The organism is Dietzia sp. MNB45 (genome assembly GCF_051994785.1).
GTDB lineage: Bacteria > Actinomycetota > Actinomycetes > Mycobacteriales > Mycobacteriaceae > Dietzia > Dietzia kunjamensis.
The window spans coordinates 907,672-1,020,852 of sequence record NZ_CP163397.1; the positions used below are offsets into that span (position 1 = coordinate 907,672).

Genomic DNA, 113,181 nt, shown 5'->3' on the forward strand with positions numbered 1-113,181 from the left:
GTCAAGGCGGACGCCTATGGTCATGGGGCCGTCCCGGTCTCACTGGCCGCACTGCGCGGAGGCGCGCACGCCCTCGGCGTGACGACCATCGCGGAGGCGACGCAGCTGCGGTCGGCGGGGATCGGCGCCGAGATCCTGGCGTGGCTCTACTCGGCGTCCGATGACGTCCGGTCGGCCCTGGAGGCCGACATCGACCTCGCCGTCCCGAGCCCGGGTCACCTCGACACCGTGCTCGAGGCCGCCCGACGTACCGGCCGCCGCGCGCGGATCACCCCCAAGATCGACACGGGTCTCGCCCGGTCGGGCATCGCGTTGGAGGACTGGCCGGCCGTACTCGAGCGGCTGGTCGCGGCGACCGCCGGCGGTCTCGTCGAGGTGACGGGGTTGATGGCGCACTTCGCCCACGCCGATGATCCGGGCAACCCGGTGATCGACCTGCAGGTGGCCCGGCTGCACGAGTGCGTGTCCCTCGCGCGTGCCCGGGGGCTGGAGTGCCCGGTCAACCACCACGCCAACTCGGCGGCGACCCTGACCCGACCCGAGGACGGTTTCGAGATGGTCCGGCCGGGGATCGCGCTCTACGGTCTCAACCCGGTCGAGGGCCTGGAGGCCGACCTGGTCCCGGCCATGACGTTCTCGGCGGAGGTCCTCCTGGTGAGGCGCGTGTCCGCCGGTCAGGGCGTGAGCTACGGGCACACGTGGCACGCCCCGCACGACACCACCGTTGCCCTGATCGCTGCCGGTTACGCCGACGGGGTGTGGCGGCTGCTGTCGGGCCGGATGGATGTCACGATCGGCGGACGCCGCTATCCGAACGTCGGCCGCGTCTGTATGGACCAGTTCGTCGTCGACCTCGGCCCGGAGCCCGCGACGCCGGTCCGGGTGGGGGACACCGCGGTGCTGTTCGGGAACGGGGCCGACGGCGGCCCGACGGCCGCCGAGTGGGCCAGGACGGTCGGCACCATCCACTACGAGGTGGTCACCGCTGTGCGGGGACGTGCCGAGAGGCACCACGTCCTGAGCGCGTCGCACGGTGCCGACCGGGGGCGGGAGGCCGCGATATGAGCGAGGACGACGACGACGGCGAGGTGACCGGTCGCAGCGGAAGGCCCCGGATCCGTCTGCCCAGACGCCCGGCCCGGTCCGCCGCCGAGGAGCCGGTGGAGATCCGACCACCCGAGGTCGTGGGGGGCGCGCCCGGGGATCTCGAGGCGATCAGGGAGCATATCCGGACCCCGGGAGGGCTGCGTGCGGGCCTGGGAGCCCTCGGTGCGGCCACGCTCGGTTCGGTGGTCACCCTGCTGCCCGGTCGACGCGCCAACGACCCGTGGGCGGGCGAAGACATGTGGGAACTCGGAGTGGACCGTGGCTCCATGGTCGCGGCCTCCGACGGCGTACCGCTCGCGGTGCGGGAGGCTGGGCCCACCGATGCGCCGATGACCGTCGTGTTCGCCCACGGCTACACCCTGTCGATGGACAGCTGGCACTTCCAGCGGCGGCATCTCGCGGACCGGTTCGGCTCGGAGATCCGGATGGTGTTCTACGACCAGCGTGGACACGGGCTGAGCGGGATGAGTTCGCGGAAGAACTCCACCATCGACCAGCTGTCCCGGGACCTCGACACCGTCATCTCGGCGACGGCACCCACCGGTCCGGTGGTGGTGATCGGGCATTCCATGGGCGGGATGACGGTCATGGGATATGCCGCGCGCCACCCGGAGACCGTGCGGGAGCGCGTCCTGGGGGCCGGGCTGGTCTCCACCGCGATGGCCGAGCTCTCCGAGGCGGGGCTCGGCGCGGTGCTCGACAACAAATCCGTCGCGCGGCTCGCCGGTCTCGCAGGCCGGAGTCCCGGGGTGTTCACCAACGGTCGGCGGGCCCTCGGGGCGATCATCTCGCCGTTCATCTACGGCGGCTCGTTCGGTGACCCCGCCACGATGAGCCCGACCGTCGCCCGGTTCGTGGACAAACTCATCGGCTCGACCGACGTGCTGACCATCGCCAACTTCTTCGAGACCCTCACCCAGCACGACGAGTCGGCCGCCGTGCCCGTCCTGCGGGACGTCCGCACGACCGTCCTGTGCGGTGACCGCGACCTGCTCACCCCGCTCGACCGGTCGGTCGACATCGTCGAGGAACTGCCGGACGCCGAGTTCGTGGTGGTCCCGGGTGCCGGGCACATGGTGATGCTGGAGGAGCCCGCCCACGTGTCCGAGGTGCTGGGGGACCTGGTGGCCGACGCGATCATCGAATGGCGGGAGCGGGAGCGCCGCGCCGACGGCGTGGGCCGCGCCGCCATGCCCCCGCCGGGCCGGGGCGCCGGTGGGGAGACGGCCCCGTCCACCGACCACGACCGGGCCTCGTGACGATCCGCGTCCCCGGGGAGCGCGACCTGCCGACGGCGGAGGACACCCGGGCACTGGGCGCCGAGCTCGCCGGCCTCCTGCGGGCCGGCGACGTGGTGATCCTCGACGGCCCCCTCGGCGCCGGCAAGACCGCGCTGACCACCGGGATCGCCGCCGGCCTGGGGGTACGCGGGCGCATCACCTCGCCGACCTTCGTCATCGCCCGTCGCCACGCCCCGGCGACGCCCGGCCGTCCGGGGCTGGTCCACGTCGACGCCTACCGACTGCTCGGCGGCCAGGACCCGGACGGTCCGCAACCGACCAGGGCCGACCTGGCCGACGAACTGGAATCGCTCGACCTCGACACGGCACTCGACAGCGACGTGGTGGTCGTCGAGTGGGGCGCCGGATTCGTCGACTCCCTCGTCGAGGCGCCACTGGTCGTCACCCTGCGTCGGCCCGACGGCACCGACGTCCGGACGGCGAGCTGGCGCCGGGACGCCTCGGACGGTCCCGCACCCGGCCCGGCGGTACCCTGACCCCGTGCTCGTCCTCGCCGTAGACACCTCCACGCCCTTCGTCACCGCAGGGGTGTGCCGACTCGTGCCCGGCGACCGGGTCCCGCAGGTGGATGCACTGGCCACGCGGGTCACCGAGGACGCCCGCGCCCACGCGGAGCTGCTCACCCCGCACATCCTCGAGTGCCTCACCGCCGCGGGCCTCACGCCGCGCGAGCTCGACGCCGTGGTCGTGGGCATCGGTCCGGGACCGTTCACCGGCCTGCGCGTCGGGATGGCGACCGCAGCCGCATTCGCCGACGCCATCTCCAGGCCGGTCCACGGGGTGTGTTCGCTGGACGGGCTCGCGGCCACCGCGCGCGCCGCCGGGGCGACCGGAGACCTCGTCGTCGTCACCGACGCCCGCCGCCGGGAGGCCTACCACGCCCGCTTCTCCGCGGACGGCGCACGGACCTCGGGCCCCATGGTGGGCCCCGCCGCCGGGATCGACGCGGACGGCGTCGACCACCTGGTCGGCGACCCCGTACGCCTGGGAGAGGTCACCGCCGCCGGCCACGCCGCCGCGGGGATCCTCGAGGCGGTCACCGCGCCCGACCCCGCCGGCCTCGTCACCGTCGCGGCCTCCGACCTCCTCGCGGGCACGGCCCCGGCGCCGCTGGAACCGCTCTACCTGCGTCGGCCCGACGCCTTCCCGCCCCGGCGCGCCGCACCCTCGACCGCGCTGCGGGGGGTCCGGCGGTGACCGGGACGCCGCCGGACGCGATCGTGCACGACCATCTGGTCGCCGACGACGCCATGCGCTGCGCCGACCTCGAGAGGGTGCTGTTCCCCGCCGACGGTCCGTGGTCGGCCGCCGCGTTCCTGTCGGAGATCGGCTCCCGGCACACCCACTGCTTCGCGGCGCGGGCGGACGGGGTCCTCGTCGGTTACGCCGTGCTGGCCGTGCTCGGACCCGAGGGGGATCGTGAGTACGAGGTGCACACCATCGGGGTCGATCCGGCCCACCAGGGGCGGGGGATCGGGCGCACGCTGCTGCGCCGCATGCTCGACGTGGCGGACGCGGACGCGGCGCCGGTGGTGCTGGACGTGCGGACCGACAACGTCCCGGCCCGCACCCTGTACGAGGCCCACGGGTTCGAGGTAGTGGGGCTGCGTCCCCGGTACTACCGGCCCAGCAGGGCCGACGCGCACCTCATGGTGCGGCCGGCGGGAGCGCGAGGACAGAACGACGGAGGGAAGGTGAGCGACCGGTGAGAACCGTCATGGGGATCGAGAGCTCGTGCGACGAGACGGGGGTCGCCGTCGCGCGCGTGCACGACGACGGCCGCGCCGAGTTGCTGTCCGACGTGGTCGCCTCGTCGATGTCCGAGCACGCCCGGTTCGGCGGGGTCGTCCCGGAGATCGCCTCCCGCGCCCACCTCGAGGCGCTCGTGCCGACCGTTCGCGCCGCCCTCGCCGAGGCGGGGCTGGAGCGGCCGGACGCCGTCGCCGCCACCATCGGACCCGGCCTGTCCGGGGCGCTGCTCGTGGGGTCGTCCGCCGCCAAGGCCTATGCGGCCGCGTGGGGGGCCCCGTTCTACGCCGTCAACCACCTCGTCGGCCACGTCGCCGTCGCGGGCTTCGACGGTGACCCGCTTCCCGAGTGCGTGGCCCTGCTGGTCTCCGGTGGGCACACCCAGCTGCTGCACGTCCGCTCGCTCACCGAGCCGGTCGTCGAACTCGGGTCGACCGTCGACGACGCGGCCGGGGAGGCCTACGACAAGGTGGCCCGGCTGCTCGGCCTGGGGTACCCGGGCGGGCCCGTGATCGATCGGCTCGCGGGCACCGGTGACCCCACGGCGATCGCGTTCCCGCGCGGGATGACCGGACCACGCGACGCCCGGCACGACTTCTCCTTCTCCGGGCTCAAGACCTCGGTCGCCCGACGCATCGAGGCCGCCGAACGCGACGGCGAGCAGCTCGACGTGGCGGACGTCGCGGCCTCGTTCCAGGAGGCGGTGGCCGACGTGCTCACCATGAAGGCTGTCCGGGCCTGCACCGACCTGGGCGTGGACACCCTGCTCGTGGGTGGCGGGGTCGCCGCCAACTCGAGGTTGCGTGACCTCGCCGCGAGCAGGTGTGCCGACGCGGGCCTGACCCTGCGCGTCCCGCGGCCGCGGTTGTGCACCGACAACGGCGCGATGGTGGTGGGGGTCGCCTCCGCGCTCCTCGCCGCGGACGCGGACCCCAGCCCCCTGACCGTGGCGGCCGACCCCGGGCTGCCGGTCGAGGTCACCCAGGTCGCCTAGTAGCCGAGGAGTGCCATCCCCACGGTGGTGAACGTGAACGCCATCAGCAGGAACGCGGCGACCGCGGCCAGGCAGAGGTAGCCGATCACGAGGGCGGACACGGCCATCTCCCTTCCGGCCTCGCCGCTGCGGGTGATCTGCCTGAGGGACGTGTGTCCGATCGCGACCACGACGACAGCGACGGCGGCCGGGACCAGCGGCACGAACAGGCCGAGGAACGAGCCGAACACCACGTTCGCGACGGCGATCACGAGGGCGACGACGGCCAGTGTGTTGGTCCCGGGAGGGTGGAACGATCCCGGCGTGCCGTCGGACCCGGTTCGGCGGCGCGGCCCGTCGGGCCGATCCCCTGGCTTCTCGGGTGGGTGCATACGAGGAGGTCACTCCTGGGGTGGGTGGGTGTGGCCCGCCGGTGCCCCGGGGGAGCGGTCGACCCGCGTCCGTTGCGCGAAGTACAGTCCCAACCCCGCGAGGGTGATCCCGCCGATGAAGTTACCGACATGCACCGGGATCTGGTTCCACAGCAGCCAGTCGGCGATGCTCACATCGGCCCCGAGCATCATGCCCGCGGGGATCGTGAAGTGGTTGACGACCGCGTGCTCGTAACCGAGCGCGAAGAACGTGAGGATCGGCAGCCAGATGGCGAGGATCTTGCCCGAGGTGCTCGTGGAGGAGAACGACATGATCACGCCGAGCGCGACCAGCCAGTTGCACAGCACGGCGCTCAACGTCACCCAACCGAGTCCGGTGACGACGCCGGCTTCCTTGTAGGCCACCGTCTTCTCCACTGCGAGGTCCACCAGGCCCTGGGCCCCGGTGGCGTCGGGTTCGGTCCCCATCCCGGTGAGCACGGAGGTCAGCATCCACGCCGCCGCGAGCCCGCCGACAGTGTGCCCGAGGATCATCCAGCCGAAGATCCGTAGGCAGTCGCGCGCCCGGATGCGGCCCTCCATCGCGGCCAGCGGGACCAGCCCGTAGGCGCCGGTGACGAGTTCCCAGCCGAGCAGGACGACCATGGTGAGGCCCAGTGGGAAGAGCACGGCGCCGAGGATCGCCACTCCGGTCGCCTCGGTGGCCACGACGGCCAGAAGGGTGGCCGCGCCGAGCAGGTAGACGGCGAGGAAGCCGCGGAGGGCCAGTTGCCACCCCGGGGCGTCGGCTTTCGTCTCCCCGCCCTCGACTGCGGCGGTGACGATGTCCGGGGGCGCGACTGCGGTCATTTCTGGGCCTCGCTGTACTCGATCGGGATCGGGTCGGGCAGAGGGGGTGGTCCGGTTGATGTCCGTGCGGTGCGGGTGAGCCTACCCGCGGCGCAGGCCCGCGCCGAGCGTTCTCCGATCTCCGTCGGACCCCGATGGCGGCGAACCCGCACGCGGTTTCCTTGAGTGCTGGCACTCGCCTGTGTAGAGTGCCAATAGACACGGAGCTCCGAGGGCGCCACCCGCGACGGTGCACGCGGCAGCCCGGGTCGTACATAAACCACGGGCCGCCTTCCGGCGTCCCGATCTGTCCAACCACACTCCGAGTCGCCCGGCATCCGGGCGGCCACACCCCATACGGGAGGATCATCGTGGCGATCAAGCCGCTTGAGGACAAGATTCTCGTCCAGGCCCTCGAGGCCGAGACCACCACGGCGTCGGGTCTCGTCATCCCGGACACCGCCAAGGAGAAGCCCCAGGAGGGCACCGTCGTCGCGGTCGGCAAGGGCCGCTTCGACGAGGACGGCGACCGCATCCCCATGGACATCAAGGAGGGGGACAAGGTCATCTACTCGAAGTACGGCGGCACCGAGATCAAGTACGAGGGCAAGGAGTACCTGATCCTCTCCTCGCGTGACGTCCTCGCGGTCATCGACTGACGTGAGCTGTTGACCCCCGCCCCGGCGGCGCCGGCCAGAGCCAGGCACCACCGGGGCGGAGGTGTCTCACCCCGCGGTACCCGCCCGTCACGACCACCCACTTCCCTCCAGGAGTTCCATCGATGTCCAAATTGATCGCGTTCGACGAGGAGGCCCGCAAGGGCATGCTCGCCGGTGTCGACGAGCTCGCCGACACCGTCAAGGTCACGCTCGGCCCGAAGGGCCGTCACGTCGTGCTCGCCAAGGCCTTCGGCGGGCCCACCGTCACCAATGACGGTGTCTCCATCGCCCGCGAGATCGAGCTCTCCGAGCCGTTCGCGAACCTCGGCGCACAGCTGGTCAAGAGTGTCGCCACCAAGACCAACGATGTCGCGGGCGACGGCACCACCACCGCCACCGTGCTCGCCCAGGCGCTCATCCGCCAGGGGCTGCGCAACGTGGCCGCCGGCTCCAACCCGATGGCGATGGGCAAGGGCATCGAGAAGGCCTCCGCCGCCGTCGTGGAGTTCCTCCGCGCGGCAGCGACACCGGTCTCCGGCTCGGACGCCGTCTCGCAGGTGGCGACCGTCTCGTCGCGTGACCCCGAGATCGGCCGCATGGTCGCCGAGGCGATGGACGCGGTCGGAGTCAACGGCGTCGTCTCCGTCGAGGAGTCCCAGGGGCTGCACACCGAGGTCTCGGTCACCGAGGGCATCGCCTTCGACAAGGGCTTCCTCTCGCCGTACTTCGTCACCGACCCCGATGAGCAGAAGGCCATCCACGAGGATGTGCTGATCCTGATCCACCGCGAGAAGATCAGCTCCCTGCCGGATCTGCTGCCGCTGCTGGAGAAGGTCGCCGAGACCGGCAAGCCGCTGCTCATCATCGCGGAGGACGTCGACGGCGAGGCGCTGTCGACCCTCGTGGTCAACTCGATCCGCAAGACCCTCAAGGTCGTCGCGATCAAGGCCCCGTTCTTCGGCGACCGGCGCAAGGCCTTCCAGGAGGACCTGGCGATCGTCACCAAGGGGCAGGTCATCAGCCCCGATCTGGGCATGAAGCTGTCGGAGTGCGGCCTGGACGTCCTCGGTCAGGCCCGGCGGGTGACCGTGTCCAAGGACGACACGATCATCGTGGACGGCGCCGGCGACCAGGCGGACGTCGACGCCCGCGTCGCGCAGCTGCGCCGCGAGGCCGAGGCCACCGACTCCGACTGGGACCGCGAGAAGCTCGAGGAGCGCGTCGCGAAGCTCGCCGGCGGTGTCGCCGTGATCCGCGTGGGTGCGGCCACCGAGACCGAGTTGACCGAACGCAAGCTCCGCGTCGAGGACGCCGTCAACTCGGCCAAGGCGGCCGTGGAAGAGGGCGTCATCGCCGGCGGTGGCTCCGTGTTGGTCCAGGCGGCCGCGGCACTCGAGCGGCTGGCCGCCGACACCGCCGACGCCGACGAGGCGGTCGGGGTGAACGTGGTCCGCAAGGCGCTGTCCGCCCCGCTGTTCTGGATCGCCGCCAATGCCGGCGAGGACGGCTCCGTCGTGGTGAGCAAGGTCTCCGAGATGGGCCCGCGCGACGGCTTCAACGCCGCCGTGGGGGAGTACGGTGACCTGGTCTCCGCCGGGATCATCGACCCGGTGAAGGTCACCTCCTCCGCCGTGGTCAACGCCTGCTCGGTCGCCCGTATGGTCCTCACGACCGAGACGGCGATCGTCGAGAAGCCCGAGGAGAAGGGCGCCGGCGGCCACTCGCACGCCGGTCACTCGCACTGATCGCGTCCGGCCTCCCGGGCCCCGCTCTCCGCGCCGCGGGGGACGGGGCCCGGCCCCGTTCCGGGCCGGTCACGTGGTCCCGCACGCCCCCCAGCGGTTACGCTTGGCGCTCAGCAGTGGTCCCACGACCCAGGGGTCACACGCCTGTTCTGAGCCCGAGCCGCATCGGCCGCTGACGGGCCGGGACGTGGGATCCGTCGTGACGTGCGTCGCGACTCGAGAGAAAGGCCGTGCCCCGTAATACATCCGTGTAACACGGGGCCCCCGTAATCCGATGACAGGTACAGCAGACGAGTTGGAACTCGCCGTAGCCGAGGCGGTCAAGGGTGACCGTGTCGCTGCCACGCGGGTGCTGGAGCTCGTGCGGCCCGGTGTGGTGCGGTATTGCCGTTCCCGCGTCGGTGGTTCGGAGAGGGTCAACCTGTCTGCTGACGATGTCGCCCAGGAGGTTCTCATCGCGGTTCTCTCGGCTCTGCCGGGGTACCGGGACCAGGGACGTCCCTTCATGGCCTTCGTGTACGGGATCGCGGCCCACAAGGTCGCGGACGCCCATCGTGGCGCCGCGCGGAACAAGTCCGACCCCGTGGAGTACCTCCCCGAGGTGCTCTCGACCGACACGGGGCCGGAGGACCACGTCCTCGACGGCGAGGTGTCGAGAGCGGTGAGCCGCCTCCTCGAGACCCTGCCCGAGAAGCAGAGGGAGATCATCCGGCTACGTGTGGTGGTCGGACTCTCCGCGGAGGAGACGGCGGAGATCGTCGACAGTACGGCCGGCGCCGTGCGCGTCGCCCAACACCGGGCGATGAAGCAGCTCCGGGCGAGGATCGAGCAGGACGGAGAGGAGCGATGGCGATGAACGACGAAGTCGATCCCGGCACCCGGGACGATGACGCCTCGCTCCACGTGCATGACGTGGACGGCCACGACGAGGACCGGGTCGAGGACGACCGGGTCGAGGTGGATTGCGACGACGAGCTCCTCGACTCGCTCGGACGCGGCGACCGTCCCGAGGGGGATGAGCCACTCGTCGCGCTGCTCGCCGACTGGCGCGCCGAGGTGGACTCGGCCGGACTGCCGGACCTGCCCAGCGACGAGCAGATCGAGGTGGCCCTCGCCCCGAACGTCTCCCGACTGTGGCCGCGCCGCGGGTGGGTGCATTCGGGCGAGCACCACCACGGCCAGCGTCCGGCCCTGTGGCAGGCGGTGACCGGCGCCGCCGCAGTGGCGGCCGTGATCGTCGGCGGTCTGTCCGTGGCCGCGCACAGCGCGATGCCGGGCGACCCGCTCTGGGGGGTGTCCAAGACGATGTTCTCCGACCGTGCCGGGAACGTAGAGCTCGTGAGCGATCTCAGCGAGGACCTCGCCGCCGCGGACCTCGCCGCCCGAGAGGGGGACCGGAACGAGGCCGAGCGGCTGCTCGATGAGGTGAGCGCGCGGCTCGACGAGGTCTCCGACGCCTCCGAACGTGTCGAGCTGATGAAGCGTCGGGACGCCATCAAGCGCGATCTCAGTCGGGTCACCCCGAGCGTCGTCCCGTCGCCCGCCCCGGCACCCGCGCCGGCCCCGTCGCCCCCGCCCGCTCCGGGTGTGGCGACTCTCGTTCCCGGCCTCCCCGTGCCGTTGCCGTCCAACCTGGTCCCCCCGCCGCCTCCGGGGATGCCGGTCATCCCGCTCCCGCTCGACGGGCTGCGGATCTCGACCACGCTGCAGATCCCGATCGACACCCAGCGGATCCAGGATTTCCTGTCACCGACGACCGGACGACAGGGTGACGAGGCGGATGACGACCGGGTGGTGCCGGCGCCGACGCCGAGCCGCACCACCGTGACCCAGGTCCCGACTCCCACGCAGCCGGCGCCAACCGACTCACAACAGACCTCGCAGTCGGTCCGGCCGACGAACTGACCCCGGGAAACGACTCGATCCCCGCCCCTCTCGGAGGGACGGGGATCGAGTCGTCCGGGCCGGGCCGGGCCGGGCCCGGGTCGAACGGGCGGCACCCGCGCGCGGCGACCGCCTCTGTTCAGCGGCGCCAGTTGAGTCGACGGGGGCGCAGGGCCCGGGCGGCGTCCGCGTAGCCGCGGCAGTACTCCCAGGTGACGTAGTCGTCCGGGATCGGGTCGAAGGCCGGCTCGTGGGGGAGCAGGGAGCCGTCCTCGAGGAGCTGCATGAGGTTGGCGCGGAGCATGTCCCACTCGTGGTAGTGCTCCTCGGCGCAGTCGTCACACTGGACCGCGACCCCCTTCACCCCGATCGGGGCCAGCAACCGACGGAACTCCGAGAGATCCGCGAGGTCCTCCTCGATCGCCCGCCGCTCGTCCGCGTCGAGCGGGCCCGTGGGCATGTCGTCATCGACGGAGTCGAGCTCGGCCAGCTCCGCGGCCGGATCATCCGGATCTCCGGCGAACGGGTCGGGCGGCATTCCGTGCCGTAGGGGATCGTCCACGGCCTCCACCGTACCCGTGACCACGGTCTCACGTGGTCGACGGTTCGAGCCGTGGCCCCCGGAACCACTATCCTCGAAAGTCAGCACCTAGACGACCCCCCAGGAGGACGGCAGATGAGCGAGTCGAATGGCCCCGTGCGCACCGGCGGCGACGACCCGACCAAGGTCGCGTTGGTGGGCCTGACGTTCGACGACGTGCTCCTCCTCCCGGCCGCGTCCGAGGTGGTCCCGAGTGAGGTCGACACCAGCACCCGCCTGACACGGGACATCACCCTGCGGGTGCCGCTGATCTCGTCGGCGATGGACACCGTGACCGAGGCCCGCATGGCCATCGCCATGGCACGGCAGGGCGGGATCGGCGTCCTGCACCGCAACCTCTCCGTGGGGGACCAGGCCGCCCAGGTCGAGACGGTGAAGCGGTCCGAGGCCGGGATGGTGACCGACCCGGTGACCTGCGCGCCCAGCGACACGTTGGCGGAGGTCGACGAGAAGTGCGCCCGCTACCGGATCTCCGGACTGCCGGTGACCGACGAGCGCGGTGAGCTGGTCGGCATCATCACCAACCGCGACATGCGGTTCGAGATGGACAAGTCCCGACGGGTCGACGAGGTCATGACCCGGGCGCCCCTGGTGGTGGCGCGGGAGGGTGTCACCGCGGAGGCGGCGCTCGGCCTGCTGCGCCGGCACAAGATCGAGAAGCTGCCGATCGTCGACGGTGACGGGCGCCTGACCGGACTCATCACGGTGAAGGACTTCGTCAAGACGGAGAAGCACCCCGACGCCACCAAGGACTCGGACGGCCGGCTGCGCGTGGCCGCCGCCATCGGTACCGGAGAGGATGCCTGGCAGCGTGCCGGGGCCCTCACCGACGCCGGGGTGGACGCCCTGGTGGTCGACACCGCCCACGCCCACAACCGCAACGCCCTCGACATGGTGGCCAGGGTCAAGCGGGAACTCGGCGACCGCGTGCAGGTGATCGGGGGCAACCTCGCCACCCGCGGTGCCGCACAGGCGATGATCGACGCGGGTGCGGACGCCATCAAGGTGGGCATCGGCCCCGGCTCCATCTGCACCACCCGGGTGGTCGCGGGCGTGGGTGCTCCCCAGATCACCGCGATCCTCGAGGCCTCGGTCGCCGCGCATGCGGCGGGGATCCCCGTCATCGCCGACGGCGGTATGCAGTACTCCGGTGACGTGGCCAAGGCGATCGCCGCCGGCGCCTCGGCCTGCATGTTCGGGTCCCTGCTCGCGGGGTGCACCGAATCGCCGGGTGAGCTGATCTTCGTGGACGGCAAGCAGTACAAGGTCTACCGCGGCATGGGTTCGCTGGGCGCGATGCGCGGGCGCGGCAAGCCCGGGCAGGAGAAGTCGTTCTCCAAGGACCGGTACTTCCAGGACGACGTGCTGTCCGAGGAGAAGCTGGTGCCCGAGGGCATCGAGGGGCGGGTCCCGTATCGGGGAGACGTCGGTCAGGTACTCCACCAGCTCGCCGGCGGGCTGCGCGCGGGCATGGGCTACACCGGAGCCGCCACCATCCCGGAGATGCACCGTGCCCAGTTCGTCCAGATCACGGCCGCGGGGCTCAGGGAGAGCCATCCGCACGCGATCCAGATGACGGTCGAGGCCCCCAACTACAACGTCAAGGACTGAAGTCGCGTGCGCAATGTCGTGGAGATCGGCCTGGGTCGCGAGGCCCGTCGGATGTTCGGGCTGGGCGAGGTCGACATCGTCCCCTCCCGCCGGACCCGTAGCTCCAAGGAGGTGTCCACCTCCTGGCAGATCGACGCCTACCAGATGGACATCCCGGTGATGACCCACCCGACCGACGCGGTGGTCTCCCCGGCCTCGGCGGTGGAGTTCTCCAGGCTCGGTGGTCTGGCCGTGCTCAACGGAGAGGGACTGTGGGCCCGTCACGCCGATCCCGATGCCGTGATCGCCGAGCTGCGGGAGCTCGCGCTGGAGGACGTGACCGGACACCGGGCCGTGGCGCGACTGCAGGAGCTGCACCGTGCCCCGATCGACCGTGAGCTCCTCGCCGCTGCGGTTCACCGCATCCGCGACGAGGGTGCGACCGTGGCGGTGCGGGTCTCACCGCAGCACGCGCGCGAGCTCACCCCGGGGCTGGTCGCGGCGGGGATCGACCTGCTGGTGGTGCAGGGCACGATCATCTCGGCGGAGCACGTCAGCGGTGAGGACGCCCCGCTCGACCTCAAGGACTTCATCGGTGGCCTCGATGTCCCGGTGATCGCCGGCGGCGTCGTCGACTACAAGACCGCCCTGCACCTCATGCGCACGGGTGCCGCCGGTGTGATCGTGGGATACGGCGGGGTCAACGGCATCACCACCACCGGCCAGGTGCTGGGTATGGAGGTCCACATGGCCACCGCGATCGCCGACGCGGCCGCGGCCCGGCGGGACTACCTCGACGAAACCGGAGGTCGCTACGTGCACGTGTTGGCCGACGGCGACATCTACACCTCCGGTGACATCGCCCGCGCCGTGGCGTGCGGCGCCGACGCGGTGGTTCTCGGGCCGCTGCTCGCCGGCTCGCTGGAGTCCCCGGGCCGCGGTGTCTACTGGGACGCGGTCTCCGCCCACCCCAAGGTGCCGCGTGGGCATGTGTCCGAGGTGGAGGACGAGACGGCCCTGGCGCCACTGGAAGAGGTCCTCGAGGGGCCGACCAGCGTCCCTGACGGCACCCGCAACCTCATGGGCGGACTGCGTCGCGCGATGGCGAAGTGCGGTTACTCCGACGTCAAGGGGTTCCAGAAGGTGGACCTGTCCGTCCGGCCCTGACCGCCCGGCCGTGGGCCAGACGCATCCACTCTCTGGACAAATTAGGGCCTACTGTCGGGTAGGTTCGGTGGTGCTCGGGTACTGTGATGCCCACCATCGACCACTCCTGGGAGTTGCACCATGACGCCGCACGCACCGTCGACCCCGACCGACGCCCCCACCACGCCGACGGACACGGATGTCGTCGTCATCGGATCCGGTTTCGGTGGCAGCGTGACGGCCCTGCGGTTGTCGGAGAAGGGGTACCGCGTCACGGTCATCGAGGCGGGTCGCCGCTTCGAGGACGCGGACTTGCCCAAGACGTCCTGGCGACTCCACCGATACGTGTGGGCGCCCAAACTCAAGCTGTTCGGGATCCAGCGCGTCCACATGATGCGTGACGTGATGATCCTCGCGGGCGCGGGCGTGGGCGGGGGATCGCTCAACTACGCCAATACGCTGTACAAGCCCACGAGCCAGTTCTTCAAGGACCGGCAGTGGGGCCACATCACGGACTGGGAGGACGAACTCTCCCCGTTCTACGACCAGGGCCGCCGCATGTTGGGCGTGGTCACCAACCCCACGCACACCCACTCGGACGAGGTCATGAAGAAGGTGGCCCGCGACATGGGCGCGGAGGACACCTTCGTCTACACCCCGGTCGGCGTGTTCTTCGGTGAGAAGACCGGCGGCCAGGGCAAGCCCGGCGAGCTTGTCCCCGATCCGTACTTCGGCGGGGTGGGGCCGGACCGCAACGCGTGCATCGAGTGCGGCGAGTGCATGACCGGCTGCCGGCACAACGCCAAGAACACGCTGATGAAGAACTACCTCGCCCTCGCCGAGCGCGCGGGCGCCCGCATCCTGGACCGGACCACGGTCAGCGACCTGCGTGAGCGCGGCGACGGCACGTGGGAGATCACCCTCGAGCGGACGGGCGCCTGGACGCGTCGCGGTAAGCGCACCACCACGGTGACCGCCGGTCAGGTTGTCGTGGCGGCCGGCACCTGGGGAACCCAGCACCTGCTCCACTACGCCAAGGACTCCGGGTCCCTGCCCAGGCTCTCGGATGCGATCGGTCGGCTCACCCGGACCAACTCTGAGGCGATCCTCGGGGCGATGCGCCCGAACTACAAGCCGGAGCAGGACTTCTCCGAGGGGGTGGCTATCACGTCGTCGTTTCATCCCCGGTCGGACACCCACATCGAACCGGTGCGGTACGGCAAGGGCTCCAACGCCATCGCCATCCTGCAGACCCTGCTCACGGACGGTGACGGGCCGCTCCCGCGGTGGCGCACCCTGCTGAACGAGGTCCGGCGCGAGCCGGCCATGTTCATGCAGCTGTTCTACCTGCGCCGCTGGAGCCAGCGCTCGGTGATCGCCCTCGTGATGCAGAACCTGGACAACTCGCTGCAGACCTACGTCAAGCGCTTCGGTCCGTTCAGGTACGTCACCAGCAAGCAGGGTCACGGAGAGCCCAACCCCACCTGGATCCCCGCCGGAAACGAGGCCACCCGCAAGATCGCCGAGGAGATCGGCGGCCTGCCCGGGGGCACGTGGGGCGAGATCGCGAACATCCCGCTCACCGCCCACTTCCTGGGCGGCTGCGTGATCTCGGATTCGCCGGAGACCGGGGTCGTGGACCCGTACCACCGCGTGTGGAACTACCCGACGATGCACATCGTGGACGGATCGGCGATCTCCGCGAACCTCGGTGTCAACCCGGCGCTCAGCATCACCGCCCAGGCCGAGCGGGCCATGTCGCTGTGGCCCAACAAGGGTGAGGCCGACCAGCGCCCGGCCCAGGGCGAGGACTACCGGCGCCTGTCGCCGGTCCCGCCCGTGTCGCCGATGGTCCCGGAGGCCGCGCCGGGAGCCCTGCGGCTGCCGATCGTCCAGGTCAGCTGACGGTCTACCCGTGGTCAGGAGGCGGTGAGCCCGGTCAGGGGGCGGTGAGCTCGAGCAACTCGTCGAGCGCCGCCGCGATGCCACGGGCCACCGCGTCCGGGTCCGGCACCAGGTGTTCGCACGAGATCACCCCCAGGTCGAGCCGCCCGTCGGTCGACAGGCTCGTCACGGACAGCCCCGCACCGTGGAGCAGCGGGCCGAAGGGGTGCATGTGGGTGATCCGCGCGCCGAGGAAGTAGAGGGCGTGACGGGGGCCGGGCACGTTCGAGACGATGAGGTTGTAGATCACCGGGTGGACGTCGGCGAGTCTCAGCGCCTCGTACGCCCGCATGCCCATGTCGAGTAGCCGACGGGGGCCCATGCGGGCCCAGTTGTCCAGGAGCGCCGGGCGGATGCTCGCGGCCTGGCGCTTCGTGGTCTCCGCTGCGGCGGAGATCCGCTCGTACCGTTCGACCGGGTCGGCCACATCCGTGGCCAGGGAGGCGAACATGGCCGACACCTGGTTGGCGCCACCGGTGGCCAGATCGTCTCGGGTGGACATGGGGACGATCGCCACCATGGACGAGGCGGGGGCGTCTCCGTGGGCCTCGAGGTAGGACCTCACAGCACCGCCGACCACGGTGAGGAGGACGTCGTTGACGGTGCCGCCGAGGCGGGCGGTGACGAGCTTGACGGACGCCAGGTCGAGTGATGCGGTGGCCACGGCGCGGTGCGGGGTGAGCGAGTGGTTGAAGAGGGTCCGCGGCGCCGTGAACGGGGCCGGCATGGATTCCCCGTGGCCGGCCCGGCCGCGGGCGCGTCTCATGGCCGCGGGGACCGACAGCGTCTCGGGGAGCAGACGGAGGAGGGCCAGGGGCCGGCCCAGCACGTCGCGGGCGCCACCGGCGATCAGTTGCAGGGTGTTGGCCCGTCCGACGTGCGTGCGCACGAGCGCGGGATCCTGGTCGGGCGTGGTGGCGTCCGTCGCGGCGAGGGCGGAGAGCAACTCGGCGCCCAGCATCCCGTCGATCACCGAGTGATGTACCCGGCAGAACGCGCTGACGGTCGGCGCGTGCGGGTCACCCCGTTCGATGATCCAGACCTGCCACAGCGGGTGGGCGCGGTCCAGCGGGGTGGAGGCGAGCCGACCGCACGTCTCCAGCAGCTCGTCCTCGGTGCCGGCCGGCCCGAGTTCGATCCGGCGTAGGTGGTGGGTGATGTCGAAGTCGAAGTCCTCGATCCATGCCGGGTGGCCGGGGTTCAACCGGGAGTCGTGGACCTTGCGCCGGAACGGGGGGACGGCTTTGACCCGTCGGGCGAGTCCGGACCGGAGGCGTTCGAACGAGTAGCCCTCCTCGACGGTGGTCACGTCGAGGTGGACGAGGCCGTTGATCACCATCATCTGCTCGGGGGTCTCGAGGTAGAGGAAGCTCGCGTCGAGCCCGGTCATCCGTTCCACGTGTCAGCCCTCCCCGGCGGCCGCCGACCGCGCCGCCTCCCGGGTGAGTTCCAGCAGCCGGGCCATCGCCTCCCGGATCCCGGTGGCCAGTAGATCGGGGTCGGGGGCCAGATGCTCGCAGGCGTTGATCCCCACGTCGAGTCGACCGCCCATGGACATGGCGGTGACCGAGAGTCCGGAACCGTGCATGAGGGGCCCGAGCGGGTAGACGTGGGTCACCCGGCATCCGAGGAAGTCCAGTCCCTGACGGGGCCCGGGGATGTTCGACACGACGAGGTTGTGCACGACCGGGTGCAGGTCCGCCAGGTGGAAGTCGCCGTAGATCCGCATCAACATCTGCAGGGTCCTGGCGGGGGCGAGCGTGGCGACGTCCTGGATGAGGTCCGGCCGCATGCCGTTCTTCGACTGCTTCTTGCCCCGGTTGGTGCGGGCGGAGATGGCGCGAAGGCGCTCGAGCGGGTCCGCGATGTCGGTCCCCAGGGACGCGAACAGGACCGTCACGCGGTTGTTGCCCCGGGAGCCCTCGGCGTCGCGGGTGGAGACGGGGACCACGGCGACGAGCGACTTGTCGGGCAGGTCGTCGTGGGAGCGCAGGTATCGCCGCAGCGCGCCGCCCATCACCGCCAGGAACACGTCGTTGACGGTCACGTCGAAGGCGTCTTTGATCTCGCTGATCTCGCCGAGGTCGAGTGAGGCACCCCAGACCGCCCGGTGGGGGGTGATGGTGGCGTTGAAGCGGGTGCGGGGCGCGGTGAACGGTGCCGCCTTGGGAACGACGACGAGGTCCTCCGTGGCGTCGGCCGTGCCCGTCTCCTCCGGGGCCGGATCGTCCGACGTCTTCCTGGCCGCCGTGGCCCTGCGCAGTGCGAAGGGGAGCGCGGCGAACTCGGGTACCAGCCGGGCCAGGGTCAGCGGGCGGCGTACGGAGAAATCCCACCACCCGCCGGCGAGGAGCCGGATGGGGTTGGCGTTGCCCGCCTCGACGCGGACCATGTCGAGGTCGCGGGCGGAGGGGGGTTGCTCTCCGGCGGAGGCGAACGTGCGCAGGATGTTCGCGCCGTTGGCCCCGTCGAGGATGGCGTGGTGGGCCCGGAAGTACACGACGATGGTGTCCGGTTCGGTGAGCCGCTCGAGGACCCACATCTCCCACAGGGGGCGTGACCTGTCCAGCGGGCGGCTGCCGAGGGTGCCGCACATCTCGAACACCGCGCGGTCGTCACCGGGGTGGTCCACGTCGACGCGGCGGACGTGTGCGGTGATGTCGAGGTCGTATTCCTCGACCCAGGCGGGGTGGCCGAGGTTGAGCGGGGAGTCGTAGATCTTGCGGCGGAGTTCGGGCAGTTCCTTGATCCGGCGGCCGAGCTCGGTCCGGAGCCATTCGAAGGAGTACCCGACCTCGAGGCCGGAGACGTCGACGAAGAGGATCCCACCCACCACGAGGGGTTGCTGGGCGGTTTCCATGTACAGCAGGCTCGCGTCGAAACCGGTCATTCGCTCCATCGATGCGCTCCAGCTCTCTCGGTCCCGGGCCGGCCGGGGTCGTGGTGGGGTTCATTGTGAACCCCGGCACGGGGGATGTGGCCGAGTTCGGTGGATGGGCCGCGGGGCCTAGACTCGACCCCGTGGCCGAGAACGCACAGACCGACTCCCAGATCGCCGCCGAGGCGGTGGCGCCCCGCCCGGTACTCGTGGTGGACTTCGGCGCCCAGTACGCGCAGCTCATCGCGCGCCGCGTGCGCGAGGCGCGCATCTACTCCGAGGTGATCCCGCACACCGCGACGATCGAGGAGATCCGCGCCAAGGATCCCGTCGCCCTGGTGCTGTCCGGCGGACCCGCGAGCGTGTACGCCGAGGACGCGCCCTCGCTCGACCCGGCGGTGTTCGAGCTGGGTCTGCCGGTGTTCGGCATCTGTTACGGCTTCCAGGCGATGGCCGGTGCCCTCGGCGGTGAGGTCGCTCACACGGGTAGCCGCGAGTACGGCCGTACCGACGTGAGCGTGTCCGGCGGCGTCCTGCACGCCGGCCTGCCGGAGCACCACCCGGTGTGGATGAGCCACGGGGACGCGGTCACGGCCGCGCCCGAGGGGTTCACCGTCACCGCGTCGTCGTCCGGCGCCCCGGTCGCCGCGTTCGAGTGCACCGAGCGGCGCATGGCCGGAGTGCAGTACCACCCGGAGGTCCTGCATTCGCCGCACGGCCAGCAGGTGCTGAGCCGCTTCCTCACCGAGGTGGCGGGGCTCGAGCCGACGTGGACCGCGTCGAACATCGCCGACCAGCTGGTGGAGGCCGTCCGCGAGCAGATCGGCGACGGCCACGCGATCTGCGGCCTGTCGGGCGGCGTCGACTCGGCCGTCGCGGCCGCCCTGGTCCAGCGTGCGATCGGGGACCGCCTCACGTGTGTGTTCGTCGACCACGGACTGTTGCGTGCGGGCGAGCGTGAGCAGGTCGAGAACGACTTCGTGGCCGCCACCGGTGCCCGCCTCATCACGCTGGACGACTCCGACGTCTTCCTCGGGCACCTCGCCGATGTCACCGACCCGGAGACCAAGCGCAAGATCATCGGCCGCGAGTTCATCCGGTCCTTCGAGCGGGCGGTGACGCAGGCGCTCGAACTCCAGGGTTCCGGTGAGGCCGCCGCCTCTTCCGTCGACTTCCTCGTCCAGGGCACCCTCTACCCGGACGTCGTCGAGTCCGGTGGCGGAGCGGGTACGGCCAACATCAAGAGCCACCACAATGTCGGCGGACTGCCGGACGATGTGGAGTTCACGCTCGTCGAGCCACTGCGGTTGCTGTTCAAGGACGAGGTCCGCGCCGTGGGCCGCGAGCTCGGTCTGCCCGAGGCGATCGTCGGCCGCCACCCGTTCCCCGGTCCGGGCCTGGCGATCCGCATCGTCGGCGCCGTGGACCGCGACCGGCTGGAGACCCTGCGCGCGGCGGACGCGATCGTGCGCGAGGAGATGACCGCGGCGGGCCTGGACTCCACGGTGTGGCAGTGCCCGGTGGTCCTGCTGGCCGATGTCCGGTCGGTGGGCGTGCAGGGCGACGGCCGGACGTACGGTCATCCGATCGTGCTGCGGCCGGTGAGTTCCGAGGACGCCATGACCGCCGACTGGACGCGCGTGCCATACGAGACGCTGGCGCTGATCTCCAACCGCATCACCAACGAGGTCCCGGACGTCAACCGGGTCGTGCTGGACGTGACGAGCAAGCCGCCGGGCACCATCGAGTGGGAGTGAGGGGGCCGGGCGTCAGCGGCGGATGATCATCATCAGTCCCACGAGCACCGCCAGGACGAGTCCCGCGGCCAGCAACGCCGTCGGGGCGATCGCGGGCGCTCCCAGGATCGCCCACACCGCCACTCCCAGCGAGGTCACGCCGGCCAGGGCGAGCACCGGCGATCCGAACCGCCGGTGCTCCACCACCTCGACGGCGCCGGCCGGGGTGGTCGCGGGCTCGGGGGAGACCCCGAATCCGAGCGGTTCGGGTGTCGGGTATCCGGTGCCGTAGGGCAGCGGGTCGTACAGCTGCGGGTCGAACCGCGGCGACTGGTCGGGCGGGGCTCCCGCGGTGGAGTGGTGGCGGTCGTCTGCGGGCGTGTTCGTACTCATCGGGTGACCTTCACGCTTCCCATCTCGGTGGTGATGTCCAGGGTCAGGACCGGCCCGTCGGTGTCGGCGGGCGGGTCGGGGCAGTCGACGGAGCCGATGTCGGTCCGGCAGTCGGCCTGCACGGCGAGCCCGTCGGGCAGCAGCACCCGCACCTCACCGACCTGGTTGGTGATGCTGTAGCTGCGGTCGCGGTCCAGGTCGAGCTCGCGCATGTCGACGGTGACGGTGCCGACGTCGTGGGTGACCGGCGTGTCCAGTTGGGCGGGGGAGGTGATCTCCACCCGCTCGTCGCCGATGGTCTCCCAGCCACCCGCGGGGACCTGGACCGACAGGGCGAGCAGCACGAACCCGACGAGTGGTCCGGCCACCACGAGCAGCCCGTACCCGCGGCGGGTGACGGCGCCGACGAGCAGCCCGCCGGCCACCACCGCCAGGGCGATCGCGGCGATGCGCGTGGTGTCGAGCCAGGTGAATCCGCCCAGCGTCGACAACCCGGTGGCGACCGCGGTCGCGATGAGTGCCAGGCCGAGCGTGACCTTGGTCAGCCGCGACCGGGGCCGGGTCGGTTCGACCGGGGCGGGGGCGAGGCCGGGTTCGGGCAGGTCCCACGCGAACGGGGCGGCGCCGAGCGGATCCCACGAGGGCGGCACAGGGGGCCCGAAGGGGGCTCCGGGGCCGGAGCCGGGCTCCTGGGGAGCTCCGGTCGCGCGCCACGGTCCGGCGCCGGTGGCCGGGGCCCGGCCGCGCGACGCGTCGGGTCCGCGAGCGGCGGAGGGCCGCACCGCGGAGACCTCCGCCCACCCGGCGGGCGGTTCGGGGGTGCGCCGGTGCAGGCCGTACCAGCCGGCGAGCATCGCCGCGACCATGAGGAACCCGGCGCCGAGGAGGAGCGTCTCCCCGGAACCGCCGAAGGTGGGGGCGGACAGGAGGACGACGACGACGAGGACCACCGCGGTGACCTTGGAGCCCGACGCCCGGCCCTTCCCCAGGAGCGCCTCCCCGGAGGAGACCTCGTCGCCGGCGGAGCGCAGGAGCAGCCACATCAGGGCGTACAGGAACACGCCCGCCCCACCCCACAGTGCGGCGACGACGAACGCGACGCGGAAGAGGACCGGGTCGACGCCGTAGCGCCGACCGAAGCCGCCGCAGACGCCGGCGATCCTGGAATCGTCCGGCGTCCGGACGGGACGGGTCCGCCACAGGGAGCGGAGCTCTGACGGGAGGTCGTAGGTGTTCGTTCTGGACATGACCCCATCGTGCTCGGCGGGAGTCCGCGGCACATCGGGGTCCGACCCTGATTTCCGACCCCGAGGCCGTAGGGGAGGGAGGATGGCGGGATGGTCGACACCGTCATGGGTTTCCTGGGCTCCGACGAACAGCTGCGGCTCTTCGGGGTGACGCTGGTCGGGGTCAGCGGGCGGACCGTTCTCAAGGTGCTCCTCAGCATCCTGCTGTTCGTGCTGCTGTCGCTGTTCACGTCGATCTCGCGGGCGGTGATGCAGGCGATCACCGGGCCCGCCGGGTCCGCGTCGAGGTTCTGGACGAAGCAGAGTCTGCAGCTGTTCACCGCCGTCGTGGCCGTGCTGGCGCTCTTCTCCATCTGGGTGACCCCGGGAACCGACCTGACCGTGGGGGTCGGACTCGTCACCGCGGGCCTGGCGTTCGCGTTGCAGAAGGTGATCGCGAGTCTCGCGGGATACTTCGTCATCCTCCGGGGGAGGGTGTTCGCGGTCGGCGACCGGATCGCCGTGGGTGGGGTCCGGGGCGATGTGATGTCGCTCGGTTTCCTGCGCACGACCGTCATGGAGATGGGATCCCCGTCGTCGATGGCCGGCGCGGAGACCGGCAACTGGGTACCGAGCCGTCAGTTCACCGGCCGGGTGGTGACGGTGTCGAACGGCGTCATCTTCGACGAGGCGGTCTACAACTACACCCGCGGGTTCCCCTTCCTCTGGGAGGAACTGTCGCTCAAGCTGCCGTTCGACGTGGATCTCCGACGTGTCGACACCGTGTTCCACGCCTGCGCCGACCGGCACACGAGGGAGCTGAGCGACGAGGCGATGGCGAGCATGCAGCAGATGAGCCGCATGTACGCGGTCGATGTCCGGGAGTTCGGGCCGCAGGTGTTCGTCTCGCTGCAGGAGGACGGGATCCTCGCCACCGTCCGCTTCGTCGTGGGCAGTCACGGTGCGCGGTCGGTCAAGGACGCCATCTCCCGGGACCTGGTCGCCGGATTGCGGGAGGGGGGTGTCTCGCCGGCGAGCGTGGCCGTGGATATCCGGGTACTTCCCGATTCCCCTCGGGGCGATGATCTGTGACGATGGCGTCCATGAGTGAGAACGCGACCGATCCCGCGCCGGCCACCGCGGTCCGGTCGGCGTCCCCGGTCGCCGGACCACAGGCGCGGTCCGCCGCCGTGGCGACGACCGATTTCCGCTGGTACCCGCGGTTGACCCGCGGCAGCGACGGATCCGTGGTCGCGGGCGTGTGCGTGGGTCTGGCCGACCACCTCGGGGTGCGGGTCGTCCACGTGCGCCTGGTCATGGTTCTGCTGGCCACGCTCTCGGGCGCCGGCGTGGCCCTGTACTCGGCGCTGTGGGCGCTCACCCCGACGGGGCCCGCGTCGGCGGGCGCGGGCCGGGGCGACGAGCGCGAGCGCAGACGCGGCATGGCACTGGCCGTCGTGGCGGTGGCGGGCGCGGTGCTCTCGTTCATGGTGACCACCGCCACGGGACTGAGCGTCATCGTCCCCGTCCTCGTCGTGGCCCTGGGGGCCGGGCTGGTCTGGCAGCAGTACGACGGTGGGGGACGAGTCGCGCCGCGGTCGGTCTTCGACTGGGCCAGGGTCACCGCAGGGGCCACCCTCGTCGTCGTCGGGCTCGCCGTCGTGGTCCTCGGTCAGGTCGAGTTCGCCGCGCTGCGGTCGTCCCTCCTCGCGGTCGTGGCCACCCTCGTCGGCGTGGGACTGCTCAGCGTGCCGGTCGGACTGCGACTGTGGCGGTCCCTCGAGGAGGAGCGCGCGGCGCGGATCCGCGAGTCCGAACGCAGCGACATCGCCTCCCACCTGCACGATTCCGTCCTGCAGACCCTGGCACTCATCCAGAAGAGGTCCGATGACCCGGGCCAGGTGGCGCGGCTCGCCCGCCGGCAGGAACGGGAGCTCCGACAGTGGCTGTTCGGCGCCGGCTCCCGGATGTCCTCGGGCGCGGCGACCTTCGCGGGGGCGGTCGAGGTGATGGTCGGCGACGTCGAGGACGTCTACGGACTGCGGGTGGACCAGGTCGTGGTGGGTGGTGACGGCCCGGTCGGCGACGCCGGGGAGGCGGTCCTGGGCGCCGTCCGCGAGGCCCTGGTCAACGTCGCCAAGCACGCCGGCGTCGACACCGCCGACGTGTTCGTGGAGAACGACGGACGCACGCTCAGCGCGTTCGTCCGCGACCGCGGACGCGGCTTCGATCCCGATGCCGTGGGCGGCGACCGCCACGGGCTCGCGCAGTCCATCCGACACCGCGTGGAGAGCCGCGGTGGGACCGTGCGCGTGCGCAGTACGCTCGGGCGCGGGACGGAGATCGGGATCGAGATGCCGCTGGAGGACGAATGACGGACGGGCCGCAGGACGGGTCGGAGGAGTCGGCGGCGGTGGGCGGCGGGATGTGCCGGGTCTTCCTCGTGGACGACCACGCGGTGTTCCGCAGCGGGGTCCGTGCCGAACTCGCCGGACAGTCGACCATCGAGGTCGTCGGCGAGGCGGGCTCCGTCGCCGAGGCCGTGACCGGCATCGACCGGGCGCGTCCCGACGTGGTGCTGCTCGACGTGCACATGCCCGACGGCGGTGGCGTGGCCGTGCTGCGGTCGGTGCTGGGGGCCGACCCGGGCGGCGTGGCCGATCCCGCCCGCGCCCCGGAACCGACCTTCCTCGCGCTGAGCGTCTCCGACGCCGCCGAGGACGTGATCGCCGTGATCCGGGCCGGCGCGCGCGGCTACGTCACCAAGACCATCACCGGCGAGGACCTGGCCGACGCCGTGTGTCGGGTCGCCGACGGGGATGCCGTCTTCTCCCCGCGACTGGCCGGGTTCGTGCTGGACGCGTTCGCCCGCGCCTCCCCGGGCCCCGCCGATCGTGGCGAGCCCGTCCACGACCCCGAGGTCGACTCGCTCACCCCGCGTGAGAAGGAGGTGCTGCGGCTGCTGGCCCGCGGCTACACCTACAAGGAGATCGCCGAGGAGTTGTTCATCTCGGTCAAGACGGTGGAGACCCACGCCTCCAACGTCCTCCGCAAGACCCAGCAGTCCAACCGGCACGCGCTGACCCGCTGGGCGCAGTCCCGGCACCTGGACTGATCCCCGCGACCGGCCGGCCGGAGTGGCTTCTCGCCCGGGTCGGCTCCGCGCACCCACCCGGACCGATAGCGTGACCGGGATGAGCGAACCGCGCGACCTGCCCGTGTGCATCATCGGTGACTCGTTCGTGGCCGGATACGGCGATGACACGGGCCGCGGGTGGACCGCGCACCTGATCGAGGCCGGCCCCGCGGCCGGTGTGCACATCCACGCCGCGGTCGCCGGGATCGGCGGGGACACCTCCGAGATGATCCTGGCCCGCTGGGACGAGGTCGATCGTCGGCGGGCCGCGTTCCCCACGACCGCGGTGATCGCGGAGTTCGGCGTCAACGACGTCATGGAGCACGAGGGTGCGTTGCGCGTCGACGAGGCGGGTACCGTCGCGGCGCTGCGCGGAATGATCGACCGGGCGCCCGAGGGGCGGTTCCTCGTGGTGGGGCCGCCGCCGGTGGTGTGGGACGAGGTCAACGAGCGGATCGCCGCCCGGGCCGAGACCATGGCGCAGGTGTGCGACGAGGCCGGGGTGCCGTTCGTGCCGACCTTCGACGTGCTGCTGGCGGGTGGTCAGTGGATGCGCGAGGTCGCCGCCGGCGATGGCGCCCACCCCGGGCCCGGCGGGTACGAACAGTTCGGCCAGGTGATCTCCGGTCCTGTGCTCGAGTGGTTGCGTCTCCTGCCGGATGTCGAGCCGGGTTACTAACGGGAACTCTTCATGGCGGCCCTGACCGTCACCGTCGGGTCCGCCTCGAGCTCGGCCACGCGCGTCGAGTCCATCGGCAGCAGCGCGATGCGCCCGTCGGAGTCGAAGTGCAGCGCCCAGCCGTAGGTCTTGGCCAGCGGGGAGGTGCGCAGGCACGGTTGGCCCGTGGAGAAGAACCGTTCGCGTTCTGCTGCGCGGTCGACCTCGGCTATGTCCTTGCGCTGGCAGTACACGTCGAATATCAGGTCATCGCTCGTCCACCTGTAGTCCTCGCCCGAGAGTCGTTCGTACTGCAGCTCGGCGACCGACCCCTTCCCGGAGGGCGGGGCGGTCGCCGCCACGGCCCTGGTGTCCGGGGCGGGCAGGATCAGGGTGTCGGTGTAGTGGGTGGTGTGCATTGTGCGCCTCTGTTCCTGTAGCGGTCCCGGGTGTCCGGTTGTCCCGGCGGTGAGGTGATGGTCTCCGGTAACCTGATTCTCGTCGTACGCCCCGTACGGCGGCAGGAGGATGAATCATGACGAGTCCGCAGAACCCTGACCGTGTCGGCGAGCATTCCGAGGAGCCCGCGGACAAGGCCCGGTACGACCACGACGACGCGGTCGCCGACGAGTGGGGTGACGAGTCCTTCCCGGCCAGTGATCCCCCCGGTGCGCTCTGAGTCAGCGCAGGATCTCGAACTGTTCGGACACCGCCCGCAGTGCACTCGCGCTGCGGGCGAACTGTTCGCGTTCGGTGGTGTCGAGCTCCAGCTCCACCACCCGCTGGACGCCGGTCCGCCCGATCACCGCGGGCACCCCGATGAAGATCCCGTCCTGGTCGTACTCGCCCCGCAGCAGGGTGGAGACCGGTAGCGAGACCTGCTCGTTGCGCAGCACCGCCCGGGTGATGCGGGCCAGCCCCATCCCGATGCCGTAGCTGGTGGACCCCTTCGAGTCGATGATCCGGTAGGCGGCGTCCCGGGTCTCGTCGAAGATCTGCGTCAGACGTTCCCGCTTGGCCGGGTCGCCCGCCAGGTCGCGGCGCAGCGGCACCCCGGAGACGTTGGCGGAGGAGAAGACCGGCAGCTCGGTGTCGCCGTGTTCCCCGATGATCGAGGCGTGCACGCTCATCGGCGCCACGTCGTAGTACTGGCCCAGCATGAACCGGAAACGCGCCGAGTCGAGGATCGTGCCGGAGCCGATGACCTGCGCGGCGGGGAGCCCGGAGTAGCGCCACGACGCCTGGGTGAGGATGTCGACGGGATTGGTGGCCACCAGCAGGATGCCGTCGAACCCGGTCGCCATGACGTCACCGACGATGTTCTCGAACAGCGTCATGTTCTTGCCCACGAGGTCGATGCGGGTCTCGCCGGGTTTCTGGGCTGCGCCGGCGCAGATGACCACCATGGTGGCGTCGGTGCAGTCGGCATAGGTGCCCTCGGTGACGAGGGTGGGGGAGGGCGCCCACACGACCCCGTGGTTGAGGTCCATGACCTCTCCGAGGAGTTTGTCGTGGTCGATGTCGATGATGGTCAGATGGTCGGCCAGCCCCTGGTTGACGAGCGCGTAGGCGTAGGCGATACCCACGTCCCCGGCGCCGATGAGCACGATGCGATTCCCGACGGAGGCCTTCATGCCCGCAAGGGTAGAGGCGTGGGGTCGCCGCCCGGAGGGTATCGGAGGAACGTCGGTGGGCCCTGCCGTCCGGCTCGGCCCCGCTATCCGGCGGCGTCCAGTACGGCGCGGTGACGACGCTCGATGGTGATCCGGTCGTCGGCGTTGCGGGTGGCTTCGAGGGCGTCGTCACGGAGCTTCGTGGCGTGGTGGGTGAGGACCGCACGACGGTCGGGGTCATCGAGGACCTGCGTCGCGACGGCGAGGACGTCGAGAATCCTGATGCTGACCGCTGGCGCACCCGCACCGTACTGCCGCATCTGGTCGAACATCGTGGCGACGAGGCCGGCGAAGTCGGAGGTCGCCACGACGAGGCGGACCTCCCCGTCCCTGGCGTGCACCCCGGTCGGCCATTCCCTGTCCTCGAGGGTGCACAGGGCGTCCCCGAAGCGGTCCACGACGTCGACGGCGGTGAACGGGTCGTTGGTCCCGGGGCTCAGGGCACGCGTGCCCACCTCGGCGAGTAGACGGACGGCGTGCTCGACATCCTGGTCGCGGGTACGGGATTCACCGACCGTGAGGGCGGGCATGATGCCCTCGGGCAGGGTGGGGACGGCCTCGGCCACGGGGGAGTTCGGATAGAGATAATCCCCGGGTCGCACGAGGAGCCGGATCGTCGTCCCGGTCTCGACGGCGAGTTCGACGAGCCGCCCGTGGTCGACGAGCTGCAGGTAGCCGCCCTTCTCCACGAGGAGAGTCTCCGCGTCCGCCCAGAACTCCTCCTCTGGTGGGGGCAGCACATCGCGGTCCGGATCCGTCAGTTCGGTGGCGGTGAGCAGGGAGGAACGTAGATCCGTGGTGAGGAGGTTCACGACGCGGGTGGTGTTGATCGACCCGGTGACGTGGCCGATGAAGTACACGAGTGCGCTGATGCACCCGAGCGCCAGGATGAGGGCGAGGGTGACGTTGTACTGGGGGACGAACGGGGTCCCCTCGTCGCCACCGGTGACCGTGCGGAGGCTGTAGAGGCTGAAGGCGAAGGTGGAGATGAAGACGCCCAGTGTGATCTGGTTGCCGCGGTCCTCGGTGAAGTTCTGGAGCAGGCGCGGCCCCATGGTGCCGGCGGCGTAGGAGAGGGCGGCGATGGTGATGGAGAAGACGGTGCCGCCGACGCCGATCGAGCTGCTCGCCACGGCGGCGAGGATGCTCCGGGAGCCCTCCACGCCGCCGCCGTAGATCCAGGAGGCCGCCTCGTCACTCGTGCCCGGGTTGGTGGACAACCACGCCCCCAGGTGGGCGAGGCCCAACGCGACGAGGGTCATCACGGCGGGGAGAAACCAGAAGCGGCGGCTGATCTGTCGGAGTCGGAAGCGTAGTCCGGCCATGGCTGTCCTCTCTGTGGTGGACACAGCGTAGCCGGTGGGTCCGACGGTGAAGCGCGTTCCGGCCTGTCGAACAGGTGTTCTTGCGCGATGTCGTACCCGTGGTGTTCACTGATCGCGTACTCGAAAAGCCATTCGATCAATGGTCTGTCCGGCGTGTCGGACCCGGTGGGAGGTGGGGATGATGGTAGTGGCGACGTCACCTGTCGACCTGTCCGGCCTCGGCCGGGAGGAGCGTGTCACGGAGCTGCGTCGCCGCCTGGCCGCGATGCCCGGCGGCGGTGCACCCGCCGCGGTTCGCGCCCAGGCCCCGGCAGGGCCGGCTTCGGTCGTCTCTGCGCCCTCTGCTCCGGCTGCCCCGGCTGCCCCCGTTGCCCCCGTTGCCCCCGCGGAAGCGGCGGAGATCGCGGTTCCCGGAGTCGCGGTTCCGGGGTCGGTGGCGCCCCTGTTGCCGGGTGGGGTGCTGCCCGCGGGCCGCGTCACGGCGGTGTCCGGCAGCGCCACCCTACGGGTGGGGTTGCTCGCCGCGGCCACGGCCGCCGGTGCCAGGTGTGCGGTGGTCGGATGGCCGGAGCTCGGCGTGGCCGCGGTGGCCGAGCAGGGAGGTCGACTGGACTGTCTGGCGCTGGTCCCGGATCCCGGCCCGGATCCCGCAGCGGTGGTGTCCGTCCTGCTCGACGGGCTGGACCTGGTCTTGCTGGGGCCTGGTGTGGCCCCGGTCGCCCCGTCCCGTGCGCGGGTGCTGGCGGGGCGGGTCCGAGCCGCTGGCGCGGTGTTGCTCGTGGGCGCCGGGTGGCCCGGGGCGGAGCTGACACTGGCGGGGCGGCACTGCCGCTACGGCGGACTGGGTGCGGGCGCGGGTCGGCTGGCCTCGGTCTCCACGGTGGTGCGCTGTTCCGGCCGGGCGGCACCCGCCCGGACCGCGGAATGGGTGGCGGCGGGATGAGCGCCCGGGTCATGGCGGTGTGGTGCCCGGACTGGCCGACGGTCGCGGCGGCACGGGCCGAGGGGCACGGGCTGCATCTTCCGTTGGCGGTCGTCGGGCCCCGGGGGGTGCTCGCGTGCAACGCCGTCGCCCGCGCGGTGGGGGTGCGTCGTGGTCTGCGCCGGCGTGAGGCGCAGTTCCGCTGTCCCGAACTCGTGGTGGTCGCGGCCGACCCGGCCCGGGACGCCGCGTGGTTCGAGCCCGTGGTGCAGGCGCTCGATGCCGTCGTCCCGGGTATCGAGGTGCTGCGCCCCGGACTGTTCGTGTTCTCCGCAGCGGGTGCCCTGCGCTTCCACGGTGGGGTCGAACAGGTCGTCACCCGCGTCGTCGACGCGGTGGCGGCCGCCGGCGCGGAGTGTCAGGTGGGCCTCGCGGACGAATTGCCCACGGCCGTGCTCGGGGCCCGCGGTTCGGCACTGCTGGAACCAGGTGGGGACGCTGACTACCTGGCCGGATTGCCTGTGGACGCACTCGTGGTGGAACCCGCGTTGGGGGACCCCGAGGTGCTGTCCGAGTTGGTCGGGTTGCTGCACCGCCTCGGCGTGCGGACGCTCGGCGACTTCGCCGCGCTACCGCCGCGTGATGTGGCCACCCGCTTCGGGGAGGGGGGTGCGGTGGCGCACCGTATCGCCCGCGCCGTCCCGTGGCGTCCGCCCTCGGTGTCCGCGGTGCCCACGGGGTCGGCGGTCGAGCACCGGTGCGACCCGCCACTGGAGCGTGTCGACGAGGCCGCGTTCCTCGGCCGGCGGCTGGCGGGGGAGTTGCACGCCGTGCTCGCCGCGTCCGGCGTCTCGTGCCTGCGTCTGTCCATCACCGCCCGGGTGGAGGGCGGTACGGAGGTCAACCGGGTGTGGCGGTGCTCATCGCCCCTCACCCCGGAGGGCACCGCCGATCGGCTCCGCTGGCAACTCGAGGGTTGGCTCACCGGGACCGCGATCGCCGGTGGGGCCGGGGGCGCGGTCACCGCCCTCGTCCTGGAACCGGTGGAGGTGGTCCCCGCCGGCCGCGTACAGGAGGGGCTCTGGGGCGAGGCCGGGCTCGCGGAGGCCCGCGTCCACCGCGCACTGGTGCGGGTCCAGGGTCTGCTCGGGCCCGAGGCGGTCCGTGTGCCCGTGGAAGTGGGTGGCCGCGGGCCGGCCGAGCGGGTGCGGTCACTGCCGTACGGTGACGCCCCGGCCGAGCCCGCCGCTCAGGGGCCGTGGCCGGGGGCGCTGCCCGCCCCCTCGCCGTCGGTGGTGTGGCCGGGGCCGGGCTACCGGTTGGAGATCCGCGAGAGCGGCGACCCGGGAGCCGCCGTCGCGGCGCGGGTGGCCCTCGTCAGGGGAGTCGTGCTGCGCAGTGCAGCCGGAGATGTCGTGGGGGTGACCCCGCGGGGTCTGCTCAGCGGCAGGCCTGCCGCGGTCGAGGTGGGCGGTCGCCGTTGCGCGCTGCTCGGCTGGTCACGGCCGTGGCCGATCGACGAGGCCTGGTGGGAGCCGACGCCCGACGGCGAGCCTCGCCGCCCTCGGGCCCGCATACAGGTCGTCCCCGAGCGTGCGGCGGCATTGCTGCTCTGCGGCGTGCTCGGGGACGAACAGGGGAACTGGATCGTGGAAGGAGTCTACGAATGAGCCGTTCGCGGATGAGGCGCCCCCGGCGCGGCTCAGCGCTCGATGTCGACCACCAGGCGGGTCGGGTTCTGCAGCAGGAAGGCGGAGAATGCCCGGTCCGAGCCCTCGAGGCCGATCACGGACTGCGCCTGCCCCTCGAACTGTCCCGTGAACGCCACGCCCGCCACCCCGGTCGCGTCGTCGCCGGCCACGGTGCCCACGGGGACCTCCTCCATGCCGGTCTGGGTGGGCAGGACCTGGCCGCCGATCGTCACCTGCAGGAAGGAGTCGCCCGGCACTTCCACCGGAAAGCCGCTGCCCTGCTGGGCCGGGCTGTCCACATAGTCCACGGAATAGCTCGGGGTCCCGCGGCCGTCGAGTTCGAAGACCACACGGTCCTTGCCCTGGAAATTGCCCATGCGGATCTCGGATACCACCAGTTCTGCGCGTCCGGCGGCAGCGTCCGCCTCCTCGCGCTTGGGGGCGGAGTCCGTCGGGCCGGCGGTGGGGTCGGCGGCCTCGGTCTCCTCCGGCGCCAGAGCCTGCGCCAGGGCGGCCGGGGAGGATCCCGCAGTGGTCGTCTGGCTGGTGGCGGGGGCGTCGGTCGAGGTGTCGGCCCCGCAGCCCGCCATGGCCAGGGACGCGGCGGCGGTCAGGGCGGCGGCCGCTGCGAGGCGGCGATGTCGGGTACGCATGGCCCCAGCTTAAGTCCCTCTCATCACTTTTGTCCCACGAGGTGGCTACAGTTACACCACGTCGCGCGGTGGGGCACCATGGGGGCGTGTCAGTCATCGATCCCACCCCACTCACTGCCTGGTGTTCCCTCCAGTCGGCCGATGAGCCGCCAGCCGGTACCGCGGCCCACGAGGAATCGTGGGTCCTGTTGGAGGTTCCCGCGCGCTGGGGACGCGATATCTTCGACGGCGAAGCCCTGGGCGAGGAGCTGTCCGAGCGACTCAAGGAACATGTCTCGGCCTGCGGATCCCGGATGCTCTTCATCCGGCGCCCGGGCCGCGAGGGCCAACGCATCGACCGTCACCGTTTCTACCTGTGCGACACCAGGCCCGGCCGGCGGAGTATCCGGGTCGGCCGTGTCGACCGTCCCGCGGACATGCTCGACCTGGACCTCTCGCCCGGTGGGCACGTGGCGGGTACCCGCGAGATCTCGGCCCCGGTGCCGCTGGTGTGCACCCACGCCAAGCGTGACCAGTGCTGTGCGGTCCGGGGGCGTCCGGTCGTGGCCGAACTGGATGAGCTGGTCGGAGCCCGCCTGTCCGCGCTCGATCCGGACGCCGCGGTGTGGGAGTGCTCCCACACCGGCGGGCACCGCTTCGCCCCGGTCCTGCTGCTCCCCGGCACCGGCTATACCTACGGACCCGCGGAGGCGGATCTCGCGGCCCGCATCGTCGAGGCCGAACTGGACGGTCGGGTCGTCACCGAGCACCTGCGGGGTCGCAGCACGTGGGCGCCGGCCGGGCAGGTGGCAGAGGTCGCCGTCCGGGAGTCCGGCGTGGAGGCGGGGATCGACGATCTCATCGTCGACGTCGACCCGGATGACCCGCTCGTGGTCGTCGTCCGGCACACCGACGGACGCGACTGGCGGGTCGAGGCAGGGAAGCGACCGCTCCCGCCACGCCAGCAGAGTTGCCGCAAGCCCGCCGGCGAGGCCTCGGCGTGGGTCGTGGAGTCCCTCACCCTGCTCTGAATCGACCCACCGACACCGGGCGGGTGAGCACCGGTGAACTGGTACCACGGACCCAGGACGTGGTCGGAACTCGAACGGGTGCTCTCCGGACGACCGGGCCCGCGAGGGGCCGAGAACCCGCACCCCGGCGACGGCAGCGACGCCCCCGCCTGGTCACGCAAGCGTGGCGGGTACACGGCCCCTCCGCGGGCCCGCGCCCGGGGGCGAGTGCCGTACGCGGAGCTGCACGCCCACACCGCGTTCAGCTTCCTCGACGGGGCCTCCTCTCCCGAGGCCATGGCCGAGGCGGCGGCGGAACTGGGGCTCACGGCGCTCGCGATCACCGACCACGACGGGTTGTACGGGGTCGTGCGCTTCGCCGAGGCCGCCTCCGAGCTGGGACTGGCCACGGTGTTCGGGGCGGAACTCTCGCTACCGGGCGGCGAGCACCTGCTGGTCCTGGCCAGGGGTGAGGAGGGCTACCGGCGGTTGTCGCGCTCGATCGCCCACGCCCACCTGCGGGGTGGGGCAAAGGGCGAACCGCGGTACGAGATGACCGAGCTCGCGGAGGCGGCCGGCGGTCACTGGTATGTGCTCACCGGCTGTCGTCGAGGCCGGGTCCGTCGGTCCCTGGAGCGCGGCGGGACGGGGGCGTCCGACTTCGACATCCCCGCTGCCGGTGCGGCCCTGGACCAGCTCGTCGAGCTGTTCGGTCAGGACAGGGTGGTCGTGGAGCTGACCTGTCACGGGGTTCCCGAGGACACGGAACGATGCGACGCGTTGGCGGGTCTCGCCGCGCAGGCGGGCCTGCCCGTCGTCGCGACCACCGCTGCCCACTGCGCCGGGCCGGAGGACGCGCGACTGGCCTCGGTCATGGCGGCGCTCGGTGCGCGCGACGCACTGGAGACCCACGCAGCGCACCTGCCCGCCGCGGGCGGGGCGCACCTGCGCTCGGGCGAGGAGATGACGGAACTGTTCGACCGCTGGCCCGATGCCGTGGCCGGGGCGGACAGGCTGGGCCGGGAGTGCGCGTTCGACCTCCGGCTCATCGCCCCGCAGCTACCTCCGTTCGACGTCCCCGAGGGTTACACCGAGGACACGATGCTCGCCGAGCTCGCCTACGCCGGCGCCGCCCGTCGCTACGGGACACGCGAAGAGGCCCCGGAGGCGTATGCGCAGATCGACCGCGAACTACAGGTGATCGCCGAACTGGGCTTTCCCGGGTACTTCCTCGTCGTCCACGACATCGTCGAGTTCTGCCACCGCGAGGGCATCCTCTGCCAGGGCCGCGGCTCGGCCGCCAACTCGGCGGTCTGCTACTCGCTGGGGATCACCAACGTCGACCCGGTGCGCGCCCAGCTGCTGTTCGAGCGGTTCCTGGCGCCGGAGCGCGACGGCCCGCCGGACATCGACGTGGACATCGAGTCCGGCCGTCGGGAGGAGGCCATCCAGTACGTCTACTCCCGGTACGGCCGGAACCACGCCGCCCAGGTCGCCAACGTCATCACCTACCGCGGACGATCGGCCGTGCGGGACGTGGCCCGGGCCCTGGGCTACTCCCCGGGGCAACAGGACGCGTGGTCGAAGAGCGTCGACCGGTGGTCGGGGTTGAAGAACCACGAGAGGGAGGCCACCGAGCACACCGTCCCGCCCGATGTGCTCGCGCTGGCACGGCGGCTCGTCGGACTGCCCCGCCACCTGGGGATCCACTCGGGCGGCATGGTGATCTGCGACCGCCCGGTGGCGGACGTGGTACCCGTCGAGTGGGCACGCATGCCGGGACGGACGGTCCTGCAGTGGGACAAGGACGACTGCGCGGCGGTCGGGCTGGTCAAGTTCGACATGCTGGGCCTGGGCATGCTCACCGCACTGCATCACGCCATCGACCTCGCGGCGGAACACAAGGATCTCGACGTGGACCTGGCCCGGTTGGACCTCGCGGATCCGCAGGTCTACGAGATGCTGTGCCGGGGCGACTCGGTGGGTGTGTTCCAGGTGGAGTCCCGCGCACAGATGGCCACCCTGCCCCGGCTCCGACCGCGGACGTTCTACGACCTGGTGGTCGAGGTGGCGCTCATCCGTCCCGGCCCCATCCAGGGCGGGTCCGTGCACCCCTACATCCGTCGCCGCAACGGCCGGGAGAAGGTGGTGTTCGACCACCCCGCGCTGGAGGAGGTGCTGGGACGCACGCTGGGGATCCCGCTGTTCCAGGAGCAGCTCATGCAGATCGCCACCGTCATCGCGGGCTTCACCGGAGCGGAAGCCGATCAGTTGCGCCGCGCGATGGGGTCCAAGCGGTCACCCGAACGGATGGCCCGACTGAAGGAACGGTTCTTCGACGGGATGCGCGACCTGCACGGGATCGGCACCAGCCCGCCTGGGACCCCGGTCACCGGGCCGGAGGTGGGGGAGCGGATCTGGGAGAAGATGTGCGCCTTCGCCAACTACGGCTTCCCCGAGAGCCACTCCCAGTCCTTCGCCGCCATCGTCTACTACTCCGCATGGTTCAAGTGCCACCACCCGGCGATCTTCTGCGCGGCGCTGCTGCGCAGCCAGCCCATGGGCTTCTACTCGCCGCAGTCGCTCGTCGCCGACGCCCGCCGGCACGGTGTCACCGTGCACCGCCCGTGCGTCAACCGCTCACTCGGTGGGGCCACCTGCGAGAACGATGGTGCCGAGGTGCGCCTCGGACTGGAGTCGGTCCGGGCGATCGGTGAGGACCTGGCCACCGCGATCGCCGATGAACGCGACACCCACGGCCCGTACACCTCCGCCGCCGACCTCGCCGGCCGCACCGGCCTGTCCGTCCGGCAGATGGAGGCACTCGCCACCGCCGGGGCGCTCGACTCGCTCGGCACCGGGGGCCGTCGGTCCGCCCTGTGGTCGGCGGCCACCGCGGCCCGCGAGAAGCCCGGCATGCTGCCCGGGCTCAGCCAGGTCGACGCCCCGGCCCTGCCCGGCATGAGCGTCCTCGAACTCACCTCCGCCGACCTGTCGGCCACCGGGATCAGCCCCGAGGAATACCCGACCGTCCACGCCCGGCCGTGGCTCGACTCCCGCGGCGTATGCACCACCGCCGGGCTCGCCCACGTCCCCGACGGCAGCCGCGTCGAGGTCGCCGGAGCCGTCACCCACCGTCAGCGTCCCGCCACCGCGGAGGGCGTGACCTTCCTCAGCCTCGAGGACGAGACGGGCATGACCAACGTCGTGTGCTCGGTGGGACTGTGGGCGCGATACCGGCCGATCGTCTCCGCGTCCCCGGCGCTCATCGTCCGCGGCACCGTGGAGAACCGCTCCGGCGCGGTCAGCGTGGTGGCGGACAAGATCGAACGCCTGCACCTGGGTATGGCCATCGGTCGCAGTCGGGACTTCCGGTGAGCCGCCCCCGGTCAGGCGGCCCGCGCCCTCGCGATCGCCCGCACACTGGCGACCGCGCACAGCGACCAGATGACGATCAGCACCATCACCGTGAACACACTCGCCGCATCCCAATCCAGGTAGAACGACCCCAGGGCGCACGTCGACAGCGGGTACGCCATCGCCCACCACCCCGGATTGAACGGCATGCGCGCCAGGAAGCCCCTGATCGTGGAGAACACCGCGTAAGCGCCGAGCCCGGCCCCCGCCACCAGCACCGAGGCGGCATAGGCCCGGGCGACACCCCCCAGGGTCGCGCCGAACAGCACCTGCGCGGCGGCCGCGGACTGACCCACGATCCCCAACGGGATCCACGTCGTGGTCGCCAACTCCACCGGGACGGGAGTCCGAAACCAGGCGTGGTGATACGTCCTGGCGATCACCGCGCCGCCCAGCACCAGGGCCAACACGAAGCACACCGAGCACGCGCCCACCAGAACCGACCGGACAGCCTCCGAATCGACGTGCCTGGACATCAGGCCCCCCGCACCCGCGGACACCATCGGCGGCACCACCGGCAACGCCCACGTCGGCAACGGATGGTCGGGACGGGCGGTGACCAGCCACACGGTGAACCTCAGCGCGGTGGCCAACCCCAGCACGGTCCCCGCAGCCCACAACGCCGCGTCCACCCCGAACGCGATGGTCGACAGCGCCGGCGCGCGGGCATCGACCACCACGAAGGACGCGGAGCCCACCGCGAGCAACCCCATCGAGACCATGCCCCACAGCGGCAGCATCGCCGCATCCCGGACCGAGGACGTCCACATGTCCGGGGCGCGCGCCACCGATCGCGCGAACCCCGCGCCGAGCCCCAGCAACAGAACCCAGCCCAGGATCACCATGACCACCGCGGCCGGCGCGAAACCCGGAACCCGCACCGCGTGGATCTGCAGGAGCGTCGCCAGACCACCGGTGCCCATCACGGCACCGAACCAGGCGGGGCCGGGCCCCGGGACGGACGGGGCCGCGGGCGCTGATCGCGGTCCCCGGCTCGTGGTCACCAGGACACTATGCCCGCACCTCGTCGTTGCCCGAAAATCCGGGGGGGACAACGACATCCGCCGCTCCGTCGCGCCCCGGCGAGCGACTGCCCGGATCCCCGACGCCCACGGGCACGACACCGTACGTTCGATCCCATGAGCGCCCCGACCGCCTCCCGTGGCCCCGATCCCGCCGCCCCGCTGGATGAACTGCGAGCCCGACTCGACACCGCGCGGATACTCACCGACCCGGACCTTCTGGAGGGCTACCGCCAGGACTGGGCCAAGGCCCCCGACCCGGGCCTGCCCCTGGCGGTGGTCCGGGCCCGCACCACCGAGGACGTGCAGGAGGTCCTGCGCTGGGCGAGCGCGCACGGCGTCCCCGTGGTCCCGCGGGGTGCAGGATCCGGCCTGTCCGGCGGCGCGACGGCGGTCGACGGCGGGATCGTGCTGTCCACCGAACTCATGCGCGACATCGACGTCGACCCCGTCACCCGGACGGCCACCGTCCAACCGGGGCTTTACAACGCCGAGGTCAAACGGGCCGTCGCCGCGCACGGTCTCTGGTACCCGCCGGACCCGTCGTCCTATGAGATCTGCTCGATCGGCGGCAACATCGCCACCAACGCCGGCGGACTGTGCTGCGTGAAGTACGGGGTGACCACCGACTACGTCCTGGGGATGACGGTCGTGCTCGCCGACGGCACGGCGGTGCGCCTGGGCGGGCCGCGCCTCAAGGACACCGCCGGGCTGAGCCTGACCAAACTGTTCGTCGGCAGCGAGGGGACGCTGGGGATCGTCACCGAGATCATCCTCCGGCTGATCCCGGAGCAGCCGCCGCGCTCGACGGTGGTGGGGATCTTCCCCGACGTGGTCGCCTGTAGTGAGGCCGTGCTGGCCATCACCCGGCGGATCCGCCCGGCGATGCTGGAGTTCATGGACACCGTCTCCATCCGGGCCGTCGAGGCGGACCTACGGATGGGCCTGGACACCACGGCGGGGGCGATGCTCCTGGCCCAGTCCGATCTCACCGGTCCCGACCGCGCGGCCGAGACCGGGTTCATGGCCGAGGCGTTCCGCACCCACGGCGCCACCGACGTGTTCGCCACCGACGACCCCGACGAGGGTGAGCAGTTCACCATGGCCCGCCGGGCCGCGTTCACCAGCCTCGGCAAGACCGGCACCCTGCTGCTCGAGGACGTGGGCGTGCCCCTGCCCTCGCTGCCCGATCTGGTCGCCGGGATCGAGGAGATCTCCGCCCGCCGTGACATCCCGATCGCGCTGGTCGCGCACGCCGGGGACGGCAACACCCACCCCATCATCGTCCTGGAGGACGACGACCCGGACCGGGCCGAACGCGCCCGGATCGCGTTCGGTGAGGTGATGGACCTCGCGATCGGGATGGGCGGGACGATCACCGGCGAGCACGGGGTCGGTCGGCTCAAGGCCCCGTGGCTGCCCGCCCAGCTGGGGGAGGACGTCATGGAGCTGAGCCGGCGCATCAAGTCCGCTCTCGACCCGCAGGGCATCCTCAACCCCGGGACGATGCTGTAGCGGCCGGGCGGGTCGGGCGGCCGGGCGGGTCGGGCTACTGCAGCCGCGAGCCGCCCGGCTGCGGGCGACGCGAGCCGCCCCAGCTGCGGGCGACGCGAGCCGCGGGAATCAGGTCCGATCCCGGGGAAATCCCCGATGTGCGGCCGTCACCGGTCGGCGAGTATCGGGTTCATGGCGACCGACCGACTCAGCCTCCTGCTCTACCGGGCGTTACTCCTGTCGACCGCGGCGGTGGCCCTGGGGCTGGGAGTCGCCGCCGGGCTCGAGGCACCCACCATCACCCCGGAGTACCAACTCACCGCCTATTGGCGGGCCTACGGCCTGCTCGTCTTCGCCGCCCTCACCGGCTACCTGGGTGCCACCCCGCCCGGGGCCGCCGTGCTGTGGGTGGTCGTGGTCTTCCACAAGGCGTCCATGACCATGACCGCCGTGCTCCTGCTGCGCCACGAGGTGGCCGGGGCACCGGCCGCCGCCGCGGTCGACGGGGCGATCGTCCTGGCCACCCTCGTCGCACTCGGCCTGCGGTGGCCGGCCGCGCGGGCGGCCCACCCTGACCGCTCGGCCAACGCCACTGCTGCTCGCACGAGAGCGCCGGTCACCGTCTCCCGAGCGGTCTGAGCGACCGCGGGCGGTGGGTCCGCCGCGGACCTCGTCGTCGTGGTCGGCTCAACCGTCGTCGTCGGATCCCGTCCCGGCGGTGACCCGGACGCGCACCGCGGCGGCTACCGGCGTCCCCACCTGGACGAGGCGCCCGCCCAGGGACACCCCGATGATCCCCAACTCCACCTGTCGGGAGACAACCTCGACGGGCGAATCGGGGCGCAGGCCGATCTCCGCGAGGTGGCGCAGGACGGCGTTGTCGCGATCGGAGACCCGGGTCACGACACCTGTAGCGCCTTCCGGGGCCTGATCCAGCGGGACGTCCCCGAGGGGGTCGACCCGCCCGTCGCGCGTGGGGATGGGGTCACCGTGCGGATCGCGGCGCGGGTGGTCGAGGAACTCGTCGAGGGCGTCGACGAACCGGTCGGACACCACGTGTTCGAGCGCGTCGGCCTCGGCGTGGACCTCGTCCCACGGGTAGTCCAGGCACCGGGCCAGGAACGTCTCGATGATCCGGTGGCGGCGCACCATCGCCACCGCGAACGACCGCCCGGCCTCGGTGAGCTCGACGGGCGCGTAGGGGCGGTGCTCGGCCAGGCCCATCGCCACGAGTTTGCGCACGCCCTCGGTGACGGAGGAGGGGGACGCCCCCAGCCGTTCGGCCAGCGCGCCGGACGTGACGGGGTCGCCGCCGGACCCCAGCGCGTGGGCGGCCATGAGATAGGCCTGGATCGTCGGGGTGAGGTCGGCGAGCCCGGTCGGGTGGTCGACGGTCATGCCGACATCATCCCCGACCGCCGCGCGCGCATGCCGGCCGCCGCCCGGGGGATGACCCCGCGCCGGGGCGCGAACAGCTGTACCGCCGTGAAGATGACGGCCTGGGTGAGGACCACGACGGCGCCCGGGGGCAGGTCGGCGTAGTAGCCGACGTACAGCCCGGTGACACCGCCGACGAGGGCGACGACGACGGCGAGGATCATCGTCCCCCGCATGGTGTCCGCCACCAACTGGGCGGTCGCGCCCGGGATGATGAGCGTCGCCACGACGAGGATCACGCCCACCGACTGGACCCCCGCCACGGTCGCGGTGGCGAGCGTCGCCAGCAGGAGGGCGGTCAGTGCCCGGGTCCGCAGTCCCAGTGTGTGGGCGTGGAGTCGGTCGAACGCCACCATGACGAGGTCACGGCGGAACGCCAGCAGCACGATGACCGTGAACGCGGAGACCACCATCACCTGGACGAGTTCGGAGTCGCGGACGCCCAGCACACTGCCGAACAGGATCGAGTGCAGGTCCTGCTGGGTGGGGAAGCGGGCGATGAGGATCAGGCCGAGGGCGAACAGGGCCGTGAAGACGATGCCCATCGCCGCGTCCTCACGCACCGTTCCGCTCTCGCGCACCGCGCCGATCATCGTGACCGCGACCAATGCGGCGACCAGGGCGCCCACCGCGAACGGGGTGCCGGTCATCGCGGCGATCACCACCCCCGGCAGGACCGCGTGGGACACGGCGTCACCCATGAGCGACCATCCCATGTGGACCAGCCAGCAGCTCAGCAGGGCGCCGGCGATCCCGGAGGCCGTCACCACGATCAGGGCGCGGCGCATGAAGTCGTAGCTCATCGGCTCGGCGAGCAGGTCGATCACGGCAGCGCTCCCTCGGTGACGGTGCGCTCGGCGGTCCCGGTCTGCCGGGCGCCGAGCAGGGTGGACAGGATCTGCGGGGTGGTCGTCTCGGCGACTGGGCCGTGGGCGATGAGGGAGCCGTTGAGCAGGGCCACCGAGTCCGCGAGCCGCTCGACGGTGCCCAGGTGGTGGGTGGAGACCAGCGCGGTGCGCCCCTCGGCCGTGAGCTCGCGCAGCACGTCGATGTACACCTCCTCGCTGCCTGCGTCCATCCCGTTGAACGGCTCGTCGAGCAGGAGCAGGTCGGCCTCCTGTGCCAGGCAGCGTGCCAGCAGGACACGACGGCGCTGACCGCCGGAGAGTTCGCCGATGCGGCGGGCCGCGAGCCCGGACAGTCCCACGCGGTCGAGGGCTGCGGCCACGGCGGCGCGGTCGGCGGCGCTCGGTCGGCGCCAGGGGCCGGTGTAGTGACGACGCCCCTGCATGACCACCTCGGCGGCGGTCACGGGGAAGCCCTCGTCGAGCCCGTCGGCCTGGGGGACCGCCGCCACCCGGCCGCTGCGCAGGGCGCGCCGGACGGACGACCCGAGGACGCGGGCCGTCCCGGCGGACGGGGTCACCAGGCCGAGCATCGCCTGCAGCAGGGTGGACTTGCCGGAGCCGTTCGGGCCGAGCAGGACCGTGATCTCGCCGCTCGGAACCGAGAGGGAGACCGAGTCGAGGGCGCGGACCTGGCCACGGTCCACGGTGAGGTCGGTGACGACGACGGGGGGCGGCCCGGTGAACGGCGAGTACGGCAGTGGTCGGTCGGTCATGGCGTCAGCTCCCGGGAGATGATCTCGAGGTCGTGGTCGAGCAGGTCCAGATAGGTGGGGACCGGTCCGGTCGGGCCGGAGAGCGAGTCGACGTACAGCAGGCCGGCCAGGTGACTGCCGGTCTCGTCCGCGACCTGCTGCATGGCGGCGTCCGACACCGTCGACTCGCAGAACACGGCGCCGATCTCGCGCTCGCGGATCTCGTCGATCAGGGCGGTGATCTGACGGGGCAGCCCCTGGTTCTCGCTGTTGACCGGCCACAGGTACAGCTCCTCGAGGCCCAGGTCGCGGGCGAGGTAGGAGAAGGCGCCCTCGCAGGTGACCAGCACACGCCGGTCCTCCGGGACGGACTCCACGGCCGCGCGGGCCCGGTCCGTCATGTCCTCCAGTTCCCCGATGTAGTCCGCCGCGCGGGCGGTGTATCCGCGCTCGCCGTCCGGGTCGAGGTCGGAGAGCGCCGCGGCGATCGTGCGGATGTACTCGGCGCCCTCGAGCGGCGACATCCAGGCGTGCGGATTGGGCCGGCCGGTGTAGTTGCCCGCTCGGACGGGCAGGGGATCGACCCCGTCGGAGGTGACCACGTGGCGCGCGTCGGTGCCGTCGATGAAGCGCAGCAGCCAGTCGTCCATCCTGAGACCGTTGCTCACCACCAGATCCGCGCCCTCGACCCGCTTGAGGTCCTCGACGGACGGCTCGTACTGGTGCACGTCGGCGCCCGGGGTGGTGACGGACTCCACCTGCACCCGGTCCCCGCCCACCCGGCGGACCATGTCGGCGAGGACCGTGAACGTCGTGGCCACCACCACCCGGCCACCGGTGTCGGCGAACCGCGGTCGGTCGTCCACGTCGGCCGCACCTGTGGGGCCGACCGTGCACGCCGAGATCGCCGTGATGCAGGCGGTGACCGCGGCGGCGGCGACCGCCACGGCGGACGGGCGGACACCACGAAAATTACGGGCACCGCCCGGACGGAATTTCGGCATGCCGAAATTCTAAGTCATGTGGGCGGAAAGGTGCTAGCTGCCGGCGTAACCGTGCTGGCGCCAGGCCTCGTAGACGGCCACCGCGGCCGCGTTGGACAGGTTCATCGACCGGCGACCCGGCAGCATGGGGATGCGCACAGTCGCCGTGACCCGATCGTCGGACAGCACCTCCTCGGACAGGCCCGTGGGCTCGGGCCCGAAGAGCAGGACGTCGCCGGGGGAGAACCGCACCTCCGGGAGCGCCAGGTCCGCCCTCGCGCTGAAGGCCCAGACCCGCGCGGGCAGGAGGCTCGCGTACGCGGCCTCGAGATCCTCGTGCACCTCCACGTGGGCGAGGTCGTGGTAGTCCAGCCCCGCACGCCGCAGCTGCGGGGCGGAGAGGTCGAAGCCGAGCGGGCCGGCGAGATGCAGCTCGCAACCCGCCCCCGCCGCCATCCGGATCGCGTTGCCCGTATTGGGCGGAATGCACGGACGATCGAACAACACACGCACACCCACACCGGTCATGGGGCCATTCTCGCAGCGCCGTGCCGACGGACCCGCCGGGGAGTGGGATACTGGTCCGCGTGACCGCGATCAAGCTGGACGGAAAGCTCACCCGCGACGAGATCGTCGCCGACCTCACCGCACGCGTGACCGCGTTGCGGGACAAGGGCATCACCCCGGGACTGGGCACCGTCCTGGTCGGGGACGACCCCGGTAGCCACTCCTACGTGAAGATGAAGCACCGCGACTGCGAGCAGGTCGGCATCGCCTCTATCCGGCGTGACCTGCCCGCGGACACCACCCAGACCGAGCTCGAGGCCGTGATCGACGAACTCAACGCCGATCCCGCGTGCACCGGCTACATCGTGCAGCTGCCGCTACCGAAGCACCTGGACGAGAACGCGATCCTCGAGCGGATCGATCCGGACAAGGACGCCGACGGCCTGCACCCGGTGAACCTGGGCAAGCTCGTGCTGAACGAACCCGCGCCACTGCCGTGTACCCCCAACGGCAGCATCCACCTGCTGCGTCGGTTCGGGGTGGGGCTCGACGGCGCGCACGTCGTGGTGATCGGGCGCGGCGTCACCGTGGGCCGTCCGATCGGGCTCATGCTGACCCGGCGCAGTGAGAACGCCACCGTCACCCTCTGTCACACCGGGACACGCGACCTGGCGGCCGAGACGCGGCGGGCCGACGTGATCGTGGCCGCTGCGGGCGTCGCCCACATGGTGACCGCCGACATGGTGAAGCCCGGAGCCGCGGTGCTGGACGTCGGCGTGTCACGGTTGGACGGCAAGCTCGCCGGGGACGTGCACCCGGACGTGTGGGAGGTCGCGGGGGCGGTCTCGCCCAACCCGGGCGGCGTGGGCCCGCTGACGAGGGCGTTCTTGCTGAGCAACGTGGTCGAGCGCTGCGAGCGGCTCGACTCGGGCGACTAGGCCCCCGATGACCCACCCGGCTCCCGACCGGCCCCGTGACGGGGCGACCGACGCGAGGCCGCGCCGTACGCGGCCTGCGCGTCTGACGTGGGCGCAGGTGCGGGCGCAGTGGCCACTCGCGCTCGTGCTGGCGGGGGTGATGGTCGCGCTGGGGTTCGTGATCCTGGAGCGGTGGCGACGCGGCGCGTTCCTGCTGGGCGTGGTCGCGCTGGCCGCGGCGGTCCTACGGGCGGCGGTGCCTGATGAGCGGGCGCGGTTGCTCGGGGTCCGGGGACGGACCTTCGACGTCGCCTTCTACACCGGGCTCGCCGTCGTCATCCTGTGGCTGGCGACATCGGTCGACTCGCTCGGCACCGGGTAGCGGAGCCGGGTCTGCGCGGACGCCTACGCCGAGTCGGCCGATTCTGCACCGGCTGACGGCGGCCGGGTCTGCGCGGACGCCTACGCCGAGTCGGCCGATTCTGCACCGGCCTGCCGTCGCGCGCCGTTGCTATCGCGGGCCGTTGCCGTCGCGCGCCTGTGTTCCACCACGCGCGTGCCCTGCCGCATCCGCCGAACCCCCGCGCCACCTATCGGATGGCGAGTCACCCAGCGGGTCCGATAGGTGGAGGGCGATCAGATAGGTGGCGGGCGATCCGATAGGTGGCGATCACGTGGCGTTGCTTCTGGCCATCGTCGGCCGGCAACCCGGTCGGCAATCAAACACGTCGGGCAAACACGTCGGGGCCGAGTCCGCTCACGATAGGGCAGGTGGTCTGGTCACGCGGCTGCGGAGAAGAGCACCCGCTTGATTCGCGCAGCCAGGACATGAGGCTCCTCGAGATCACGCCACCGCCAATGTAAGACTCGATAGCCGAGTGCCATGAGTTCGGCATCGCGATCCTTCTCCATCCCCAATCGATGCCGTGTCTCTGCGGGGGTCAGCCCCTCGAAGTACTTACCGAAACCGTCACATTCTCCCACCACGCCGTACTCGGGCCACAGGAAATCCACGCGCGCTACTCTGATGCCGCGGGAGTTGACGATGTCGACCTGGATCTCGGGCTCCGGCAGGCCGTGGTCACGGAATGTCAGCCGGCTCAGGGTCTCTGCCACACTCTCGCTCCGCCCGTCCGCGAGGCTCAGCGAGTGTCGGGCGCGCCTGATCCCGCGACGGCCCGCGGACTTTTCCAGAGATTCTTCGAGCGCGATCCTGGTGACGAGTTCGCCGTGGAGCGCAGCATCGGCAACCGCCACGCAGGCATCCCTGTTCGTCGAGATCGCGATGTCCGACACTGTTCGCGCCGGAGTGGTGACCCGCAATCCGTTGACCGTCGTGACCTCACCGGCGAGATCAGGAACAAAGCGGAAGGTCGTCAGATCGGTGGTGCGGGATCGCGGTGACGCCCCCTCCTCGCACACCGCGACCTTTCGCAGCGGCAGACCCCAGTCCGGAAGACCGTGGATGAGAGCCGCAGATGCGTGAGAGAACACCGGCGAGTCAAGTGCAGTGTTCGTGGCCAGAACCGACAGGAGGTGGCGGTCACGCCGGCAGAGATCGCGTGCTCTCTTCTCTACGAAGAACCCGGGTCTGAGCCGGATCAGATCGCCGGATCTCACAGCGCGGCTCAGGCTGTGGCTCGTCATTCCACGGCTGAGCAGCCGATCGGTGGTGAGGAGCAGAGGGATCAGATCGTCTGGTGTGTTCATGCCCCGATGATCGTGGCCATCTCGCAGGGAGATCGGCTCAGTGCCGTCTGACGACGGCCGCCTGTGGAGACCGAAGGGCCTGGGGGAAGAGGGCCCGCGCTTCACGTATCCCGCGCGGAGCAGCGAGAACGGCGCCTATCGCGATCCGCGGGGGGACGATCTCACGATCATCGCATCGCCGCAGAGCAGATTCCCTCCGCGGCCAGGTTTCCTCCGCGCCGGTGTGGATCACCTATCGGATCACGCGCTGCCCTTGGCACCCGATGGGTGGCGCGACGCCCGATGGGTGGCGTTCTGGAAGGGCGGCGCGACGGAGGGGAGCGAGTCAGCGGAGCCTGAGAGGTACGCCCTCGCGGACGTGGTCGCGTACCCCTGGCGAGACGAGGAGAAACCCCATCGCCGTCAGGGCGAGCAGGGACGAGACCGTGCCGACGACGGAGATGAAGGTGACGCTGTCCACCACCATCCGCGCCAGCGAACTGAGAGCGAGCAGGGCCACGGCCGCCCCGATCACGATGCGGGCGGCACGGTGGGCGCGCCACAACAGGACGGCCCCCACGACGAGCACGAGTCCCAGGACGAACGCGGAGGCGGCGGAGGCGATGGCCGGGCCGAAGCCCGTCGTGTCGTGACCGCCGGAGGCGGTGGCGGTGAGTCCCAGCAGGGTGGCGAACCCGATCGCCATCCCGATGACGCCGAAACCCGCCGCGAGGCCGGCCAGCCCCATCACGGCCGGGCGGGGGGTGTGGTCGTGGTCGTTCACGCATGACCTCGCGTCCGGTCGGAGGTGCCCTGCTCGGCCAGTTCGAGAGTGCGCTCGAGCATCGGTCCCACCACGTGGTCCTCCGTGAGGAAGCCGTCGTGGCCGGCGGGACTCTCGATGACCACGAGAGGGTCCGCACCGGGGAGCAGGTCGGCCAGTTCGTGCTGTTGCCGTAGCGGGTACAGACGATCGGTGGTCACGCCGCCGATCACGCACGGGACCGGGCAGGTGCGCAGTGCCTCCTCGACGCCGCCCCGGTCCAACCCGACGTCATGACGGTTGAGGGCGTCGGTGAGCAGGACGTACGTGCAGGCGTCGAAGCGGGAGACCAGCTTGCCGGCCTGGTGATCGAGATAGGACTGCACGGCGAAGCGGCCCGACATGGACAGGTCCTCGCCCCGGGGGTCCTCACCGGGTTGGGGCCGGTTGGCGAAGCGCTCGTCGAGTTCGACCTCGCCCCGGTAGGACAGGTGCGCGATGCGTCGCGCGATTCCCAGGCCGGTGACCGGGGTGCGGCCGGTGCCGTGGTATCCGCCCTGCTGCCAGTGCGGGTCCGAGGTCACGGCCATGATCTGGGCAGTCTGGATGCCGATCTGGTCGGCGGAGGCGCGGGCGCCGACGGCCAGGACGCACGCCGCACGGACGCGGTCCGGGTACGTGACCATCCACTCGAGCGTCCGGGCGCCGCCCATGGAGCCGCCGATCACCGCCGCCCAGCGGCCGATCCCCAGCAGGTCCGCCAGCAACCGCTCGGACTCGACCATGTCGCGCACCGAGACGGCCGGGAACCGCGCGCCCCAGTAGTGGCCGTCGGGGTGGAGCGAGCTCGGCCCCGTCGACCCCCGGCAGCCCCCCAGGACGTTCACGGACAACACGCAGTAGCGGTCGGTGTCCAGCGGGAGTCCGGGCCCGACGAGCCCGTTCCACCACCCCGGGGTGGGGTGCAGGGAGTCGACCGGCCCCACGACGTGCGAGTCACCGGTGAGTGCGTGTTCGACCAGCACGACGTTGGACCGGTCGTCCGCGATCCGCCCCCACCGCTGGACCGCGAGGGTCACCCCCGGGAGGACGACACCGGTGACCAGCGTGATGTCGCCGAGGGCGACGTGGCCGAGGGTGCCGTCGCCCGGGGGCAGCAGCGCGAGCGGATCGAAAGAGCGGACCATGGGGGCGGGTCAGGAGATCGCGGCGAAACCGAGCTCGAGGTCGCCGATGAGGTCATCGGCGGACTCGATGCCCACCGACAGGCGGACGGTCGCGAGGGTGATCCCGGCGATCGCGTTGGCCTCGGGGGTGCCCTGCGAGTGGGTGGTGGTCGCGGGGTGGCACACGAGTGACCGCACGTCACCGATGTTGACCAGGCACGAGTGCAGCTTGAGGGCGTCGATGAACGCCCAGGCACGGGCCTTGACATCGTCGTCGGACGTGCCCTCCGGCACGGCCAGGTCGAACGTGACGATCGCGCCGGCGCCCTTGGGGGCCAGCTTCTTCTGGAGCTCGTGGTAGGGCGAGGAGGCCAGGCCCGCGTACTGGACCTTGGCCACGTCGGAACGGGCCTCGAGCCACTCGGCTATCCGCTGCGCGTTGGACACGTGGCGCTCGACCCGCAGGCTGAGCGTGTCGATGCCCTGGGCGAGGGTCCACGCGTTGAACGGGGAGGCCGCCGCGCCGGTGTCACGCAGGAGGGTCACCCGGGCCTTGAGCGCGAGAGCGGGCGCGCCGAGATCGGCGTAGACGAGGCCGTGGTAGGCCGGGTCCGGGGTGGTGAAGGACGGGAAGACGTCCTGGCCGTCGCGCTGCACACGCCAGTCGAACTTGCCACCGTCGACCAGGACGCCGCCGAGTGAGGCCCCGTGTCCACCGAGGTACTTGGTGGCTGAGGAGACCACCACGTCAGCACCCAGCTCCAGCGGGCGGATGAGGTAGGGGGTGGCCACGGTGTTGTCGATGACGAGCGGAACCTGGTTGCGGTGCGCGACCTCGGCGATGGCCGGGATGTCCAGGATGTCGTTGAGCGGGTTCGAGATCGACTCGCCGTAGAAGAGCTTCGTGTTGGGGCGCACGGCCGCCTCCCACGAGGCGGGGTCGTCGGGGTTCTCGACGAACGTCGTCTCGATGCCGTACTTGGGCAGGGTGTGGCGCAGCAGGGTGTCGGTGCCGCCGTACAGGCGGGGGGACGCCACGACGTGGCCGCCGGACTGGGCGATCGCCTGCACGACGGCGGTCTCGGCCGCCTGTCCCGACGCGAACAGCAGACCCGCGACGCCGCCCTCCAGCGAGGCGATGCGATCCTCGACCGCTGCCACGGTGGGGTTGGTGATGCGGGTGTAGATGGGGCCCATCTCTGCGAGCGCGAAACGGTCGGCCGCCTGCTTGGCATCGGCGAACACGTACGAGGTGGTCTGGTAGATCGGCAGATTCCGGGCTCCGGTGTCGGAGTCGACGGGCTGCCCGGCGTGGATCTGACGCGTCTCGAAGGCCCAGTCCGTATTGCTGTTGTCGTAGGTCATAGGGGCGGAGCCCCTCCTCTCATCGAAAAGGGTCCGCCCGCTTGACGACAGCGGACCCGCGCTTGCCCGTCACCCGGTCGGGTGGTGGCCAGGTCGTCTCCCGGGGCACCCCACCGCGGTGGAGGGTTGCCGTCCAGCGAGCCGGGGCTTTCCGCTGGAACTCATGACCTGGGGTCAGGCTAGCCTAAGCCGCTCGACGGAGGCAACGAGGGGTTACCCGTCGCAGCGGCGGCTCCGGACCGTGCCGAGCAGTAAAGTGAGACCTACGTCACGTAAGGACCGACAGCGTCGGCCCCACAAGGGCCGGGCGGGGAAAGAGGATCCGATGTCGAAGATCAAGGTCGACGGGACCGTCGTGGAACTCGACGGCGACGAGATGACCCGCATCATCTGGAAGTTCATCAAGGACGAGCTGATCCACCCCTACCTCGACGTGGATCTCGAGTACTACGACCTCGGCATCACCAGCCGTGACGCGACGGACGACCAGATCACCGTCGACGCGGCCAACGCCATCGCCAAGCACGGCGTCGGCGTCAAGTGCGCGACCATCACGCCCGACGAGGCCCGCGTCGAGGAGTTCGGGCTCAAGCGGATGTACCTCTCACCCAACGGGACCATCAGGAACATCCTCGGCGGGACGATCTTCCGCGCGCCGATCATCATCTCCAACGTCCCGCGACTGGTCCCCGGCTGGACCAAACCGATCATCGTCGGCCGCCACGCCTTCGGCGACCAGTACAAGGCGACCGACTTCAAGGCCCCCGGCCCGGGAAAGGTCACCATCACCTACACGCCGGCCGACGGGTCCGAGCCGATCGAACACGAGATCGTGAACCTGCCCGAGGAGGGCGGGGTGGTCATGGGGATGTACAACTTCACCAAGTCGATCGAGGACTTCGCGCGGGCCTCGTTCAACTACGGTCTCGACCGCGGGTACCCGGTGTACCTGTCCACCAAGAACACGATCCTGAAAGCCTACGACGGCGCGTTCAAGGACATCTTCCAGGACGTGTTCGACCGCGAGTTCAAGGACGAGTTCGACAAGGTCGGCCTGACCTACGAACACCGCCTCATCGACGACATGGTGGCCTCCGCGCTCAAATGGGAGGGCGGCTATGTCTGGGCGTGCAAGAACTACGACGGTGACGTGCAGTCCGACACCGTGGCCCAGGGGTTCGGCTCACTCGGTCTGATGACCTCCGTCCTGCTCACCCCGGACGGGAAGACCTGCGAGGCGGAGGCCGCCCACGGCACCGTCACGCGGCATTTCCGGCAGCACCAGGAGGGCAAGGCGACCTCCACCAACCCGATAGCCTCGATCTTCGCGTGGACCCGGGGTCTCGAGCACCGCGGCAAGCTCGACGGCACCCCGGAGGTCATCGAGTTCGCCCACCAACTCGAGGACGTGGTCATCAAGACCGTCGAGGAGGGGCAGATGACCAAGGACCTCGCGCTGCTCGTCGGCGATGGCCAGGAACACCTCACGACGGAGGAGTTCCTCGCGGCGCTGGATGAGAATCTCAAGCGCACCCGAGCAGAGGCCTGATCCCGCGCGCCCACCGTTCGGCGACGACCCCGCGCCCGCCGGTGTGGGGTCGCGGCGGCGCCCGATCGGTTACCGTAGTCGGACAGTGGTCCACGTCACAGGCGTGGCCAGCCGTTCCGTCGTGAGCCCAGGAGACGTCCGTGGATCAGAGCCCCTTGGTCGATATCGGCCTGCCGATCGCCCTGGCCATCATCATGGTCGGCATCGGGTTGAGTCTGACCAGGGAGGACTTCGCGGTCCAGGCCAGATCGCCCAGGGCCACGATCGTCGGACTGTTCGGCCAACTGGTCCTGGTTCCGCTGGTCGGTGTCGGTGTGGCCCTGCTCTTCGGCCTCACGCCGATGCTGGCGCTCGGGGTGGTGCTCGTGGCCGCGACGCCGGGCGGGGCGACGTCGAACCTCATCACTTATCTCTCCCGCGGCAACGTCGCCCTCTCGGTCATCCTCACCGCCCTCACCTCCGTCGCCGTCATCCTCACCCTGCCGATGTGGTTCGGCATCGGCGCGCGCCTCATCCCCGGAGCCGCGGACGAGGAGGTGACCGTCCCTCTCGGCCAGACCTTCGGGCTCCTGCTGGGCGTCATCCTCATCCCGGTCGCGATCGGGATGATCCTCCGTGCCAGGAGGCCCGCGCTCGCCTCCCGCATCGAGCGCTACGTCGGGATCGTGGGCCTCGTCGTGCTGGTCCTGCTCATCGTGGGGATCGTCCTCGGCGAACGGGACCGGATCGTCGACCTCGTCGTGACCGTCGGCCCCGCCGTGATCGTCCTCAACCTCGCACTGATCGTTCTCGGCGGCCTCCTGGCATGGGTGAGCAGGCTGAGGCGGGCGGAGCAGATCGCGATCGCCGTGGAGTTCGGCATCAAGAACACCACCCTGACGCTGTTGATCGCCTTCACCGTGATCGGTGACGAGGAGGTCGGGCTCGCGGCCGCCGTCTACAGCATCGTCATGTACGTCACGGCGTTCGCGCTGGTCTACGGTGGCCGACGCCTCATGCGCACCGCCCCCTGATCGGGCTGACGTGGCAGGCCCGGCCGGGGTGGTGGGCGTAGCCTTCGTCGGTGACCACGAGCCCCGCAGCCGCCCCGGCGCCGGACACCGAGCCCGCCGCACCCACCCCTCGCCGTGTGGCGCTGGCGATCCTCGCGCTCGCGCTGGGCGGGTTCGGCATCGGCGTCACCGAGTTCGCGGCGATGGGACTGCTGCGGTCGATCGCCGAGGGCTTCGGGCTCACCGAACCACAGGCCGGCAACGTCATCAGCGCCTACGCGCTCGGCGTGGTCGTGGGTGCCCCGCTGCTGACCGTGTGGACCTCACGGTGGCGGCGCCGCACCCTGCTGCTCGTCCTCATGGCGATGTTCACCGCGGGCAACGTCGCGGCGGCCTTCGCCCCGGCCGCCGAGATCCTGGTGGCGGCCCGGTTCGTCGCCGGAATCCCGCACGGGGCGTACTTCGGGGTCGCCTCCCTGGTGGCGGCCTCCCTCGCGGGTCCCGGACGGCAGGCGCGGGCGGGGTCCCAGGTGCTGCTCGGACTGTCGGTCGCGAACGTGATCGGTGTCCCGGCGGCGACCTGGCTCGGGGAGACGATCGGGTGGCAGTCCGCCTTCCTCGCGGTCGGGGTGATCGGCGCGCTGACCGTGGCGGCCATCTTCGTCGTCGTCCCCGAACCCACGGGGACGGTGGTCGTCAGGGCGCGCGAGGAGCTCGCCGCGTTGGCGAGGCCACAGATCCTGGCGACGCTCGCCGTGGGGTCCGTCGGGTTCGGCGGCATGTTCGCCGTCTACACCTACATCCAGTGGACGATGGTCGACGTCGCCGGGATCGATCCCGGCTGGATGCCCGCGGTGCTCGCCGTCTACAGACTCGGCATGGTGGCCGGCAACCTGCTCGGCGGTGTGGTTGCGGACCGGGACCTCGACCGCGGGCTGGTCGCGATCGCCGCGGTGATGACCGTGGTGCTGGCGCTGTTCGCCGTCGCCGCGCACCATCCCGTCACGGCGCTGGTGGGTCTGTTCCTGGTGGGCACGACCGGATCCGCGTTGGTGCCGGGGCTGCAGTCCCGACTGATGACATACGCGGGCAGGGGACAGACGCTCGCCGCCTCGCTCAACCACTCGGCCCTCAACGCCGCCAACGCGCTGGGCGCGTGGCTCGGCGGGGCCGTGATCGCGCTGGGCTTCGGCTACACGTCCCCGGCGCTCGCCGGGGCGGCCCTGGCGGCGGCGGGTCTCGCGATCCTGGTGGGCGCGGTCTGGGCGGCGCGGCGGACGGCGACGGGGTAGCCGAACCGTCACGTTCCCGGCGATCGGTAGCCTGTGGGCCGTGAGCCTCACCGTGAGCACCGTCAACGTCAACGGGATCCGCGCCGCCGTCAAGAAGCGGTCGGAGACCAATCTCGGATTCCTGCCCTGGTTGGAGCGCAGCGGGGCGGACGTCGTCGCCCTCCAGGAGGTGCGCGCCGATGAGGACCAGACCCGAAAGGCGCTCGCGCCCGCCCTCGACGCCGGATGGCATCTGGTGGGCGCTCCGTCCTCACTCAAGGGCCGTGCCGGGGTCGCGATCCTGTCGCGCGCCGAGCCGACGGACGTGCGCGTCGGGTACGGCGACGAAGAGTTCGAGGAGTCCGGCCGGTACATCGAGGCCGTCTATCCCGGGGCCGTCGACGGCGAGACCGTCACCGTCGCCAGCCTCTACCTGCCCTCGGGGTCTGCCGACACCCCCAAGCAGGACGAGAAGGACCGGTTCCTCGCGACCTTCCGCGAGTACCTCGCCGAGCGGGCCGGGCATCTGAAGACCCGCGAGGGTCACGAGATGGTCATCTGTGGCGATTGGAATATCGCCCACCGTGAGGCCGACCTGAAGAATCACAAGGGCAACCACAAGAGCTCCGGTTTCCTGCCGCACGAGCGGGAGTGGATGACCGACGTCTTCGCCGACGGCAGCGGCTGGACCGACATCGTGCGGTATCGCCGCCCCGACGAGATCGGCCCGTACTCGTGGTGGAGCCAGCGCGGTAAGGCCTTCGACAACGACGCGGGCTGGCGGATCGACTACCACGTGGTGTCCGACGGACTGGTCGACCGGGCGGTGTCTGATCGAGTGGACAGGGCGAGCGCGTACGACATGCGGTGGTCCGACCACGCGCCGGTCACCGTCGTCTACGAGTAGGTCCGAGACGAGTAGGTCCGAGACGAGTGGTGACGACGACGAAGGCGACTTCTGAGATCGGGCCCGCGGTCGCGGATGTCACGCGGGGGACGGGTCCGTAACCTCGGCACCATGCCGAAGTATGCGACCGCCGAACGTCCCGATCGAGCCGGCCTCGACGATTTCGTCCGCCCCCGACACCGCGCCGTCCTCATCACCCGTCGGTCGTCCGGCGGGCTGCAGACCTCGCCGGTGACCTGCGGTGTCGACTCCGAGGGCAGGCTCGTCGTGGCCACCTATCCGCAGCGGGCGAAGGTGACCAACATCCGCCGCGACCCGGCCGTGAGCGTGTGCGTACTGTCCGACGACTTCAACGGCCCGTACGTCCACCTCGACGGCACCGCGGAGATCGTCGACCTGCCCGAGGCGGTGGAGCCGCTGGTGGAGTACTTCCGCAGCATCGCCGGGGAGCACGACGACTGGGACGAGTACCGGGCGGCGATGGTGCGGCAGGGCAAGTGCCTCATCCGGGTGGCCATCGATGACTGGGGCCCGATAGCCACGGGCGGCTTCCCGCCGGAGATGGCGCCGCCCGCCGACCGCTGACAGTGCGGCCACCGCCCGCGCGAGGGCGTGGGCGGTGGGTTGTCGGGGACGTGGGAAGATGAACGCCATGTCTGAGCAGTCCTCCTCCGCAGCTCCCACGCCCGCAGAGCCGACCGGGTCGCAGGCGCCCGCGAAGCGCCAGCGCGTCCTGTCCGGCATTCAGCCGACCGCCGACTCGTACCACCTCGGCAACTACCTGGGCGCGGTGCGGCAGTGGGTCGAACTGCAGGACGACTACGACGCGTACTACTTCATCCCCGATCTGCACGCGATCACCGTCAAGCAGGACCCCAAGGAGCTGCGCGAGCGGGTCTTCCGCGGCTGTGCGCAGCTGCTCGCGCTGGGGGTGGACCCCGCCCGGTCGGTGCTGTTCGTGCAGTCGCACGTCCCCGAACACGCCGAGCTGGCCTGGGTGCTGGGGTGCATCACCGGGTATGGCGAGGCCGCCCGGATGACGCAGTTCAAGGACAAGGCCGCCAAACAGGGCACCGACGGCACCACGGTGGGTCTGTTCACCTACCCGGTGCTCATGGCCGCCGACATCCTGCTCTACCGCCCGCACCTGGTGCCGGTGGGGGAGGATCAGCGTCAGCACCTCGAGTTGACCCGCGACCTGGCGATGCGGTTCAACTCCCGCTACAAGAAGACCTTCGTGGTGCCGGAAGGGAAGATCCTCGAGGGGTCCGCCAAGATCTACGACCTCCAGGATCCCACCGCCAAGATGAGCAAGTCCGGTGAGAACCCGAAGGGCATCGTCAACCTGCTCGACGACCCCAAGGTCTCCGCCAAGCGCATCCGCAGCGCGGTCACCGACTCCGACGGCACCATCCGCTACGACCGTGAGATGAAGCCGGGGGTGTCCAACCTGTTGGCGATCCAGTCCGCCTTCACCGGGCGCGCGATCGCCGACATCGTCGCCGACTACCAGACCGCCGGAGCAGGCTACGGCGCGCTGAAGACCGACACGGCCGACGCCCTCGAGGCGTTCGTGACGCCGCTGCGTGGCCGGTTCGACGAGTTCATGTCCGACCGCGCCGAGCTCGAGCGGATTCTGGCGGACGGCGCGGAGAAGGCCCGCGCGGTCGCCGGCCCCGTCCTGTCGCAGGTCTATCAGGCCGTCGGATTCACCGCGCCCCGTCGGGGCTGACCCGGGCGTCGGCGCGGCCGCTGAACATACAACACCTGTAGCGCGGTCGACACGCCGACGCCGCCTCAGGCCTCGCGAGTGGCCTGCTGGTAGACCTGCTTCCAGTCACCGCCGAACCGCTGCCACAGCGAGCTGCCCAGCGAGACCTCGCCCCCGGGAGCGGTGGCGCGCCACAGCACGAGAACCGCGTCGTCGCCGAGGCGTCGGGTCTCGACCACCTCGAGTTCGACGTCCTCGACGGACCCGTCCGTGTCGCCGAGCTGGCGGCGGGTCCGGGTGCGGCCCGCGGCGTCCACCTGCCGCCATCGCACGTCGAGCAGTCGCGTGAGAGTGCGGCGGTCCCGGCGGACGGTGTCGGTCAACAGGGAGCGTTCCAGGTCGACGACGAGGTCCTCGATCCCCGGGCCGGCGGCGGAGGGAGAACTCCCTTCCTCGTCCGCGGGATCGGCCGGGGTGTTTGCGTCCAGGGAGAACAGGTCGGGCTCGGACTCGGCCGCTGACCTCGTCGTCGTCCCGCTCGTCCCCGATCCTCCCGCGGACGGCGATCGCCGGGCGGCGCCCCCCGCGGCGGGCGGGGGAACGGCCGGGTCCTCGCCCGCGCCCACAGCCGTCGCACCCGGGAAGCCCGGCCCGGGCTCAGGCTCCTTGCGCGACGAGTGCGCCTTGGCGGCGCCGTTGGCCAGGGCGTCGGCCTTCTCGTTGAGCTCGTGGCCCGCGTGACCCTTGACCCACTCGAACGTCACCTCGCGGCCCTGCATCGCCTCGTCGAGGGCCTTCATCACCTCGACGTTGAGCACGGGCTTGCCGTCGGCCTTCTTCCAGCCCTTGCGTTTCCAGCCCTTCATCCATTTGGTGACCGAGTTGATGACGTACTGCGAGTCGCACAGGATGTGCAGCGGCTCATCGGTGTGCGCGGTCTGGCGCAGCAGGTCCAGCACGGCGGTGAGCTCGCCCTGGTTGTTGGTGCCGCGCTTCCAGCCACCGCAGCGCCAGGTCGAGTCGTTGATATACCAGGCCCATCCGGCAGGACCGGGGTTTCCGAGAGCGGAGCCGTCCGCGGCGGCGATGATCGTCACGACATGGGATCCTGCCACCGTGGCCGGCGCCACTTCGCACCGGCCACGGGGGGCCGACCGGCCGCCTCTCTCCGGGAAGCGGCCGGACGCCGGTCAGCCCTGCAGGTCGCCGTCCTCGATGCCGTCGAGGTTGATCAGCGGCTCGTCCGCGGTGCGCTGCCGCTCCTCGCGGCGGGAGATTCGGGCGGCCTCACGCATTTCGATGCCCTCGGTGACGAAGTCGCCGACCTCCTTGGCGATCGAGCCGATCGCGTCCGTGATGATGACGGCGATACGTCCCACCAGCGACGCGCCCGCCTGGACACCTGCCTGGACCTGGTCCTTGTTGCGTTCGAAGTCGCTCATGGACCGCTCCCTTCGTCGGTGATGCCCTTAGACGGTACCCGCGGCTCAGGCGGCGACGGGAGTCTTCCTGCGCTCGATGATCACCGCCGGCGTGTCCGCCGCGGTGGGAGGCAGGGGCAGCGCCAGGCGGAACATCTTGGACCAGACTCCTCCGACCTGCTTCCACAACGGGCCGGTCGTGTACGGCAGGCCGTGCTCCTCGCAGATCGCGCGCACCTCGTCCGCGATCTCCGGGTAGCGGTGCGCGGGAAGGTCCGGGAACAGGTGGTGCTCGATCTGGTGCGAGAGGTTGCCGGTCGCCAGATGCATGAACGGGCTGCCCGAGATGTTGGCCGACCCCAGCATCTGCCGGACGTACCACTCGCCGCGGGTCTCCTCGGCCGTCTCCTCCTGCGTGAACACCTGGGCGCCGGACGGGAAGTGACCGCAGAAGATCACCGAGAAGGCCCAGATGTTGCGGACGACGTTCGCGGTGAGGTTGCCGGCGAACGTGAGCGGGAACAGCGGGCCAGTGAGCGCCGGGTGCACGACGTAGTCCTTGGCCACCTGGCCGCGGACCTTGTTCCACCAGCCGGCGAGCAGGCCCTTGACGTCGGACCACTTGCGCTTGCCCTTGAGGACGTTGTCGTACTCGAGGTCGTGCATCATCACGCCCCACTCGAACAGCATCATCAGCGCGAACGCGTACACGGGGTTGCCCAGACGCAGCGGGGTCCACTTCTGCTCGTACTCCATCCGCAGCAGGCCGTAACCGATGTCGCGGTCCAGGTCGAGGATGTTGGTGTACGTGTGGTGCATGTAGTTGTGCGAGTGCCGCCACTGGTCCGACGGGCACACGTTGTCCCACTCGAAGCTCGAGGAGTGGAGCATGTCGTCGCGCATCCAGTCGTACTGGCCGTGCATGACGTTGTGGCCGATCTCCATGTTGTCGAGGATCTTGGACGCGCTCAGCGCGGCGACGCCGGCCAGCCAGGCCGGGGGCAGGAAGCCGAGGAACATCAGCCCGCGGCCGGCCAACTCCAGGCGGCGTTGGGTGCGCACCACCCGCAGGATGTAGTCGCGGTCGGCGGTGCCGAGGTCGGCCCTCACGCGGTCGCGGATGGCATCGAGTTCGCGGCCGATGATCTCGACCGACTCGGCCGACAGCACGATCGGCTCGGGGCCGGGGGTCTTCGCGTCGGCGGCCTTGCCGGCCGCCTTGCCGCTGGCCTTCGGCGGCTTCGGCGTGGTGGACTTCTTCGGGCGGAGGCCGGGCAGTTGCAGGAGTGTCATGATGGGGTCCTTCCGGGTCGTTCCGGGCGGGTGGTGGTGAAGGTGGTCAGAGCTCGATCTCGACGTCGCCCACGGGCGCGTTGACGCAGATCTGGACGTGGCAGTCAGGAGTGGCGTCGATCTCGCCGGTGCGAAGATCCCGGGTGGTGCCGGAGACGCGCACGGCCGTGCAGGTGTGGCAGATGCCCATCCGGCACCCGTGCTGGGGGCGCAGGCCGGCGGCCTCGGCGCCCTCGAGCAGGGTGGTTCCCTCGTTCCGGGCGGTGACGCCGCTACGCAGGTGGGTCACGGTGCCTCCGTCGCCGTCGGGCACGGGCCCGGTCGCGGAGGTGAAACGCTCACGCAGGACGCCGGAGAACCGCTCGGCGCCGAGGACCTCCTCGAGGCCACGGGCCAGCGGCTCGGGGCCACAGAGGAACACCGCGGCGTCATCGTGCCAGGGGGCTGTCTCCTCGAGATGGTCGGCGGAGAGGTGACCGGCCAGGCCGCTCGGGGTCGTCCCCTCGGCGGTGGGGACCACCGTGACCGTCACCCCTGCCCGGGCCAGCTCACGGAGCTGGTCCCGGAAGGGCACGTCCTCCACGCGGCGGGCGTAGTGCAGCCACGCCACGCGGCCGGGCGCCCCGTCGCCGCAGTGGCCGTCCGCGGCGAGCGTCGAGGCGATCGCCAGCATCGGGGTGATGCCGCTGCCACCACTGACCAGCAGCACATCGGCGGGGCGGGCCTCGGGCAACGCCATCTCGCCGACCGGGTTGCCCAGGAGCAGTCGCATCCCGGGCGCGGCCTCGTCCCAGAGATGGTTCGAGACCACGCCGTCCGGGTGCCTGCGGACGGCGATGGTCGCCAGCCCGTCACGGCGGGACGCCGGATCGACGGGGGAGTAGTGGCGGCGGTGGACGACGCCGTCCACCACGACCCCGATCTCGAGCGCGGCGCCGGGTGCGGGCCGGTCGACCCCGGCGGGCAACCGCAGGGTGAGGACCGTGACGTCGGGGACCGGCCGGTCGACTGCCACGACGGTCGCCCCGGTGGGGTCGTCGGACCAGTCCACGCCCAGGGAGCGGACGTAGTGTTCGACCGGATGGGGGGTGAGCAGGGTGCGCGTGACCCGGCGGGAGAAGAGTCTGCGGATGGGCGGGGCGGTCATGTGGACCTCCGTTGAGGATGTGGGTCGGTGTGGTCGGACGCCGTCGGATGCGGTCGCTCCCCGGCGGTCGTCGCGCCTCGCACCGGGTCGGTGCCGTCGCGGTCGGGGTGCGCATCCGTCCGGTTCGACCACCGGACGTTTTTGAGTGTACAGCCGTTCTCCGAAATGGGAAGAGGGTCGATTTGTGGCCCGGCCCACACCCCGCGGACGGGTGGTTTCTGACGCGTCAGTCCAGGCTGTCGATAGGATGGCGAATGTGACGACGCCCAGGACACGTGCGGAACAGAAACGGCACACCCGTGCACTCATCGTCGAGGCGGGCCGGAACGGGGTGGCCACGCGCGGCTTCACCGGGCTCGTCGTCCGCGAACTCGCGCGCGAGGTCGGCATCGTCCCCACCGCCTTCTACCGGCACTTCGAGTCCGTCGACGACCTCGCATCGGAACTCGCGTCCGGCGCGGCCGACGCCCTCGGGTCGTTCATCGACGAGCTGATCTCCACCGCGACCGACGACCCCGCGACCGACTGGCCCCGCCTGGCCTCCGCCGCCGCCACCCGGGATCCGCAGACCTGGGCCATGCTCGCCCGCGGCCTGGTCGACACCGCGCATCCAGACCACCGGATCCTCGCGGCCGCCGTCGATTCCGCCCGCCGCCGGCTGGGGATCACCCTGGGTCGGCTCGAGACGCTCTCCGGAGCGGACGACACCTCCATCGACATCGCGGCCGACCTCGTCGTCGTCGTCCTCCTCCGCGCCCTCGTCGAGATGGCCGACGATTCCGACGCCCGCACCACGGTCGACGAGTGCGCCGGGCGTCTGCGGGTCATTCTCGCCGGCGCCGGCGCCGGCGCCGTCTCCTGACCGGCCGTTCCCCGGCCGTTCCCCGACCGTACGCGCCGACGCGGCGGCCGCTACGGACGTGGGGCCGGGCCCCGGGCTAGTTCCGTGACCGCAGTGTGAGGACCGCCCCGGCCACCACGACGAGTCCCGCCGCGCCCAGCGCCAGCCACGTGCTGTAGCGCTCGAGCACCGAGCCGCCGACGATCGCCGTCTCCGGCGTGCCCGCCCCGCCGAGGCCGCCGGCCAGGTGCTCGGTCGCATGATCGGTCGAGTCCTGCGGCCCGGCCTCGAGCACGCCCACAGGGTCCGAGTCGCCCGCCGCGTACCCCGCGTCCAGCAACGCGGCCGCCTGCTGCCACGGCGGGCTGGGCACACGCGTGCCGTCGAGCAGCACCACCGCGAGCCGCCGACCGTCCCGCTCGGCCGCCCCGATGAACGTGTGCCGGGCATCGTCGGTGAAACCGGTCTTGCCGCCGATCGCGCCCGGGTAGTTGTGGAGCAGCAGGTTGTCGTTGCCCAGCACGAAGCCGGGGTTGATCAGGACCCCGTCCGCGCCCATCGTCGGGCCGGTGTGCTCCGGTACCGCCGCCGGATCCGGTGGTTCGGTGCCCGGACCAGCGGGGTATCCGGGGAAGCCCGTGGACGGGGTGGCGACGATCTCCGCGAACGCCGGGCGGGCCATCGCGTCCCGGAAGATCAGCGACATGTCGTAGGCCGTGGACATCATGCCCGGGCCGTCGAGGCCGTTCACGGTGGCGACATACGTACTGCGGGCCCCGAGCGCGACGGCGTGCGCGTTCATCGCGGCGCACGTCTCCTCGATGCCCCCCAGCTGCCGCGCCAGGACCACCGCGGCGTCGTTGCCGGAGGCCAGGAGCAGGCCGCTGAGGAGCCGTCCCACGGAGTACTCGCCGCCCGGCCCGATGCCCACGAGGCTGCCCTCGGCCCCCTCGAGGTCCGCGTCGGTGACCTCCACGACCCGGTCGACGTCGAGCGAGTCCAGCGCGACGGAGGCGAGCAGTGTCTTGATCACGCTCGCGGGGCGGTATCGGCCGTGCGGGTCCTTGGCCGCCACGATCTGGCCGGTGTCCAGGTCGGAGACCAGCCACGCGCTGGCGGTGACGTCGCGTGGCACCTCGAATCCGTCGGGCGCCACGACCTGGCAGCCGGCGAGCCCGTCACCGCCCGGAGGGGTGTCGGGCACCGGGGGAGGGGTCGGGGACGTCTGCCCGGGGAGCGGGACCTCGGACTCGTCGACGGGAGCGGGCGGTGTGGTGCGGTACGGGCACCCGGTGATGTCGCGCGGGGTGTCGAAGTACGACGGCGACGTGGTCGACGGCAGCACGGCGGCCGGCGGCGGCTCCGTCAGCGGAACGGCGGGGGCCGGCTCCACGGCTGTCACGGGTGCCGCTGCCGCGAGCGGTGCCAGTGCGACGAGGGCTGCGGTCACGAGGCCGGCGGCTCGCTGGACGGGCCGTCGTCGGGTGCTGGTCACGGAGGTCGAGTCTACGTCCGGTCGACGTCGCCTCGGGTCGGACCCGCTGGCCCGGGTCTGACCCGCCCTCGCCCCGCAGCCGCTCCCCGGGGTGGCGTCTCGCACCCGCTTCGGAGCAGGCGAGACGCCATCTCGGCGTGCGGCTGTGGCCCGGGCGTGCGGCTGTGGCCCCGGGCGTGCGGCTGGGGTCGCAGCGGGCAGGCGCGTGTGCGGATGCCGGGGGCGGCGGGGAGGGTCGGGGCCACGAGGGAAGGAAACGGCGGAGGGGCCGCACTCTCCGTCTGTGGAGAATGCGGCCCCGGCCGGTGCTGCGAGGCGACGTCGGAACGACGCGCGCCGGCGTGGTGGCTACCCGGTGATCAGCGCGCGAACAGCAGCGCGCGCTTGACCTCCGTGATCGCCTTGGTCACCTGGATTCCACGCGGGCACGCGTCGGTGCAGTTGAAGGTGGTGCGGCAACGCCACACCCCCTCGGCGTCGTTGAGGATCTCCAGCCGATCGGCGGCGCCCTCGTCACGCGAGTCGAAGATGAACCGGTGCGCGTTGACGATCGCCGCCGGCCCGAAGTACGACCCGTCGGCCCAGAACACCGGGCAGGAACTCGTGCAGCAGGCGCAGAGGATGCACTTGGTGGTGTCGTCGAAACGGGCGCGGTCCGTCGGCGACTGGATGCGCTCGGCGGTCGGCTGGTTGCCGGAGGTGATGAGGTAGGGCATCACGTCGCGGTACGACTTGAAGAACGGCTCCATGTCGACGTACAGGTCCTTCTCCACCGGCAGCCCGCGCAGTGGGGCGATGGTGATGGTGACGGGCTTGCCGTCCTTCGGGAGCATGTCCTTCATCAGAACCTTGCACGCCAGGCGGTTCACACCGTTGACCTGCATGGCGTCCGAACCACAGACGCCGTGCGCGCACGATCGACGGAACGCCAGCGATCCGTCGATGTAGTTCTTGACGTACGTCAGCAGGTTGAGCAGACGGTCGGACGGCAGCGCCGGGACCTCGTACTCCTTCCAGCCGGCCGAGTCCGGATCCTCCGGGTTGAACCGGGCGATCTTCAGCGTGACCATGGTCGAGCCGGGCGGCACGGGACGGTTGGCGCCGGGGTCCTTGCCGTCGTTGGCCTTGGTGGTGTCGACTGCGGTGCTCATCAGTACTTACGCTCCATCGGCTCGTAGCGGGTCTGCACAACCGGCTTCCAATCCAGCCGGATGTCGGAGAGCAGGTCGAGACCGCCCTCCTTGAACGCCATCGTGTGTTTCATGTACGTGGCGTCGTCGCGGTCCGGGAAGTCCTCGCGGGAGTGACCGCCGCGGGACTCCTTGCGGTTGAGGGCACAGACGACCGTGACCTCCGCCAGCTCCAGCAGGAAGCCCAGTTCGACGGCCTCGAGGAGCTCGGTGTTGAAGCGCTTGCCCTTGTCCGAGACGGTGACGTCGGCGTAGCGGGCCTTGAGGGCGCGGAGCTCGTCACGGGCCTCGGTGAGCGACTGCTCGGTGCGGAAGACCGACGCCTTGTCGTCCATCATGGCCTGCATCTCGCTGCGGATGTCCGCGGCGTTCTCGCTGCCGTGCGGGGCGAGCATGCGCTCCATCCAGTCACGGACCATCTGCTCGGGCTCGGCGGGCAGTTCGACGAAGTCATGGCCCGCGGCGTACTCGGCGGCGGCGATGCCGGCGCGGCGGCCGAACACGTTGATGTCCAGCAGCGAGTTGGTGCCCAGACGGTTGGAGCCGTGGACGGACACGCAGGCGCACTCGCCCGCGGCGTAGAGGCCGGGGACGACGTCCTCGGAGTTGCGCAGCACCTCGCCCTGCACGTTGGTCGGGATGCCGCCCATGACGTAGTGGCAGGTGGGGAAGACCGGTACGAGCTCGGTCACCGGGTCCACACCGAGGTAGGTGCGCGAGAACTCGGTGATGTCGGGCAGCTTCTCCTCCAGCACGTCGGCACCGAGGTGGGTCACGTCGATGTAGACGTAGTCCTTCTCGGGGCCGGCGCCGCGGCCCTCGCGGACCTCCAGGACCATCGAGCGGGCGACGATGTCACGGGGCGCGAGGTCCTTGATGGTGGGGGCGTAGCGCTCCATGAAGCGCTCACCGTCCGCGTTGCGCAGGATGCCGCCCTCACCGCGGACGGCCTCGGAGATGAGGATGCCCAGGCCGGCGAGGCCGGTCGGGTGGAACTGGTGGAACTCCATGTCCTCCAGCGGCAGGCCCTTGCGGAACACCACGGCCATGCCGTCACCGGTGAGGGTGTGGGCGTTCGAGGTGGTCTTGTACATGCGGCCCGAGCCACCCGTGGCGAAGACGGTGGCCTTGGAGTGGAACACGTGCAGGTCGCCGGAGGCGAGCTCGTAGGCGACGCAGCCGGTGGCGACGGGACCCTCGGGGGTCTCGGTGAGACACAGGTCCAGCACGTAGAACTCGTTGAAGAACTCCACGTTGTGCTTGACGCAGTTCTGGTAGAGCGTCTGCAGAATCATGTGACCGGTGCGGTCGGCCGCGTAGCAGGCGCGACGCACGGGCGCCTTGCCGTGGTCACGGGTGTGGCCGCCGAAGCGCCGCTGGTCGATCTTGCCCTCGGGCGTGCGGTTGAACGGCAGGCCCATGTTCTCCAGGTCGATGACGGCGGTGATGGCCTCCTTGGCCATGATCTCCGCGGCGTCCTGGTCGACGAGGTAGTCGCCGCCCTTGACCGTGTCGAACGTGTGCCACTCCCAGTTGTCCTCCTCGACGTTCGCGAGGGCGGCGCACATGCCGCCCTGGGCGGCGCCGGTGTGGGAGCGGGTGGGGTAGAGCTTGGTGAGGACCGCGGTGCGGGTACGCGGGCCCGACTCGATGGCCGCGCGCATACCTGCGCCGCCGGCGCCGACGATCACGACGTCGTACTGATGCTGGTGGACCTGACGATCGGTCATGGGTTACTCAGTGCTCGCTTTCGGAAAGGTGAAGTCCGCAGACGAAGACGGCCGCGGTCAGAGGTCGTAGGCGAGGCCGAAGATGGCGTAGGTGCCCAGGACCAGGACGAGGCCGGTGGCGACGAACAGGATCGAGTTGAGCCAGAACCGGGTCGAGTCCTTGCGGGAGTAGTCCGCGATGACGGTGCGGACACCGTTGCCGCCGTGGAGCATGGCCAGCCAGAGCATGAGGAGGTCCCACACGGCCCAGAACGGGCTCTGCCAGCGGTCCGCCACGTACGCCCAGTCGATGCGTTGGACGCCCTCGTCGATCATCAGACCGACGGTGAGGTGACCGATCGTGAGGATGACCAGCGCGACGCCCGAGTAGCGCATGAAGATCCACGCCGAGCGTTCGAAGTTGCCGCGCGAGCGCAGGCGGGGCGAGCGCGGCTGCGCCAGGGAGGCCGGCCGGTCGTAGGACGTCTGGAGAACAGGTGCGTCTGCCATGGTGATCGTTCCCCTTAGAGGTGCTGGAAGAGAAGGAAGAGGAGGCGGGCGGTGGCCGCGGCGAACACCACGACCCAGATCGCCAGGACGGCCCACAGCATCTGACGCTGGTACTTGGCGCCCTTCGACCAGAAGTCGACGAGGACGATCCGGAGACCGTTGAGCGCGTGGAAGAGCACGAGCGCGACCAGACCGATCTCCATGAGGCCGACGATCGGGGTCTTGTACGTGTCGATGACCGCGTTGTAACTCTCCGGGCTCACCGTGACGAGCGCGGTGTCGAGCACGTGTACGAAGAGGAAGAAGAAGATCGCGACGCCCGAGATGCGGTGCGCGACCCAGGACCACATCCCCGGGTCACCCTTGTAGAGGTTGAGCTTCTTTGTGGGGGCCGGACGCGCCGGCGCCTGCGCAGTACTCATGGGCTTGTCGTGCCTCCGAATCGTCTGGGCCTGATGCCATCGGCGCGCGTTCCGGCCCGAGAGCACAGCGGGCGCCTACTAGGACTTTAGACCTGAGATCTGACTAGGCGAAAGCAGGGTGGGTACCGTGGACCGAGCGGGTTCTCCCAGTTAGGGAAGCCTAAAAGATGTTACCGAGGGGTAAGCCAGGTGTCCCAGGACGAAACCGCAGCACAACACAACGCGATCGTCGCCGGCCTCACCGACGCCGCCCTCGCCGCCGCACGGGGTGCCTACCGTCCGTACTCCGGGCTGGGGGTGGGGGCCGCCGCGCTGGCCGTTGGCCCGGACGTGGACCCGCCCGCCGGCGACCCCGACGGGCGGGTACGGATGGTCGTCGGGTGCAACGTCGAGAACGCCTCCTACGGCCTGACCCTGTGCGCCGAGTGCTCGCTCGTCTCCGACCTCTACCGCACCGGCGGCGGGAGGCTGCTCGAGCTCGTCGTCGTCTCCCACACCGGGGACCCCCTCGCGCCGTGCGGACGCTGCCGACAACTCCTGCACGAACACGGCGGCCCCGGGCTGGTGGTCCACACCGCGCGCGGCGCGGTGCGCCTCGCCGAGCTCCTCCCGGACGCCTTCGGACCGGGGGACCTGCGGTGAGTGGCTCCGGGATGAGCGCGCGACACGACGCCGTGCGGATCATCGAGGCCAAGCGGGACGGGCGGGAACTCGACGACGACGAGATCGACTGGATCGTCGACGGGTTCACCCGCGGGGTCGTCGCACCCGAGCAGATGTCCGCGCTCGCGATGGCGATCTACTTCCGCGGGATGACCGACCGGGAGATCTCCCGGTGGACCACGGCGATGGTGGGCTCCGGAACCCGGATGGACCTGTCCGATCTGACCCGCGGCGGCAGGGTGGTGCCCACCGTCGACAAGCACTCCACCGGCGGCGTGGGCGACGCGATCACCCTCGTCCTGACACCGCTGTTGGCGACGTGGGACGTGGCCGTGCCGCAACTGTCGGGCCGGGGGCTCGGCCACACCGGCGGCACGCTCGACAAACTCGAGTCCATCCCCGGGTGGCGCGCGGACCTCGACGCCGACGAGATGCGTGCCGTCCTGACGCGGACCGGGGCCGTGATCTGCGCTGCCGGGGCCGACCTCGCCCCCGCCGACCGGGCCCTCTACGCGCTGCGGGACGTCACCGGCACCGTCCCGTCCATCCCGATGATCGCCGCGTCCATCATGAGCAAGAAGATCGCCGAGGGCACCGGTGCGCTGGTGCTGGACGTGAAGTTCGGCTCCGGCGCGTTCCTGCCCGACCCCGCCGACGCCGCCGAGCTGGCGCGGGTGATGGTCGGGATCGGCGCCGCCGCCGGTGTGCGGACCAGTGCCCTGGTGACCGCCAATAACACGCCCCTCGGTCGCGCCGTGGGCAACGCGCTCGAGGTGGCCGAGGCGCGGGAGATCCTCGCCGGCGGGGGGCCTGCCGACATGGTCGACCTGACCTGCGCGCTGGCGCTCGAGGCGCTCGCCGCGGTGGGGATCCCGGACGCCGACCCGCGTGCCCGGCTGGCGGACGGGCGGGCCATGGACTCCTACCGGGCGATGATCTCCGCGCAGGGCGGGGACCCGGACGCGGTCCTACCGCGGGCGGCGCACGTCGAGGAGGTGCGGGCCCCGGCGTCGGGTCCGATCAGGTGGGACGCGCTCGGGGTCGGTCGCGCGTCGTGGTTGTCCGGGGCGGGGCGTACCCGCCCCGGCGAGGCGGTCGACCCGGGCGCGGGCGTGATGCTGCACCGCGTCGAGGGCGAACACGTCCGCGTCGGCGAGGTGGTGGCCACCGTCCACGCGGGCGACACCGCACGGTTGCCGGCCGCACTCGACGAGGTGGCGGCCGCGTTCGGGACGGGCCCGGATCGCGGTCCTGCCGGCGTGGTGACCGAGCGACTGCGCGGCTGGTGAACGGACGCCGGGGGCGACGCACCCCCGGATCAGGCGAGGTCGGGCGTGGTGACGAGCTTCTCGACGTCGTCGACCAGGTCACGCCACTCGGACGCCTCGTCGTCGTACGGTGCGGTCGGCTCGAGCAGCTTGGCGTCGTCGGGGTTGAGGACGTAGTGCAGGTAGCGCCGTAGCGCCGACCCGCGCCCGGTCACCGACGCCTCGAGTTCGGCGTCGCCGACGTAGGTGGCCAGGTCGGTGACGAACTCGACCGCCAGGCCGAGCTGGTCGGAGTCCACCATCTCCGGCCCGACCTCGATGTCGCGGTCGAGCCCGGCCAGGACGTACACGTTGTCGTCTGTGACGTGCACGTCCAGGCTGCCGTCGGTCGCGGCGATCTTGACGCGCTCGTAGGTGGCCACCCGGCTCAGGGTGTCGTCGTCGTTGTCGGCCAGGTAGCGGGACAGGCCGCGCGCACTGGTGAAGACGTACGCCTGGTCACCGTCGCCGAGGAACACCGGCCGGTCACCCAGGTAGCAGCGCAGACTCAGGTACTCCTGGTCGGCGAACACGATCCTGACGGGGTCGATCCCCACGCTCTCCCAGAGCGAGCCCTCCGGGTACCCGGTCGGGGCGGGCTCGGGCTCCGGCTCCGGCTCGGGGAGCGCGGCCTCGGCGGTCTCCAGGTCGTGGCGCGCTCGCTCGACCTCGGCGCGGTCGATCTCCGGGGTGGTCATGACGTCCTGGATGGCGTCGAGGACGTCGTCCCAGCCCTTGGCGACCGTCTTGCGGATGGATTTCCACAGCTTGAGCCCGTCGCGGCCGTAGAACTCGTCCATGCCGTGCGTGACGGACGCGAGCACCGGGTTGCCGTTGAAGAACTTGGTGACGGTGTCCAGTTCGCACACCTCGCCGATCGAGCGAGCGATCGCGAAGGACTGATCGATCTCGTCGACCGACGACTCGGTCGGATCGTCCCCGAGGAGCTCGAGGACGCCGACGAGGTCGTAGCAGTTCTCCTCGGCGGCGCGGAAGGCGAGCACGTCCGATCCGGCGAACTGCTCCCACGAGGGGTGGTCCTGCAGATCGTGCTCCGCGCCGCTGCGGACCAGGGCGAGGAGTTCGGCCGTCGAGTCGAAGGCGTAGAGGTCCTCGTCCAGCCCGAGGAACGCCTCCCAGTCGTCGTTGTCCTCCCGCCAGCTGGGTGCCCAGAGGGTCGTGACGTCTCCCTCCGGGAGACCGAGCTCGATCGGGACGATGTCCTTGGCCATGCCGGTCAGCATATCCACGGCTCGTCAGGCGGTGCCACGGCCCGCCGGGGCGGGGTCGGTGTGATGACGGGCGGCGTCCTCGGCTTCCCGCCTCCGACCGCTCACGGCGAGGGCCACCGAGCCCGAGACCAGCTCCGCGCGACGGGTGTTGGCCTGCTCCACGGCAGCCGACGTGGCCTCGAGGATCGACGCCGCGACCACCTCGGACCCGTGCCTGCGCAACCCGGGCGCCAGCACGAGGTCCACCACGCTCCCGCCGGAGTCCGCGGTCGCGGTGGCGAGTCGGTCCCGGCTGGTCGTCGAGATGCGCAGGGTCTCCAGCTGGTCGTGTGCCGACTCCCACTCGGTCGCGATCCCGCGCAGACGATCGAGAAACGCCTCGACGTCCAGTCCTCCGGCGCTCACTTGACAGACCCGCCCGGCTTGTCGTCCCAGTCCCGCTCGTCCCAGTCCCGCTCGTCCCAGTCGTCGGCGGCGAGGCGTTCCAGCAGATCGCGGGCGTCGCCGGCGGCCGCGGTGAGGCTGCGCAGGACCGCGCGCGCCACCTCCGCGGGCGGGCGGTCGAGGAGGGCTTCCGGAAGGGCCAGGCCCACCGGGACGCCGTCGGTGCCGACCTCGGCGACCACCCCGGTCATCGGGTCGGTGTGCCGGCAGCTGTCGGGTGCCATCAGCCGGTCGGACGGTAGAAGCCGTGGAACGACATGCCGATATTGTCGGTGCGGAGCCCGGACACCGCTACAGGGTCCCCGGCCTCCACGATCTGACCGTTGCCGATGTACATGGCGACGTGGCCGTCCCACACGAGCAGGTCACCGGGCAGGACGTCCTGCGGGGACACCTGGACACCCACGCCCTGTTCCTGGGCCAGGCGGGGGATCTCCACACCGGCGTCCCCGTACGCCCACTGCGTCAGGCCACTGCAGTCCAGCCCCTGGCCGGGAGTGGTGCCGCCCCACACGTACGGCACACCCTGCTGACTGAGCGCGTTGCGGACAGCGCCGGCGGCCTGCTCGTTGGGGGCGGTGACGACCGAGCCGTCGGGCAGGGTCACCTCGGTTCCGCCGCCGATCACCCCGGACCCGGCGTCACCGAACCCCGCCGTCCCGGGCACGGACCCGGACCCGGCGGCGGACTCCGCCGCGACACCCGACGAGCCACTGTCGAACGAACCGCCGTCAAACGAGCCGCCGCCCGCGCCGCCCGCGCCGCCCGCGCCGCCCGCGCCGCCGCCCGCGCCGCCCGCGCCGCCCGCGCCGCCCGCGCCGCCGCCGCCCGCGCCGCCGCCGCCCGCGCCGCCGCCGCCCGCGCCGCCGCCGCCCGCGCCGCCGCCCGCAGCGAAGACCGCGTCCGGACCGGACTCGGTGTAGGCGACCATGGTGGCGTCGATCGCGCCGCCGGTGCCGGAACCGGCCCCGACCGTGCCCGGCATGCGGGGGGCCGGGGGGATACCGGCGGCGATGGCCCGCATCTCCGCGGTCGGCACCCTCAGCTCGGTCTGGACCCGCTCGGCCACCTGGATCCCACGCGCGAGGTGCTCGGCGGCCAGCCCGAGGAGGCCGGCCTGTCCCGGCGGGGTGAGGAGGGCCGGCCCCATGGCGGCCGCACGGGCGAGGAACTGCTGCACGATCCCTATCACCTCGACAGTCCCCCGGACCACGATCTCCGCGGCCACAGCGGTGACCCGTGCGATCTCCGCGGCGGACTCGCCGAGCGCGCCCATCGTCCGGCCGACCTCGGCGATCGAGTGCGCGGCCCCCAGGGAGGCCAGGGAGTCCCACGACTCCGACAGCAGACGTTCCAGCGGCGGGCCGAGTTGCTGCGCGGCCTCGAGTCCGTCACTGACCGGCCGCATGATGTCCTGCGCCTCGGCGGGGACGAACTCCTCCGCGGACAGCAGATCGAGGATCTGTTTGATGGGGCCGGCGTAGGCCAGCGCGTCGACGATCACCGGATCACACCCACTTTCCGGTGAGATCGGCGCCGGCGGCACCGGCGGCACCGGCGGCGCCGATCGCCCCGGCGCCGGCGGCGTCGGACTCGTCGAAGAGCCTGGCCGTCTCCAACACGAGCACCCCGGCGGCGTCGGTGACCCGCGTGAGCCCGGCCAACACCTCGCGGTGCCGCGCGGTCGCCGCCATGAGCGCGGACATGAAGTCGGCGCCCACGGGCCCGACCACGGGCGTCACCGCCTCGATCGGCAGCCCGTCCACCGCCTCGAGCGCACCCCCCAGCGTGTCGGCCAGGGTGGTCAGCCCCGTTCCCAGTTCGCGTAAACCGTCGACATGGACGTCGATCGCCCCGTCCGTCATGTCCTGCGTCCCCTCGTCGTTCTCTCTCGTCCCGTCACAGGGTTCGACGCGTCGAGAAGACGATCCGGTTCCAGCCGGTCCGGGATTTCCTCCGTATGGAATCCTGACGGGCATGGACATCACCGTCGTGGATCACCCGCTGGTCGGGGACCGGCTCCGTACGCTGCGCGACTCCGCCACCGACACGGCCGGGTTCCGCGCCGCGATGGACGCCCTCGGCACCATGCTCTGCTACGAGGCCTTCCGGTCGGTACCGACCACCGAGGTCACCGTGAGCACCCCGATCACGGACACGACCGCGGTCGCGGTGGACGGCGTGCCGCTCGTGGTGCCGGTGCTGCGGGCGGGCCTGGGCCTGTTGGATCCGGCCACTCGTCTGATGCCGGGCGCGCAGGTCGGGTTCATCGGCCTCGCGCGCGACGAGGAGAGCCACCAGCCGGTGTCGTACCTGTGCTCGCTGCCCGAGGACCTGGCCGGACGTCACGTCGTGGTCCTGGACCCGATGCTCGCGACGGGCGGATCGCTGGTGTCGACGCTGGAGACGCTCGCGGCGCGCGGCGCGACCGGGGTCACCGTGGTGTGCGTCCTGTGTGCGCCGGAGGGGATCGAGGCGGTGCGCGCCTCCGGGCTGGCCGCGACCCTGGTCACCGCGACGATCGACGAGCGCCTCGACGAGAACGCCTTCATCGTCCCCGGCCTCGGCGACGCGGGCGACCGCCTCTTCGGCCCCCGCTAACCGGCAACCGCCAACCGCCCACCGGCAAGCGCTGAGCGCTAGCCGCCCACCGCGCCTGCGACCGCATCACCGAGCCGCGCGAGCCGGCGTGCGGCGTCGCGGCGGTCCGACGCGGAGGGCCCGGGCGGGGTCCACGCCTCGACGTACGTCTTGAGCAGCGGCTCCGTGCCCGAGGGCCGCACCACCGCGCGCGCACTATCCGAGTCCACGCGGATGCCGGCGGTCCCCTCCAGCGGTCGGACCTCGCCGACGGTGGTGAGAAGCCCGGCCGCCCGCCTCAGCGCCGCCGCCGGGTCCGCGTCGTCCGCCAGGGGCAGCGACACGTTGCGCCGGAGGTGCGCCCCGAACTCCGTGGCCAGTGCGTCGAGTCGCGCGCCGACCGTCGGTCCGCCTGATCCGACCATCGCGCACCACACCGCGGCCGCCGAGACCCCGTCCTTGTCGGCCACGACGTCCGGCAGGACACAGTGCCCGATGGCCTCCTCGTAGGCGTACCGCAGCGGCTCGCCGGCCCGCACGAGCCACTTGAACCCGGTCAGCGTCTCCACGTGCCGACCGCCGCGCGCCGGGACCAGCAGCGACGGCACCCGCGAGGAGACGATCGTCGACGCGACGACCGGCACACCGAGCTCGTCGCCCGCGGCCGACCCCGGAAGCGGCGCGCGCAGCAGATGGTCGGCGAGCACCGCGCCCGTCTCGTCGCCGTCGAGCATCCGCCACCGCCCGTCCGGGTCGGCGAACCCCACGGCGCACCGGTCGGCGTCCGGGTCGAGCGCGATCGCGACGTCGGCGTCGATCCGCGCCGCCAACTCCAGCAGCCGCGCGGTCGTCCCGGGCCGTTCGGGGTTCGGGGAGGCGACGGTGGGGAAGTCCGGGTCCGGGTCCGCCTGCTCGGCCACCAGCGTCACGTCGAGCACGCCGATCCCGGCCAGGACGCGGCGGCAGAGATCGCCTCCGACCCCGTGGACGGGGGTCAGTGCCACGCGGGGCGGCCGGGCGGGCCGTGGCAGGGCCGTGACGACGGAGGCCACGTAGTCGTCGACGAGCACGGGGTCCACCCGCACCGATCCGGGTACGGCCGTGGGGACGGCGACCCCCTCCCGCGCCGCGGCGTGCAGGTGCCGCTCGATCCGGGAGTCGGTCGGCGGCACGATCTGTGCGCCGCCGCGTCCGTAGACCTTGATGCCGTTGTCGCTCGCGGGGTTGTGGGAGGCGGTCACGACGAGCCCGGCCACCGCGCCGCGCGCGCGGACCGCCGCGGCCACCACCGGGGTGGGGACGGGCGCGCCGGGGACGACGACGACGAGGTCGTGCGCCGCCAGCACCGCAGCCACCACGTCGACGAATCGGGCCGACCCGTGCCGGGCGTCCCCGCCCACGATGACCGTCGACCCGGGTGGTTCATGTTCCCGCAGGTATCGGGCGACGGCGGTGGCCACGAGGGTGACCGTCTCGTCGTTCATCCGGCCGGGCCCCGGCCCCAGGGGAGCGCGGACGCCCGCGGTGCCGAAGGTCAGCGGTGCGGGATCGGGAACGGGCGCGGTCACGGGTGTGCCCCTCAGCAGTGGGCGACGGCGGGGACGAGGGCGCGCAGGGCCCCGGTGAGGCGGGCGGATCCGGCGGCTCCGGCGGCGAGCACCTCCGAATGGTCCAGCGGCTGCCCGGTGACGCCGGCGGCGAGGTTGGTCACGAGCGACACCGCGACCACGTCGAGGCCCAGCCCGCGGGCGGTGATGGTCTCGGGCACCGTCGACATGCCCACGAGGTCGGCGCCGAGGGTGCGGAGCATGTTGATCTCGGCCGGGGTCTCGTACTGGGGGCCGGGCATGGCGGCGTAGACGCCCTCGGAGGGGCGGCTCGCGTCCACCGCGGCCATCGCGTCGGCGGCCGCCGCGCGCAGGCGTGGGGAGTAGGCGTCGACCATGTCCACGAACAGCGGCCCGGTGAGCGGCGAGCGAGCGGTGAGGTTGAGGTGGTCGCGGATGAGGACGAGGTCACCGACGGCGAGGTCGTCCCGCAGCCCGCCGGCGGCGTTGGTGAGCACGAGCGCCCGCGCTCCGGCGGCGGCCGCGACGTGGGCGGGGTGCACGACGGGTCCGATACCCCGGCCCTCGTAGAGGTGGGTGCGCCCGGCCACGGACAGCAGCGGCACCCCGTCGACCAGGCAACTGGTGACCGTCCCGCGGTGTCCCGCGACCGCGGGGGTGGCGAACCCGGGGAGGTCGGCGGGGGCGATGGTCACGGCGGAGCCCGGGTCGGCGAGTCCGGTCACGACCTCGGACCAGCCCGACCCCAGGACCAGGGCCACGTCGTGGTGCCCGCGGCCACTCAGGTCGGCGATCCGGGCGGCGGCCGCGCGGGCCTCGTCGGTGGGCGTCAGCAGGGGCGCCATCCGCGTCAGGCGCCGGGGCCGACGTTGCGCGACGGGCGGGTGCGCAATTCGTGCACGTACTTCTCGGGGGCCCCCGCGCACTCGGCGGCGTCCGCGAGCAGGCCGAGGTAGCGCGCGGACGGCAGACCTCCCTCGAAGGCGTCCATCACGTACAGCCATGCGAGCACGGTGTCGTCGGTGCCGGCCGGGGCGATGTCCACGGCGAACTCGGACTCCTGCGCGTCGACCGGGGGACCGTCGGGCACGGTGGGCCGGCGCGTGATGCGGACCCGGATCTTGCGGGCGGGCATCCGGTCAGTGCCCTCCCAGCGGTCGAGGGCGCGGACGTCCTCGTCGGGGACGTCGTAGAGCACCACGAACACCCTGGAGTCCGGGTCCTCGACGACGGTGGCGACGGCACCCTCCCACGTGGGGTCGTCCCCGGCGAAGGTCAGGCGCCAGCCCTCGAGCCAACCCGTCCCCGCGAAGGGCGAGTGCGGCGCGCGGGTGTTCATCTGATCGGGATACATGTTCGTCCCGTACGCGGCGTAGAGAGGCACGCCCACAACCCTAGCCCCTTCGGCGGTGGCGGCCAGATGTCCCGGCGTCCCCGATCGTGGCGTTCGACTACCGTGTACGGCGGACGTGACGCGATCCGCCACAGCGGGCTGCGGCGCCCGGCCCTTACCCCTGTGAGCCGTGGAGGACATGTGACGCAACGCATCATCATCATCGGCGGCGGCCCCGCCGGCTACGAGGCCGCGCTGGTCGCGGCCCAGTACGGTGCGGACGTCACGATCGTCGACTCCGACGGCATCGGCGGCAACTGTGTCCTGAGTGACTGCGTGCCGTCCAAGACGTTCATCGCCACCACCGGCGTGCGCACGGACATGCGCCGGGCCGAGGAGATGGGCGTCCAGGCGCACTTCGATCCCACCGCCTACAAGCTGGGTCAGGTCAACGGCCGGGTCAAGTCCCTGGCGCGCGCCCAGTCCGCGGACATCCGGTCGCAACTACAGCGCGAGGGCGTGCGGCTGCTGTCCGGACGGGCCCGTCTGCACGACTCCCAGCCCGGCATGGCCTCCCACCGGGTGGCCGTGACGTTCGATGACGGCCAGGAGAAGATCTTCGACGCCGACGTGGTCCTGGTGGCCACCGGGTCCAGCCCCCGCGTGATCTCGGGCGCGGAGCCCGACGGCGAGCGGATCCTCAACTGGCGTCAGCTCTACGACCTCACCGTGCTCCCGACGCACCTCGTGGTGGTGGGATCGGGTGTGACCGGTGCCGAGTTCGTCTCGGCGTTCACGGAGATGGGTGTCAAGGTCACCATGGTCTCCAGCCGCGACCGTGTGCTGCCGCACGAGGACGCCGACGCCGCCCTGGTGCTGGAGGAGGCGCTCAGTGAGCGGGGCGTCTCGCTGGTCAAGCACGCGCGCGCCGACGCGGTCGAGCACTTCCAGGACGGCATCATCGTCCGCCTCGGGGACGGTCGCACGGTCAAGGGGTCCCACGCCCTCATCTGCGTCGGTTCCGTGCCCAACACCGAGGGCCTCGGACTGGAGAGCGCCGGTGTCGAGTTGCAGCGCAGCGGCCACATCAAGGTCGACCGCGTCTCGCGTACCACCGCGCCGGGCATCTACGCCGGCGGCGACTGCACCGACCTGTTCCCGCTCGCCTCCGTGGCCGCCATGCAGGGGCGCATCGCGATGTACCACGCCCTCGGCGAGGGCGTCAGCCCCATCAAGCTCAAGACCGTGGCCTCGGCGGTGTTCACCCGGCCGGAGATCGCCACCGTCGGCATCTCGCACGCGCAGATCGAGAGCGGCGAGGTGCCGGCGCGCGTGGAGGTCATGCCGCTGGCCGGCAACCCCCGGGCCAAGATGCGCAGCCTGCGCCGCGGGTTCGTCAAGCTCTTCTGTCGCCCGGCGTCGGGCGTGGTGGTCGGCGGCGTGGTCGTCGCCCCCACCGCCTCCGAGCTCATCCTGCCGATCTCGGTGGCGGTGCGGAACCAGCTCACGGTGGGCGATCTCGCGGGCTCGTTCTCGGTCTACCCGTCGATGACGGGCACGATCACCGAGGCGGCGCGCCAGCTCATGCGCCACGACGACCTCGACTGACAGGCATCCGGCGCCCCGGCATCCGGTGCGATGGAGACGATGTCGCGTGCCCTGCGCACTGTCCGGAAGGGCCGTTCAGGTTAGGCTAAGCTCCGTCGACGTCGACGACACGGCGTCGGGAACCGCTAAGGAGCCACAATGAAGCTGCGTCGTGTTGCAGCCCTGGCCGCCGCCGGATCCCTCGTACTCGGGCTGGCGGCCTGCACCTCGGACTCCGACGAATCGGACGCACTGGTGCTCTACTCCGGTCGCAGCGAGAGCCTCGTGGCCCCGCTGATCGAGCAGATCTCGGACTCCACCGGGGTGGACATCGAGGTGCGGTACGCCTCCACCCCGGAGATGGCGGCGCAGATCGCGGAGGAGGGGGAGGGCAGCCCCGCGGACGTGTTCTTCTCACAGGACGCCGGGGCCCTCGGTGCCCTCGACAACGCGGGCCTGCTGCAGCAGCTCGACGAGTCCGTGACCGAGGCCGTCCCCGCGGAATACCGCGCGGCGGACGGCACCTGGGTCGCGACCAGCCTGCGGTCGCGCGTCCTGATCTACGACTCCCGGACACTGGACGAGGCCGAGGTGCCCGACACCATCGACGCGGTCCTGGCCCCCGAGTGGAAGGGGCGCGTGGGCTACGCGCCCACCAACGCGTCGTTCCAGTCCTTCGTCACGGCGCTGCGGGTGGACCGGGGCGACGAGGCCGCCGAGCAGTGGCTGCGGGACTTCCTCGCCAACGACCCGCAGACCTTCGAGAACAACAACGCGCTCCTGCAGGCCGTCGACGCGGGCGCCGTCGAACTCGGTCTGACCAACCACTACTACTGGTACAACTCGGCCGCGGAGAAGGGTGCGGAGAACATGCGCGCCCGCGTGAAGTACATGGCGCAGGGCGATCCGGGTGCGCTGGTCAACGTGGCGGGCGTCGCGATCCTCGCCTCCACGGACCGCCCCGACGACGCCCGCCGCGTCGTCGAGGCGTTCCTGGCCGAGCCGGCCCAGACGTATTTCGTCGAGGAGACCAGCGAGTACCCCGTGGTCCCGGGGATCGCCACGGACGCGGCCGGCCTCCCTCCGCTGGACACGCTCGGCGGCCCGGACATCGACCTCGGTCAGCTGGACGGTCTCGAGCAGACGCAGGCCATGCTCGCCCGCGTCGGCATGATCTGACGGACCGGACATCGACCTGCTGACGCGACTGCGCGGCGGCCGGCCCCTCCTCGGGGCGGCCGCCGTGCTGGCGTGTGCGGCGACGCTCATCCCGCTGGTCTACCTGGTCATCCGGGCGGGCGAACGGGGCCCGGCGTCCGCCGCCGAGGTGCTCGGCTCCGGTCGGACGCTGACCCTCCTCGGCAACACCGTCGTGCTGGTCGTGTTGGTCACCACCGCCAGCGTGATCGTCGGGGTGGGGATGGCGTGGCTCGTGGTCCGCACCGACCTACCGGGGGCCCCGGTCATCGGTGCGCTCCTGTGCGTTCCGCTGGCCACGCCGTCGTATGTCCTCGGCTACCTCTGGGTGGCCGACTTCCCGGAGGTCCTCGGGTTGCCGGGGGCCGTCGCGGTGCTCACCATCTCCTGCTACCCGTACGTGTTCCTCCCCGCCTCCGCCGCCCTCCGGCGGGTGGACCCGGGGCTCGAGGAGGTCGCGCGCACCCTCGGGCACGGCACCACCCGCGCCGTGTTCGGGGTGACCTTCCGACAGATCCGACCGGCGGTCGCCGCGGGCGGACTCCTGGTGGCGCTGTACACGCTGTCCGACTTCGGGGCGGTCGCGATGCTCCGCTACGAGGCGTTCACACTGGGCATCTACCACTCCTACCGGGCGGCGTTCGACCGTGTCCCGGCGGCTGTCCTGGCGTGCGTCCTCATCGTGTTGGCCCTGGTCGTGATGGTCGGGGAGCGGCGGGCCCGACGCGGCGAGGTCGCGAGGGTCGGCGCCGGGGTCGACTCGGCGCCCACCCGGCTACCGCTGGGTCGCCTGAAGGGGCTCGCCCTCGTCGTCGTCGCCGTCATCCTCGCGGGCGGGGTGTTCGGCCCCCTCGTCGGCCTCGCCCGGTGGGTGCGCGCCGCGGCGAGCGTGGACGTCTCGTGGGCGCCGGTGTTCCAGGCCGCCGGCACCACCGCCGGGGTCTCGGCCGTGGCGGCGCTGGCCACCATCGTCCTGGCGCTGCCGATCGGGATCCTCGCGGCGCGCTCGGACGGGCTCGTCGCGCGGTCCACCGAGACCATCGCCCAGGTCGGTTTCGCGCTCCCGGGCATCACGGTGGGCCTCGCGGTGGTGTTCGTGGGGATCCGGCTGGTGCCGGGCCTCTACCAGCAGACACCGATGCTGGTGTTCGCCTACGTGGTGCTGTTCCTGCCGCTCGCGGTGGGAGTGGTGCGCTCCTCGGTCAGCGCCATCCCGGTGAGCCTCGAGGACGTCTCGGCCGGCCTGGGCTCCGGGCGTCTGCGCACGTTCGCCCGGGTGGTCGCGCCACTGGCGATGCCGGGGATCCTCGCGGGGGCGAGCCTCGTGTTCCTCAGCGTAGCCAAGGAACTGCCCGCCACGTTGTTGTTGCGGCCCACGGGCACGGAGACCCTCGCCACCGCGATGTGGTCGCACACCGAGGTGGCGGCCTACTCGCAGGCGGCCCCGTACGCCGCCATGTTGGTCGTCGTGGCGGTCATCCCCGCGTTCGTGCTGAGTCGGTCGTTCGGCTGGGGCGCGGGCGGCCGACGCGACCCGGGCACGGCGACCGCGGCCCCGGGCCGGGCGAACGAGACCGAACGGAGCGCGACATGACCTGGAAGCCCAGCCCCGGCGGGGTACTCGAACTCGACTCCGTCTCGGGCGGCTACGACGGCTCCCCGGTCGTCCGTGGAGTCTCCCTCCGGGTGGAGGCGGGAGAATCGGTGGCGGTCCTGGGCGCCTCCGGATCGGGGAAGACCACGATGCTGCGCATGATCGCGGGCCTGCACCCGGTGTCGTCCGGCCGGATCCTGCTGGACGGCCGCCGCATCGACCGGCTCAGTGCCCAGCGGCGCGGGATCGGGCTGGTCCCCCAGCAGGGCGCGCTGTTCCCCCACCTGGACGTGGCGCACAACGTGGGGTTCGGCCTGGTGCCGCCGGGCCCCCTGGCGAGGTGGCGCGGCCGCGCCGAGCGTGCCGAGCGGGTCCGCGAGGTGCTCGACCTTGTCAGGCTGGCGGACCGGGCGGGTGACAGGCCGTCGCAACTGTCGGGCGGTCAGCAGCAGCGGGTGGCACTCGCGCGGGCACTCGCCCCCGGCGCCGGGCTGATCCTGCTCGACGAGCCCTTCAGCGCGCTCGACGCGGCCCTGCGCGGAGCGGTGAGAGCGGAGGTCGCGGCGTTGCTCGCCGAGGCCGGGGCCACCTCCATCCTCGTCACGCATGACCGTTCCGAGGCGATGGCGACGGCTGACCGCGTCGCGGTCCTCATCGACGGCGAGCTCGCCCAGGTCGACACCCCCGAGCGGCTTTACCACCATCCGGTCAGCCGCGGGGTCGCCGACCTCTCCGGCGAGACCGTCGCCCTGCCGGCCACCGCGACCGGCGCGACCGCGGAGACGGTCCTCGGCACCGTGCCGCTGGACTCGCCCGCCGAGGGACGGGGGACCGTCCTGTGGCGCCCCGAGAGCCTGGAGGTGCGCGGTGTCGGGGCCGCCGGGCACGAGGCCCGGTACGACGACGGGTACGACGACGAGGAGATCCGGGGTCACGCCGTGTGCACCGCCGTCGAGTTCGGGGGTGCCCGGACCCTGGTGCGGATGCGATTCGACGGCACCGACCAGATCTGCGCCGTGCCGGTACCCACGGGTCAGCGCGTCGGGACGGGCTCCCGACTGGCCGTGCGTCCGCTGCGGCCGGCGGTCTTCCACGCCGTCTGACACCCCGTCGACCGCACCCGTCGACCGCACCGGTCGCCGCCGGGTCAGCCCTCGACGCCCGCCCAGCCCAGCGTCCGCTCGACCGCCTCGTCCCACCGGTTGATCAACCGCTGACGTTCCTCCTCGGGCATCTGCGGCGTCCAGCGGCAGTCCTCCCTCCACAGCTCACGGAGCCGGTCGGGGGAGTCCCACTGACCCACCGCCAGCCCGGCGGCGAACGCGGCACCCAGTGCGGTGGTCTCGGTGACCTCCGGCCGGATCACGTCCACCCCGAGGATGTCGGCCTGGAACTGCATGAGGAAGTCGTTGACCACCATCCCACCGTCCACCCGCAGCGAATCGGCGGACTCCCCGGCGTCGGCGACCATCGCGGCGGCCATCTCGCGACTCTGGAAGGCCGTCGCCTCGAGCGCGGCCCGCGCCAGGTGCGCCCGGGTGTGGAAGCGGGTCAGGCCCACCATCACGCCGCGGGCGTCCGGCCGCCACCGCGGGGCGAGCAGCCCGGAGAACGCCGGCACCAGGTAGCAGTCGCCGTTGTCCTCCAATGACGTCGCGAGGTCCTCGGTCTCGTCGGCGGTGGAGATCACCCCGAGGTTGTCGCGCAGCCACTGCACCAGCGACCCGGCAACCGCCACCGAGCCCTCCAGGGCGTACACGGGATCCGCATCGCCCAGTTGGTAGCACACGGTGGTGAGCAGACCGTTCTCGCTGAACTGCGGCGTCGTGCCCGTGTTGAGCAGCAGGAACGCGCCCGTGCCGTAGGTGTTCTTGGCCTCGCCCGGCTCGAAGCAGGTCTGCCCGAACATCGCGGCCTGCTGGTCGCCGAGGATCCCGGCGATGGGCGTACCGCCGAACATCCGCCGCGTCGTCACGTGCCCCAGCACCCCGGAGGAGGGGACGATCCGCGGCAGCATCGCCCGGGGGACGCCGACCTCACGGCACAGCTCGTCACCCCACTCCAGGGACCGCAGATCCATGAGCAGGGTCCGCGACGCGTTGGTGACATCCGTGACGTGGAGTGCCGCCTCGCCGTCGTCGCCACCCCGGCGCCCACCCGTGAGGTTCCACACCAACCACGAGTCGATGGTCCCCGCCAGCAGTTCCCCGGCCTCGGCCCGCTCGGTCCCGCGTTCGCCCCGCTCGTCCAGGTGCTCGAGGATCCACCGGATCTTGGGGCCGGCGAAGTACGTCGACAGGGGCAGGCCGGTGGCGGCGCGGAACCGGTCGTCGCCGTCCGGGTGGGCCTCGGACAGTCGTGCGCAGATGCCGGAGGTTCGGGTGTCCTGCCACACGATCGCGTTGTAGACCGGATCGCCGGTCTCCCGGTCCCACACCACCACCGTCTCGCGCTGGTTGGTGATGCCGATGGCGGTCACCGCCGCCGGTTCGAGGTCCACGCTGCTCGCGACCTGGGCCATGGCGGCGCGGACGTTCTGCCAGATCTCCAGCGGGTCGTGCTCGACCCAGCCCGCCCTCGGCAGGATCTGCCGGTGCTCGACCTGCGCAGTCGCCGCGGGCACCGGCATGCCCCGGTCGTCGAAGAGGATCGCCCGTGTCGAGGTGGTGCCCTGGTCGATCGCGAGGATGTAGGAGCTGCGAGTCACACGGACAAGACTACGTCCGCGTTCGCGTGGACACGTCCGCCTCGCGCGTAGAGTCGTCGGCGACGGGCCGGAACCCACGCACGGCCCCGGAGGGAGCGCCCATGCCCACGACCAGGTCCCGATCCGTCCTCGGCCCCGACCGCCGCGCCGAGGCCTGGCGCAGACTGTCGGAGGACACCTTCGACATCGTGATCGTCGGTGGGGGTGTGGTGGGCACCGGCAGCGCGCTCGACGCGGCCACCAGGGGGCTGAACGTGGCGCTCGTCGAGGCCCGTGACTTCGCCGCCGGCACGTCCTCCCGCAGTTCGAAGATGTTCCACGGCGGGTTGCGCTACCTCGAGCAGCTCGATTTCGGCCTGGTGGCCGAAGCCCTCCACGAGCGCGAACTCAGCATGACGCGCCTGGCCCCGCACCTGGTCACGCCGCTGAAGTTCCTCTTCCCGCTCACCCGTCGGTTCTGGGAACGCCCCTACATGGCCGCGGGATTCGTGCTCTACGACGTGATGGGCGGCTCCAAGAGCGTCCCGCCGCAGAAGCACTACAGCCGCGCGGGAGCGCGCCGGGTGGCCCCGGGACTGCGCGAGGACGCCGTCGTGGGCGGCATCCGGTACTGGGACACCCTCGTCGACGACGCCCGCCACACCCTCACCCTGGCGCGCACCGCCGCTCACCACGGGGCTGTCGTGGCCAACTCCACCCAGGTGATCGGCTACCTGCGGGACGGCGACCGGGTCACCGGTGTGCGGGTGCGTGACGCCGAGACCGGTCGCGAGACCGACGTCCGGGCCAGGGCCGTGCTCAACGCCGCCGGCGTGTGGACCGACCAGCTGCAGAAGATGCTCGGCGAGGAGGGCGGCTTCACCGTGCGGGCGTCCAAGGGCGTGCACATCGTGGTGGACCGCGACAAGGTGGACTCCGAGGCCGCGCTCATCCTGCGCACCGAGAAATCCGTGCTGTTCGTCATCCCGTGGGGCGAGTACTGGATCATCGGCACCACCGACACCGACTGGCAGCTCGACCTGGCCCACCCGGCGGCCACCGGCGCGGACATCGACTACATCCTCGGCCACGTCAACTCGGTGCTCACCACCCCGATCCGGCGCGAGGACGTCCGCGGCGTGTACGCCGGCCTGCGCCCGCTGCTCTCCGGCGGCGCCGACTCCACCGCCAAGCTCTCCCGCGAACACGCCGTGATGACCGTGGCCCCCGGCGCGGTGGTCGTGGCGGGCGGCAAGTACACGACCTACCGCGTGATGGCCGCCGACGCGGTGGACGCCGCCGTGGCGGAACTGGGGGAGCGGGCCGCCGAGGTGCCGCCGTCGACGACAGAGCGGATCCCGCTGCTGGGCGCCGACGGTTACCCCGGGATGGTCAACCGCGCCGACCGGATCGCCGACCAGTACGAGATCCGCGACGACCAGATGCAGCACCTGCTCGGGCGGTACGGGACGCTCGCCGAATACGTCCTCGAGCTCGCCGCCGACCGGCCCGACCTCCTCGATCCCGTCCGGGGAGCCGAGCGCTACCTGCGTGTAGAGATCGTGCACGCCGCCCTCGCGGAGGCCGCCCTGCACCTCGAGGACGTCCTCGTGCGCCGCACCCGGATCTCCATGGAGTACCAGCACGGTGGCGTCGACTGCGCTCGCGAGGTCGCCGAGTTGATGGCGGGCGTTCTCGGCTGGGACGACGACCGCATCGCCAGGGAGGTGGAGCTGTTCGAGCGGCGGGTCGCCGCCGAGGAGGCGAGCCAGGTGGCGGAGTCCGACGACGAGGCGGACGGATTCCTCCGGCGTGTGCCCGAGGTCCGGGAGTTCCTCGCGGACGCGACCTTCGATCCCGCCAGCGCCCAGCCCGTGGTCGACAGCTCGACCGGCTGACCCGGCCCCGTACGGGCGGGCCGGCGGCGTGCGGGCGGGCCGGCGGCGTGCGGGCGGGCCGGCCGGATGCGGGCGGCGTCGGCCGGGTGGCCCGGCCGCGTCCGGACTCCCTGACGACGAATCCGCCCCTCGGATCTCGACTCGCTCCCGGGGGCCGGGGCGGAGATCGAGATCCGAGGGGCGGATTCGAGTTCGACGCAGATGCGCCGGGAATTCGGCACGTGGTGGGCGCGAGAACGCCCACCACGTCACGAGGTCACTTGATCTCGCAGAGGACCGTTCCCTGGGTCACGGCGGCGCCGGCATCGACGGCGAGGTCGGTGATGACGCCGTCCTTGTGGGCGGTGACCGGGTTCTCCATCTTCATGGCCTCGAGCACGGCCACCAGGTCGCCGGCGGAGACCTCCTGGCCCTCCTCCACGGCGACCTTCACGACGGTGCCCTGCATCGGGGCCGACACGGCGTCACCGGACGCGGCCGCACCTGCGGCGCCGCCACGGGTGCGGGACTTGGCCTTGCGGCGGACGGTCCCGCCGGCGTGCGAGCCGCCGAAGGCCAGGTCGCCGGGCAGGGAGACCTCGACGCGACGTCCGTCCACCTCGACGACGACCTTCTTGCGCTCGACGGGCTCGTCGTCGTCGGCCGGCGCACCGGTGGGCGACCACGGCTCGATCGGGTTGTCCCACTCCTCCTCGATCCACTTGGTGTAGATGTCGAAGCTCTTGCCGTCGCCGACGTACGCCGGGTTGGTGACGATGTGCTGGTGGAACGGCAGGACCGTGGCCATGCCCTCGACCTTGTACTCGGCCAGGGCGCGGGCCGAGCGGGCGAGCGCCTGGTCGCGGTCCTCGCCCCACACGATCAGCTTGGCGAGCATGGAGTCGAACTGGCCGCCGATGGTGTCACCCTGCTCGACGCCCGAGTCCATGCGCACTCCGGGGCCGGTGGGCTCGTGGTAACCGGTGATGGTGCCGGGGGCGGGCAGGAAGCCGCGACCCGCGTCCTCGCCGTTGATGCGGAACTCGAAGGCGTGGCCACGCGGGGCGGGGTCCTCGGTGAACTCGAGCACCTCGCCCTCGGCGATCTTGAACTGCTGCAGGACGAGGTCGATGCCCGCGGTCTCCTCGGTGACCGGGTGCTCCACCTGGAGGCGGGTGTTGACCTCGAGGAAGGAGATCGTGTCGCCCTGGACCATGTACTCGACGGTGCCGGCGCCGTAGTAGCCGGCCTCCTTGCAGATGGCCTTGGCGGAGTCGTGGATCCGCTTGCGCTGGTCGTCGGTGAGGAACGGCGCGGGGGCCTCCTCGACGAGCTTCTGGAAGCGGCGCTGCAGGGTGCAGTCGCGGGTGCCGGCGACGATGACGTTGCCGTGCTGGTCGGCGAGGACCTGGGCCTCGACGTGGCGGGCCTTGTCGAGGTACTGCTCGACGAAGCACTCGCCGCGACCGAACGCGGCGACGGCCTCACGGGTGGCCGACTCGAAGAGCTCGGCGACCTCCTCCATCCTGTGGGCGACCTTCATACCGCGACCGCCACCGCCGAAGGCGGCCTTGATCGCGATGGGCAGGCCGTACTGCTCGGCGAACTTCACGACCTCGTCGGCCCCCGCGACGGGGTCCTTGGTGCCGGCGGCCATGGGGGCGTTGGCCCGCTCGGCGATGTGGCGGGCGGTGACCTTGTCGCCGAGGTCCCGGATCGCCTGCGGCGGGGGGCCGATCCAGATCAGGCCTGCGTCGATGACGGCCTGCGCGAAGTCGGCGTTCTCGGACAGGAAGCCGTAGCCGGGATGGATGGCGTCCGCGCCGGACTTGGCGGCGGCGTCGAGGATCTTGTCGAAGACCAGGTACGACTCCGCGGAGGTGGTGCCTCCCAGAGCGAAGGCCTCGTCGGCCAGCTTGACGAACAGTGCGTCGGCGTCGGGCTCGGCGTATACGGCCACGCTGGCCAGGCCGGCGTCCTTCGCCGCACGGATCACACGGACGGCGATCTCGCCGCGGTTGGCGACGAGGACCTTGGTGATGTGAGAGCTGGCATGACTGGGCACTCAGGGCCTCCTGGAGGTAAACGTCTCTACTGTCGATCGGCCGTGGGGCCCACCGAGTTCTTCCGCAGTCTAATGAGAGGCCCCCCTCATGTGTGGTGTTGGGGGTCCAAGGGCTGGCCCGCGGGGGCGGGCCCGCCGGGCGCCGGGCGGCCTGACCTGCGAAGTTGTTGGGCCGGTCACGTCCCCGGGTGGGGAAACCCGGGTGGATTCACGTCCGGAGCTCGGGTCGCCAGACGCGGTGGGCGTTGATTCCGGCACCCTCGAGGAGTCGTCGCAGCAGTGGCAGGCTGAGCCCGATCACGCTCGACGGGTCGCCCTCGATCCGGTCGATGAACCAGCCCCCGAGTGACTCGATCGTGAACGCGCCCGCGCACTCGAGCGGCTCCCCGGTGCGCAGGTACACGTCGAGGTCGGCGTCGGACGGTGCGCCGAAGTGCACCGTGGTGTCGGACGTGTCGGTCTCGGAGTAGGTGACGGCGAGGGGGTCGTCGCCGGTGAGATCGGCCACGATCAGCGCGTGGCCGGTGAGCAGCACCCCGTGACGCCCGCGCATCCTCCGCCAGCGCTCCATGGCGCGCTCGTAGGTGTGGGGTTTGCCCTCGAGGTGGCCGTCGACCAACAGCATCGAGTCGCACCCGACCACCACGAGTGTGTCGGCACCGGCCGACCTCGCCTCGGCCGCGAGCGACTCGCCCTCGCGCTGCAGGACGTCCTCCGCCTTGGCGCGGGCCAGTTCCTCCACGACCCGCACGTGCGGGGTCCCCGGCGGCAGGGCGGCCTGCAGGGCGTCCTCGTCGACCTGAGGGTGGCGGATGAGCGGGTCCACCCCCGCCTGCTCGAGGATCCGCAGTCGGGACGGGGAGGCGGAAGCGAGGACGAGCGCGATCATGGGCCTCAGCGTAGCCACCGGGTCAGGACCGCGGCAGCAGCATCGTGATGGTCAGCGTGGTGGGTTCGAGTGCCCGGACCCGGTGACGGAGCTTGGCGGTGAGGTGGAGGATTTCGCCGGTGCGCAGTTCGAGTGTGCGGTCCGGCAGGCCGAACTCCACGCGTCCCCGCAGCAGCTGGATCAGGATGGGGTGGAACGCGGCGTGGTCGGCCATCTCCTGGCCCTCGTCGAACTCGAACGCGACGATCTTGGCGGTCTCGTCCCGGTGGACGACCGTGGCCCCGGGGCGGGTGGCGGACGGCGCCGCCCTCCCGATGACGTCGGTGTGGTGCGTGGCGGTGCCCTCGTCGGTGCCGGCACGGCGGCCGTGATCGCGATCCTCGGCCGCGGGGTCGCGGGTGGGACCGCCGGATGCCCCGGCGTCCCGCCCGGGAGACGTGGCCTCCCGCCCGGCGGAGGTGGCTTCCTCGGACATCGACGGTCCTCCTCGGGAACTGCCCGCCGACCGGTCCGGCGGCGGTCCCACCACCCTACTGATCCGACGCAGCAGCCCTGATACGACACAGCCGCCCCCGTGCCCGTGCTCCAGCGCGTGCATCGGCACGCTGGGGGACGGGGACGGGGGCGGCTCGTGGTGCGGCCAGTCCTCTGCGCTCAGTACTGGCGGCGGTTAAGGAACGAGCTCGGGCTGTATCCGAACGGCGGACGCAGGCGGTCCTCGTAGGATCCCCAGTCATCCCTGACGCCGGTATCGTGCTCACTCGCGTGGGCGGCGTTCCCCTGCGCGGTCGCGAAGACCGCGGACAGGATGCCCACCTCCGTGGGAGTGGGGTTGCCGCCCACGATCTCGAAGAACGGCTTCTCCGGCTGGCCGGCGGGGTCCTGCTGCTGCTCGCCGGTCACAGCGGGATGTTCCCGTGCTTCTTGGCCGGCACCTCGACGACCTTGCGGTCGAGCAGTCGCAGTGCCTGGGCGACCTGCAGACGGGTGTGCGAGGGCGGGATGACCGCGTCGACGTAGCCACGCTCGGCGGCGACGTACGGGTTGACGAGGGTGTCCTCGTACTCGGCCTGGAGCTTGAGCCGGAGGGCGTCGACGTCCTCGCCGTTGGCCGCGGCCTGCTTGAGCTGGTCGCGGTAGACGAAGCCGACGGCTCCCGAGGCGCCCATGACGGCGATCTCGGCGGTCGGCCACGCGAGGTTGATGTCGGCACCCATGTGCTTGGAGCCCATGACGTCGTACGCGCCACCGTAGGCCTTGCGGGTGATGACGGTGACCTTGCCGACGGTGGCCTCACCGTAGGCGTAGAGCAGCTTGGCGCCGCGGCGGATGATCCCGTCGAACTCCTGGCCGGTCCCGGGCAGGAAGCCCGGGACGTCGACCAGCGTGAGGATGGGGATGTTGAACGCGTCGCAGGTGCGGACGAAGCGTGCGGCCTTCTCGGAGGCCTTGATGTCCAGGCAGCCGGCGAACTGGGTGGGCTGGTTGGCCACCACGCCCACGCTGCGGCCCTCGATGCGGCCGTAACCGACGATGACGTTCATCGCGTACTGGCCCTGGATCTCCAGGAACTCGCCGTCGTCGACGATGTGCGAGATGACCTCGTGCATGTCGTACGGGCTGTTGGAGGAGTCGGGGATGATCGTGTCGAGATCGTGGTCCTCGAGCGTGAGGTTGTCCTCGATCGCACCCTCGGCGATGGGGAACGGGAACCGCGGGGCCTCGGCACGGTTGTTGCTCGGGAGGTAGGAGAGCAGGTCCTTGACGAAGTCCAGGGCGTCCTGCTCGTCACTGGCAGTGTAGTGGGACACGCCCGACTTGGTCATGTGCGTGGTGGCGCCGCCGAGTTCCTCCTGCGAGACCTCCTCGCCGGTGACGGTCTTGATGACGTCGGGGCCCGTCACGAACATCTGCGACGTCTTGTCGACCATCACGGTGAAGTCGGTGAGGGCGGGGGAGTAGACGTGGCCGCCGGCCGACGGGCCCATGATCAGGGAGACCTGCGGGATGACACCCGAGGAGAGCACGTTGCGGTGGAAGATCTCGCCGTACAGGCCGAGCGAGACGACGCCCTCCTGGATCCGGGCGCCGGCGCCGTGGTTGATGCCGATCATCGGACGGCCGGTCTTGAGGGCCAGATCCATGACCTTGACGATCTTCTCGCCGTAGACCTCGCCCAGCGACCCGCCGAAGACGGTGGCGTCCTGCGAGAAGACGCAGACGCTCCGGCCGTCGATAGTGCCGTAGCCGGTGATGACACCGTCGCCCAGCGGCCGGCGCTCGGCGAGACCGAACGTCGTGGCCCGGTGGCGGGCCAGCGCGTCGATCTCGACGAACGAGCCCGGGTCGAGAAGGTTCTCGATGCGCTCGCGGGCCGTCATCAGGCCCTTGTCGTGGGTTTTGTCCACCGCGGCCTGCCCCATCGGGGCCCGGGCCTCGTCGAGGCGCCGACGCAGCTCGGACAGCTTCCCGGCGGTCGTGTGGATGTCGGGGGTCGCAGCGTCCGTCTGGACGTCGGCGCTCACGTCCGGTTCTGAGGCAGTCGTCATGTTGCAAGACTCTAACCAGTGACCCGCCTCCGTGGCGACGTGACCCGGCGTACATCCCCCGGCGGCGACCCCGACCGATGTCCGAGCGGCGACATACGCTGGGGGTCGTGCACGCAGATCCAGGTACCGAGACCCCGCCCAGGTTGGACGCCGACGCGCTCCGTCGCGCTCTGGTGGAGGGCCCGGACGCGCCGTACTCGTCTCTCGACGTCGTCGACGACATCGGTTCGACGAACGCCGAGTTGATCTCCCGCGCGGCCGTGGGTGCGCCGGACCGCAGCGTGTTGCTGGCCGAGCACCAGGCGTCCGGTCGCGGTCGCCTCGGTCGCGTGTGGACCGCCCCGCCGCGCACGCAGGTCGCCGTGAGCGTCCTGTTGCGCCCGGGGGCGATCTCGCCGACCCTCTTCGGGTGGTTGCCCCTCGTCACCGGCCTCGCGGTGAGGGACGGGCTGCGCGAGGCCGGTGGCGTGGAGGCGACGCTCAAATGGCCCAACGACGTCCTGGTGGACGGGCGCAAGATCGCCGGCATCCTCGCCGAGATGACCACCGTGCCGGGCGGCGGGGACTTCCCCGTCCGGCTGCCGGCCGTGGTGGTGGGGGTCGGCATCAACGTCTCACTCACCCGCGAGCAGTTGCCGGTGCCCCACGCCACCTCGCTGGCGCTGGCCGGCGGGTCCGGTGACCGGGACGGCGTGGCCCGCGCCGTCCTGGAGGCGCTGGCTCTGCGCCATCGCCAGTGGCGTGAGTGCGAGCACGGGAGCGGATCGACCGTCTCGGACCTGCTCATGACGACCTACACCGAGGCCTGCTCCACCGTCGGCGCCGAGGTGAGGGTCGAACTACCCGGGGACGTCGTGCGGACCGGGCGCGCGGACAGGGTCGACCGCGACGGCCGCCTCGTCGTCGTCGACCCCGACGGTGAGTTCGCCGTCGCCGCCGGCGACGTCACCCACGTCCGTGGCGTCGGCGGTCGGTGGGGCGGCTGAGCCGTGGGTTTCATCCGATCGGTCCTCGCGCCGGGGGAGACGCTCATCGTCCACACCCACCCGCACTGGCGCGCCCTCGTCCGCCCGGCGCTGGTCACGGTGGTCGGGGCCGGCCTCGCGGGGATCGCCGGCGGCTTCATCGAGGTGCAGGTGGTCCACGCCGGCGACCGTACGGCGACCTGGGCCATGGTCGCGGTGCTGTACACCCTGGTCGTTCTCCGGTTCGGACTCTGGCCCCTGACCCGGTGGACGCGGACCGACCTGGTGGTCACCGACGAGAGGGTGCTCTACCGGCCGTCCGGGTCCTCGCGGCGGTGCGTGGACGTGCCGCTGCGCAGGATCAGCGCCGTCAGGTTCCGCCACACCCTCACCGACCGCGCCCTGGGCACGGGATGCCTGATCCTCGAGCTCGGTCACCTGCCGCCGGTGGAGATCGACCACGTCCCGGAGGTCGCCCGCGTCCACGCCGCCGTCTACGACGAGCTCATGCGACTGCCACCCCCGCCCCCGCCCGCTCCGGTCGCCGCGGCGCCACGGTTCCGCTGGGGGCTCCCGGGGCGGCGGTGACCACCCCGCCCCACGTGAGACGATGGGCGACGTGAACGACGACTCGCGCATCCGCCGCAATCCCCTCGGCACGCCCGTCGTGGCGATGATCGGTGGGGGACAACTCGCCCGCATGACCCACCAGGCGGCCGTCGCCCTCGGCCAGACGCTGCGCGTGCTCGCCGCTGACCCCCAGGATCCGGCCGCCCAGGTCACGCCGGATGTGGTGATCGGCGCGCACGATGATCCCGACGCCGTCCGCGCCGCCGCGGAGGGCGCCGACGTCATGACCTTCGACCACGAGCACGTGCCCCCGCAGATCCTGCTCGAGCTGGAATCCGCCGGGGTCGCCGTCCGTCCCCGCGCGTCCGCGCTCATCCACGCCCAGGACAAGCTGGTCATGCGGCGGGCGTTGGCGGAGATCGGCGCCCCGGTCCCGCCGTTCACCGGCGTGGACTCGCTCGACGACGTCCGACGTTTCCACGACGAACAGGACGGGAACATCGTCCTCAAGGCCGCGCGGGGCGGGTACGACGGTCGGGGCGTGTGGATGCCGGGCTCGCTGGAGGAGGCAGAGCGGATCGCCGACGAGCAGCTCGCCGCCGGGGTGCCGATGATGGCCGAGGCCCGCGTCCCGTGGACCCGGGAGCTGTCCGCGATGGTGGCCCGGTCCCCGTTCGGGCAGGGCGCGGTGTGGCCGGTCGTCGAGACCGTCCAGCGTGACGGGATCTGCTCGGTGGCGATCGCGCCCGCCCCCGGGCTGCCCGACGACCTGCGCTCGGCCGTGCAGGCCACCGCACTGCGACTGGCCGAGCACCTCGACGTGACCGGCGTGATGGCCGTGGAACTGTTCGAGGTGATCGGCTCGGACGGTCGCCCGGGAGTGCTCGTCAACGAGCTCGCGATGCGTCCCCACAACTCCGGCCACTGGACGATGGACGGGGCCACCACCAGCCAGTTCGAGCAGCACCTGCGGGCGGTACTCGACTACCCGCTCGGCTCCACCGTCCCGACCGCGCCCCTCACCGTGATGTCCAACGTCCTCGGCGCTCCCGAGACGCCGGAGATGAGCATGGACGAGCGCGTCCACCACCTCGCCGCCCGGTTCCCGCATGTGAAGGTGCACCTCTACGGCAAGTCCGAGCGGCACGGCCGCAAGATCGGGCACGTCAACGTCCTGGCCGACCCGGGCGTCGACCCGGACGACGCGGACCAGGTGGCCTCCGTCCGCGCGGTCGCGGAACTCGCGGCCCACTGGCTCTCCCACGCGCAGTGGGCCGACGGCTGGGACCCCCACACGGGGGCTGCCGTCGGAGACTTCGAACGCTGAGTGCACCACCGCGACGTTGAGCGCACCACACTGAGGAAAGGCGACGAGATGACCGAGCGACAGGACGGGCCGCAGGTCGGTCTGATCATGGGCAGCGACTCCGACTGGCCCACCATGGAGGCCGCGGCGGAGGCGCTCGCCGAGTTCGGGATCACCTTCGAGGTCGGGGTGGTCTCGGCACACCGCACCCCGCAGAAGATGCTCGACTACGCCCGCTCGGCGGCCGGCCGGGGCGTCCGCGTGGTGATCGCGGGTGCGGGCGGCGCCGCGCACCTCCCGGGGATGGTCGCCTCGGCCACGCCGCTGCCGGTCATCGGTGTCCCCGTGCCGCTCAAGCACCTGGACGGCATGGATTCCCTGCTGTCGATCGTGCAGATGCCCGCCGGTGTCCCGGTGGCCACCGTGTCGATCGGCGGGGCGCGGAACGCGGGTCTGCTCGCGGTGCGGATCCTCGCCGCTTCCGACCCCGCCCTGCGCGAACGAATGGAGGCGTTCCAGGCCGAGCTGGAGGCGATGGTCGAGCGCAAGGACGAGGCCCTGCGCCGCCAACTGCTCGGCTGATCGCCACCGCGGGGGCGCGGCGGGGCCGACGGCGCCGACGGGGACCGACTTCCGACTGGTAATTTGAAGGGCCGGACGCGGCCTCGCGTCTCCCGCGGCGATACTGGCGGCCGACGAACGTCAGCGGCCCCTCCGCGAGAACCTGGCCGGCGCCCGCCGCGCGATCAGCACCGACGAATCCCTTATGGAGGCCCGCATATGTCCGGTAACCCCGACTTCGACCTGTACCGCCCGGCGGAGGAGCACGAAGAGCTCCGGGCCGCGATCCGAGCCCTGTCGGAGAAGGAGATCGAGCCCCACGCCGCGGCCGTCGACGAGGACGAGCGGTTCCCCCAGGAGGCCCTCGACGCGCTCAACGCCTCGGGTTTCAACGCGGTCCACGTGCCGGAGGAGTACGGCGGGCAGGGTGCGGACTCCGTGGCGGCGTGCATCGTGATCGAGGAGGTCGCCCGCGTCTGTGGGTCGTCCTCGCTGATCCCCGCCGTCAACAAGCTCGGCACCATGGGCCTGATCCTGGCCGGTGGGGAGGAGCTCAAGCAGAAGGTCCTTCCCGAGATCGCCGAGGGCAAGATGGCCTCCTACGCGCTGTCCGAGCGCGAGGCCGGCTCCGACGCGGCAGCCATGCGCACCCGCGCCCGCCAGGACGGTGACGACTGGATCCTCAACGGCAGCAAGGCGTGGATCACCAATGGCGGCAAGTCGACCTGGTACACCGTCATGGCCGTGACGGACCCCGAGAAGGGTGCCGGCGGCATCTCGGCGTTCATGGTCCACGCCGACGACGAGGGCTTTGGCGTCTCCAAGACCGAGAAGAAGCTCGGCATCAAGGGTTCGCCCACCGCGGAGCTGTACTTCGAGGACGTCCGCGTCCCGGGCGACCGGATCATCGGCGCGCCGGGCACCGGCTTCAAGACCGCCCTGCAGACCCTCGACCACACCCGCCCGACCATCGGCGCGCAGGCCGTCGGTATCGCGCAGGGCGCCCTGGACGCGGCGATCGCCTACACCAAGGAGCGCAAGCAGTTCGGCCGCGCGATCTCGGACTTCCAGAACACTCAGTTCATGCTGGCCGACATGGCGATGAAGGTGCAGGCCTCGCGCCTGATGGTGTACACGGCCGCCGCCAACGCCGAGCGCGGCTCCGCGCCCGGTGGCGAGAAGCTGGGCTTCATGGCCGCCGCCTCCAAGACCTTCGCCTCGGATGTCGCGATGGAGGTCACCACCAACGTCGTGCAGCTGTTCGGCGGCGCCGGGTACACCCGCGACTTCCCGGTCGAGCGCATGATGCGCGACGCCAAGATCACCCAGATCTACGAGGGCACCAACCAGATCAACCGCATGGTCATGGCTCGCCAGCTCCTCGCCTGATGGCCGTGCCGCGGGCCCGCTGACCGGTACACCCTCCACGAATCCGCTACTCCGATTCCGGATCTGCTACCCGCATCAGGGGAGCGGATCCGGAATCGGAGTAGCGGATTTTCGCGTCGCTGGGGCGCTGGGGCGCTGGGGCGCGTGTCGCGGGCGCCGGGCGATCAGAGGGTGAGCGTGGTGCGTTCGGTGGCCGCCACGTCGGCGACCGCGGGATCGTCCGCGTCTGCTCCCGTGACGAGCACCGCCGTGCCTCCGGAGGCGAACACCCGGGCCAGGACCTGCACCACGTCGTCGCGATCGGAGCCCGCCACGAGGGCGCGGCCCGCAAGGGCGGGGTCGGCCAGTTCGGACAGCGGAGCGCCGTCGAGGGCGAGCGGGCCCCCGCCGGAGGGCACGAACGCGTCCGGGTGGATGCGGCAGGCCTCGGCGAGGTCGGTGACGCCCGGGGGGACCTCGACGCCGGCGGCCGCCAGCGGGCGGCCCATCGGGTCGGTGGTCATGAGGAGGGCCTCGATGTCGGTGGGGTGGCGGTCGAGGCGGTCGGGGACGGTGACGACGGCGACGGCGTCGTCCGCGGCCCCTGTGCTCACCTCGGCGCCCGCCCACCAGGCGCCGAGGAGGACGCCCGCGGTGAGCCAGTGCGCGGGCAGGTCGCACACGATCACGTCGCCCGGCACCACCCCGAGTTCGTCGCGCAGGAGTCCGGCGATCTTCGCGGCCCAGTTGGCGGTGGAGGTGACAGACAGTTCCACTCGTGACGGGGCGGCCTGGTTGTAGTGGGTGACCATGGGGGTTCCCGGGTCGAGTGCGAGGAGCGGCTGCAGGACGGTGTCGGCGGCGGTGGTCACTCTGGGCCTCCCGGGTGGTGGTCGGTCAGTGGGCGCAGTCGGTCAGTTGACGCAGGGCACGTCCGAGCCGGCGTCGAAGGTCGGGCGATCCGCGATGGACGGCGGCAGCGGCGCATAGGAGGAGGTGGTGGGGGAGTAGGACTCGGTGCCGGCGGCGTCGCCGGTGGGGCCACTGTAGTCCTCGGCCAGGACGACGCGGACGGAGCCGTCGGGCAGCGCTGGGTCGACCTGCACGGGCAGGCCGCCGAGGGCCTCCGATACGGCAAAGGCGGCGTCGTCGTCGGCGGAGGCTGCGGCGACGTGCGAGGTGTAGGCGGCGGCCGGGTCGGTGAGCAGGTCGCCTGCGGTGTAGCCGAGTTCGGTGAGGGCTCCGGAGACCTGCGCGGCCAGACCGTCGATCGCGGTGGTGTTGACCACGGAGACCGTCACCTCGGCGGGGTCCGGCCCCGGCGCGTCGGTGGGGGTCTGCTCCGGATCGGTGGTGGCGTCGGCGTCCGCTTCCCGATCCTCGGTGCTGGCGAAACCGGCCACGAACTCCGACACCTCGGCGGGGTCGGCGGTGACGATGGACTCGCCCCACTCGGTGAACGAGTCGATGCTGGTGACCGGGATGGTCTCGAATCGGACGTTGCCGCCGCTGATGTCCTGGAGCTTCATGGCGAAGTCGACGAAGTCCCAGTTCTCGTCGATGACGAAGGACCGCTTGGCGGCGTCGACCAGCGCACCGAGTTTCGAGGGGTCGGCCAGGGTGCCGGCGGAGAGGATCTTCTTGACCAGCTGGGACATGAACACCTGCTGACGGACGATCCGGTCGAGGTCGCCCGCGGGCAGGTCATGGCGTTGGCGCACGAAGCTCAGGGCGTCCGATCCGGAGACCGTCTGGACGCCGGCACGGAAGTTCGCGCCCGACAGCGGCTCGTCGACCGGCTCGTTGAGGCAGACGGGGACGCCGCCGACCGCGTCGGTGAGCAGCACGAACCCCAGGAGGCCGATCTCGGCGTAGTGGTCGGCCTGGACGCCGGTGAGATCCTCGACGGCGCCGATGAGGCCGTTGCGCCCGGCCTTGACCGCGGCGCGCTGGTCCTCCTCGGTCAGTTCACCGTCCGGGTCGGACGCGACGGCACGCTCGAGATGGGCCTCCTTGTTCGCGGCGTAGACGCCGTTGATCTTGCTCCCGCCGACCGAGCTGGTCTCCACGTAGACGTCGCGGGGGATGGAGATCGCGGTGGCGGAACTGCCGTCCTCGGGGATCCTGATGAGCAGGATCGTGTCGGTGTTCTCGCCCTCCTCCTCGCCGGTCCGGATCGTGGCCAGTTCCTCTTGGCTGAGGGGGTTGCCCTGCGCGTCGGTCCGGTTGTCCGTGCCCACCAGAAGGATGTCGACGGCGCCGTCGAGGCCACCGTCACCCACGTCGAGACCGCCGGCGGAGGTCAGGTCCGAGCTGAGTCCGTTGAACAGGGTCCACCCGACGCCGGTGACCAGGAGACACAGGGCGGAGACGAGGGCGGCCACGACGCGACCGACCCGGTACGCGACCGGGCGGGCCGGGGTGGCGTGACGCCGTCTCCGTGCCCGGCCGGGGGCACGACGGGGCGTCGCTGGCAGCTCGGCGCTCATCCACCGTCCTTGTCGTCGAGTAGGGCCGCTCGAGGCCGCCGATGATGATCAACGGTACCGCGCCGCGCGCCGGGCGTCGGAATCCGTGGGGTGCGTCGTAGGGTGTTTCGCGTGACGACCCGACTACCCGTCGTGACGGTGACGTACTCGCCGGGCGACCACCTCCGCAGCTTCGTCGAGACCCTCCCCGCGGCCACGACCCGGCAGGTCGGCCTGGTGATTGCGGACAACGGGTCGACGGACGGGGTGCCGGAGGAGGTCGCGGCGGAGTACGGGTTCGCCGAGTTCTTCCCCACGGGCGACAACCTGGGGTACGGCACCGCCATCAACCGGGCGGTGACGCTGATCGCTGGCCGGCCGGAGGATTTCGACCAGGAGTTCGTCCTGGTGGTCAACCCGGACGTGACCTTCGAACCCGGGTCGGTGGACGAGCTCCTCGCCGCCGCCGCACGCTGGCCGCGGGCCGCCGCGTTCGGCCCGCGGATCTCCGAGACCGACGGGTCCGTGTACCCGTCCGCCCGGGCGGTGCCACGTCTGGGCGCGGGGATCGGCCACGCCCTGCTCGGCCAGGTGTGGCCGCGGAACCCGTGGACGGCGGGATACCTCGACGACGCGGACATGGAGACCGAGCGGGCCGCCGGGTGGCTGTCGGGTTCGTGCCTGCTGCTGCGCCGGGCGGCGTTCGATGCCCTGGGCGGGTTCGACGAGCGGTATTTCATGTACCTCGAGGACATCGACCTGGGCGACCGTCTCGGCAGGGCCGGGTGGCAGAACGTCTACGTGCCCGCCGCCGTCATCCACCACGACCAGGGTCACGCTGCGAACGCGGTGCCGGAGTTCACCCTCCGGGCGCACCACCGCAGCGCGTACCTGTTCCAGGCGGACAGGCACCCACACGCCTGGCAGGCACCGATACGCTGGGCGCTCAGAGCGGGCCTGGAGTTGCGGTGTCGCCTGGCGATCCGGTCCGCCCGGCGCGCCGCGGGCTGAGCCCGACACCCCGGAACCGAGACCCATCCACCGGCCACCGGAGCGGGGCGAGCGCGCCCCCGCCCGCGGCCCTTTCGACAGCAGGAGCCTTCACCGTGACCTCGACGACCCCCGGGAGTGCCACCGCCGACGACGACCTGATCGCGGACACCGAGGCGGTGGTGCTGGTCGGCGGCAAGGGCACCCGGCTCAGGCCCCTGACGATCTCGGCGCCCAAGCCGATGCTGCCCACCGCGGGCCTGCCCTTCCTGACCCACCTGCTCTCCCGGATCCGGGCGGCCGGCATCCGGCGCGTCGTGCTGGGGACCTCCTTCAAGGCCGAGGTCTTCGAGGAGTACTTCGGCGACGGGTCGGCCCTGGACCTGGACATCTCCTACGTCGTGGAGACCGAACCCCTGGGCACCGGCGGCGGCATCCGCAACGTCCTGTCCGAGCTCACCGCCTCGACGGTCATGGTGTTCAACGGCGACGTCCTCGGCGGGACCGACCTGCGGGAAATCCTCGCCCTGCACCGCGAGAAGAACGCCGACCTGACGATGCACCTGGTCCGCGTCTCCGATCCGCGCGCGTTCGGCTGCGTCACCACCGACGACGACGGGCGCGTCCAGGACTTCCTGGAGAAGACCCAGGATCCGCCGACCGACCAGATCAACGCCGGCTGCTACGTGTTCCGCCGTGAGCTCATCGAGCAGATCCCCGAGGGCCAGCCGGTGTCGGTCGAGCGTGAGACCTTCCCCCAGTTGCTCAGTGAGGGCCGGCGCGTCTACGGGTTCGTCGACTCCGCCTACTGGCGGGACATGGGCACGCCGGAGGACTTCGTGCGCGGCTCGGCGGACCTGGTCCGCGGCATCGCCCCGTCGCCGGCGCTCGACGGCCACGCGGGGGAGTCCCTGGTCCACGAGGGTGCCGGGATCGGGGCGGGCGCCGTCCTGGTCGGCGGGACCGTCGTGGGGCGCGGCGCGGAGATCGGGGCCGGGGCCAGACTGGACGGCGCGGTCGTCTTCGACGGTGCCCGCATCGAGGCCGGGGCGACGGTCGAGCGTTCGATCGTCGGATTCGGCGCGAGAATTGGCCACCGGGCGCTCATCCGGGACGGCGTGATCGGTGACGGCGCCGACATCGGTGCCCGCTGCGAGCTCCTGCGCGGTGCCCGCGTGTGGCCGGGGGTGCAGATCCCCGACGGCGGGATCCGCTACTCCACCGACATGTAGGCCCGGCCGGCCCTCGCCACCCATTCGATGTCTCGCCACCCATCGGATCCGGCAGGTGGCGCGACATCGAATAGGTGGCGCTCATGGCCGCTACCGACTCACTCGATCGTCAGGTAGGAGTCGCCGGCCGGCCGCGGATCGCGCGGCGGGACCGGCTCGGCGGGCACGCCCACCGCGACCGCGCCGAGCGGCCGCCACGAGCCCGGCAACCCCAGTTCGCGGCGGGTGGTGTCGGCGGCGAAGATCGTCGACCCCACCCAGCACGAGCCCAGGCCGCGCGCGGCGAGCGCCACCAGCAGCGACTGCACCGCGGCACCTCCGGCGACGGTGAACATGGTCTCCTCGCAGGCGGCCCGGCGGGCGTCCGGGTAGTCGTGTGCACCGGCGTCGTCGTCGACGAACGGCAGGATCAGCTCGGGGCAGGTGCGCAGCAGGTCGCCGCGCCCGAGTCGACGGGCCAGGATCTCGCCGGTGTGCCCGTCGGCGCGCAGGTCGCGTTCCCAGTCCGCGCGCAGGGCGTCCAGCAGCCGCATGCGCGCGCGGCCCGCGACGCGCACGAACCGGACGGGCGTGGAGTGGTGCGGTGCGGGGGCGGTGAGCGCATCCGCCACGGCGCCGGCCAGCAGGTCCGCGTCGACGGACTCGTCGGAGAACCGTCGCACCGAGCGACGGGCGGGAACGGCCTCCCGCCGCCCCAGCGCCAGCGCTTCGGCGGTGCCCAACCGGAACAGGTCCGAGGACCCGCCCCTGACCAGGTCACGGGCCCGCCGGGGGACGTCCACCTCGTGGTCGTCGCGGCCGTGGTCGTCGTTGCCGTCGTCGTCATCGTCGTCGTCACCGTCGTCCAGCAGCAGGTGCCCGATCCCGCGCACCACGGCGACCGGTCGCGCCCCCAGCTTGCCCTTGACCAGGTCCGCCGCTGACGCGATCTCGTCGGCCACGGCGACGTCGGTCACCAACAGTTCGTTGCCCTGGCGGTCCACGGCGCCGTCGTACCCCACCGACACCCGCAGTCCGGCGGCGCCGATGGCCATGTCGATCTGGCCGGTGCGCCAGGCCCGCCCCATCGTGTCGGTGACGACGACCGCGACGCGCGCGCCCGTGAGGCGTCGGAGTTCGCGGGCGAGCGCGGCGGCGGAGGCGTCGGGATCCTCGGGTAGCAGCGCGAGCTCGCGGGCCTCGACGTTGGAGCCGTCGACCCCGGCGGCGGCCTGGACGATCCCCAGCCGGTTCTCCGTGATGAGCGTGCGGTTGACGCGCGCGACCACGCGGACCGACTCGGCGTCCACGAGCCGCCGGCGCAGGGCGTCGCGCTCGTCCGGGTCGGTGGGGGCGGGAACGATCCGCCCCTCGGTCTTGGACAGCACCTTGGAGGTCAGCACCACCACGTCGCCGTCGACGAGGCCGTGCCGGTCGGCGGTGAGCGCGTCGGCGAGGGCGCGCGCGAGGTCGTCACCGGGCCGGAACTCGGGCAGGCCGTCGGGTGCCCACATGACGACGTCCGCGGGCGCGGCGTGTCCGACGGTCCAGCGGCGGATCTCGGGGAGCGCGCCGTCGGTCATCGGTCGGTCCGGGCGGGGACCTCGAGGCCGGCCAGGTCGATCGCGGCGGCGACCATGTCCGCGGTGGCGTCGGGGTCGGTCATGAGCAGCGGGACCTCCCGGATCGCGACGCCGTCGACCGCGCCGGAGCCGTCGGCGGGCGCGTCGCCCGGGGCCACGAGCCAGCCGTCGAGTAGGCCGGTGCCGGAGCGGGCGCCGTAGTGGCGCGCCACGGCCGTCGCGGAGGTCTCGACTCCGATCGCCGTGAGGCACGTGTCGGCCATGCCGCGCAGCACCGCCCCGCCGATCACCGGGCTGATGCCCACCACGGGGGCGGGGGTGGACCGCAGCGCGGCGCGGATCCCGGGCACCGCGAGGATCGCGCCGACGGAGACCACGGGGTTGGAGGGGGCGACGACGACGAGGTCGGCCGTCTCGATCGCCTCGAGCGTCTCCGGGGTCGGCGTGGCGGCATCGGCGCCGACCTGCACGAAGCCGGAAGGCGTCAGTTGCGCCCGGTGCTTGACCCACCACTCCTGGAAGTGGATCGCCCGCGGGCCGGGGGCGTCCGCGTCGGGGCCGTCGCCGGGGGTCGCCGCGTCGCCCGCGCCGGTCCCGTCGTCGGCCGTGCCGCCGGTCACGACCACGTGCGTCTCGCAGCGGTCGTCGGTCACGGGCAGCAGGCGGACGCCGGGGGACCAGCGGGTCGACAGCGCCTCGGTGACGTGGGTGAGCCGGTAGCCGGCGTCGAGCATCTGCGTGCGCACCAGGTGGGTGGCCAGATCCTTGTCGCCCAGCCCGAACCAGTCGGGCTGCACGCCGTATGCCGCGAGTTCGTCCCGGCAGTTCCACGTCTCCCCGGCGTGGCCCCAGCCGCGCTCGGGGTCGATGCCGCCGCCGAGGGTGTACATGCAGGTGTCGAGGTCGGGGCAGATGCGGACCCCGTGCATCCAGGCGTCGTCGCCGACGTTGACCACCGCGTCGATACGATGCGGCGAACCCGCTCGGGCGGACTCGGCGTCCAGTCCGAGTAGTCGGCGGGCGCCGAGCAGGAAACGGGCGCCACCGACGCCGCCGGCCAGAACACAGATCTTCACACGGACGAGAGTAGTGACGGTGCGTGCGACGCCGCGCCGGTGGGCTGGACAGGCCCGGTCCGGGAGGGTGGCGGGCGCGCCGGGGACGTGTCCCACGCCACAATCGCGGCGGCGTGTCACCGGCCGCGGCGGGTGGGGAAAATGGTAGGTATCCCCGATTTCACTTGACCTACGCGGCTTGCATGTGTGTAATCACAGGTGTGTCATTCCCTGGTGGGTGACGGTAAACATCGCACAGACATCAGACAATCCGCGATCCGGCAGGGCTCCCTCGGCCGTGTCGGCGACGGGCACTTAGACGCGGACCATCGCGCACGAACATGCAACACGAAGGGATGACCGTGGATCGACAGTCACGCACCGTCGCGGGACCCGAGCTGGCCCTGGTCGACCTCGGTGTCTCCGGCCTGTTCGTCGAGGACGAGCAGGAGAGCTGGCAGGAACGGGCTCTGTGCGCGCAGACCGATCCCGAGGCGTTCTTCCCGGAGAAGGGCGGGTCGACCCGCGAGGCCAAGAAGATCTGCACCGGCTGCGAGGTCAAGGCCGAGTGCCTCGAGTACGCGCTGGCCAATGACGAGCGGTTCGGCATCTGGGGCGGGCTGTCCGAGCGTGAGCGGCGGCGCATCAAGCGCGACGCCGTCATGTGAGCCGCGGGCGGGTCATCCCAGCCCGTCACCCGGCCCCGTCTTCCGGCGCCACCTCCCACCCCTGACCGCCCCGTACCGGGCGGTCAGTTCTCGTCGGGGCCGGCCTCGACCTCGTCGGGGGAGAGTTCCAGGTGCTGGGAGACCAGTTCGACCAGCACGGAGTAGATGAGGTCCCGCAGGTCATCGCTGTCCGGCGTGCGCCGGGACAGGGGCTTGCGGAACAACACCAGCCGCGCCCGGGTCGGCTGCCCCGAGCGGTCGACGCCCGCCGGCACCAGGCGGGCGAGCGGGACGTCGCCGTCGGCCACGACCTCCTCGGGCCACGTCTCGCCGGGACGCAGTCGCATGCGGGGCACCATGTCGACCGCGAGGTCCAGATGCACCAGTCGGGAGTGCCAGTGCTGGTCGATCTCCGCGAACGCCTCGAGCGCGGCGGCGTCGAACTCGGCCGACCGGCTGCGCCACCTCGGCACCTCCGGGGGCAGGATCGGGCCGCGGGGGCCGTGCCCGCGTCGGTCCGCCCGCCGGGAGGTGACCACACGCGGGCCGCGACGCCCCGGGTCCCCGGGGAAATCTCGGACCGAGATCCGGCTGCCGGCGCACACGTCGCTCTGGCCGGCACCGGGGATCGCGGTGCCGGTGGGCGGTCGTCCGGGTACCGGGGCGGTCGGGGTCATGGCGCGAGGATAACCCCGCTCGTGGCGGGTGCGTCGAACCGGCGTGGGCGGGTCGCGGCCCCTCCGCCCCGGGTGCGGGACTACCCTGGGGCCTCGTGAGTGAGAACCGTCGTTGCTGCCGTCCGGGATGTCCCAACCGCGCGGTCGCCACGCTCACCTACGTCTACGCCGACTCCACGGCCGTCATCGGCCCGCTGCCCGCGGTCCGCGAGCCGCACGCCTGGGATCTCTGCGCGGCCCACGCACTGCGCATCACCGCCCCCCGGGGCTGGGACCTGGTGCGCCACCCGGACATCGACACCTCGGCCGAGGACTCGGACCTCACGGCGTTGCTCGACGCGGTCACCGGCGGCCCGGTCGGCGGGCGCAGGACCGGCGCCGCACTGGTCGACGCCGATCGCCTGCGTCGTCTCGGTGTCTCCGATCCCGGGCCGGTCCTCGACGACGCACGGAGCCGCACGGAGGCCGGGTCCGGCCCCGCCACCGGCCCCTCCGGCGCGACCGGACGTCCCCACCTGCGGGTCGTGCCGGACATGGCCACCGCGCCCGACGCCGGGGCCGGCGGGTCCGGTGACGGCCGACCGGAGCCGGGCCCCGCCCCCCGCTGAGCCGCGGCCCGCGAGGTCGGTCCGCCGCCAGTACGGCGCGGGTAGGGTCAGGCAGAACACCGACCGACCCGTCTCACACCCCTGGAGCAACACGTGGCACGTAGCGCCGAGTCCGTCCGAGCAGTCATCAAGGCGTACGACGTCCGTGGTGTCGTCGGCGAACAGATCGATGAGGACTTCGTCCGCGAGGTCGGGGCGTCGTTCGCCCGCCTCATGCGTTCGGAGGGTGCCCGCACCGTGGTGATCGGCCACGACATGCGGGACTCGTCCCCGGGCCTGTCCGCCGCCTTCGCCGACGGGGTGACCGCCCAGGGACTGGACGTGGTGACCATCGGCCTGGCCTCGACCGACCAGCTCTACTTCGCCTCCGGTTCACTCGACTGCCCCGGTGCCATGTTCACCGCCAGCCACAACCCCGCCGCCTACAACGGCATCAAACTGTGCCGCCCCGGCGCCAAGCCGGTCGGGCAGGAGTCCGGCCTGCGGACCATCGCGGACGAGGTCATCGAGGGGGTCCCCGCCCACGACGGCGAGGCCGGCACCGTCACCGAACGGGACGTTCTGGACGGCTACGGCGAGTACCTGCGCGGACTAGTCGACCTGTCGGGCATCCGCCCGCTCACGGTGGCGGTGGACGCCGGCAACGGGATGGGTGGCCACACCGTGCCCGCCGTCCTGGGCGGGTTGCCGCTCGAGATCGTGCCGCTGTACTTCGAGCTGGACGGCAATTTCCCCAACCACGAGGCGAACCCGCTGGAACCGGCCAACATCGTCGACCTGCAGGCCCTCGTCAGGGAGAGCGGGGCCGACATCGGCCTGGCGTTCGACGGCGACGCCGACCGGTGCTTCGTGGTGGACGAGCGCGGCGAGCCGGTCGCGCCGTCGGCCATCACCGCCCTCGTCGCCGAGCGTGAGCTGGCCAAGGACCCGGGCGCCTCGATCATCTACAACCTCATCACCTCCCGGGCCGTCCCCGAGCTCGTCGAGGAGAAGGGCGGCGTCGCCGTCCGTACCCGGGTCGGGCACAGCTTCATCAAGGCGCAGATGGCCGACACCGGTGCCGTCTTCGGAGGGGAGCACTCGGCGCACTACTACTTCCGCGATTTCTGGGGCGCCGACTCGGGCATGCTCGCCGCGATGCACGTCCTGGCGGCGCTGGGCGGGCAGGACGGGACCCTGTCGGCGCTCATGGCCGAGTACACCCGGTACGCCGCCTCCGGCGAGATCAACTCCACTCTCGACTCCGCCGAGGCCCAGACCGAACGGATGGAGGAGGTCGTCTCCGCGTTCTCGAAGCGCGCCGAGTCCATCGACCGGCTCGACGGCGTGACGGTGGACCTCGGCGACGGATCGTGGTTCAACCTGCGCGCCTCCAACACCGAGCCGCTGCTGCGTCTCAACGCCGAGGCGCCTACCAGGGAGGACGTCGCCGCCGTGGTCGACGAGGTCCTCGCGATCGTCCGTGCCTGACCTGACCAGCGACACCGGGGCCGGTCGGGTCGACCTCGACGACCCCGGGGCGCTGCGCGCCGCCGACGCCACGGGTGCGCTGCTCCACGCGTCGATGGCGGGAGCCCAGTTGCGCACCGTGGCCACCGCCGCGGGCGGTGGCGCGCTCGACTCGCTCGAGCGATTCCGTCCGAGGGCGGTGGTCTGGGTGTCCGGGCGGTCGGACCGTGCGCGCCACGCGGCCGGCGTGGTGGCCGCACTGGCGGAGATCGGCGGCGGCCCCGCCGTCCCCCCGCTGGTGCTCGCGCGCACCCTGCCCGCGTGGGTCGGCGCTCTCGACGTGGTCCTCGTCTCCGGGGACGACGCCGGCGACCCTCGACTGGTGACCGCGATCGACTCCGCCGCCGGCCGCGGCGCGACCGTCATCGTGGACGTACCCCGGGAGGGCCCGGTCGCCGAGTCCGGCCGCGGCCGGGCCACGTGGCTCGAACCGCTCCCGTACGTGCCGCCCCACCGTGGTGTGCTGCGCCACCTGGCGGCCGGGATGGCCGTGCTCGCCGCGCTGGGCGCCCGGGGCCTGGACGTGGCCGCTGCGGCCGACGCCGTCGACATCGAACTCGAGGGGCTCGGCCCGGAACTGGCCACCCCGGTCAACCCGGCGAAGCTGCTCGCGACATCGGTGGCGGGCCGTGATCCTCTCGTGTGGATCCACTCGGACCCGGTGTCCGCGGCCTACTGTGACCGCGCGGTCGCCGCGTTCTGCGACGCCGGCAGGGTCACGGCCGCGTCCTCGGTCCCCGACGCGGTGCGTGCGCACGCCGAACGCGCCCAGGGTCGTCTGCCGACGGATCCGCTGGCGAGCCTGTTCCACGACGAGGAGTTGGACGGACCACGCGACGATCTGCCCGTCAGGTACGTCGGTATGGTGTTGGGCGCGGACGAGGAGATCGTCCGGCTGGCCGCGGGCCCGCTCGCGGATGTCGAGTGGATCACCGATCGCGGTCGGGACACGGCCGGCGACGCCCCGGCCCCGTTGAGCGGAAAGGTGGCAGCGCTCATGGCCCGCACGGAACTGGCCGCCGCCTACCTCCTCGTCGGAGGTCTGTAGGTCCGTGGTCGCACTCGAACCGGTGGTCCAGGCCTACGCCTGGGGCTCCCGGACCGCGCTTCCCGAGCTGTGCGGGATCACCTCGCCGGCGCCCCACCCCGTCGCCGAGCACTGGTTCGGCGCGCACGACTCCGGCTCCTCGCGGTGCTCGGACGGTCGCGGCCTCGACGCACGGATCGCCGCCGACCCCGAGCGCGAGCTGGGCCCGCGGGTGCTGGCCGAGCACGGCGGGGGACTGCCCTTCCTGGTCAAGCTGCTCTCCGCCGAACAGGCACTGTCGCTCCAGGCCCATCCGTCCCCGGAGAAGGCGCGTGAGGGTTTCGCGGCGGAGGACGCGCGCGGGATCGCCGTCGACGCGCCGGACCGCAACTACCGCGACGTCAACCACAAGCCCGAGATCCTCGTCGCGCTCACCGAGTTCCACGCCCTCGTGGGCTTCCGCCCGGTGGAGCGCACGGTGGCACTGCTCGACGCGCTGGGCGTCGCGTCCCTGAAGCCCTACCGGGACATGCTCGCCGGGCAGCCCGACGCCGAGGGTCTGCGCGCGGTCTTCACCACCTTCGTCACGATGCCGCACGTCGTACTGGCCGGCGTCGTGCCCGACCTGGTGACCTGTGCGGTGTCCTACCTCACCGACCACGGGGTCGAGGGGCCGTGGTCCCCGGTGGCCGCGACGATCACCGAACTCGCCGAGCGGTACCCGACCGATCCGGGGGTCCTGGGTGCGCTGCTGCTCAACCGGGTCGTCCTCCAGCCGGGCGAGGCCGTCTACCTGGGGCCCGGGCAACTCCACGCCTACCTACGGGGCGTCGGTGTGGAGGTCATGGCCAACTCGGACAACGTCCTGCGCGGCGGCCTGACCCCCAAGCACGTCGACGTCCCCGAACTGATGCGGGTGCTCGAGTTCAGCCCGCTCGCAGACCCCACCGTCCGGGCGGTCGAGGCCGACCGCGACATCCCCGGCGAGGTCGACTACCCCACGCCCGAACCCGATTTCGCGTTGTCGCGCATCGACGTGCCGGCCGACGGCGACCCGGCCGCCTGGCGACCGGAGGGCCCCGAGGTGCTGCTGTGCACCTCCGGCGAGGCGGTCGTGGACTCCGACGGGACGAGCGAGGCCCTCGCGCCCGGGCGGGCCGTGTGGGTACCGGCCTCGACCTCCCGGGTGTGTCTGCGCAGTACCGCCGGGGCCACCGTGTTCCGGACCCGCGTCGCCGGCGGGTGACGGGGCCGACACCCCGGCGGGCCGTCCCGCTAGTGTGGGGCGGAAGTCTTTCGCGAGTCAACGAGGAGCTGGTCGAGGAACATGTCCGCTGATCTGCAGGTTCAGTCCGTCAACGGTGTCGAGTTCAAGGTGGCGGATCTGTCGCTGGCGGAGGCGGGCCGCAAGCAGATCCGTCTGGCCGAGCACGAGATGCCGGGTCTGATGGCGCTGCGCGAGGAGTACGCGGCCGAGCAGCCGCTGGCCGGCGCCCGGATCGCGGGGTCGATCCACATGACGGTGCAGACCGCGGTGCTGATCGAGACGCTGACCGCCCTGGGTGCGGAGGTCCGGTGGGCCTCGTGCAACATCTTCTCCACGCAGGACGAGGCGGCCGCGGCGGTCGTGGTGGGCCCGGAGGGGACCCCGGAGGCTCCGCAGGGCGTGCCGGTGTTCGCGTGGAAGGGCGAGACCCTCACCGAGTACTGGTGGTGCACCGAGCAGATCATGACCTGGCCGGAGACCGAGCCGAACATGATCCTCGACGACGGTGGCGACGCCACGATGCTCGTGATCAAGGGCAAGGAGTTCGAGCAGGCCGGCGCCGTGCCCTCGGACGACTCGGCCTGGTCCGCGGAGGAGAAGGTCTTCCACGCGCTGCTGCGTGAGTCCGTTCCGGCCAACCCGGGCAAGTACACGGCGATCGCCGAGTCGGTCCAGGGCGTGACCGAGGAGACCACCACCGGCGTCCACCGCCTGTACCACTTCCACAACGAGGGCGTGCTGCCGTTCCCGGCGATGAACGTCAACGACGCGGTCACCAAGAGCAAGTTCGACAACAAGTACGGCACCCGCCACTCGCTGCTGGACGGCATCAACCGCGGCACCGATGCCCTCATCGGCGGCAAGAAGGCCCTGGTGTGCGGTTACGGCGACGTGGGCAAGGGCTGCGCCGAGGCGCTGGCCGGGCAGGGCGCGCGCGTGCAGGTCACCGAGATCGACCCGATCAACGCGCTGCAGGCGCTGATGGACGGCTTCGACGTGGTCACCGTGGACGAGGCCATCGCCGATGCGGACATCATCATCACCGCCACGGGCAACAAGGACATCATCACCTTCGAGCACATGACGCGGATGAAGAACAAGGCCATCCTGGGCAACATCGGCCACTTCGACAACGAGATCGACATGGCCGGGCTCGAGTCCGCCGAGGGCGTCACCCGCATCAACATCAAGCCGCAGGTCGACGAGTTCGTCTTCGACGACGACGGCCGCTCGATCATCGTGCTGTCCGAGGGGCGCCTGCTCAACCTGGGCAACGCCACCGGGCACCCGTCGTTCGTGATGTCCAACAGCTTCTCCGACCAGGTCATCGCCCAGATCGAGCTGTTCACCAAGGCCGACCAGTACCCGATCGGGGTGCACCTGCTGCCCAAGATCCTCGACGAGAAGGTCGCCCGCCTGCACGTGGAGGCGCTCGGAGGCTCCCTGACCACGCTGGCCAAGGACCAGGCCGAGTACATCGGCGTGGACGTCGAGGGCCCCTTCAAGCCCGACCACTACCGCTACTGAGCGACGCCGGGGATGGTCGCACGGCTGGTGGTCGTCGAGGGTCTCGACGGCGCGGGGAAGAACACGCTGACGACGGCGCTCGTCGCCGAGCTCGCCTCCCGCGGTCTCTCGGTCGGCCGCCTGGCCTTCCCCCGGTACGGCACCCTGCACGCCGACCTGGCCGCCGACGCACTGCACGGTGGCCAGGCCGGCACCGCGGACTCGCCCCACGCGATGGCACTGCTGTTCGCGATGGACCGGCACGCCGCGCTGGGCGAGCTCGCGCAGCTGGGGTCCACCCACGACGTGGTGCTGCTCGACCGGTACGTGGCCTCCAACGCCGCGTACACCGCCGCCCGGCTCGGTCCGGACCGCGAGTCCGAGGTGGTCGAGTGGATCGGCACCCTCGAGTTCGACCGGCTCGGGCTGCCCGACCCCGACCTGCAGATCCTGCTCGACACCCCGGTGGAGCTGGCGGCACGGCGCGCGGGCTCCCGGGAGGCCGCCGATCCGGCGCGCGTCCGCGACCGCTACGAACGCGACGCGGAGCTGCAGGCGGCGACCGGGCGGGTCTACCGTCGGCTCGCCGCCGCAGGGTGGCGTTCGCCCTGGCGCGTGATCGGGGCGGACCCCCACGTGCGGGAGTTGGCCGACCTCGTCGTCGTCCCCCCTCCGGCCGCCGCGCCGCACCCCGGTCCGTCGGGTCGGCCGGGTAAGGTCTGAGAGGGCAGGAACACGACCCGCGGTGCGTGCCCACGGGTGGTGAGCCTGACGACGCCTACACGACACGCCGACACAAGTGGTGACCATGACCCCGAAGATCCTCGTCGTCGACGACGACGCCGCACTGGCAGAGATGCTCACCATCGTCCTGCGGGGCGAGGGGTTCGAGACCGAGATCGTCGGCGACGGAGTCCGGGCCATCGAGACGTTCCGCGCGGTGCAGCCCGACCTGGTTCTGCTGGACCTCATGCTGCCGGGCAAGAGCGGGATCGACGTGTGCCGCGAGATCCGCGCCGAGTCCCGGGTGCCGATCGTCATGCTCACGGCCAAGACGGACACCGTCGACGTGGTGCTCGGCCTGGAGTCCGGCGCGGACGACTACATCATGAAGCCCTTCAAGCCGAAGGAGCTGGTGGCCCGCATCCGGGCCCGCCTGCGTCGCGGCGAGGACGAGCCCAGCGAGGTCCTGCACATCGGCGACGTGACGATCGACGTCCCCGCGCACACGGTCACCCGCGAGGGCACGCCGATCCCGCTCACCCCGCTCGAGTTCGACCTCCTGGTGGAACTGGCCCGCAAGCCCCGCCAGGTGTTCACGCGTGAGGTCCTGCTCGAACACGTGTGGGGCTACCGCCACTCGGCCGACACCCGGCTGGTCAACGTCCACGTCCAGCGCCTGCGGGCGAAGATCGAGAAGGACCCCGAGAACCCGGAGGTCGTCCTCACCGTGCGCGGCGTCGGCTACAAGGCCGGTCCGGTCTCGTGACCACCGCTCGTCCCGACGACGCGGTGGCGTCCACCGGGGACGAGCCCGACACCCGGGACGTGACCGACTCGTCACCGACCTTCCGGGAGCGACTGTCCGAACTCGACCCGGCCGCCATCGGCGGTCGGATCGCGCGGCTGTGGCGGCGGTCGCTGCAGCTGCGGGTCGTCACCTCCACGCTGGCGCTGTCGATGGGCGTGATCCTCACGATCGCGTTCATGTTGCAGAGCCAGATGGCCGCCCAGCTGCTGTCGACCAAACTCGATGCGGCCATCGAGCAGGCCAGCAGGCTCCGCCTCACGGTGCAGGCGCAGATCGCCGCCACCGACGAGGGCACGAGCGAGCAGTCCCGGATCGACCAGGCGCGGAGCGCCATCAGCGACCGCGGGCTCGCCTCCGACGGGGACTCCGTCCACGCCGGCACCTTCGACCCGATCCTCGTGGTGCCGGACCAGACCGGCCGCGGCCAGGTGGTCAGCCCCTCCGGGGCGCAGGTGCCACCGGAGCTGCAGTCCCTGGTCCAGCGGGGCAGGATCGCCTCCCAGTACGTCACCGTCGACTTCCGTGGCGAGCAGGTCAAGGCGCTCATGCTCGGCACGCCGACGGACTCCTCCATCCCCGGACTCGAGCTGTACCTCGTCTACCCGCTCACCGCGGAGGAACAGACCCTCGGGATCATGCGGGGGATCGTCGCCACGGCGGGCCTGGCGATCATCGTCCTGTCCGCGGCGATCGCGTGGATAGTGGCCCGGCAGGTCGTCCTGCCCGTGCGGCAGGCGGCCTCCATCGCCCAGCGCTTCGCCAACGGCCACCTCAAGGAACGGATGGTCATCCGCGGCGAGGACGACGTCGCGCGCCTGGCCATGGCGTTCAACGACATGGCGCAGAGCCTGTCGGACCAGATCACCCAGCTCGAGGAGTTCGGTGACCTGCAGAAGCGGTTCACCTCAGATGTCTCCCACGAGCTACGCACCCCGCTGACCACCGTCCGGATGGCGGCAGACATCATCTCCGACTCCGCCGCCGACCTGGACGCCCCCGCCAAACGCGCGGTGGAGCTGCTCGAATCCGAACTCGACCGGTTCGAGAGCCTGCTCACCGACCTGCTCGAGGTCTCCCGCCACGACGCCGGCATGGCCGAGCTCGCGACGGCCGAGATGGACGTGCGTACCTCCGTCGCGGACTCGGTCGGCACCGTGGCCCACATCGCCGAGGCCGCCGGGGTGGAGGTCGAGGTCGACATGCCCGACGAGCCGGTCATGGCCGAGGTCGACTCGCGGCGCGTCGAGCGGATCCTGCGCAACCTCGTGGCGAACGCGCTCGACCACAGTGAGTCCAAGCCGGTGAAGGTCACCCTGCGGTGTTCGGACGCCGCCCTCGCCGTCTCGGTCCGCGACCACGGGGTGGGGCTCAAACCCGGGGAGGAGACCCGGGTGTTCAACCGCTTCTGGCGCGCCGACCCCTCACGGGTGCGACGTTCCGGCGGCACCGGGCTCGGCCTGGCGATCGCCCTCGAGGACGCCAAGCTCCACGGGGGCCGGCTGGACTGCTGGGGCAGCCCGGGGGAGGGGTCCTGCTTCCGTTTGACCATCCCGCGGCGCCGCGGCGGCACCCTCACCTCCAGCCCGCTGCCCCTCACCCCCGAGGACGAGGCCAGGCTCGTGCGTACCGGCTCGTCGACCCCCCTCGAGCGGGTCCCCGGGGCAGGGGAGAGCCGGCCATGACCCGGCCCCGGCCCCGGTCCCTGCTCGTGTCGGTGGCGCTGGCCTGCGCGACCGGGCTTGCGGCGACCGGGTGCGCCACGCTGCCCTCGTCGTCGTCCCCCCAGGTCATCGACACCTTCTCGCCGGAGGGCAGCGAACTGTCGGTCCCCACACCGGTACCGGACCAGGAACCGGACCTCCTGGTCCGCGACTTCCTCAAGGCCGCGGCGATCGCCGATCAGCGGCACGCCGCCGCCCGTCAGTTCCTCACCCCGGACGCCGCCGAGAACTGGGACGACCTCGCGGAGACCATCATCGTGCTGCGCGCCGACCTCAGCGCCGAGGGCGGCCGGTCGGCCGACCGCGCCGAGTACACGCTGCGTGCGGAGAAGGTCGGCACCCTCGACCCCGGCGGCATCTTCCGCGAGGACGTCGGCCAACTCGAGGTCACCATCGGCCTGACCCGCACCGACGGCCAGTGGCGCATCGACGAACTGCCGCCCGGGGTGGTGATCGAGAAGGCCGAGTTCTTGTCGACCTACGCGCAACGGGACCTGTTCTTCCTCTCCGGATCCGGTGACGCGCTCGTCCCGGACCCGCGCTGGACGGCCGCCGACCGCACCGATCTCGAGTACTCGCTCGTCAATCTGCTCGCCACCGGCCCCCGGCCCGGACTCACCGACGCGGTCCTGTCCCGCGTACCCGCCTCCGTCTCCGTCCGCCCCGACGAGGACGAGGACGGCGCCGACGCCGCGGGCACCACCATCGACTTCGACGGATTGCCGGTCCTCAGCAGCCAGGCCACCACCCAGTTCGCCGCGCAGGTCGTGTGGACCCTCGCCCGCGCCGACGTCCCCGGCCCCTACCGCCTCGAGCGGGACGGCGCCCCCCTCGACGAGCGATACGCGACCGGGTGGACCACCGAGGACGTCCGTGACTTCGACCCCTACCCGCCGGCGGAGCCCATGCGATACGCCCTCACCGCCGCGGACGGGTTGGTGCGGCTCGAGGCCGGCGGCGCACGACCGGCCTCGGGGCCCTGGTCGGAGGTGCGCGGCGGCA

108 protein-coding genes and 1 riboswitch (2 of these 109 cut by a window edge) are annotated in these 113,181 nt (G+C 71.7%); of the genes, 59 read left to right on the forward strand and 49 right to left on the reverse strand.

The window, feature by feature from the left end:
• The 6 genes in view from alr to tsaD are tightly spaced (at most 53 nt apart) and all read left to right on the forward strand, a layout consistent with a single transcriptional unit that may run on beyond the window.
• Window positions 1–1,065: the 3' portion of an alanine racemase gene (alr, locus tag AB5G72_RS04390; RefSeq protein ID WP_440221084.1), read on the forward strand. Its footprint begins 114 nt before the window's first position; the window shows 1,065 of its 1,179 coding nt (coding positions 115–1,179); the start codon falls outside the window, past its left edge; the stop codon is at window positions 1,063–1,065.
• Window positions 1,062–2,366, forward strand: coding sequence for an alpha/beta fold hydrolase (locus AB5G72_RS04395; protein ID WP_440221085.1), 1,305 nt, complete (start codon window positions 1,062–1,064; stop codon window positions 2,364–2,366). Before alr ends, AB5G72_RS04395 begins: the two co-directional genes overlap by 4 nt.
• The gene (tsaE, locus tag AB5G72_RS04400) at window positions 2,363–2,884 is read left to right on the forward strand and encodes a tRNA (adenosine(37)-N6)-threonylcarbamoyltransferase complex ATPase subunit type 1 TsaE (protein WP_254050506.1); all 522 of its coding nucleotides are present in this window, start codon (window positions 2,363–2,365) and stop codon (window positions 2,882–2,884) included. The genes AB5G72_RS04395 and tsaE overlap by 4 nt, the downstream gene beginning before the upstream one ends.
• Window positions 2,885–2,888: 4 nt before the next feature.
• A complete protein-coding gene (gene tsaB / locus AB5G72_RS04405) occupies window positions 2,889–3,605 on the forward strand; it encodes a tRNA (adenosine(37)-N6)-threonylcarbamoyltransferase complex dimerization subunit type 1 TsaB (RefSeq protein WP_440221086.1) in 717 nt (238 codons plus the stop codon).
• A gap of 53 nt (window positions 3,606–3,658) precedes the next feature.
• The gene (gene rimI / locus AB5G72_RS04410) at window positions 3,659–4,117 is read left to right on the forward strand and encodes a ribosomal protein S18-alanine N-acetyltransferase (RefSeq protein ID WP_185951475.1); all 459 of its coding nucleotides are present in this window, start codon (window positions 3,659–3,661) and stop codon (window positions 4,115–4,117) included.
• An 8-nt stretch (window positions 4,118–4,125) separates the two neighbouring features.
• Window positions 4,126–5,151: a tRNA (adenosine(37)-N6)-threonylcarbamoyltransferase complex transferase subunit TsaD gene (gene tsaD, locus AB5G72_RS04415; RefSeq protein WP_185951476.1), complete on the forward strand. Its 1,026-nt coding sequence runs from the start codon at window positions 4,126–4,128 to the stop codon at window positions 5,149–5,151.
• Here the strand turns inward: tsaD and AB5G72_RS04420 are convergent.
• Both AB5G72_RS04420 and AB5G72_RS04425 read right to left on the reverse strand, forming a co-directional pair.
• Window positions 5,148–5,522, reverse strand: coding sequence for a DUF4190 domain-containing protein (locus AB5G72_RS04420; RefSeq protein WP_096905925.1), 375 nt, complete (start codon window positions 5,520–5,522; stop codon window positions 5,148–5,150). The two genes, tsaD and AB5G72_RS04420, sit on opposite strands and share 4 nt — an antisense overlap.
• A 9-nt stretch (window positions 5,523–5,531) precedes the next feature.
• Complete coding sequence (locus AB5G72_RS04425; RefSeq protein WP_440221087.1) at window positions 5,532–6,371, reverse strand: formate/nitrite transporter family protein; 840 nt, start codon at window positions 6,369–6,371, stop codon at window positions 5,532–5,534.
• Between the two features lie 344 nt (window positions 6,372–6,715).
• On the opposite strand from AB5G72_RS04425, the gene groES reads away from it, so the two are divergent.
• The 4 genes from groES to AB5G72_RS04445 all read left to right on the forward strand — a co-directional run bounded on the left by groES (window position 6,716) and on the right by AB5G72_RS04445 (window position 10,659).
• Complete coding sequence (gene groES, locus AB5G72_RS04430) at window positions 6,716–7,009, forward strand: co-chaperone GroES (RefSeq protein ID WP_181694306.1); 294 nt, start codon at window positions 6,716–6,718, stop codon at window positions 7,007–7,009.
• A gap of 122 nt (window positions 7,010–7,131) precedes the next feature.
• Window positions 7,132–8,754, forward strand: coding sequence for a chaperonin GroEL (groL, locus tag AB5G72_RS04435; RefSeq protein ID WP_119192254.1), 1,623 nt, complete (start codon window positions 7,132–7,134; stop codon window positions 8,752–8,754).
• Between the two features lie 274 nt (window positions 8,755–9,028).
• On the forward strand, window positions 9,029–9,610 hold the full coding sequence (locus AB5G72_RS04440; RefSeq protein WP_132063545.1) for a sigma-70 family RNA polymerase sigma factor: 582 nt from the start codon (window positions 9,029–9,031) through the stop codon (window positions 9,608–9,610).
• Entirely contained in the window at window positions 9,607–10,659 is a 1,053-nt protein-coding gene (locus tag AB5G72_RS04445) for a hypothetical protein (protein ID WP_317471270.1), read from the forward strand. The genes AB5G72_RS04440 and AB5G72_RS04445 overlap by 4 nt, the downstream gene beginning before the upstream one ends.
• 118 nt (window positions 10,660–10,777) lie before the next feature.
• Here the strand turns inward: AB5G72_RS04445 and AB5G72_RS04450 are convergent, their stop codons facing one another.
• Window positions 10,778–11,200, reverse strand: a complete 423-nt coding sequence (locus AB5G72_RS04450) for a DUF5319 domain-containing protein (RefSeq protein WP_420890550.1) — start codon at window positions 11,198–11,200, stop codon at window positions 10,778–10,780.
• A gap of 114 nt (window positions 11,201–11,314) precedes the next feature.
• Between AB5G72_RS04450 and guaB the strand changes: the two genes are divergently transcribed.
• The 3 genes from guaB to AB5G72_RS04465 all read left to right on the forward strand — a co-directional run bounded on the left by guaB (window position 11,315) and on the right by AB5G72_RS04465 (window position 15,880).
• Window positions 11,315–12,850, forward strand: coding sequence for an IMP dehydrogenase (gene guaB / locus AB5G72_RS04455; protein ID WP_120286220.1), 1,536 nt, complete (start codon window positions 11,315–11,317; stop codon window positions 12,848–12,850).
• Window positions 12,851–12,856: 6 nt separating this feature from the next.
• Window positions 12,857–13,996, forward strand: a complete 1,140-nt coding sequence (locus tag AB5G72_RS04460) for a GuaB3 family IMP dehydrogenase-related protein (protein ID WP_120286219.1) — start codon at window positions 12,857–12,859, stop codon at window positions 13,994–13,996.
• A gap of 120 nt (window positions 13,997–14,116) precedes the next feature.
• On the forward strand, window positions 14,117–15,880 hold the full coding sequence (locus tag AB5G72_RS04465; protein WP_253003278.1) for an FAD-dependent oxidoreductase: 1,764 nt from the start codon (window positions 14,117–14,119) through the stop codon (window positions 15,878–15,880).
• Between the two features lie 34 nt (window positions 15,881–15,914).
• Here AB5G72_RS04465 and AB5G72_RS04470 read toward each other — a convergent pair whose 3' ends face one another.
• Both AB5G72_RS04470 and AB5G72_RS04475 read right to left on the reverse strand, forming a co-directional pair.
• The gene (locus AB5G72_RS04470) at window positions 15,915–17,309 is read right to left on the reverse strand and encodes a WS/DGAT/MGAT family O-acyltransferase (RefSeq protein ID WP_440221464.1); all 1,395 of its coding nucleotides are present in this window, start codon (window positions 17,307–17,309) and stop codon (window positions 15,915–15,917) included.
• A gap of 12 nt (window positions 17,310–17,321) precedes the next feature.
• The gene (locus tag AB5G72_RS04475; protein WP_440221088.1) at window positions 17,322–18,818 is read right to left on the reverse strand and encodes a WS/DGAT/MGAT family O-acyltransferase; all 1,497 of its coding nucleotides are present in this window, start codon (window positions 18,816–18,818) and stop codon (window positions 17,322–17,324) included.
• 122 nt (window positions 18,819–18,940) lie between these two features.
• Between AB5G72_RS04475 and guaA the strand changes: the two genes are divergently transcribed.
• On the forward strand, window positions 18,941–20,554 hold the full coding sequence (gene guaA, locus AB5G72_RS04480) for a glutamine-hydrolyzing GMP synthase (RefSeq protein ID WP_440221089.1): 1,614 nt from the start codon (window positions 18,941–18,943) through the stop codon (window positions 20,552–20,554).
• Between the two features lie 12 nt (window positions 20,555–20,566).
• Here the strand turns inward: guaA and AB5G72_RS04485 are convergent, their stop codons facing one another.
• Window positions 20,567–20,926 carry a hypothetical protein gene (locus AB5G72_RS04485; protein ID WP_440221090.1) on the reverse strand — a complete coding sequence of 120 codons (360 nt, stop codon included), beginning with the start codon at window positions 20,924–20,926 and terminating at the stop codon, window positions 20,567–20,569.
• Window positions 20,923–22,173: a PspC domain-containing protein gene (locus AB5G72_RS04490; RefSeq protein ID WP_440221091.1), complete on the reverse strand. Its 1,251-nt coding sequence runs from the start codon at window positions 22,171–22,173 to the stop codon at window positions 20,923–20,925. The genes AB5G72_RS04485 and AB5G72_RS04490 overlap by 4 nt, the downstream gene beginning before the upstream one ends.
• 90 nt (window positions 22,174–22,263) lie before the next feature.
• Between AB5G72_RS04490 and AB5G72_RS04495 the strand changes: the two genes are divergently transcribed.
• The 4 genes from AB5G72_RS04495 (at window position 22,264) to AB5G72_RS04510 (ending at window position 25,967) form a co-directional block, all read left to right on the forward strand.
• A complete protein-coding gene (locus tag AB5G72_RS04495) occupies window positions 22,264–23,244 on the forward strand; it encodes a mechanosensitive ion channel domain-containing protein (RefSeq protein ID WP_119192262.1) in 981 nt (326 codons plus the stop codon).
• An 11-nt stretch (window positions 23,245–23,255) separates the two neighbouring features.
• On the forward strand, window positions 23,256–24,527 hold the full coding sequence (locus tag AB5G72_RS04500; protein ID WP_313313138.1) for an ATP-binding protein: 1,272 nt from the start codon (window positions 23,256–23,258) through the stop codon (window positions 24,525–24,527).
• Window positions 24,524–25,267: a LuxR C-terminal-related transcriptional regulator gene (locus AB5G72_RS04505; RefSeq protein WP_440221092.1), complete on the forward strand. Its 744-nt coding sequence runs from the start codon at window positions 24,524–24,526 to the stop codon at window positions 25,265–25,267. Before AB5G72_RS04500 ends, AB5G72_RS04505 begins: the two co-directional genes overlap by 4 nt.
• A 79-nt stretch (window positions 25,268–25,346) precedes the next feature.
• Complete coding sequence (locus AB5G72_RS04510) at window positions 25,347–25,967, forward strand: SGNH/GDSL hydrolase family protein (RefSeq protein ID WP_096907330.1); 621 nt, start codon at window positions 25,347–25,349, stop codon at window positions 25,965–25,967.
• Here AB5G72_RS04510 and AB5G72_RS04515 read toward each other — a convergent pair.
• Window positions 25,964–26,365, reverse strand: coding sequence for a DUF6157 family protein (locus AB5G72_RS04515; protein ID WP_096905916.1), 402 nt, complete (start codon window positions 26,363–26,365; stop codon window positions 25,964–25,966). The two genes, AB5G72_RS04510 and AB5G72_RS04515, sit on opposite strands and share 4 nt — an antisense overlap.
• A 116-nt stretch (window positions 26,366–26,481) precedes the next feature.
• Here AB5G72_RS04515 and AB5G72_RS04520 point away from each other — a divergent pair, with 116 nt between their 5' ends.
• Window positions 26,482–26,625 (forward strand): hypothetical protein, encoded by a 144-nt coding sequence (locus tag AB5G72_RS04520; RefSeq protein ID WP_167457923.1) that lies wholly within the window; start codon window positions 26,482–26,484, stop codon window positions 26,623–26,625.
• A gap of 1 nt (window position 26,626) precedes the next feature.
• Here the strand turns inward: AB5G72_RS04520 and AB5G72_RS04525 are convergent, their stop codons facing one another.
• Together AB5G72_RS04525 and AB5G72_RS04530 are read right to left on the reverse strand one after the other, a co-directional pair.
• Window positions 26,627–27,580 (reverse strand): L-lactate dehydrogenase, encoded by a 954-nt coding sequence (locus AB5G72_RS04525; RefSeq protein WP_096905915.1) that lies wholly within the window; start codon window positions 27,578–27,580, stop codon window positions 26,627–26,629.
• 83 nt (window positions 27,581–27,663) lie between these two features.
• The gene (locus AB5G72_RS04530) at window positions 27,664–28,944 is read right to left on the reverse strand and encodes a DUF2254 domain-containing protein (RefSeq protein WP_096905914.1); all 1,281 of its coding nucleotides are present in this window, start codon (window positions 28,942–28,944) and stop codon (window positions 27,664–27,666) included.
• Between the two features lie 181 nt (window positions 28,945–29,125).
• On the opposite strand from AB5G72_RS04530, the gene AB5G72_RS04535 reads away from it, so the two are divergent.
• Together AB5G72_RS04535 and AB5G72_RS04540 are read left to right on the forward strand one after the other, a co-directional pair.
• Window positions 29,126–29,887, forward strand: coding sequence for a hypothetical protein (locus AB5G72_RS04535; protein WP_440221465.1), 762 nt, complete (start codon window positions 29,126–29,128; stop codon window positions 29,885–29,887).
• The gene (locus AB5G72_RS04540; RefSeq protein WP_132063537.1) at window positions 29,884–31,536 is read left to right on the forward strand and encodes a DNA polymerase Y family protein; all 1,653 of its coding nucleotides are present in this window, start codon (window positions 29,884–29,886) and stop codon (window positions 31,534–31,536) included. Before AB5G72_RS04535 ends, AB5G72_RS04540 begins: the two co-directional genes overlap by 4 nt.
• Before the next feature lie 32 nt (window positions 31,537–31,568).
• Here the strand turns inward: AB5G72_RS04540 and AB5G72_RS04545 are convergent, their stop codons facing one another.
• Window positions 31,569–32,210: an AMIN-like domain-containing (lipo)protein gene (locus AB5G72_RS04545; protein WP_067712563.1), complete on the reverse strand. Its 642-nt coding sequence runs from the start codon at window positions 32,208–32,210 to the stop codon at window positions 31,569–31,571.
• Window positions 32,211–32,296: 86 nt separating this feature from the next.
• Here AB5G72_RS04545 and AB5G72_RS04550 point away from each other — a divergent pair, with 86 nt between their 5' ends.
• Window positions 32,297–33,220, forward strand: a complete 924-nt coding sequence (locus AB5G72_RS04550) for a sucrase ferredoxin (protein WP_440221093.1) — start codon at window positions 32,297–32,299, stop codon at window positions 33,218–33,220.
• A gap of 33 nt (window positions 33,221–33,253) precedes the next feature.
• Window positions 33,254–36,577, forward strand: coding sequence for an error-prone DNA polymerase (locus AB5G72_RS04555; protein WP_227022321.1), 3,324 nt, complete (start codon window positions 33,254–33,256; stop codon window positions 36,575–36,577).
• An 11-nt stretch (window positions 36,578–36,588) separates the two neighbouring features.
• Here AB5G72_RS04555 and AB5G72_RS04560 read toward each other — a convergent pair whose 3' ends face one another.
• Window positions 36,589–37,620 (reverse strand): C4-dicarboxylate ABC transporter, encoded by a 1,032-nt coding sequence (locus AB5G72_RS04560; RefSeq protein ID WP_200841548.1) that lies wholly within the window; start codon window positions 37,618–37,620, stop codon window positions 36,589–36,591.
• 135 nt (window positions 37,621–37,755) lie between these two features.
• Here AB5G72_RS04560 and AB5G72_RS04565 point away from each other — a divergent pair, with 135 nt between their 5' ends.
• A complete protein-coding gene (locus AB5G72_RS04565) occupies window positions 37,756–39,153 on the forward strand; it encodes an FAD-binding oxidoreductase (RefSeq protein ID WP_182608649.1) in 1,398 nt (465 codons plus the stop codon).
• Between the two features lie 171 nt (window positions 39,154–39,324).
• Entirely contained in the window at window positions 39,325–39,771 is a 447-nt protein-coding gene (locus AB5G72_RS04570; RefSeq protein WP_317471284.1) for a hypothetical protein, read from the forward strand.
• Window positions 39,772–39,819: 48 nt separating this feature from the next.
• Here the strand turns inward: AB5G72_RS04570 and AB5G72_RS04575 are convergent, their stop codons facing one another.
• Genes AB5G72_RS04575 through AB5G72_RS04595 form a run of 5 tightly spaced genes read right to left on the reverse strand, consistent with a single transcriptional unit; the run spans window position 39,820 to window position 43,680 of the window.
• Entirely contained in the window at window positions 39,820–40,530 is a 711-nt protein-coding gene (locus AB5G72_RS04575; protein ID WP_259821697.1) for a metal-dependent transcriptional regulator, read from the reverse strand.
• Window positions 40,527–41,396, reverse strand: coding sequence for a metal ABC transporter permease (locus AB5G72_RS04580; RefSeq protein WP_440221094.1), 870 nt, complete (start codon window positions 41,394–41,396; stop codon window positions 40,527–40,529). The genes AB5G72_RS04575 and AB5G72_RS04580 overlap by 4 nt, the downstream gene beginning before the upstream one ends.
• The gene (locus AB5G72_RS04585; RefSeq protein WP_440221095.1) at window positions 41,393–42,190 is read right to left on the reverse strand and encodes a metal ABC transporter ATP-binding protein; all 798 of its coding nucleotides are present in this window, start codon (window positions 42,188–42,190) and stop codon (window positions 41,393–41,395) included. Before AB5G72_RS04585 ends, AB5G72_RS04580 begins: the two co-directional genes overlap by 4 nt.
• Window positions 42,187–43,173: a metal ABC transporter substrate-binding protein gene (locus tag AB5G72_RS04590; RefSeq protein WP_440221096.1), complete on the reverse strand. Its 987-nt coding sequence runs from the start codon at window positions 43,171–43,173 to the stop codon at window positions 42,187–42,189. Before AB5G72_RS04590 ends, AB5G72_RS04585 begins: the two co-directional genes overlap by 4 nt.
• A gap of 33 nt (window positions 43,174–43,206) precedes the next feature.
• On the reverse strand, window positions 43,207–43,680 hold the full coding sequence (locus tag AB5G72_RS04595) for a tRNA (cytidine(34)-2'-O)-methyltransferase (protein ID WP_120286204.1): 474 nt from the start codon (window positions 43,678–43,680) through the stop codon (window positions 43,207–43,209).
• A 59-nt stretch (window positions 43,681–43,739) separates the two neighbouring features.
• Between AB5G72_RS04595 and AB5G72_RS04600 the strand changes: the two genes are divergently transcribed.
• A complete protein-coding gene (locus AB5G72_RS04600; RefSeq protein ID WP_440221097.1) occupies window positions 43,740–44,597 on the forward strand; it encodes a bifunctional methylenetetrahydrofolate dehydrogenase/methenyltetrahydrofolate cyclohydrolase in 858 nt (285 codons plus the stop codon).
• 7 nt (window positions 44,598–44,604) lie between these two features.
• On the forward strand, window positions 44,605–44,958 hold the full coding sequence (locus AB5G72_RS04605; RefSeq protein ID WP_120286202.1) for a DUF3017 domain-containing protein: 354 nt from the start codon (window positions 44,605–44,607) through the stop codon (window positions 44,956–44,958).
• Window positions 44,959–45,356: 398 nt separating this feature from the next.
• Here AB5G72_RS04605 and AB5G72_RS04610 read toward each other — a convergent pair whose 3' ends face one another.
• The 4 genes from AB5G72_RS04610 to AB5G72_RS04625 form a co-directional block, all read right to left on the reverse strand.
• Entirely contained in the window at window positions 45,357–46,286 is a 930-nt protein-coding gene (locus AB5G72_RS04610) for a type IV toxin-antitoxin system AbiEi family antitoxin domain-containing protein (RefSeq protein WP_206474535.1), read from the reverse strand.
• A gap of 325 nt (window positions 46,287–46,611) precedes the next feature.
• Window positions 46,612–47,049: a hypothetical protein gene (locus tag AB5G72_RS04615; protein ID WP_301162951.1), complete on the reverse strand. Its 438-nt coding sequence runs from the start codon at window positions 47,047–47,049 to the stop codon at window positions 46,612–46,614.
• Window positions 47,046–48,215: a homoserine O-acetyltransferase MetX gene (metX, locus tag AB5G72_RS04620; protein WP_440221098.1), complete on the reverse strand. Its 1,170-nt coding sequence runs from the start codon at window positions 48,213–48,215 to the stop codon at window positions 47,046–47,048. Before metX ends, AB5G72_RS04615 begins: the two co-directional genes overlap by 4 nt.
• 9 nt (window positions 48,216–48,224) lie before the next feature.
• Complete coding sequence (locus AB5G72_RS04625; protein WP_154830326.1) at window positions 48,225–49,559, reverse strand: O-acetylhomoserine aminocarboxypropyltransferase/cysteine synthase family protein; 1,335 nt, start codon at window positions 49,557–49,559, stop codon at window positions 48,225–48,227.
• A gap of 53 nt (window positions 49,560–49,612) precedes the next feature.
• Window positions 49,613–49,728, reverse strand: a riboswitch (SAM riboswitch).
• 156 nt (window positions 49,729–49,884) lie between these two features.
• Between AB5G72_RS04625 and AB5G72_RS04630 the strand changes: the two genes are divergently transcribed.
• The 6 genes from AB5G72_RS04630 (at window position 49,885) to trpS (ending at window position 56,010) form a co-directional block, all read left to right on the forward strand.
• Window positions 49,885–51,108: an NADP-dependent isocitrate dehydrogenase gene (locus AB5G72_RS04630; protein WP_269502312.1), complete on the forward strand. Its 1,224-nt coding sequence runs from the start codon at window positions 49,885–49,887 to the stop codon at window positions 51,106–51,108.
• A gap of 140 nt (window positions 51,109–51,248) precedes the next feature.
• Window positions 51,249–52,121, forward strand: coding sequence for a bile acid:sodium symporter family protein (locus AB5G72_RS04635; protein WP_067712517.1), 873 nt, complete (start codon window positions 51,249–51,251; stop codon window positions 52,119–52,121).
• A gap of 50 nt (window positions 52,122–52,171) precedes the next feature.
• A complete protein-coding gene (locus tag AB5G72_RS04640; protein ID WP_440221099.1) occupies window positions 52,172–53,392 on the forward strand; it encodes an MFS transporter in 1,221 nt (406 codons plus the stop codon).
• Window positions 53,393–53,432: 40 nt separating this feature from the next.
• The gene (locus tag AB5G72_RS04645) at window positions 53,433–54,278 is read left to right on the forward strand and encodes an exodeoxyribonuclease III (protein ID WP_407335739.1); all 846 of its coding nucleotides are present in this window, start codon (window positions 53,433–53,435) and stop codon (window positions 54,276–54,278) included.
• Between the two features lie 111 nt (window positions 54,279–54,389).
• A complete protein-coding gene (locus tag AB5G72_RS04650; protein ID WP_067712723.1) occupies window positions 54,390–54,863 on the forward strand; it encodes a PPOX class F420-dependent oxidoreductase in 474 nt (157 codons plus the stop codon).
• Window positions 54,864–54,930: 67 nt separating this feature from the next.
• On the forward strand, window positions 54,931–56,010 hold the full coding sequence (gene trpS / locus AB5G72_RS04655; RefSeq protein WP_253003712.1) for a tryptophan--tRNA ligase: 1,080 nt from the start codon (window positions 54,931–54,933) through the stop codon (window positions 56,008–56,010).
• 65 nt (window positions 56,011–56,075) lie between these two features.
• Here the strand turns inward: trpS and AB5G72_RS04660 are convergent, their stop codons facing one another.
• The 4 genes from AB5G72_RS04660 to AB5G72_RS04675 form a co-directional block, all read right to left on the reverse strand.
• Window positions 56,076–57,086, reverse strand: a complete 1,011-nt coding sequence (locus tag AB5G72_RS04660; protein ID WP_185951353.1) for an RNase H family protein — start codon at window positions 57,084–57,086, stop codon at window positions 56,076–56,078.
• A 93-nt stretch (window positions 57,087–57,179) separates the two neighbouring features.
• The gene (locus AB5G72_RS04665) at window positions 57,180–57,431 is read right to left on the reverse strand and encodes a hypothetical protein (RefSeq protein WP_096905908.1); all 252 of its coding nucleotides are present in this window, start codon (window positions 57,429–57,431) and stop codon (window positions 57,180–57,182) included.
• Between the two features lie 45 nt (window positions 57,432–57,476).
• Window positions 57,477–58,703, reverse strand: a complete 1,227-nt coding sequence (locus tag AB5G72_RS04670) for a fatty acid desaturase family protein (protein ID WP_440221100.1) — start codon at window positions 58,701–58,703, stop codon at window positions 57,477–57,479.
• Between the two features lie 46 nt (window positions 58,704–58,749).
• On the reverse strand, window positions 58,750–59,850 hold the full coding sequence (locus AB5G72_RS04675) for a flavin reductase family protein (protein WP_440221101.1): 1,101 nt from the start codon (window positions 59,848–59,850) through the stop codon (window positions 58,750–58,752).
• Window positions 59,851–60,106: 256 nt separating this feature from the next.
• Between AB5G72_RS04675 and AB5G72_RS04680 the strand changes: the two genes are divergently transcribed.
• Window positions 60,107–60,712: a TetR family transcriptional regulator gene (locus tag AB5G72_RS04680; protein WP_440221102.1), complete on the forward strand. Its 606-nt coding sequence runs from the start codon at window positions 60,107–60,109 to the stop codon at window positions 60,710–60,712.
• Between the two features lie 76 nt (window positions 60,713–60,788).
• Here AB5G72_RS04680 and AB5G72_RS04685 read toward each other — a convergent pair whose 3' ends face one another.
• The 5 genes from AB5G72_RS04685 to sdhC form a co-directional block, all read right to left on the reverse strand.
• Entirely contained in the window at window positions 60,789–62,186 is a 1,398-nt protein-coding gene (locus tag AB5G72_RS04685) for a D-alanyl-D-alanine carboxypeptidase family protein (RefSeq protein WP_440221103.1), read from the reverse strand.
• Between the two features lie 359 nt (window positions 62,187–62,545).
• A complete protein-coding gene (locus AB5G72_RS04690) occupies window positions 62,546–63,337 on the reverse strand; it encodes a succinate dehydrogenase iron-sulfur subunit (RefSeq protein WP_269529058.1) in 792 nt (263 codons plus the stop codon).
• A complete protein-coding gene (sdhA, locus tag AB5G72_RS04695; protein WP_067712170.1) occupies window positions 63,337–65,106 on the reverse strand; it encodes a succinate dehydrogenase flavoprotein subunit in 1,770 nt (589 codons plus the stop codon). The genes AB5G72_RS04690 and sdhA overlap by 1 nt, the downstream gene beginning before the upstream one ends.
• Window positions 65,107–65,163: 57 nt before the next feature.
• Window positions 65,164–65,595, reverse strand: a complete 432-nt coding sequence (locus AB5G72_RS04700; protein WP_067712174.1) for a succinate dehydrogenase hydrophobic membrane anchor subunit — start codon at window positions 65,593–65,595, stop codon at window positions 65,164–65,166.
• A 14-nt stretch (window positions 65,596–65,609) separates the two neighbouring features.
• Window positions 65,610–66,017, reverse strand: coding sequence for a succinate dehydrogenase, cytochrome b556 subunit (sdhC, locus tag AB5G72_RS04705; protein WP_083249443.1), 408 nt, complete (start codon window positions 66,015–66,017; stop codon window positions 65,610–65,612).
• Between the two features lie 189 nt (window positions 66,018–66,206).
• Between sdhC and AB5G72_RS04710 the strand changes: the two genes are divergently transcribed.
• A complete protein-coding gene (locus tag AB5G72_RS04710) occupies window positions 66,207–66,659 on the forward strand; it encodes a cytidine deaminase (RefSeq protein ID WP_067712178.1) in 453 nt (150 codons plus the stop codon).
• A gap of 11 nt (window positions 66,660–66,670) precedes the next feature.
• Window positions 66,671–67,969 carry a thymidine phosphorylase gene (locus tag AB5G72_RS04715; protein ID WP_440221104.1) on the forward strand — a complete coding sequence of 433 codons (1,299 nt, stop codon included), beginning with the start codon at window positions 66,671–66,673 and terminating at the stop codon, window positions 67,967–67,969.
• Window positions 67,970–67,998: 29 nt separating this feature from the next.
• Here AB5G72_RS04715 and AB5G72_RS04720 read toward each other — a convergent pair whose 3' ends face one another.
• The 5 genes from AB5G72_RS04720 to AB5G72_RS04740 are packed head-to-tail and all read right to left on the reverse strand — an operon-like array spanning window position 67,999 to window position 71,528.
• The gene (locus tag AB5G72_RS04720; protein ID WP_440221105.1) at window positions 67,999–69,219 is read right to left on the reverse strand and encodes a primosomal protein; all 1,221 of its coding nucleotides are present in this window, start codon (window positions 69,217–69,219) and stop codon (window positions 67,999–68,001) included.
• A 24-nt stretch (window positions 69,220–69,243) separates the two neighbouring features.
• Window positions 69,244–69,624 carry a YbaB/EbfC family nucleoid-associated protein gene (locus AB5G72_RS04725; RefSeq protein WP_120286187.1) on the reverse strand — a complete coding sequence of 127 codons (381 nt, stop codon included), beginning with the start codon at window positions 69,622–69,624 and terminating at the stop codon, window positions 69,244–69,246.
• Window positions 69,621–69,887: a hypothetical protein gene (locus tag AB5G72_RS04730; RefSeq protein ID WP_440221106.1), complete on the reverse strand. Its 267-nt coding sequence runs from the start codon at window positions 69,885–69,887 to the stop codon at window positions 69,621–69,623. Before AB5G72_RS04730 ends, AB5G72_RS04725 begins: the two co-directional genes overlap by 4 nt.
• A complete protein-coding gene (locus AB5G72_RS04735; protein ID WP_440221107.1) occupies window positions 69,887–71,167 on the reverse strand; it encodes a C40 family peptidase in 1,281 nt (426 codons plus the stop codon). Before AB5G72_RS04735 ends, AB5G72_RS04730 begins: the two co-directional genes overlap by 1 nt.
• A gap of 4 nt (window positions 71,168–71,171) precedes the next feature.
• Window positions 71,172–71,528: a type VII secretion target gene (locus AB5G72_RS04740; protein ID WP_185951363.1), complete on the reverse strand. Its 357-nt coding sequence runs from the start codon at window positions 71,526–71,528 to the stop codon at window positions 71,172–71,174.
• 112 nt (window positions 71,529–71,640) lie between these two features.
• Here AB5G72_RS04740 and upp point away from each other — a divergent pair, with 112 nt between their 5' ends.
• On the forward strand, window positions 71,641–72,264 hold the full coding sequence (upp, locus tag AB5G72_RS04745; RefSeq protein ID WP_069388394.1) for a uracil phosphoribosyltransferase: 624 nt from the start codon (window positions 71,641–71,643) through the stop codon (window positions 72,262–72,264).
• Window positions 72,265–72,302: 38 nt separating this feature from the next.
• Here the strand turns inward: upp and AB5G72_RS04750 are convergent, their stop codons facing one another.
• From AB5G72_RS04750 to AB5G72_RS04760, 3 genes are read right to left on the reverse strand one after another with little or no spacing between them, the layout of a single operon-like run.
• Window positions 72,303–73,811: a phospho-sugar mutase gene (locus AB5G72_RS04750; RefSeq protein WP_440221108.1), complete on the reverse strand. Its 1,509-nt coding sequence runs from the start codon at window positions 73,809–73,811 to the stop codon at window positions 72,303–72,305.
• 11 nt (window positions 73,812–73,822) lie between these two features.
• Window positions 73,823–74,656 (reverse strand): purine-nucleoside phosphorylase, encoded by an 834-nt coding sequence (locus AB5G72_RS04755; RefSeq protein WP_440221109.1) that lies wholly within the window; start codon window positions 74,654–74,656, stop codon window positions 73,823–73,825.
• A gap of 5 nt (window positions 74,657–74,661) precedes the next feature.
• Window positions 74,662–75,195, reverse strand: a complete 534-nt coding sequence (locus AB5G72_RS04760; RefSeq protein ID WP_067712430.1) for a gamma-glutamylcyclotransferase family protein — start codon at window positions 75,193–75,195, stop codon at window positions 74,662–74,664.
• 150 nt (window positions 75,196–75,345) lie between these two features.
• Here AB5G72_RS04760 and AB5G72_RS04765 point away from each other — a divergent pair, with 150 nt between their 5' ends.
• From AB5G72_RS04765 to AB5G72_RS04780, 4 genes are all read left to right on the forward strand, one after another.
• A complete protein-coding gene (locus AB5G72_RS04765) occupies window positions 75,346–76,752 on the forward strand; it encodes an NAD(P)H-quinone dehydrogenase (RefSeq protein ID WP_067712206.1) in 1,407 nt (468 codons plus the stop codon).
• A 138-nt stretch (window positions 76,753–76,890) separates the two neighbouring features.
• Entirely contained in the window at window positions 76,891–77,910 is a 1,020-nt protein-coding gene (locus AB5G72_RS04770) for an iron ABC transporter substrate-binding protein (protein WP_440221110.1), read from the forward strand.
• A gap of 64 nt (window positions 77,911–77,974) precedes the next feature.
• On the forward strand, window positions 77,975–79,522 hold the full coding sequence (locus AB5G72_RS04775; protein WP_338082608.1) for an ABC transporter permease: 1,548 nt from the start codon (window positions 77,975–77,977) through the stop codon (window positions 79,520–79,522).
• A complete protein-coding gene (locus AB5G72_RS04780) occupies window positions 79,519–80,625 on the forward strand; it encodes an ABC transporter ATP-binding protein (RefSeq protein WP_366220879.1) in 1,107 nt (368 codons plus the stop codon). Before AB5G72_RS04775 ends, AB5G72_RS04780 begins: the two co-directional genes overlap by 4 nt.
• Window positions 80,626–80,669: 44 nt before the next feature.
• Here the strand turns inward: AB5G72_RS04780 and glpK are convergent, their stop codons facing one another.
• Window positions 80,670–82,229 (reverse strand): glycerol kinase GlpK, encoded by a 1,560-nt coding sequence (gene glpK, locus AB5G72_RS04785; protein WP_440221111.1) that lies wholly within the window; start codon window positions 82,227–82,229, stop codon window positions 80,670–80,672.
• A gap of 101 nt (window positions 82,230–82,330) precedes the next feature.
• Here glpK and AB5G72_RS04790 point away from each other — a divergent pair, with 101 nt between their 5' ends.
• Complete coding sequence (locus tag AB5G72_RS04790; protein WP_069389189.1) at window positions 82,331–84,106, forward strand: glycerol-3-phosphate dehydrogenase/oxidase; 1,776 nt, start codon at window positions 82,331–82,333, stop codon at window positions 84,104–84,106.
• Window positions 84,107–84,362: 256 nt separating this feature from the next.
• On the opposite strand, the gene AB5G72_RS04795 is transcribed toward AB5G72_RS04790, so the two are convergent.
• The 5 genes from AB5G72_RS04795 to AB5G72_RS04815 form a co-directional block, all read right to left on the reverse strand.
• Window positions 84,363–86,150, reverse strand: a complete 1,788-nt coding sequence (locus tag AB5G72_RS04795) for an acetyl/propionyl/methylcrotonyl-CoA carboxylase subunit alpha (protein ID WP_119191961.1) — start codon at window positions 86,148–86,150, stop codon at window positions 84,363–84,365.
• A 208-nt stretch (window positions 86,151–86,358) separates the two neighbouring features.
• Window positions 86,359–87,039, reverse strand: coding sequence for a Maf family protein (locus tag AB5G72_RS04800; protein WP_096905895.1), 681 nt, complete (start codon window positions 87,037–87,039; stop codon window positions 86,359–86,361).
• Between the two features lie 22 nt (window positions 87,040–87,061).
• Window positions 87,062–87,514 carry a cupin domain-containing protein gene (locus AB5G72_RS04805; RefSeq protein ID WP_440221112.1) on the reverse strand — a complete coding sequence of 151 codons (453 nt, stop codon included), beginning with the start codon at window positions 87,512–87,514 and terminating at the stop codon, window positions 87,062–87,064.
• A gap of 179 nt (window positions 87,515–87,693) precedes the next feature.
• Complete coding sequence (locus tag AB5G72_RS04810; protein WP_096905894.1) at window positions 87,694–87,942, reverse strand: acyl-CoA carboxylase subunit epsilon; 249 nt, start codon at window positions 87,940–87,942, stop codon at window positions 87,694–87,696.
• Window positions 87,939–89,588: an acyl-CoA carboxylase subunit beta gene (locus AB5G72_RS04815; protein WP_317470469.1), complete on the reverse strand. Its 1,650-nt coding sequence runs from the start codon at window positions 89,586–89,588 to the stop codon at window positions 87,939–87,941. Before AB5G72_RS04815 ends, AB5G72_RS04810 begins: the two co-directional genes overlap by 4 nt.
• A gap of 77 nt (window positions 89,589–89,665) precedes the next feature.
• Here AB5G72_RS04815 and AB5G72_RS04820 point away from each other — a divergent pair, with 77 nt between their 5' ends.
• The 5 genes from AB5G72_RS04820 to AB5G72_RS04840 all read left to right on the forward strand — a co-directional run bounded on the left by AB5G72_RS04820 (window position 89,666) and on the right by AB5G72_RS04840 (window position 94,379).
• Complete coding sequence (locus AB5G72_RS04820) at window positions 89,666–90,574, forward strand: biotin--[acetyl-CoA-carboxylase] ligase (RefSeq protein WP_440221113.1); 909 nt, start codon at window positions 89,666–89,668, stop codon at window positions 90,572–90,574.
• A gap of 3 nt (window positions 90,575–90,577) precedes the next feature.
• A complete protein-coding gene (locus AB5G72_RS04825; protein ID WP_120286174.1) occupies window positions 90,578–91,141 on the forward strand; it encodes a PH domain-containing protein in 564 nt (187 codons plus the stop codon).
• A gap of 22 nt (window positions 91,142–91,163) precedes the next feature.
• Window positions 91,164–92,450, forward strand: coding sequence for a 5-(carboxyamino)imidazole ribonucleotide synthase (locus AB5G72_RS04830; RefSeq protein WP_440221114.1), 1,287 nt, complete (start codon window positions 91,164–91,166; stop codon window positions 92,448–92,450).
• 48 nt (window positions 92,451–92,498) lie between these two features.
• Window positions 92,499–93,011: a 5-(carboxyamino)imidazole ribonucleotide mutase gene (gene purE / locus AB5G72_RS04835; protein ID WP_069389745.1), complete on the forward strand. Its 513-nt coding sequence runs from the start codon at window positions 92,499–92,501 to the stop codon at window positions 93,009–93,011.
• Between the two features lie 198 nt (window positions 93,012–93,209).
• Window positions 93,210–94,379, forward strand: a complete 1,170-nt coding sequence (locus tag AB5G72_RS04840) for an acyl-CoA dehydrogenase family protein (RefSeq protein ID WP_120286172.1) — start codon at window positions 93,210–93,212, stop codon at window positions 94,377–94,379.
• 164 nt (window positions 94,380–94,543) lie between these two features.
• On the opposite strand, the gene AB5G72_RS04845 is transcribed toward AB5G72_RS04840, so the two are convergent.
• Both AB5G72_RS04845 and AB5G72_RS04850 read right to left on the reverse strand, forming a co-directional pair.
• Complete coding sequence (locus AB5G72_RS04845; protein WP_253003313.1) at window positions 94,544–95,230, reverse strand: TIGR03089 family protein; 687 nt, start codon at window positions 95,228–95,230, stop codon at window positions 94,544–94,546.
• Window positions 95,231–95,272: 42 nt separating this feature from the next.
• Entirely contained in the window at window positions 95,273–96,847 is a 1,575-nt protein-coding gene (locus AB5G72_RS04850) for an LCP family protein (protein WP_163376651.1), read from the reverse strand.
• Between the two features lie 111 nt (window positions 96,848–96,958).
• Here AB5G72_RS04850 and AB5G72_RS04855 point away from each other — a divergent pair, with 111 nt between their 5' ends.
• Together AB5G72_RS04855 and AB5G72_RS04860 are read left to right on the forward strand one after the other, a co-directional pair.
• Entirely contained in the window at window positions 96,959–97,837 is an 879-nt protein-coding gene (locus AB5G72_RS04855; RefSeq protein WP_440221115.1) for a glycosyltransferase family 2 protein, read from the forward strand.
• A gap of 95 nt (window positions 97,838–97,932) precedes the next feature.
• Window positions 97,933–99,048, forward strand: coding sequence for a sugar phosphate nucleotidyltransferase (locus AB5G72_RS04860; protein WP_227022368.1), 1,116 nt, complete (start codon window positions 97,933–97,935; stop codon window positions 99,046–99,048).
• Between the two features lie 98 nt (window positions 99,049–99,146).
• Here AB5G72_RS04860 and AB5G72_RS04865 read toward each other — a convergent pair whose 3' ends face one another.
• Together AB5G72_RS04865 and AB5G72_RS04870 are read right to left on the reverse strand one after the other, a co-directional pair.
• Complete coding sequence (locus tag AB5G72_RS04865; protein WP_440221116.1) at window positions 99,147–100,610, reverse strand: coenzyme F420-0:L-glutamate ligase; 1,464 nt, start codon at window positions 100,608–100,610, stop codon at window positions 99,147–99,149.
• On the reverse strand, window positions 100,607–101,686 hold the full coding sequence (locus AB5G72_RS04870; RefSeq protein ID WP_067712261.1) for a 2-phospho-L-lactate transferase CofD family protein: 1,080 nt from the start codon (window positions 101,684–101,686) through the stop codon (window positions 100,607–100,609). Before AB5G72_RS04870 ends, AB5G72_RS04865 begins: the two co-directional genes overlap by 4 nt.
• Window positions 101,687–102,021: 335 nt before the next feature.
• On the opposite strand from AB5G72_RS04870, the gene AB5G72_RS04875 reads away from it, so the two are divergent.
• Complete coding sequence (locus AB5G72_RS04875; RefSeq protein ID WP_067712264.1) at window positions 102,022–102,333, forward strand: WhiB family transcriptional regulator; 312 nt, start codon at window positions 102,022–102,024, stop codon at window positions 102,331–102,333.
• Window positions 102,334–102,416: 83 nt separating this feature from the next.
• Here AB5G72_RS04875 and AB5G72_RS04880 read toward each other — a convergent pair whose 3' ends face one another.
• The gene (locus tag AB5G72_RS04880) at window positions 102,417–102,938 is read right to left on the reverse strand and encodes a metallopeptidase family protein (protein WP_333934346.1); all 522 of its coding nucleotides are present in this window, start codon (window positions 102,936–102,938) and stop codon (window positions 102,417–102,419) included.
• A 167-nt stretch (window positions 102,939–103,105) separates the two neighbouring features.
• Between AB5G72_RS04880 and AB5G72_RS04885 the strand changes: the two genes are divergently transcribed.
• From AB5G72_RS04885 to AB5G72_RS04925, 9 genes are all read left to right on the forward strand, one after another.
• On the forward strand, window positions 103,106–103,618 hold the full coding sequence (locus AB5G72_RS04885) for a DUF3499 domain-containing protein (protein ID WP_067712267.1): 513 nt from the start codon (window positions 103,106–103,108) through the stop codon (window positions 103,616–103,618).
• 93 nt (window positions 103,619–103,711) lie between these two features.
• On the forward strand, window positions 103,712–105,088 hold the full coding sequence (locus tag AB5G72_RS04890) for a phosphomannomutase/phosphoglucomutase (RefSeq protein WP_067712269.1): 1,377 nt from the start codon (window positions 103,712–103,714) through the stop codon (window positions 105,086–105,088).
• Complete coding sequence (locus AB5G72_RS04895) at window positions 105,081–106,175, forward strand: hypothetical protein (protein WP_067712272.1); 1,095 nt, start codon at window positions 105,081–105,083, stop codon at window positions 106,173–106,175. The genes AB5G72_RS04890 and AB5G72_RS04895 overlap by 8 nt, the downstream gene beginning before the upstream one ends.
• A 4-nt stretch (window positions 106,176–106,179) precedes the next feature.
• Window positions 106,180–107,400 (forward strand): mannose-6-phosphate isomerase, class I, encoded by a 1,221-nt coding sequence (gene manA / locus AB5G72_RS04900; RefSeq protein WP_067712274.1) that lies wholly within the window; start codon window positions 106,180–106,182, stop codon window positions 107,398–107,400.
• An 81-nt stretch (window positions 107,401–107,481) separates the two neighbouring features.
• Window positions 107,482–108,948, forward strand: coding sequence for an adenosylhomocysteinase (gene ahcY, locus AB5G72_RS04905; RefSeq protein WP_067712277.1), 1,467 nt, complete (start codon window positions 107,482–107,484; stop codon window positions 108,946–108,948).
• Window positions 108,949–108,960: 12 nt separating this feature from the next.
• Complete coding sequence (locus tag AB5G72_RS04910) at window positions 108,961–109,650, forward strand: dTMP kinase (protein WP_440221117.1); 690 nt, start codon at window positions 108,961–108,963, stop codon at window positions 109,648–109,650.
• A gap of 85 nt (window positions 109,651–109,735) precedes the next feature.
• Complete coding sequence (mtrA, locus tag AB5G72_RS04915) at window positions 109,736–110,416, forward strand: MtrAB system response regulator MtrA (protein ID WP_069388702.1); 681 nt, start codon at window positions 109,736–109,738, stop codon at window positions 110,414–110,416.
• A complete protein-coding gene (gene mtrB / locus AB5G72_RS04920) occupies window positions 110,413–112,140 on the forward strand; it encodes an MtrAB system histidine kinase MtrB (RefSeq protein ID WP_440221118.1) in 1,728 nt (575 codons plus the stop codon). The genes mtrA and mtrB overlap by 4 nt, the downstream gene beginning before the upstream one ends.
• A protein-coding gene (locus AB5G72_RS04925) for an LpqB family beta-propeller domain-containing protein (protein WP_440221119.1) crosses the window boundary here: on the forward strand, window positions 112,137–113,181 show its 5' portion. The gene runs 701 nt beyond the window's last position; only the first 1,045 of its 1,746 coding nucleotides appear in the window; the start codon lies at window positions 112,137–112,139; its stop codon lies beyond the right edge, outside the window. Before mtrB ends, AB5G72_RS04925 begins: the two co-directional genes overlap by 4 nt.

Bases quoted from the DNA above. Each gene is read 5' to 3' on its own strand.
- AB5G72_RS04670 (WP_440221100.1), bottom strand. From the start codon at position 58,703: ATGACACTCCTGCAACTGCCCGGCCTCCGCCCGAAGAAGTCCACCACG.
- groL (WP_119192254.1), top strand. From the start codon at position 7,132: ATGTCCAAATTGATCGCGTTCGACGAGGAGGCCCGCAAGGGCATGCTC.
- AB5G72_RS04720 (WP_440221105.1), bottom strand. From the start codon at position 69,219: ATGGCCAAGGACATCGTCCCGATCGAGCTCGGTCTCCCGGAGGGAGAC.
- AB5G72_RS04500 (WP_313313138.1), top strand. From the start codon at position 23,256: ATGAGTGAGAACGCGACCGATCCCGCGCCGGCCACCGCGGTCCGGTCG.
- AB5G72_RS04425 (WP_440221087.1), bottom strand. From the start codon at position 6,371: ATGACCGCAGTCGCGCCCCCGGACATCGTCACCGCCGCAGTCGAGGGC.
- AB5G72_RS04420 (WP_096905925.1), bottom strand. From the start codon at position 5,522: ATGCACCCACCCGAGAAGCCAGGGGATCGGCCCGACGGGCCGCGCCGC.
- AB5G72_RS04840 (WP_120286172.1), top strand. From the start codon at position 93,210: ATGTCCGGTAACCCCGACTTCGACCTGTACCGCCCGGCGGAGGAGCAC.
- AB5G72_RS04625 (WP_154830326.1), bottom strand. From the start codon at position 49,559: ATGACCTACGACAACAGCAATACGGACTGGGCCTTCGAGACGCGTCAG.
- AB5G72_RS04650 (WP_067712723.1), top strand. From the start codon at position 54,390: ATGCCGAAGTATGCGACCGCCGAACGTCCCGATCGAGCCGGCCTCGAC.
- sdhA (WP_067712170.1), bottom strand. From the start codon at position 65,106: ATGACCGATCGTCAGGTCCACCAGCATCAGTACGACGTCGTGATCGTC.
- upp (WP_069388394.1), top strand. From the start codon at position 71,641: ATGGACATCACCGTCGTGGATCACCCGCTGGTCGGGGACCGGCTCCGT.
- AB5G72_RS04610 (WP_206474535.1), bottom strand. From the start codon at position 46,286: ATGAACACACCAGACGATCTGATCCCTCTGCTCCTCACCACCGATCGG.
- AB5G72_RS04595 (WP_120286204.1), bottom strand. From the start codon at position 43,680: ATGACCGGTGTGGGTGTGCGTGTGTTGTTCGATCGTCCGTGCATTCCG.
- AB5G72_RS04675 (WP_440221101.1), bottom strand. From the start codon at position 59,850: ATGACCGCCCCGCCCATCCGCAGACTCTTCTCCCGCCGGGTCACGCGC.
- AB5G72_RS04495 (WP_119192262.1), top strand. From the start codon at position 22,264: ATGGTCGACACCGTCATGGGTTTCCTGGGCTCCGACGAACAGCTGCGG.
- AB5G72_RS04630 (WP_269502312.1), top strand. From the start codon at position 49,885: ATGTCGAAGATCAAGGTCGACGGGACCGTCGTGGAACTCGACGGCGAC.
- AB5G72_RS04605 (WP_120286202.1), top strand. From the start codon at position 44,605: ATGACCCACCCGGCTCCCGACCGGCCCCGTGACGGGGCGACCGACGCG.
- AB5G72_RS04865 (WP_440221116.1), bottom strand. From the start codon at position 100,610: ATGACCGACGGCGCGCTCCCCGAGATCCGCCGCTGGACCGTCGGACAC.
- guaB (WP_120286220.1), top strand. From the start codon at position 11,315: ATGAGCGAGTCGAATGGCCCCGTGCGCACCGGCGGCGACGACCCGACC.
- tsaD (WP_185951476.1), top strand. From the start codon at position 4,126: ATGGGGATCGAGAGCTCGTGCGACGAGACGGGGGTCGCCGTCGCGCGC.
- AB5G72_RS04820 (WP_440221113.1), top strand. From the start codon at position 89,666: ATGTCCGAGCGGCGACATACGCTGGGGGTCGTGCACGCAGATCCAGGT.
- AB5G72_RS04875 (WP_067712264.1), top strand. From the start codon at position 102,022: ATGACCGTGGATCGACAGTCACGCACCGTCGCGGGACCCGAGCTGGCC.
- AB5G72_RS04505 (WP_440221092.1), top strand. From the start codon at position 24,524: ATGACGGACGGGCCGCAGGACGGGTCGGAGGAGTCGGCGGCGGTGGGC.
- AB5G72_RS04790 (WP_069389189.1), top strand. From the start codon at position 82,331: ATGCCCACGACCAGGTCCCGATCCGTCCTCGGCCCCGACCGCCGCGCC.
- AB5G72_RS04830 (WP_440221114.1), top strand. From the start codon at position 91,164: ATGGGCGACGTGAACGACGACTCGCGCATCCGCCGCAATCCCCTCGGC.
- AB5G72_RS04815 (WP_317470469.1), bottom strand. From the start codon at position 89,588: ATGACGACTGCCTCAGAACCGGACGTGAGCGCCGACGTCCAGACGGAC.
- metX (WP_440221098.1), bottom strand. From the start codon at position 48,215: ATGGTCCGCTCTTTCGATCCGCTCGCGCTGCTGCCCCCGGGCGACGGC.
- AB5G72_RS04545 (WP_067712563.1), bottom strand. From the start codon at position 32,210: ATGCGTACCCGACATCGCCGCCTCGCAGCGGCCGCCGCCCTGACCGCC.
- AB5G72_RS04800 (WP_096905895.1), bottom strand. From the start codon at position 87,039: ATGATCGCGCTCGTCCTCGCTTCCGCCTCCCCGTCCCGACTGCGGATC.
- AB5G72_RS04475 (WP_440221088.1), bottom strand. From the start codon at position 18,818: ATGGAGCGAATGACCGGTTTCGACGCGAGCCTGCTGTACATGGAAACC.
- AB5G72_RS04530 (WP_096905914.1), bottom strand. From the start codon at position 28,944: ATGGCCGGACTACGCTTCCGACTCCGACAGATCAGCCGCCGCTTCTGG.
- AB5G72_RS04520 (WP_167457923.1), top strand. From the start codon at position 26,482: ATGACGAGTCCGCAGAACCCTGACCGTGTCGGCGAGCATTCCGAGGAG.
- AB5G72_RS04700 (WP_067712174.1), bottom strand. From the start codon at position 65,595: ATGGCAGACGCACCTGTTCTCCAGACGTCCTACGACCGGCCGGCCTCC.
- AB5G72_RS04445 (WP_317471270.1), top strand. From the start codon at position 9,607: ATGAACGACGAAGTCGATCCCGGCACCCGGGACGATGACGCCTCGCTC.
- purE (WP_069389745.1), top strand. From the start codon at position 92,499: ATGACCGAGCGACAGGACGGGCCGCAGGTCGGTCTGATCATGGGCAGC.
- AB5G72_RS04740 (WP_185951363.1), bottom strand. From the start codon at position 71,528: ATGACGGACGGGGCGATCGACGTCCATGTCGACGGTTTACGCGAACTG.
- AB5G72_RS04535 (WP_440221465.1), top strand. From the start codon at position 29,126: ATGGTAGTGGCGACGTCACCTGTCGACCTGTCCGGCCTCGGCCGGGAG.
- AB5G72_RS04490 (WP_440221091.1), bottom strand. From the start codon at position 22,173: ATGTCCAGAACGAACACCTACGACCTCCCGTCAGAGCTCCGCTCCCTG.
- AB5G72_RS04570 (WP_317471284.1), top strand. From the start codon at position 39,325: ATGGCGACCGACCGACTCAGCCTCCTGCTCTACCGGGCGTTACTCCTG.
- AB5G72_RS04510 (WP_096907330.1), top strand. From the start codon at position 25,347: ATGAGCGAACCGCGCGACCTGCCCGTGTGCATCATCGGTGACTCGTTC.
- AB5G72_RS04525 (WP_096905915.1), bottom strand. From the start codon at position 27,580: ATGAAGGCCTCCGTCGGGAATCGCATCGTGCTCATCGGCGCCGGGGAC.
- AB5G72_RS04690 (WP_269529058.1), bottom strand. From the start codon at position 63,337: ATGAGCACCGCAGTCGACACCACCAAGGCCAACGACGGCAAGGACCCC.
- AB5G72_RS04780 (WP_366220879.1), top strand. From the start codon at position 79,519: ATGACCTGGAAGCCCAGCCCCGGCGGGGTACTCGAACTCGACTCCGTC.
- AB5G72_RS04465 (WP_253003278.1), top strand. From the start codon at position 14,117: ATGACGCCGCACGCACCGTCGACCCCGACCGACGCCCCCACCACGCCG.
- AB5G72_RS04565 (WP_182608649.1), top strand. From the start codon at position 37,756: ATGAGCGCCCCGACCGCCTCCCGTGGCCCCGATCCCGCCGCCCCGCTG.
- AB5G72_RS04395 (WP_440221085.1), top strand. From the start codon at position 1,062: ATGAGCGAGGACGACGACGACGGCGAGGTGACCGGTCGCAGCGGAAGG.
- AB5G72_RS04515 (WP_096905916.1), bottom strand. From the start codon at position 26,365: ATGCACACCACCCACTACACCGACACCCTGATCCTGCCCGCCCCGGAC.
- AB5G72_RS04665 (WP_096905908.1), bottom strand. From the start codon at position 57,431: ATGAGCGACTTCGAACGCAACAAGGACCAGGTCCAGGCAGGTGTCCAG.
- AB5G72_RS04805 (WP_440221112.1), bottom strand. From the start codon at position 87,514: ATGTCCGAGGAAGCCACCTCCGCCGGGCGGGAGGCCACGTCTCCCGGG.
- AB5G72_RS04770 (WP_440221110.1), top strand. From the start codon at position 76,891: ATGAAGCTGCGTCGTGTTGCAGCCCTGGCCGCCGCCGGATCCCTCGTA.
- AB5G72_RS04850 (WP_163376651.1), bottom strand. From the start codon at position 96,847: ATGAGCGCCGAGCTGCCAGCGACGCCCCGTCGTGCCCCCGGCCGGGCA.
- AB5G72_RS04715 (WP_440221104.1), top strand. From the start codon at position 66,671: ATGAGCGCGCGACACGACGCCGTGCGGATCATCGAGGCCAAGCGGGAC.
- sdhC (WP_083249443.1), bottom strand. From the start codon at position 66,017: ATGAGTACTGCGCAGGCGCCGGCGCGTCCGGCCCCCACAAAGAAGCTC.
- AB5G72_RS04440 (WP_132063545.1), top strand. From the start codon at position 9,029: ATGACAGGTACAGCAGACGAGTTGGAACTCGCCGTAGCCGAGGCGGTC.
- AB5G72_RS04730 (WP_440221106.1), bottom strand. From the start codon at position 69,887: ATGGCACCCGACAGCTGCCGGCACACCGACCCGATGACCGGGGTGGTC.
- AB5G72_RS04485 (WP_440221090.1), bottom strand. From the start codon at position 20,926: ATGAGTACGAACACGCCCGCAGACGACCGCCACCACTCCACCGCGGGA.
- AB5G72_RS04470 (WP_440221464.1), bottom strand. From the start codon at position 17,309: ATGACCGGGCTCGACGCGAGCTTCCTCTACCTCGAGACCCCCGAGCAG.
- AB5G72_RS04540 (WP_132063537.1), top strand. From the start codon at position 29,884: ATGAGCGCCCGGGTCATGGCGGTGTGGTGCCCGGACTGGCCGACGGTC.
- AB5G72_RS04910 (WP_440221117.1), top strand. From the start codon at position 108,961: ATGGTCGCACGGCTGGTGGTCGTCGAGGGTCTCGACGGCGCGGGGAAG.
- AB5G72_RS04575 (WP_259821697.1), bottom strand. From the start codon at position 40,530: ATGACCGTCGACCACCCGACCGGGCTCGCCGACCTCACCCCGACGATC.
- rimI (WP_185951475.1), top strand. From the start codon at position 3,659: ATGCGCTGCGCCGACCTCGAGAGGGTGCTGTTCCCCGCCGACGGTCCG.
- ahcY (WP_067712277.1), top strand. From the start codon at position 107,482: ATGTCCGCTGATCTGCAGGTTCAGTCCGTCAACGGTGTCGAGTTCAAG.
- AB5G72_RS04590 (WP_440221096.1), bottom strand. From the start codon at position 43,173: ATGCCGAAATTCCGTCCGGGCGGTGCCCGTAATTTTCGTGGTGTCCGC.
- AB5G72_RS04755 (WP_440221109.1), bottom strand. From the start codon at position 74,656: ATGGCGCCCCTGCTGACGCCCACCGACGAGGCCCGCGCGGCCGCCGCC.
- mtrA (WP_069388702.1), top strand. From the start codon at position 109,736: ATGACCCCGAAGATCCTCGTCGTCGACGACGACGCCGCACTGGCAGAG.
- trpS (WP_253003712.1), top strand. From the start codon at position 54,931: ATGTCTGAGCAGTCCTCCTCCGCAGCTCCCACGCCCGCAGAGCCGACC.
- AB5G72_RS04585 (WP_440221095.1), bottom strand. From the start codon at position 42,190: ATGACCGACCGACCACTGCCGTACTCGCCGTTCACCGGGCCGCCCCCC.